The 89,002-nt window shown below is 66.9% G+C and carries 93 protein-coding genes (1 of these 93 cut by a window edge); 32 read left to right on the top strand and 61 right to left on the bottom strand.

The features are described from left to right. Positions 1-245: 245 nt before the first annotated feature. On the bottom strand, positions 246-1,907 hold the full coding sequence (locus ACO2Q5_RS10155; RefSeq protein WP_423290543.1) for an amidohydrolase: 1,662 nt from the start codon (positions 1,905-1,907) through the stop codon (positions 246-248). 238 nt (positions 1,908-2,145) lie between these two features. On the opposite strand from ACO2Q5_RS10155, the gene ACO2Q5_RS10150 reads away from it, so the two are divergent. After that, positions 2,146-2,535, top strand: a complete 390-nt coding sequence (locus tag ACO2Q5_RS10150; protein ID WP_423290541.1) for a bactofilin family protein — start codon at positions 2,146-2,148, stop codon at positions 2,533-2,535. Between the two features lie 6 nt (positions 2,536-2,541). On the opposite strand, the gene ACO2Q5_RS10145 is transcribed toward ACO2Q5_RS10150, so the two are convergent. Beyond that, positions 2,542-2,970 carry a DUF1489 family protein gene (locus tag ACO2Q5_RS10145; protein ID WP_423290561.1) on the bottom strand — a complete coding sequence of 143 codons (429 nt, stop codon included), beginning with the start codon at positions 2,968-2,970 and terminating at the stop codon, positions 2,542-2,544. A gap of 133 nt (positions 2,971-3,103) precedes the next feature. On the opposite strand from ACO2Q5_RS10145, the gene ACO2Q5_RS10140 reads away from it, so the two are divergent. The 3 genes from ACO2Q5_RS10140 to ACO2Q5_RS10130 all read left to right on the top strand — a co-directional run bounded on the left by ACO2Q5_RS10140 (position 3,104) and on the right by ACO2Q5_RS10130 (position 7,000). Continuing rightward, the gene (locus tag ACO2Q5_RS10140) at positions 3,104-5,344 is read left to right on the top strand and encodes an adenosylcobalamin-dependent ribonucleoside-diphosphate reductase (protein WP_423290539.1); all 2,241 of its coding nucleotides are present in this window, start codon (positions 3,104-3,106) and stop codon (positions 5,342-5,344) included. Between the two features lie 54 nt (positions 5,345-5,398). Next, positions 5,399-6,409 carry a hypothetical protein gene (locus tag ACO2Q5_RS10135; RefSeq protein WP_423290537.1) on the top strand — a complete coding sequence of 337 codons (1,011 nt, stop codon included), beginning with the start codon at positions 5,399-5,401 and terminating at the stop codon, positions 6,407-6,409. 93 nt (positions 6,410-6,502) lie between these two features. Further along, complete coding sequence (locus tag ACO2Q5_RS10130) at positions 6,503-7,000, top strand: hypothetical protein (protein ID WP_423290535.1); 498 nt, start codon at positions 6,503-6,505, stop codon at positions 6,998-7,000. 52 nt (positions 7,001-7,052) lie between these two features. On the opposite strand, the gene ACO2Q5_RS10125 is transcribed toward ACO2Q5_RS10130, so the two are convergent. Further along, complete coding sequence (locus ACO2Q5_RS10125; protein WP_423290533.1) at positions 7,053-7,862, bottom strand: response regulator; 810 nt, start codon at positions 7,860-7,862, stop codon at positions 7,053-7,055. Positions 7,863-7,952: 90 nt separating this feature from the next. On the opposite strand from ACO2Q5_RS10125, the gene ACO2Q5_RS10120 reads away from it, so the two are divergent. The 3 genes from ACO2Q5_RS10120 to ACO2Q5_RS10110 all read left to right on the top strand — a co-directional run bounded on the left by ACO2Q5_RS10120 (position 7,953) and on the right by ACO2Q5_RS10110 (position 10,586). Continuing rightward, positions 7,953-8,132, top strand: coding sequence for a NepR family anti-sigma factor (locus tag ACO2Q5_RS10120; RefSeq protein ID WP_423290531.1), 180 nt, complete (start codon positions 7,953-7,955; stop codon positions 8,130-8,132). Then, complete coding sequence (locus ACO2Q5_RS10115; protein ID WP_423290529.1) at positions 8,129-8,704, top strand: RNA polymerase sigma factor; 576 nt, start codon at positions 8,129-8,131, stop codon at positions 8,702-8,704. Before ACO2Q5_RS10120 ends, ACO2Q5_RS10115 begins: the two co-directional genes overlap by 4 nt. 169 nt (positions 8,705-8,873) lie before the next feature. Then, complete coding sequence (locus tag ACO2Q5_RS10110; RefSeq protein WP_423290527.1) at positions 8,874-10,586, top strand: sensor histidine kinase; 1,713 nt, start codon at positions 8,874-8,876, stop codon at positions 10,584-10,586. Positions 10,587-10,648: 62 nt separating this feature from the next. Here the strand turns inward: ACO2Q5_RS10110 and ACO2Q5_RS10105 are convergent, their stop codons facing one another. The 3 genes from ACO2Q5_RS10105 to ACO2Q5_RS10095 are packed head-to-tail and all read right to left on the bottom strand — an operon-like array spanning position 10,649 to position 12,322. Beyond that, positions 10,649-11,362: a hypothetical protein gene (locus tag ACO2Q5_RS10105; RefSeq protein WP_423290525.1), complete on the bottom strand. Its 714-nt coding sequence runs from the start codon at positions 11,360-11,362 to the stop codon at positions 10,649-10,651. After that, positions 11,352-11,798, bottom strand: coding sequence for a phage holin family protein (locus tag ACO2Q5_RS10100; protein WP_423290523.1), 447 nt, complete (start codon positions 11,796-11,798; stop codon positions 11,352-11,354). The genes ACO2Q5_RS10105 and ACO2Q5_RS10100 overlap by 11 nt, the downstream gene beginning before the upstream one ends. Then, a complete protein-coding gene (locus ACO2Q5_RS10095) occupies positions 11,795-12,322 on the bottom strand; it encodes a hypothetical protein (RefSeq protein ID WP_423290521.1) in 528 nt (175 codons plus the stop codon). Before ACO2Q5_RS10095 ends, ACO2Q5_RS10100 begins: the two co-directional genes overlap by 4 nt. Before the next feature lie 96 nt (positions 12,323-12,418). On the opposite strand from ACO2Q5_RS10095, the gene ACO2Q5_RS10090 reads away from it, so the two are divergent. Beyond that, complete coding sequence (locus ACO2Q5_RS10090) at positions 12,419-12,628, top strand: hypothetical protein (RefSeq protein ID WP_423290519.1); 210 nt, start codon at positions 12,419-12,421, stop codon at positions 12,626-12,628. Between the two features lie 18 nt (positions 12,629-12,646). Continuing rightward, positions 12,647-12,820 carry a DUF1328 domain-containing protein gene (locus tag ACO2Q5_RS10085; protein WP_423290517.1) on the top strand — a complete coding sequence of 58 codons (174 nt, stop codon included), beginning with the start codon at positions 12,647-12,649 and terminating at the stop codon, positions 12,818-12,820. A 142-nt stretch (positions 12,821-12,962) separates the two neighbouring features. Here the strand turns inward: ACO2Q5_RS10085 and ACO2Q5_RS10080 are convergent, their stop codons facing one another. Further along, entirely contained in the window at positions 12,963-14,951 is a 1,989-nt protein-coding gene (locus tag ACO2Q5_RS10080; protein WP_423290515.1) for an AI-2E family transporter, read from the bottom strand. Positions 14,952-15,128: 177 nt separating this feature from the next. Here ACO2Q5_RS10080 and ACO2Q5_RS10075 point away from each other — a divergent pair, with 177 nt between their 5' ends. Then, complete coding sequence (locus ACO2Q5_RS10075) at positions 15,129-15,923, top strand: lytic murein transglycosylase (RefSeq protein WP_423290513.1); 795 nt, start codon at positions 15,129-15,131, stop codon at positions 15,921-15,923. Between the two features lie 121 nt (positions 15,924-16,044). Here the strand turns inward: ACO2Q5_RS10075 and ACO2Q5_RS10070 are convergent, their stop codons facing one another. From ACO2Q5_RS10070 to ACO2Q5_RS10045, 6 genes are all read right to left on the bottom strand, one after another. Further along, the gene (locus ACO2Q5_RS10070) at positions 16,045-17,127 is read right to left on the bottom strand and encodes a GGDEF domain-containing protein (protein ID WP_423290511.1); all 1,083 of its coding nucleotides are present in this window, start codon (positions 17,125-17,127) and stop codon (positions 16,045-16,047) included. Next, positions 17,120-17,716, bottom strand: a complete 597-nt coding sequence (locus tag ACO2Q5_RS10065; RefSeq protein ID WP_423290509.1) for a heme NO-binding domain-containing protein — start codon at positions 17,714-17,716, stop codon at positions 17,120-17,122. Before ACO2Q5_RS10065 ends, ACO2Q5_RS10070 begins: the two co-directional genes overlap by 8 nt. Before the next feature lie 62 nt (positions 17,717-17,778). Beyond that, positions 17,779-19,521 carry a DUF4153 domain-containing protein gene (locus tag ACO2Q5_RS10060; protein ID WP_423290507.1) on the bottom strand — a complete coding sequence of 581 codons (1,743 nt, stop codon included), beginning with the start codon at positions 19,519-19,521 and terminating at the stop codon, positions 17,779-17,781. Positions 19,522-19,621: 100 nt separating this feature from the next. After that, a complete protein-coding gene (locus tag ACO2Q5_RS10055) occupies positions 19,622-21,178 on the bottom strand; it encodes a trimethylamine methyltransferase family protein (protein WP_423290505.1) in 1,557 nt (518 codons plus the stop codon). A 104-nt stretch (positions 21,179-21,282) separates the two neighbouring features. Beyond that, positions 21,283-21,975: an HAD family hydrolase gene (locus ACO2Q5_RS10050; protein ID WP_423290503.1), complete on the bottom strand. Its 693-nt coding sequence runs from the start codon at positions 21,973-21,975 to the stop codon at positions 21,283-21,285. Between the two features lie 67 nt (positions 21,976-22,042). Beyond that, complete coding sequence (locus ACO2Q5_RS10045; RefSeq protein ID WP_423290501.1) at positions 22,043-22,324, bottom strand: DUF3572 family protein; 282 nt, start codon at positions 22,322-22,324, stop codon at positions 22,043-22,045. A 150-nt stretch (positions 22,325-22,474) separates the two neighbouring features. On the opposite strand from ACO2Q5_RS10045, the gene ACO2Q5_RS10040 reads away from it, so the two are divergent. Beyond that, positions 22,475-23,866 carry a diguanylate cyclase gene (locus ACO2Q5_RS10040; protein WP_423290499.1) on the top strand — a complete coding sequence of 464 codons (1,392 nt, stop codon included), beginning with the start codon at positions 22,475-22,477 and terminating at the stop codon, positions 23,864-23,866. 129 nt (positions 23,867-23,995) lie between these two features. Here ACO2Q5_RS10040 and ACO2Q5_RS10035 read toward each other — a convergent pair whose 3' ends face one another. Genes ACO2Q5_RS10035 through ACO2Q5_RS10020 form a run of 4 tightly spaced genes read right to left on the bottom strand, consistent with a single transcriptional unit; the run spans position 23,996 to position 25,986 of the window. Then, positions 23,996-24,502, bottom strand: coding sequence for a periplasmic heavy metal sensor (locus ACO2Q5_RS10035; RefSeq protein ID WP_423290497.1), 507 nt, complete (start codon positions 24,500-24,502; stop codon positions 23,996-23,998). Positions 24,503-24,505: 3 nt separating this feature from the next. Then, positions 24,506-24,868 (bottom strand): dihydroorotate dehydrogenase, encoded by a 363-nt coding sequence (locus ACO2Q5_RS10030; RefSeq protein ID WP_423290495.1) that lies wholly within the window; start codon positions 24,866-24,868, stop codon positions 24,506-24,508. After that, entirely contained in the window at positions 24,865-25,482 is a 618-nt protein-coding gene (locus tag ACO2Q5_RS10025; RefSeq protein ID WP_423290493.1) for an RNA polymerase sigma factor, read from the bottom strand. Before ACO2Q5_RS10025 ends, ACO2Q5_RS10030 begins: the two co-directional genes overlap by 4 nt. A 39-nt stretch (positions 25,483-25,521) precedes the next feature. Next, positions 25,522-25,986 (bottom strand): EF-hand domain-containing protein, encoded by a 465-nt coding sequence (locus ACO2Q5_RS10020; protein ID WP_423290491.1) that lies wholly within the window; start codon positions 25,984-25,986, stop codon positions 25,522-25,524. 242 nt (positions 25,987-26,228) lie between these two features. Between ACO2Q5_RS10020 and ACO2Q5_RS10015 the strand changes: the two genes are divergently transcribed. Together ACO2Q5_RS10015 and ACO2Q5_RS10010 are read left to right on the top strand one after the other, a co-directional pair. Beyond that, positions 26,229-26,648, top strand: coding sequence for a DUF983 domain-containing protein (locus ACO2Q5_RS10015; protein ID WP_423290489.1), 420 nt, complete (start codon positions 26,229-26,231; stop codon positions 26,646-26,648). Next, positions 26,635-27,228: an NUDIX hydrolase gene (locus ACO2Q5_RS10010; protein ID WP_423290487.1), complete on the top strand. Its 594-nt coding sequence runs from the start codon at positions 26,635-26,637 to the stop codon at positions 27,226-27,228. The genes ACO2Q5_RS10015 and ACO2Q5_RS10010 overlap by 14 nt, the downstream gene beginning before the upstream one ends. A gap of 7 nt (positions 27,229-27,235) precedes the next feature. Here the strand turns inward: ACO2Q5_RS10010 and ACO2Q5_RS10005 are convergent, their stop codons facing one another. After that, positions 27,236-28,189, bottom strand: coding sequence for a fatty acid desaturase (locus tag ACO2Q5_RS10005; RefSeq protein WP_423290485.1), 954 nt, complete (start codon positions 28,187-28,189; stop codon positions 27,236-27,238). Positions 28,190-28,257: 68 nt separating this feature from the next. Here ACO2Q5_RS10005 and ACO2Q5_RS10000 point away from each other — a divergent pair, with 68 nt between their 5' ends. Continuing rightward, the gene (locus ACO2Q5_RS10000; RefSeq protein ID WP_423290483.1) at positions 28,258-29,109 is read left to right on the top strand and encodes a helix-turn-helix domain-containing protein; all 852 of its coding nucleotides are present in this window, start codon (positions 28,258-28,260) and stop codon (positions 29,107-29,109) included. 50 nt (positions 29,110-29,159) lie between these two features. On the opposite strand, the gene ACO2Q5_RS09995 is transcribed toward ACO2Q5_RS10000, so the two are convergent. The 3 genes from ACO2Q5_RS09995 to ACO2Q5_RS09985 all read right to left on the bottom strand — a co-directional run bounded on the left by ACO2Q5_RS09995 (position 29,160) and on the right by ACO2Q5_RS09985 (position 31,284). Next, on the bottom strand, positions 29,160-29,648 hold the full coding sequence (locus ACO2Q5_RS09995; protein WP_423290481.1) for a lipocalin: 489 nt from the start codon (positions 29,646-29,648) through the stop codon (positions 29,160-29,162). Beyond that, positions 29,636-30,172 (bottom strand): hypothetical protein, encoded by a 537-nt coding sequence (locus ACO2Q5_RS09990; RefSeq protein WP_423290479.1) that lies wholly within the window; start codon positions 30,170-30,172, stop codon positions 29,636-29,638. The genes ACO2Q5_RS09995 and ACO2Q5_RS09990 overlap by 13 nt, the downstream gene beginning before the upstream one ends. 71 nt (positions 30,173-30,243) lie before the next feature. Further along, positions 30,244-31,284: an aldo/keto reductase gene (locus ACO2Q5_RS09985; RefSeq protein ID WP_423290477.1), complete on the bottom strand. Its 1,041-nt coding sequence runs from the start codon at positions 31,282-31,284 to the stop codon at positions 30,244-30,246. 135 nt (positions 31,285-31,419) lie between these two features. On the opposite strand from ACO2Q5_RS09985, the gene ACO2Q5_RS09980 reads away from it, so the two are divergent. From ACO2Q5_RS09980 to ACO2Q5_RS09955, 6 genes are all read left to right on the top strand, one after another. Further along, positions 31,420-32,169 carry an SDR family NAD(P)-dependent oxidoreductase gene (locus ACO2Q5_RS09980; RefSeq protein ID WP_423290475.1) on the top strand — a complete coding sequence of 250 codons (750 nt, stop codon included), beginning with the start codon at positions 31,420-31,422 and terminating at the stop codon, positions 32,167-32,169. A gap of 261 nt (positions 32,170-32,430) precedes the next feature. Continuing rightward, entirely contained in the window at positions 32,431-34,143 is a 1,713-nt protein-coding gene (gene metG / locus ACO2Q5_RS09975; protein WP_423290473.1) for a methionine--tRNA ligase, read from the top strand. A gap of 215 nt (positions 34,144-34,358) precedes the next feature. After that, positions 34,359-34,781 carry a hypothetical protein gene (locus tag ACO2Q5_RS09970; RefSeq protein ID WP_423290471.1) on the top strand — a complete coding sequence of 141 codons (423 nt, stop codon included), beginning with the start codon at positions 34,359-34,361 and terminating at the stop codon, positions 34,779-34,781. 260 nt (positions 34,782-35,041) lie between these two features. Beyond that, on the top strand, positions 35,042-35,197 hold the full coding sequence (locus tag ACO2Q5_RS09965; protein WP_423290469.1) for a hypothetical protein: 156 nt from the start codon (positions 35,042-35,044) through the stop codon (positions 35,195-35,197). An 89-nt stretch (positions 35,198-35,286) separates the two neighbouring features. Beyond that, positions 35,287-36,114, top strand: a complete 828-nt coding sequence (kdsA, locus tag ACO2Q5_RS09960) for a 3-deoxy-8-phosphooctulonate synthase (RefSeq protein ID WP_423290467.1) — start codon at positions 35,287-35,289, stop codon at positions 36,112-36,114. Then, positions 36,114-36,926 (top strand): 3-deoxy-manno-octulosonate cytidylyltransferase, encoded by an 813-nt coding sequence (locus tag ACO2Q5_RS09955; protein ID WP_423290465.1) that lies wholly within the window; start codon positions 36,114-36,116, stop codon positions 36,924-36,926. The genes kdsA and ACO2Q5_RS09955 overlap by 1 nt, the downstream gene beginning before the upstream one ends. A 110-nt stretch (positions 36,927-37,036) precedes the next feature. Here ACO2Q5_RS09955 and ACO2Q5_RS09950 read toward each other — a convergent pair whose 3' ends face one another. Both ACO2Q5_RS09950 and ACO2Q5_RS09945 read right to left on the bottom strand, forming a co-directional pair. Then, positions 37,037-38,002 carry a KpsF/GutQ family sugar-phosphate isomerase gene (locus tag ACO2Q5_RS09950; RefSeq protein WP_423290463.1) on the bottom strand — a complete coding sequence of 322 codons (966 nt, stop codon included), beginning with the start codon at positions 38,000-38,002 and terminating at the stop codon, positions 37,037-37,039. 22 nt (positions 38,003-38,024) lie between these two features. After that, positions 38,025-39,191, bottom strand: a complete 1,167-nt coding sequence (locus ACO2Q5_RS09945) for a nucleotide sugar dehydrogenase (RefSeq protein WP_423290461.1) — start codon at positions 39,189-39,191, stop codon at positions 38,025-38,027. Between the two features lie 439 nt (positions 39,192-39,630). Between ACO2Q5_RS09945 and rfbC the strand changes: the two genes are divergently transcribed. After that, positions 39,631-40,209, top strand: coding sequence for a dTDP-4-dehydrorhamnose 3,5-epimerase (rfbC, locus tag ACO2Q5_RS09940; protein ID WP_423290559.1), 579 nt, complete (start codon positions 39,631-39,633; stop codon positions 40,207-40,209). After that, complete coding sequence (gene rfbB / locus ACO2Q5_RS09935; RefSeq protein ID WP_423290459.1) at positions 40,206-41,252, top strand: dTDP-glucose 4,6-dehydratase; 1,047 nt, start codon at positions 40,206-40,208, stop codon at positions 41,250-41,252. The genes rfbC and rfbB overlap by 4 nt, the downstream gene beginning before the upstream one ends. Before the next feature lie 82 nt (positions 41,253-41,334). Here the strand turns inward: rfbB and ACO2Q5_RS09930 are convergent, their stop codons facing one another. From ACO2Q5_RS09930 to ACO2Q5_RS09910, 5 genes are all read right to left on the bottom strand, one after another. After that, positions 41,335-42,336 (bottom strand): NAD-dependent epimerase/dehydratase family protein, encoded by a 1,002-nt coding sequence (locus ACO2Q5_RS09930; RefSeq protein ID WP_423290457.1) that lies wholly within the window; start codon positions 42,334-42,336, stop codon positions 41,335-41,337. Between the two features lie 141 nt (positions 42,337-42,477). Then, positions 42,478-43,494, bottom strand: a complete 1,017-nt coding sequence (locus tag ACO2Q5_RS09925) for a glycosyltransferase (protein ID WP_423290455.1) — start codon at positions 43,492-43,494, stop codon at positions 42,478-42,480. A gap of 77 nt (positions 43,495-43,571) precedes the next feature. Next, positions 43,572-46,013, bottom strand: a complete 2,442-nt coding sequence (locus ACO2Q5_RS09920; protein WP_423290453.1) for a M10 family metallopeptidase C-terminal domain-containing protein — start codon at positions 46,011-46,013, stop codon at positions 43,572-43,574. A gap of 141 nt (positions 46,014-46,154) precedes the next feature. Further along, positions 46,155-47,042, bottom strand: a complete 888-nt coding sequence (locus ACO2Q5_RS09915; RefSeq protein ID WP_423290451.1) for a DMT family transporter — start codon at positions 47,040-47,042, stop codon at positions 46,155-46,157. Positions 47,043-47,083: 41 nt separating this feature from the next. Beyond that, on the bottom strand, positions 47,084-47,686 hold the full coding sequence (locus tag ACO2Q5_RS09910) for a LysE/ArgO family amino acid transporter (RefSeq protein ID WP_423290449.1): 603 nt from the start codon (positions 47,684-47,686) through the stop codon (positions 47,084-47,086). Between the two features lie 96 nt (positions 47,687-47,782). On the opposite strand from ACO2Q5_RS09910, the gene ACO2Q5_RS09905 reads away from it, so the two are divergent. Continuing rightward, positions 47,783-48,679: a LysR family transcriptional regulator ArgP gene (locus ACO2Q5_RS09905; RefSeq protein WP_423290447.1), complete on the top strand. Its 897-nt coding sequence runs from the start codon at positions 47,783-47,785 to the stop codon at positions 48,677-48,679. A gap of 3 nt (positions 48,680-48,682) precedes the next feature. Here ACO2Q5_RS09905 and ACO2Q5_RS09900 read toward each other — a convergent pair whose 3' ends face one another. The 6 genes from ACO2Q5_RS09900 to ACO2Q5_RS09875 all read right to left on the bottom strand — a co-directional run bounded on the left by ACO2Q5_RS09900 (position 48,683) and on the right by ACO2Q5_RS09875 (position 54,601). Next, a complete protein-coding gene (locus ACO2Q5_RS09900) occupies positions 48,683-49,612 on the bottom strand; it encodes a lysophospholipid acyltransferase family protein (RefSeq protein ID WP_423290445.1) in 930 nt (309 codons plus the stop codon). Positions 49,613-49,762: 150 nt separating this feature from the next. Next, positions 49,763-50,503, bottom strand: a complete 741-nt coding sequence (locus ACO2Q5_RS09895; RefSeq protein WP_423290443.1) for a YebC/PmpR family DNA-binding transcriptional regulator — start codon at positions 50,501-50,503, stop codon at positions 49,763-49,765. 142 nt (positions 50,504-50,645) lie between these two features. Beyond that, positions 50,646-51,017, bottom strand: a complete 372-nt coding sequence (locus ACO2Q5_RS09890) for a hypothetical protein (protein ID WP_423290441.1) — start codon at positions 51,015-51,017, stop codon at positions 50,646-50,648. A gap of 11 nt (positions 51,018-51,028) precedes the next feature. Beyond that, positions 51,029-52,807: an SLC13 family permease gene (locus ACO2Q5_RS09885; protein WP_423290439.1), complete on the bottom strand. Its 1,779-nt coding sequence runs from the start codon at positions 52,805-52,807 to the stop codon at positions 51,029-51,031. Between the two features lie 78 nt (positions 52,808-52,885). Beyond that, positions 52,886-53,788: a DMT family transporter gene (locus tag ACO2Q5_RS09880; RefSeq protein WP_423290437.1), complete on the bottom strand. Its 903-nt coding sequence runs from the start codon at positions 53,786-53,788 to the stop codon at positions 52,886-52,888. After that, a complete protein-coding gene (locus tag ACO2Q5_RS09875; protein ID WP_423290435.1) occupies positions 53,789-54,601 on the bottom strand; it encodes a TIGR00282 family metallophosphoesterase in 813 nt (270 codons plus the stop codon). Between the two features lie 94 nt (positions 54,602-54,695). Between ACO2Q5_RS09875 and ACO2Q5_RS09870 the strand changes: the two genes are divergently transcribed. Together ACO2Q5_RS09870 and pdeM are read left to right on the top strand one after the other, a co-directional pair. Then, entirely contained in the window at positions 54,696-57,083 is a 2,388-nt protein-coding gene (locus tag ACO2Q5_RS09870) for a ligase-associated DNA damage response DEXH box helicase (RefSeq protein ID WP_423290433.1), read from the top strand. A gap of 99 nt (positions 57,084-57,182) precedes the next feature. Further along, positions 57,183-57,839: a ligase-associated DNA damage response endonuclease PdeM gene (pdeM, locus tag ACO2Q5_RS09865; protein ID WP_423290431.1), complete on the top strand. Its 657-nt coding sequence runs from the start codon at positions 57,183-57,185 to the stop codon at positions 57,837-57,839. A 56-nt stretch (positions 57,840-57,895) separates the two neighbouring features. Here pdeM and folD read toward each other — a convergent pair whose 3' ends face one another. The 15 genes from folD to ybgC form a co-directional block, all read right to left on the bottom strand. Continuing rightward, complete coding sequence (gene folD / locus ACO2Q5_RS09860; protein WP_423290429.1) at positions 57,896-58,786, bottom strand: bifunctional methylenetetrahydrofolate dehydrogenase/methenyltetrahydrofolate cyclohydrolase FolD; 891 nt, start codon at positions 58,784-58,786, stop codon at positions 57,896-57,898. A 4-nt stretch (positions 58,787-58,790) separates the two neighbouring features. Continuing rightward, complete coding sequence (locus ACO2Q5_RS09855) at positions 58,791-59,117, bottom strand: chorismate mutase (protein WP_423290427.1); 327 nt, start codon at positions 59,115-59,117, stop codon at positions 58,791-58,793. A 135-nt stretch (positions 59,118-59,252) separates the two neighbouring features. After that, a complete protein-coding gene (locus ACO2Q5_RS09850; protein ID WP_423290425.1) occupies positions 59,253-60,926 on the bottom strand; it encodes a formate--tetrahydrofolate ligase in 1,674 nt (557 codons plus the stop codon). Positions 60,927-61,066: 140 nt separating this feature from the next. Continuing rightward, positions 61,067-61,684, bottom strand: coding sequence for an MOSC domain-containing protein (locus tag ACO2Q5_RS09845; protein ID WP_423290423.1), 618 nt, complete (start codon positions 61,682-61,684; stop codon positions 61,067-61,069). Next, entirely contained in the window at positions 61,684-62,463 is a 780-nt protein-coding gene (locus tag ACO2Q5_RS09840) for a methyltransferase domain-containing protein (protein WP_423290421.1), read from the bottom strand. Before ACO2Q5_RS09840 ends, ACO2Q5_RS09845 begins: the two co-directional genes overlap by 1 nt. Continuing rightward, positions 62,454-63,440, bottom strand: coding sequence for a magnesium transporter CorA family protein (locus ACO2Q5_RS09835; RefSeq protein ID WP_423290419.1), 987 nt, complete (start codon positions 63,438-63,440; stop codon positions 62,454-62,456). The genes ACO2Q5_RS09840 and ACO2Q5_RS09835 overlap by 10 nt, the downstream gene beginning before the upstream one ends. Positions 63,441-63,555: 115 nt before the next feature. Further along, positions 63,556-65,472 (bottom strand): ATP-dependent zinc metalloprotease FtsH, encoded by a 1,917-nt coding sequence (gene ftsH, locus ACO2Q5_RS09830; protein ID WP_423290417.1) that lies wholly within the window; start codon positions 65,470-65,472, stop codon positions 63,556-63,558. Between the two features lie 77 nt (positions 65,473-65,549). Next, the gene (gene tilS, locus ACO2Q5_RS09825; protein ID WP_423290415.1) at positions 65,550-66,716 is read right to left on the bottom strand and encodes a tRNA lysidine(34) synthetase TilS; all 1,167 of its coding nucleotides are present in this window, start codon (positions 66,714-66,716) and stop codon (positions 65,550-65,552) included. Between the two features lie 4 nt (positions 66,717-66,720). Next, positions 66,721-67,545 carry a tol-pal system protein YbgF gene (gene ybgF / locus ACO2Q5_RS09820; protein WP_423290413.1) on the bottom strand — a complete coding sequence of 275 codons (825 nt, stop codon included), beginning with the start codon at positions 67,543-67,545 and terminating at the stop codon, positions 66,721-66,723. A 1-nt stretch (position 67,546) separates the two neighbouring features. Further along, the gene (gene pal / locus ACO2Q5_RS09815; RefSeq protein ID WP_423290411.1) at positions 67,547-68,089 is read right to left on the bottom strand and encodes a peptidoglycan-associated lipoprotein Pal; all 543 of its coding nucleotides are present in this window, start codon (positions 68,087-68,089) and stop codon (positions 67,547-67,549) included. A 90-nt stretch (positions 68,090-68,179) separates the two neighbouring features. Beyond that, positions 68,180-69,511, bottom strand: coding sequence for a Tol-Pal system beta propeller repeat protein TolB (gene tolB / locus ACO2Q5_RS09810; protein ID WP_423290409.1), 1,332 nt, complete (start codon positions 69,509-69,511; stop codon positions 68,180-68,182). A gap of 101 nt (positions 69,512-69,612) precedes the next feature. Beyond that, positions 69,613-70,866, bottom strand: coding sequence for a cell envelope biogenesis protein TolA (locus ACO2Q5_RS09805; RefSeq protein WP_423290407.1), 1,254 nt, complete (start codon positions 70,864-70,866; stop codon positions 69,613-69,615). Between the two features lie 14 nt (positions 70,867-70,880). Continuing rightward, the gene (tolR, locus tag ACO2Q5_RS09800) at positions 70,881-71,351 is read right to left on the bottom strand and encodes a protein TolR (protein WP_423290405.1); all 471 of its coding nucleotides are present in this window, start codon (positions 71,349-71,351) and stop codon (positions 70,881-70,883) included. Positions 71,352-71,354: 3 nt separating this feature from the next. Then, entirely contained in the window at positions 71,355-72,050 is a 696-nt protein-coding gene (gene tolQ, locus ACO2Q5_RS09795; protein WP_423290403.1) for a protein TolQ, read from the bottom strand. A gap of 132 nt (positions 72,051-72,182) precedes the next feature. Continuing rightward, the gene (ybgC, locus tag ACO2Q5_RS09790; RefSeq protein WP_423290401.1) at positions 72,183-72,584 is read right to left on the bottom strand and encodes a tol-pal system-associated acyl-CoA thioesterase; all 402 of its coding nucleotides are present in this window, start codon (positions 72,582-72,584) and stop codon (positions 72,183-72,185) included. Between the two features lie 116 nt (positions 72,585-72,700). Between ybgC and ACO2Q5_RS09785 the strand changes: the two genes are divergently transcribed. After that, a complete protein-coding gene (locus tag ACO2Q5_RS09785; RefSeq protein WP_423290557.1) occupies positions 72,701-73,147 on the top strand; it encodes a CreA family protein in 447 nt (148 codons plus the stop codon). On the opposite strand, the gene ACO2Q5_RS09780 is transcribed toward ACO2Q5_RS09785, so the two are convergent. Together ACO2Q5_RS09780 and ACO2Q5_RS09775 are read right to left on the bottom strand one after the other, a co-directional pair. Continuing rightward, complete coding sequence (locus tag ACO2Q5_RS09780) at positions 73,125-73,808, bottom strand: DUF2161 family putative PD-(D/E)XK-type phosphodiesterase (protein WP_423290399.1); 684 nt, start codon at positions 73,806-73,808, stop codon at positions 73,125-73,127. The genes ACO2Q5_RS09785 and ACO2Q5_RS09780 overlap by 23 nt on opposite strands. Then, positions 73,805-74,425: a hypothetical protein gene (locus ACO2Q5_RS09775; protein WP_423290397.1), complete on the bottom strand. Its 621-nt coding sequence runs from the start codon at positions 74,423-74,425 to the stop codon at positions 73,805-73,807. The genes ACO2Q5_RS09780 and ACO2Q5_RS09775 overlap by 4 nt, the downstream gene beginning before the upstream one ends. Positions 74,426-74,562: 137 nt before the next feature. Between ACO2Q5_RS09775 and ACO2Q5_RS09770 the strand changes: the two genes are divergently transcribed. After that, positions 74,563-74,769, top strand: coding sequence for a hypothetical protein (locus tag ACO2Q5_RS09770; protein WP_423290395.1), 207 nt, complete (start codon positions 74,563-74,565; stop codon positions 74,767-74,769). 184 nt (positions 74,770-74,953) lie between these two features. On the opposite strand, the gene ruvB is transcribed toward ACO2Q5_RS09770, so the two are convergent. The 4 genes from ruvB to ruvC form a co-directional block, all read right to left on the bottom strand. Beyond that, a complete protein-coding gene (gene ruvB / locus ACO2Q5_RS09765) occupies positions 74,954-75,982 on the bottom strand; it encodes a Holliday junction branch migration DNA helicase RuvB (protein WP_423290393.1) in 1,029 nt (342 codons plus the stop codon). A gap of 498 nt (positions 75,983-76,480) precedes the next feature. Next, the gene (gene htpX / locus ACO2Q5_RS09760; RefSeq protein ID WP_423290391.1) at positions 76,481-77,380 is read right to left on the bottom strand and encodes a zinc metalloprotease HtpX; all 900 of its coding nucleotides are present in this window, start codon (positions 77,378-77,380) and stop codon (positions 76,481-76,483) included. Between the two features lie 83 nt (positions 77,381-77,463). Further along, the gene (gene ruvA / locus ACO2Q5_RS09755) at positions 77,464-78,147 is read right to left on the bottom strand and encodes a Holliday junction branch migration protein RuvA (RefSeq protein ID WP_423290389.1); all 684 of its coding nucleotides are present in this window, start codon (positions 78,145-78,147) and stop codon (positions 77,464-77,466) included. Next, positions 78,144-78,653: a crossover junction endodeoxyribonuclease RuvC gene (gene ruvC / locus ACO2Q5_RS09750; RefSeq protein ID WP_423290387.1), complete on the bottom strand. Its 510-nt coding sequence runs from the start codon at positions 78,651-78,653 to the stop codon at positions 78,144-78,146. Before ruvC ends, ruvA begins: the two co-directional genes overlap by 4 nt. 320 nt (positions 78,654-78,973) lie before the next feature. On the opposite strand from ruvC, the gene ACO2Q5_RS09745 reads away from it, so the two are divergent. Further along, entirely contained in the window at positions 78,974-79,177 is a 204-nt protein-coding gene (locus ACO2Q5_RS09745; RefSeq protein ID WP_423290385.1) for a DUF1127 domain-containing protein, read from the top strand. A gap of 123 nt (positions 79,178-79,300) precedes the next feature. Here the strand turns inward: ACO2Q5_RS09745 and ACO2Q5_RS09740 are convergent, their stop codons facing one another. From ACO2Q5_RS09740 to ACO2Q5_RS09720, 5 genes are all read right to left on the bottom strand, one after another. Next, the gene (locus ACO2Q5_RS09740; RefSeq protein ID WP_423290383.1) at positions 79,301-79,654 is read right to left on the bottom strand and encodes a hypothetical protein; all 354 of its coding nucleotides are present in this window, start codon (positions 79,652-79,654) and stop codon (positions 79,301-79,303) included. A 126-nt stretch (positions 79,655-79,780) separates the two neighbouring features. Continuing rightward, positions 79,781-80,653, bottom strand: a complete 873-nt coding sequence (locus ACO2Q5_RS09735) for a 50S ribosomal protein L11 methyltransferase (RefSeq protein ID WP_423290381.1) — start codon at positions 80,651-80,653, stop codon at positions 79,781-79,783. A gap of 101 nt (positions 80,654-80,754) precedes the next feature. Next, on the bottom strand, positions 80,755-81,870 hold the full coding sequence (locus ACO2Q5_RS09730) for a geranylgeranyl reductase family protein (RefSeq protein WP_423290379.1): 1,116 nt from the start codon (positions 81,868-81,870) through the stop codon (positions 80,755-80,757). Beyond that, positions 81,867-82,502: an aminotransferase class IV family protein gene (locus ACO2Q5_RS09725; RefSeq protein WP_423290377.1), complete on the bottom strand. Its 636-nt coding sequence runs from the start codon at positions 82,500-82,502 to the stop codon at positions 81,867-81,869. Before ACO2Q5_RS09725 ends, ACO2Q5_RS09730 begins: the two co-directional genes overlap by 4 nt. Beyond that, positions 82,460-83,617: an aminodeoxychorismate synthase component I gene (locus ACO2Q5_RS09720; RefSeq protein ID WP_423290375.1), complete on the bottom strand. Its 1,158-nt coding sequence runs from the start codon at positions 83,615-83,617 to the stop codon at positions 82,460-82,462. The genes ACO2Q5_RS09725 and ACO2Q5_RS09720 overlap by 43 nt, the downstream gene beginning before the upstream one ends. A 173-nt stretch (positions 83,618-83,790) precedes the next feature. Here ACO2Q5_RS09720 and carB point away from each other — a divergent pair, with 173 nt between their 5' ends. Beyond that, complete coding sequence (carB, locus tag ACO2Q5_RS09715; RefSeq protein ID WP_423290373.1) at positions 83,791-87,135, top strand: carbamoyl-phosphate synthase large subunit; 3,345 nt, start codon at positions 83,791-83,793, stop codon at positions 87,133-87,135. A gap of 103 nt (positions 87,136-87,238) precedes the next feature. On the opposite strand, the gene ACO2Q5_RS09710 is transcribed toward carB, so the two are convergent. Then, complete coding sequence (locus ACO2Q5_RS09710; protein ID WP_423290371.1) at positions 87,239-87,625, bottom strand: MerR family transcriptional regulator; 387 nt, start codon at positions 87,623-87,625, stop codon at positions 87,239-87,241. Between the two features lie 132 nt (positions 87,626-87,757). On the opposite strand from ACO2Q5_RS09710, the gene ACO2Q5_RS09705 reads away from it, so the two are divergent. The 3 genes in view from ACO2Q5_RS09705 to ACO2Q5_RS09695 are tightly spaced (each overlapping or abutting the next) and all read left to right on the top strand, a layout consistent with a single transcriptional unit that may run on beyond the window. Beyond that, complete coding sequence (locus ACO2Q5_RS09705) at positions 87,758-88,210, top strand: PaaI family thioesterase (protein WP_423290369.1); 453 nt, start codon at positions 87,758-87,760, stop codon at positions 88,208-88,210. Further along, positions 88,207-88,647, top strand: coding sequence for a PaaI family thioesterase (locus tag ACO2Q5_RS09700; protein WP_423290367.1), 441 nt, complete (start codon positions 88,207-88,209; stop codon positions 88,645-88,647). The genes ACO2Q5_RS09705 and ACO2Q5_RS09700 overlap by 4 nt, the downstream gene beginning before the upstream one ends. Next, on the top strand, positions 88,644-89,002 hold the beginning of the coding sequence (locus tag ACO2Q5_RS09695; protein WP_423290365.1) for an MATE family efflux transporter. The gene runs 979 nt beyond the window's last position; 359 of the gene's 1,338 nt are visible here — the first part of the coding sequence; its start codon is at positions 88,644-88,646; its stop codon lies beyond the right edge, outside the window. Before ACO2Q5_RS09700 ends, ACO2Q5_RS09695 begins: the two co-directional genes overlap by 4 nt.

Genomic DNA, 89,002 nt, shown 5'->3' with positions numbered 1-89,002 from the left:
ATTCCTTCAGCACAGCGTCCCCGCCGCGCCTCCCTCAACCTTCCTGCCGTCCCCCGCTTTCGCTTCGTTCCGTCTGGTCCGTTTCGGTGAGGCGGTATTTACGGAGAGCAGCTGAAAGCCGCAAGAGGAAAAATGCGTTTCGTGACGATTTTTTGTCAGTGCCCTTATTTTCCTCGGTCTGAGGCGGGGCGGTGCTGCGGTTCGGGCAGAGTTATCCACCACCCGAACCCCGTTCTGTGGAAAACTCAGCCGAATCCCGGTGCTTGGTGGGTGATTCTGCCCCCGGAAACCGTCAGAGCGATTCCTGTCCGGCCCATCCGGCCTGCCGGAATCGCCTCGATATCGCCGTCGATCACCACCAGATCGGCCGCCAGCCCAGGAACGAGTCGTCCGGTCAGCCCCTCCCAATGGGCGGCATGGGCGCCGCCTGCCGTATAGGCGTGCAGGATATCCATCAGCGGCATCCGTTCGTCCGCTGCCCCGTCGAACGGAACCCGGGTCAGCGCCGCCTCGATCCCCCGCATCACGCTGACATCCGTCACCGGCCAGTCGCTGGCAAAGGCCAGGGGCGCGCCGTGATCGGCCAAAGTCTTCGTCAGATAGGCATCCCGCCAGCGGTCGCGGTGAAAGACATGGTCCATGGTGGACATCGGGAAATCCATCGCGCCGGGGGGATGGGGCGGCTGCACGCTGGCGGTGATGCCAAGCGCACCCAGCCGGGGCACATCGGCCCGGTCGATCAGTTCGATATGTTCGATCCGGTGGCGGCTGTCGCGCGGGCCATTGGCGCGCTGCGCCGCCTCATACCCGTCGATCGTCTGTCGCACCGCCCCGTCACCGATGGCATGTACCGCGATCTGGAGGCCACGGCGGTCGATCTCGGCACAGATCTCATCGAACCGCTCCGGTGTGAACAGCGGCTCTCCCGTCACATCGGTGCCCGGATAGGGATGCAGCATATAGGCGGTACGGCTGTCCACCACGCCGTCCATGAACATCTTCACAAAGCCCGAGAAGACCCATTCGCCCGAACAGGCCTGTTCCATCGCGGTCGCGCGGTCCAGTTCGGACAGCTCCATATGCGGCTTCATATGGAAGGGGACCTTGACCCGGGCGGTCAGCGTGCCCTCGGCCTCCATCTCCTGCAGCAGGCGCAGGGTATAAAGATTGCCGTCCATGTTCACCATCGAGGTGATGCCGTGCCGGGCACAATGGGCCAGACCATCGGCGATCTTCGCCTTGTCTTTCGCGCGCTGCCCGGCATCGGGCCATGGGTCCGGCTCCCCGCCGGTGGCGATGCCCAGCTGCAGATGCAGATCGCCCGACAGGGCAAGGATCGGGCTGAAGGCCTCGAACTCGCGCAGTTCTCCGGTGGCGGTGCCATCGGCGGCCATCACCACCTCATGCCCGTGCGGCATTGCAGCCCCGTTGAGGATGCCCGCAGCCCGCAGCGCCGCCGTATTGGCCCAGACCGTATGGTGATCGGGCGCCATCATCGCGGCGGGGCGGTCCGGGATAATCCGGTCCAGGTCCTGCCGGGTGACCGGATCGCCCAGAATCTCATAGGATGCGCCCTGCGCCATCAGCAGCGGCTTCTCCGGATTCGCCGCCGCATAATTGCGGAATGCCCGCGACAAGGCGTCAAAGCCGGACACGCTGCCCAGTTGCAGCTGCGTCAGCTCATTCCCGCCCAAGACCAGATGCAGGTGGCTTTCCACGAAGCCCGGCAGCAGCGTCCGGCCACCCGCGTCGATCACCCGCGTCGCCGGTCCGGCCAGGGCGGCCACCTCGGCCGCCGTGCCCACGGCAAGGATGCGCCCGCCCGCCACGGCCACCGCCTCGGCCCGGGGCCGGTCCGGGTCCATGGTCAGGGCCCGCGCATGGGTGATGATCATTTCCGCCTGCATCTCTTCTGTCCTTCCGCCGTCTCGAATCGCGGCCCGCGCCGCTGTGCCGGGCCCGGCCATCGCGGCGCCCTGCCCGGTCAATCCAACCATCGCCGCCCCCGCCCGTCCGGTCGCAAAGCGACATCCGCCCGCCGCCGGTGCCGGTTTTCCGCCGGTTGCCCCCCGGGGACCGGGCGCCCCCTTGACCGGCGGGCCCGGACGTCACCTTATCGGCACAGACCTGAACAGGAAGGCCAGAATGTTTTCGAAAACCGCCGACCCGACATCTTCTCCCTCCAGCCCGCCCCCCAGCCCGTCGCGCCCGGGTGGCAGCAACGCCAGCCGGTCGGTTCTGGGTCCGGACCTGAAGATCACCGGCGAAATCGCCTCTTCCGGCACGGTCGAGGTTCTGGGCGAAGTGGATGGCAACCTGTCGGCCGACACCCTGACCATCGGCAACGAGGGGCGGATTTCCGGCTCTGTCCGGGCCGGCACGGTTGAGGTGAAGGGCCGGCTGGACGGTAAGGTGGACAGCAACACCTTCACCATGCGCGCCAGCTCGCGCGTGGCGGCGGATGTCACCTATGTCTCGCTGGTCATCGAAAGCGGTGCCACGATCGAAGGCCGCTTCGCCAAGCCCAAGGGCTGATGGGCGTCAGCGCAGGCCGATTTCGGCCAGCGCCCGCGCCATGTCTTCGGGCAGCGTGTCATCGGCGGCCCGCCCTTCGGGCAGGTCGCGCGGGCTGTCCTTCGCATCCAGATAGCGCCAGCCCTGAAACGGGCGGCGCGGCGCCGCCTCGGTCCGCAGGATCTGCCGGTCGAGGATCAGCGCGCAACGGCTGATGCCGTCACCCTCCTCCACCCGTTCCAGCCCGACCAGCCGCTGACGGCACAGGACGGCGCCCTTGATCACCCAATACAGCGACCCGCCCGCCAGAAGCTCTGCCTCGCGCTTGGGCCACATCCGGGTGACATGCACCGCACAGCCCCGCGGCCAGCGCGATGCGTTCTGGGTCTGCCATTGCGCCAGATCCTCGACACTTTCGGCGCCGACGCAGAGTTTCAGAAGGTTCACGAATCCCATGGCGCGAAGATAGGCCAAACCCCGCCGCCTGCAAGACGGCTGCGGCGTTGACTCGGCAGGCGGGGGGCGTATCGTGGGGCTTCGCCGATATCCGCCCCAAGATCATGCGCCATCCGCCGCAGCAGGAGTGCCGATGACCCGGTTTGCCGCCCCGATTGCCGAACAGATCTGGGATATGAAATACCGCCTGCGCGACGCAGACGGCACCGCGCAGGATGCCACTGTCGAAGAGACATGGCGCCGCGTAGCCCGCGCGCTGGCGGCGACCGAACAGGACCCTGCCCGCTGGGAAGAAGCGTTCTATTCCGCACTTCAGGATTTCCGCTTCCTGCCCGCGGGCCGCATCCTTGCGGGCGCGGGCACCGGGCGGGCAGTCACCCTCTTCAACTGCTTTGTCATGGGCACCATCCCCGACAGCATGGAAGGAATCTTCCAGTCGCTGAAAGAGGCGGCGCTGACCCTGCAACAGGGCGGCGGCATCGGCTATGATTTCTCGACCATCCGCCCCCGCGGGGCCGAGGTGCGCGGCGTGGCCGCCGATGCCTCCGGCCCCCTGTCCTTTATGGATGTCTGGGATGCCATGTGCCGCACCATCATGTCCGCGGGCAGCCGCCGCGGCGCGATGATGGCCACCCTGCGCTGCGACCATCCCGATATTCAGGCGTTCATCGACGCCAAACGCGACCCCGCCCGGCTGCGGATGTTCAACCTCTCGGTCCTTGTCACCGATGCTTTCATGGACGCCGTCAAGGCCGATGCGCCGTGGGACCTGACCTTTGGCGGGCACACCTTCCGCACCCTGCCCGCGCGCGATCTGTGGAACCGGATCATGCGCTCCACCTATGATTATGCCGAACCCGGCGTCATCTTCATCGACCGCATCAATGCGATGAACAATCTGGCCTATGCCGAGACCATCGCGGCCACCAACCCCTGCGGCGAACAGCCCCTGCCGCCTTATGGCGCCTGCCTGCTGGGCTCCGTCAACCTTGCCCGGCTGGTGCGCGATCCCTTTGGCCCCGACGCCGGGCTGGATCTGGAGGAGCTGGACCGGCTGACCGCCCTCGCCGTGCGGATGATGGACAATGTGGTTGACGCCAGTCGCTTCCCCCTGCCCGAACAGACGGTCGAGGCGCGGGCCAAGAGGCGGATCGGCCTTGGCGTCACCGGGCTGGCCGATGCCCTGCTGATGCTGGGCCTGCGCTATGGCAGCGCCGAGGCGGCCGAGATCACCGGCCACTGGCTGCGCCGTCTGGCGCGGGCGGCCTATCTGACCTCGGCCGAGCTTGCGCGGGAAAAGGGGCCGTTCCCTTTGTTCGACCGCGACGCTTTCCTCGCCTCCGGCACCATGCGCGACATGGACGAAGACGTCCGCGCCGCGGTGGCCCAGCACGGCATCCGCAATGCGCTTCTGACCTCCATCGCGCCCACCGGGACGATTTCGCTTTTCGCGGGCAATGTCTCCTCGGGGATCGAGCCGGTCTTCGCCTGGGCCTATACCCGCAAAGTCCTGCAGAAAGACGGCTCCCGCACCGAAGAAGAGGTGGTCGATTACGCCGTGCAGCTCTGGCGTGAGCGGTTCGGCGATGCACCCCTGCCCGGCCATTTCGTCGATGCGCAGGCGCTGGACCCGCAGGACCATGTGCGGATGCAGGCCGCGGCGCAGCGCTGGATCGACAGTTCGATTTCGAAAACCATCAACTGCCCCGAGGATATCCCGTTCGAGGAATTTCGTGACGTCTACCTGTCGGCATGGGATCAGGGCTGCAAGGGCTGCACCACCTACCGGCCCAATGCTGTGACCGGATCGGTGCTGTCGGTGGCATCGCCGGCCGCCGCCCCGCCGGTGGACCTGTCCGAACCCCTGCACCGCCCCGCCGCGCTGGAGGGTCAGACCTACAAACTGAAATGGCCGGGGTCCGAACACGCGCTCTATATTACGGTGAACGATATCCTGATCGCGGGCCACCGCCGCCCGTTCGAGGTCTTCATCAACTCCAAGAATATGGAGCATTACGCCTGGACCGTGGCGCTGACGCGGATGATCTCGGCCGTGTTCCGGCGTGGCGGCGATGTGTCCTTCGTGGTCGAAGAACTGAAGGCCGTCTTCGACCCCCGCGGCGGTGCATGGATGGAGGGGCGCTATATCCCCTCGATCCTTGCGGCCATCGGCGGGGTGATCGAACGCCACCTGATCGCCATCGGCTTCATCGCGGGTGAAGGCTTGGGCCTGAAATCCGATCCCAAAGCCGAAAGCCTGCGGCCCGCCGCCGGACCGCCCGGCCCTGCCTGCCCGTCCTGCGGCAGCTATGCGCTGCGGCAGGTCGAAGGCTGCCTGACCTGCATGGACTGCGGCCACAGCCGCTGCGGCTAGTTGCCCTTGCGCCGGGGGTGGAATATGGTCTGACGTTCAGGTCAAGAGGCTATGATGGCGCCTGCCGCTTCCGCGGGAAAACCCCGTCCGTTCAATATCGTTGCGGTGGTGCAGACCGGGCGGCTGGCCTATGAGGCGCTGCTGCTGGCCGCCTCGCTGCGGCATGCAGACCCGGATTTTTCCGGCCGCCTGTTTCTGGCAGAGCCACAGCCCGGCCCCCTCTGGCCCGGCGCCGATCCGCGGTTGCCTGCCGGGCCGCTGCGGGACCGGCTGACCGAACTCGGGGCCGAATTCCTGCCGTTTCACAGCCGCGTCTTCGGCGCCGACTACCCCCACGGCAACAAGATCGAGGCGCTTGTCGCGCTACCCGACGAACCCTTCCTGTTTCTGGACACCGACACGCTGGTGATGGGGCCGCTGTCCGCCCTGCCCTTCAATTTCGCCCGCCCCTCCGCCTCGATGCGGCGGGAAGGGACCTGGCCGCAGATCGAACTCTACGGGCCGGGCTATGCCGAGACCTGGAAGGCGCTGTATGACCGTTACCGGCTGAATTTCTCTACGTCGCTCGACCTCAGCCAGCCGGACGAATACTGGAAGCGCTATCTCTATTTCAACGCGGGCTGGTTCTTCCACGAAAGCCCACAGAAATTCGGCAACCGCTTTCTGGCCTATGCGCGCGACATCCGCGACAACCGCCCCGCAGCGCTGGTCTGTCAGGAAATCTATCCATGGCTGGACCAGATCGCCCTGCCGCTGGTGATCCATTCCCTTGGCGGCGGGCGTCCGGGGCCAGAGCTGGACGGGCTGGACGGCGATGTGACCTGCCATTACCGCACGGTCCCGCTCCTTTACGCCAAGGCACCCGACCGCGCCGTCGATCTGCTGGAGACGGTGGCCGAAATCCGCGAGAACCGCCGCCTGCTGCGCGACTGGCCGCAGGTCAGGCAGATGGTTTATCAGAACGGCGGGCGGAAGGCGCGGGCGCTGTTCGACCGGGATGCCCTGCCCCACCGCGAACAGGCAATCCGCAACACCTTGCGCCGCGAAGGGCTTTGGCTGCGCTGATCCACCCCACGGAACCGTTCCGGGCAAAGGACGTTGCCTGATCGCAGGTCGCCACAGCCGGCGGCCCGGTTTATTGGTAATGGGAGATGTGTCATGAACCGCAAGATTGTTGCCCTGCTGACCGCCACCGCCCTGGCCCTGCCGCTGTCGGCGACCGCTCAGGACGCGATGGAACCGACGGTCAAGGAAATCGACGTGACCGTGGATCTGGCCGCCGTGCAGAATCCTGCCGCGGCCGCCTATTGGGGCACACTGGAAGCCGATCTGGAGGCAGCCATTCTGGCCCGCCTGACCGGACATATCTCTGATGACGGCGCCAAGATCGGCGTCGACATCAGCGAAGTGGAACTCGCCAGCGGTTTCGCCGAAGCCGCAGGTCTGGCCGATGCCATGCTGAAGGGTGTCGTGAACCAGAGCCATGACAGCAACAACGCCCGGTTCAACAGCTATGAACTGACGGTGGACTACAAGGCATCCATGCCGATCCTTGGCGAAGGCTTCGACATCACCGCGCCTGACGTGGATACCAAACGCGTCTATACCGCGATGGTGGACACCTTCGCCGACAATGTAGTGAAGAACCTGAAGTAACAGAAAAAGGGGCGGCGATCATCGCCGCCCCTTCGCATTCCACCCTGGCAGATCAGGCGTTCAGGGTTTCTGTCGAGGAGAAGAACATCGCTTGGCTGACCGCCGAACGGACCTGCTCTTCGGTATAGGGCTTGTTGATCAGGAAGGCCGGTTCGGGGCGCTCGCCCGTCAGCAGACGCTCGGGGAAGGCAGTGATGAAGATGACGGGAATATCGTCGATCGCCGCCAGAATGTCGTTCACCGCGTCGATGCCCGAAGAATTGTCGGCCAGCTGGATATCGGCCAGGATCATATCCGGCTCATCCCGCTTGGCCAGCGCCACGGCTTCGGCCCGGGTGCGCGCGATGCCCGTCACATCATGGCCCATGCCTTCGACGATGGCGGTCAGGTCCATGGCGATGATCGCCTCATCCTCGATGATCATGACGCGGCCACGGACGGTGTTCGCCATTTCGGCAATGGCGCGGTCCACCAGATGGGTGGCCTCATCCTCGTCGGTTCCCATGATCTCGGCCACCTGCGGCAGGGTGAACCCTTCCAGCGTGTGCAGCAGAAGCGCCTCGCGCGAATTGGGGGTCAGCGCGGCCAGATGCGCCTGCGCTGCGGCGCCCAGCGTGGAATCCGCCTCGGCCACGGGTGCGCCCGAACTGGACCAGACCCCGTGAAATACGGCGAACAGCCCGACCTTGGGATCGGATGCCCCGGTCACCATCGCGGAATCAGCCAGCACGGTTTCCAGTACGGCCACGGCATAGCGGTCACCCGAGGTCTGGCTTCCCGTCAGCGCGCGGGCATAGCGGCGCAGATAGGGCAGATCCCGTGCGACCGAAGATGCAAGGTCGATATTCGAGGTGGAGGCCATGAACTTTTCCGTCCCTTCGCAGAAGATTCTCTGGAACCGAACGCTACGGCCTGCGTTCGGTTCCCAAGGATATCGCAGGAATTCGAAAAGATGGCAGCCAGCAAGCAAGGCCCTGGCACCGCGCGCGGTGCGATCAGGACCCAGATCGACGAGAACCTGAAACGTGTCTATCAGGAGGTCCTGACCGAAGAGGTGCCAGACCGGTTCAAGGACCTGCTGGATCAGCTCAAAGCGCGGGAGAGCGGCGACGCCAAGGAAGGCGGCCAATGACTGCCCCCGCGCGCACCCCTGCCGATCCGCGCGACCGGCTGCCCACGCTGCTGCCATCGTTGCGCGCCTTTGCCATCGGTCTGTGCCGCAATGTGGCCCAGGCCGATGACCTCGTGCAGGAAACCATCCTGAAAGCCTGGACGAATATGGACAAGTTCGACCCGGCGACCAATCTGGAAGCCTGGCTCTTCACCATCCTGCGCAACACGTATTATTCGGCCCTGCGCAAGACCCGGCGCGAGGTGCAGGACAGTGACGGCGCCTATGCGGCAGGCATGTTCGACAAGCCCGCCCATGACGGACGGCTGGCCTATAACGACTTCCAGCGCGCCTTTGACCAGCTGACACCGGAACACCGCGAGGTGCTTTTGCTGATCGGCGCCTCGGGCTATTCCTGCGAAGAGGCGGCCGGCATGATGAACGTGGCGGTCGGCACGGTGAAAAGCCGCGCCAGCCGCGCGCGCAAGCGGCTGGCCGAGCTGATGAATCTGGCCGAGGGCGAAGATGTGCTCGGAGGCACCGACGGGGCCACCGCCGCCGTCATCAGCAGGTCGGTCGTCGCCGCAGCATGACCGGAGCAGCATGACCGGAACGTCACAAGACGCAGGCGCCGCCACAGCATCGGCGGCAGGCCCCGGGGGCGGTTCCCCCGGGGCTTCGCCTGTTCCGCCCGCACCATCGAATGCGGCCGACAACACGCCGCAGGATCCGCACCGCCGCCGGGGTCCCGGCGGGCTGGGGTTGCGACTGGCGCTGATGATGCTGCTGGCGCTGCTGCCGCTTGGCCTTCTGTCCCTCGGGCAGACCCGCGATGTGCTGGAGCAGGCCGACGAAAGCCTGATCCTTGCCGCCATGGGGGAGAGCATTCAGGCGGCAGAACCGGAAATCCTGCTGCTGCGTTCGGCCCAGATTCAGGCCGGAACCATGGCGCTGGCCCTTGGTGGCCGGGACACGGTGGACGATGCCGCCTGTATGGCGCTGGCGCAGGGCATTGCCGACACCAGCCAGAATTTTTCGCTGGTGGCCTATACGCCGCCTTCAGGCGTGATGACCTGCGCCACCCGGGGCGCGGGAACCGATCTCAGTGAAAATGCAGGCTTCCGCGACCTGATCGGACGGGACGAACCGCAGCTGCGCAACTCTCCCATGGGCAGCATCTCCAGCACGTCGGTGATCGTGGTCACCCATCCCGTGCGCAACGGCCGCGGAGAGCGGAACGGCTTCATCTCCATCTCGGTCGCGCAGGATGTGCTGACGCTGGCCCGCAGCACCGCCACCCCGGTCTCGGCGGCCACCGATGCCACGCAGGCGCTGGTGGCGCTCAGCACATTCGACAGCAACGGTGTGCTGCTGACCTCTTCGGTCGGGGTGGACGCTGCCGCTTTGGCCATGCCGCGCGAGCGCAAGGCTTCCGACCTGACCGGCGGGGGCCGTCAGGCCTTTTTCGGCACCGATGCTTCGGGGACGCGGCGGCTGTTCACCGTGGTGCCGATCACCGGCGGGCTTTACCTTCTGGGGGTCTGGCAGACCGGCACGCAGGGAATCGGCGGCGGCCTTGGCCTGCATCCTTTCGCTTTCCCGTTGCTGATGTGGATTGCCGGGCTGGCCGTGGCCATTCTGGGCGCCGAACGGCTGGTGACGCGCCATCTGCGGCGCATGTCGCGGGCCATGCGCAACTTTACCCGCGGGGACCGCAAGCTTTCGGCGCTGACGCTGGACGACCCGCCGCGCGAAATCGCCGATCTGGCCGATGAATACGAGACCCTGACCGCAACGATCCTGCGCGACGAGGCCGATCTGGAAAACCTCGTGCGCCAGAAGGCCAACCTCCTGCGCGAGGTGCACCACCGCACCGGCAACAGCCTGCAGCTCATCGCCTCGATCCTGCGGATGCAGCGGCGCGAGACCGAGGCGCCAGAGATGCTGGACCTGATCGACACGCTGCATGACCGGGTCATGAGCCTGTCGACCGTGCACCTTGGGCTTTATCGCTTTGCCGGGCGGGGCGATGTGGAAATGGATGTTCTGCTGTCCGAAGTGATCGGCAAGGTCGATGCGATCCACTGGCGCGCCGGGCGGCGCGATGCCATCGTGCCGGATCTGTCGCCGCTTGTGCTGACCTCGCAGCAGGCGGTTCCGATGGCGCTGCTGGTGGCCGAGGTTCTGTCCAGCTTCCCCGCCGCCGAAATCCAGTCCGCCCATGATCCGGTGCATATCGTTCTGCGCACGCTGGAAGGGCGGATCGCGGAACTCAGCATTTCCGGCCCCCGGTCGGCGCACAGCACCCTGCGGGGCGACGGGCGCGGTGCCCCCGACATCATCGCTGCGCGGCTGATCCGCAGTTTCGTGCAGCAACTCGACGGGGAATTCCGCGTGCAGGAGGGCGAGCGTCAGCTGACGGCCACGCTGACCTTCCCGATCCGGCGGTCGGACGGCGGCCCCGAGGGCGTGTAGGCCGACAGCAAAAGGCCCGCAGCAGGGCGGGCCTTCCGAGTTTCACATGATGCCACAGCTGATCAGCGGCGCGTGCGGTCCGACAGGCGGTCGGTCAGCGCGTCCAGCCGGTCCTGAGCCCGGTCAAGATCGCGGAGCAGCGCCTCCATCTGTGCCGCCTCCCGGCGGGACCGGCGCGGCGCGAAAAAGGCCGCAGCAGCAGCCATGGCCCCCGCGGCCAAAAGGCCACCCCATGCGGGATGCCGCGCCAGAAATCCCGCTTCCGGCACAAGGGCATAGCGCTCTGCCGCCACGCGTTCGCGCACCGCAAGCGCGGCATCGCGCTCGGCAGGGGACAGCGCCTCCAGCCCCTGCCCCAGCACGCGCACCAGATCTTTCGACAGCGCATTGCGGATGTCGTCACGCGCAAGCCGCGCCTCTTCCCCGGGCAGGGTCCCCTCACTTTCCGCGGCGTCGATCTCGTCCGTCATCGCATCGGCACGGTCGTGCAGCCGGTCAGCCTCGGCCATCCATGGCGCATCGGGCGGGGTTTCCGGCGCCTTGCGGCGGCCGCCCAGACCCAGCCACAATGCCCCCGCGCCGGTCAGGGCCGCAGCAATCGGGTTGCCCTTCGCCATACCCCGCGCAGCACCCCAGGCCCCGCGCGTCATCAGCGCCGCGCCCTGTGCCATCAACCCGCCCGGCGAGACCCGCCCGCGCAGCGCCGCAAGCGCCGCGGCCAAAGCGGCCCGGTCACGGTCCAGCTGCGCCTCGGTGCGGTGATAGTCATCGCTCATCATAATGTTCCTCCCGCTCTTGCAGCGGTCCAAGTCCCGCGCCGTCGCGCAGGGCGGCCAGATCGCGCCGCAGGCTGTCGGCCCGCCGCTGCGGCGCCATACGGGCGCGCTGCAGATGGCCCAAACCCAGAAACAGCACCAGAAGCGCCAGCAGAAGCAAAGCGCCCCCCACGGTCACCGCGGCCCAGCCGGGCGACAGGCCCCAGCTGACCACCAGCGCGACCAGAGCACCCGCCAGCAGGTTCAGCCCCACCAATGCGACAATGCCTGCCACGGCGATCAGCGCCAGCGCCCGGCCCAGATCGCCGATAGCCCGCCCGGCTTCGGCCTTGGCCAGCGCCACCTCGCCGCGAAACACGCGGAAAAGCCCCTCCACCACAAGGGTGAAGAGGCCGGTGAGGCTGTCCTCGTCTTCCGCCCGGCGACGGTCGGTCACGAACGCCAGTCCCCGTCATCCGCACGGGGCCGCAACATCTGGGCCAGAGCAAAGCCCGCCAGCGCCGCACCCGCCATAAAAAGACCCGGGTTCCGACGCGCCATACCGCGCACATCCGAGGCGAGTTCCGGCAGGCTGCGGCTGCGCACGGTGTCCACGGCGGTGCCAACAGTATCGCGCAGGCGCGTGGGGACATCGCGGATCTCGTCCCGGGCCGAATAGGCCGCGCGGCGCAGCCGTTCAGCCAGACGGTCGCCGGTTTCAGCCAGCGCATCCTGCGCTTCTTCCAGCCGTTCGCTCGCCTCTTCCAGCCGGTCAGCCGCGATGTCGCGGGCACGGCTGGCAGATTTCGTGGCCCGGCCCGCCATATCCTCAGCCGACCGCCGCAGGCGCGAGGCGCCGCGTCCGGCCCGCTCTGCCAGACCGGCGGCCGCTTCCTGCGCGGTATCGACCGCGGTTTCGGCTGCGGCTTCAACCGCAGCGGCCGCGGCACGGGTATCTTTCTTCAGTTTGCGAACCGTCATCTTGCACTCCTGAACCGGCGCGGCGGGGCCGCGCATCCCAAACCTGCACGCCGCAGCAACCAGCCACGACGATCACCCGGTCAACGCAAGCCAAGCATGGCAGGTTCCCTGAATGCAGGCGAGGATTCCGTGCGAATTTCCAAGGCAATTTCTGCGGCGATTTCTGCGGGCCATTTTCAGGGCGAACTTCGGGGCGAATTCTTTCTTGTGGTCCGGAACCCGTGTCATCCCGGCACGTTGAACCACCAGACGGCCGGTCAGGATGTCGCAGGGTGCAGCATCGAAATCACCGCCGGCCCCGTTTGATCAGTTAGGAGAAGTATCATGCTCGGATGGGCCCTCACCTTCCTCGTCATCGCCCTGATCGCCGCGGCCTTGGGCTTTGGCGGCATCGCCGGCACCTCGGCCGGGATCGCACAGATCCTGTTCTTCATCTTCATCATCCTGTTCGTGATCTCGCTGGTTGTCCGCGCGCTGCGTGGCAAACCGCCGATCTGACCGCGACGGATCCGCCTTCCCTCAGCGCCCTTGTCCCTGGCGCCCCCTGATGGCCGCAGGTTCGCCCTGCGGCCTTTTTTCATGCCATTCGGGCGGGGCATCTGACAGGGAGGATTCTGACGGTGCCGCCACAGATGCAGGATCACTCCGCGGCCGCCGGGATCCGGCGCCGCGCCGGCTTGCGCGAGGCCTTCTTTTCCGCCGTGCCCGGCAAGGGCAGGACAGGAACATCGGCAAAGACCGCATCCAGCGCCGCCTCGGGTGAGGTCACCACGAAATCCGCACCAAGCGCCCGGATCTCCTCCAGCTTCGCCGCCTCGACCCGCCGTGCGGACAAGAGCGTGCCGCCGTCACCCGCCAGCCCGTCGGCCAGCGCCTCGGGCGCCTGCCACAAGGCGACACCGATCCGCACCTCGGGCAGCGCGCGTTTCAGCCGCCGCACCTGCAGAAGCGAACCGCGCAGCGGCGCCAGATCCAGATAGCCCAGCACGATGGCCTGCCCCCCCGCCCCGGTGATCACGTCAAACCGGCTGGCGGCAAGATCTTCATGCGGCAACCACAAGGCATCGGCGCCGTCGGCCCGGGCGGCCTGCGCCATCATCCGTGCCGCCACATCATCCAGAAAACTGCGCCCGCCCACGAACAGCACCCGCCGCCCTTCACCGGGCAAGGGCTCTCCGCTTTCCGTCCGGGCCTCTTCCTGTTCTTCGGCAACGATCGGGTCCAGTTCCGCCACGAAGGCCAGGGCGGCGGCGGCGAAACGGTCCTCCTGCGCCTGCGTCAGCACCCCGCGTTCATAATCGGCCTGCGCCAGCATCAGCGCGGGCAGCGACACATCGCGGGTGTAATCGACGATCCAACCCTCTTCCAGCGCCTCTCCGGCGCGATGCGTGCTTTCGACCACATCCCCCACCAGGAGCCGCTGATAGAGCCGCGCATGCGCCGCCAGCACCGGACGGTCACCGAACAGCACGTCGAACACCTCGAACTGGGGGACATGGCGGCCCAAAACCACAAGGCAGACCGTCAGCGGCGTGGACAGGACAAGGCCAAGCGGCCCCCAGACCCAGGTCCAGAAAATAGCAGAAACGATGATCGCCAGCGCTGACACCCCGGTGCGCGATCCGTAGAACCACGGCTCGATGATGTTCGACGTGATCAGTTCCACCACCACAAACAGCGCGGCCGTCCACAGCACGGCCGACCAGTCGGGCGACACCGCAAAGGCCAGAAACAGCGGAAAGGCCGCCGCAAGGACCGAACCGATATAGGGCACAAAGCGCAGCACCAGCGTCAGAAGCCCCCAGAGCAGCGCGTTCGGCACCCCGATCAGCCACAGGCCCAGCCCGATGGGAACCGCGTAGATCAGATTCACCAGAAGCTGCATCAGCAGGTAATAGGCCACGCGACCGCCCGCCTCTTCCAGCACCTGCGTGGTCCGGTTGATGTCGTTCGACCCGACCAGCCGGATGAAACGGTCGCGCAGCTCGTCCCGCTCCAGCAGCATGAAGATCACGACCACGATCACCAGCCCTGCGGTCCCCACCGGCCCGACCAGCGGCATCACCAGATTGGTCAGCGTGCCAAGCGCGTTCGACGGCTCGATCACCTGGACCGGCATCGGGTGATCGGGCGTCGGCTGTGCGGGTGCAGCGCTCCCCTCGGCCGGAAGCGCCGCCCCGATTTCCGAATTGATCGCCGTCATCACCCCCGAAAGCCGGGCCGCGATGCCGTTTTCCGATCCGCTTTGGCGCAAGGTGTCGATCTTGGCCATGATATTGGTCTGAAACGTCGGCAGCTGCTGCGCCAACTGGCCCAGCTGGCCCACGACGATCATCACGAACAGTCCGATGGCCGCGAAGGTCACGGTCACTGCGCCCAGAACCGCCACCAGATGCGGCAGCCCGCGACGGCGCAGCAGGCTGACCACCGGCGACAGCGCAAAGGTGATCAGCATGGCCACCGCCAGCGGCAGGAATATATCCTGCCCGATGTGCAGCACCGCGGTGATGATCGTCGCCCCGATCAGCGCAGTCAGGGTGAACCGGCGGCTTTGCACGGCTTCGGGCACAGGCCCGTCCGGCCCCGCGACGCCGGCCGCCGCGACATGTCCCGCCCTATCCTTTGCCATTCCGACCCGCCCCCCTGAACCATCGTCGAAAACGCCCCGGCCCGCGCCGGGGTTCCCGGCTTTGCGTGTCGCGCCCCGCACACCGCGATCAAATCACCGCAAGGCCGTGCCGGGGGCGCTTGATTGCGGGCAGCATGCCCCTAGACTGGCGACAAATCCATCAACAGGTGAAGCCCCGTGTCCCTCAAGTCTGTTCTTTCCGCCGTTTTCATTGTCGGCGCCTCTCCTGCGCTGGCCGCCTTCTGTTCCGACACCGGCGGCCGGTATGAGGAATGGAAGCCGCAGATGGCCGAAGAAGCCCGCGCCGCGGGTGTGGGGGAACGCGGGATCGCCGCGCTGATGGCGACCTCCTACAGCAAGGCCACGATCGGCGCGGACCGCAACCAGAAAAGCTTCAAATATTCGCTGGAGAAATTCCTGCAGGTGCGGGGGGCCGATGCCATCGTGTCCCAGGGCAAGTCGCGCAAGAAGAAGAACGCGGATTTCTATGCCGCGCTTGAGGCGCAATATGGTGTCCCCGCGGGCGTTCTGATCGCCATCCACGGCATGGAAACCGGCTTCGGCAGCTTCATGGGCGACACCAATGTCGTCTCGGCCATTGCAACGCTGACCTATGACTGCCGCCGCAGCGACTTTTTCCGTCCGCATCTGATCGGGGCGCTCCTGCTGGTGGATCACGGCTCGATCTCGTCCAAGACGGTGGGCGCCAAGCATGGCGAGCTGGGCCATACCCAGTTCCTGCCCGGCAATGCGCTGAAATACGGCGTGGACGGCAATGGTGACGGCAAGATCGACTTTGCCAATATCACCGATGCGCTGGCCTCCACCGCGAATTACCTGCGCCAGAAGGGCTGGCAGCCCGGGCTCGGCTATCAGGAGGGTCAGCCGAACTTTGCCGTGATCAAGGAATGGAATGCCGCCACGGTCTATCAGCAGGCCATCGCCTTGATGGGCGCGCGGATCGACGGCTGAGCTGATCCGGCAGCGGCCGCAAGGCCCTTGCCCCGCGGGTCCGGGCGGCAGCATCACCCGCTCTGCCATTTTCTGCGGCCGCCCTGTGAAGCGTATCGGAGCCGGCCGCAGGTTTCCGGTTTCAGCGCCCCGCCTGAAGCCATTGCGCCGGGCGGGTCTGCGGCTCTCCCGCAAGGCGCACGCATTCACGGCCCGCCTCCTTCGCGGCGTAAAGTGCGGCATCGGACTGGGCCAGAACCTCGGCCGGTTCGGGGTGGCGCCCCTCCTCCACCGAAGCGATTCCGATGCTGGCCGAAACCGAACAGAGCGCGTCCTGATAGGGGATCGGCGCCGAGAGAGCGGTGATCAGCCCCTCGGCAATGGCGCGCAGCCGGCGCGGGCTGGCGGTGCCGGGCAGGACCACCACGAATTCATCGCCGCCCACCCGGGCCAGCAGGTCGCGGCTGCCGGTCCCTGCGCGCAGGCGCTGCGCGATTTCGACCAGCACCCGGTCGCCCGCGGCATGGCCAAGCGTGTCATTCACTTGTTTGAACCGGTCCAGATCGACATGCATCAGCGCGAAGGGCGCACCGTCGCGGCACAACCGGGTCAGCAGGCTGTCACAGGCACGGCGGTTGCGCAGCCCGGTCAAAGCATCTGTCTGCGCCTCCTCCTCGGCCTGCAGGCGCGCGGTTTCCAACCGGGCCGACAGCGCGCGCATCTCCGCCATGACCGCGGCATTCGCCTCAGCCAGATACAGCAGTTCCATCGTCATGTCTGTCGCGGCGAAATCGGCATCGGACAGCCGCAGGAGCCCGACCGCCGCCACGATATCCACCCCGAAGCTGAGGTTGACGAGAAAGCCCCCCTCCCCCTCCAAGGGCACGGCAAGACCCCGCATCCGCAGGCTGGGCACCTCCTGCGCGCCGCCGCGCAATGTCAGCTGCAGCTTCTGCCCGGGCCGCGCGCGCAGCCCTTCGGCATTGGTGATCCGGTTCGGCCCCCGCACCTCAAACAGGGTGAAGAGGGATCGCCCGATCAGACCGCGGGCCGAGAACAGCCGGCTGAGCGTCGGCCCCGCGGCCTGCACCCGGCCGGAGGAGGACAGGATCAGATGCATCGGCATCAGCCGCGCCAGCGCCGCCGCCCCCAACCGCGCCGCCCCGGCCGGGGGCGACCTTTTCCGGCGGGGCGGGATCAGGGCGCCGGGGTCGCCATCACGCATGGCCCGGACCCGACTGCGCCAGATCAAAGCGGTTGCCCGCGGCAAACCGCGCCTCCAGCAGGCGGATCGACAGCACCGCCTGCCCCATGCGCGCCCGTGCGCCGTCGATGATCACCAAGGCCCCGTAGTCATCCGCCATGGCCCGCAGGACACCCAGCATGACATGGGCCAGCTCCGGCGCCTCGGTCCGGCAGGTCAGCCTGAATTCGCCCGGCCCCGCTTCGGACAGCTCCAGCCGCGGAAAGTCGATGTCGGGCAGCGCCAGCCGCGCACGTTCGGGCAATTCCTCCAGCGACAGCAGGAATTCGGCAAAGGTGCTGCCGCCAAAGCGCAAAAGCCGCCGCAGCGCGGGCTGCACCGGATTGGCAACAATATGGGTTCCCATATCCTCCAGGATCATGTCCTGCGGGCGGTCCAGCACCTGCCCCGCCGCGCGGATCACATCGCGGAACAGCCCGATGCGGTAGGAGATCAGCGGTTCGAACCCTCGTCCGGCCACACCCGCCTGCGCAAGGACATCAGACCATTGGGCACCGCCGAACGTGGCGGTCACATAGCCCTGAAGCGCGCGCAGGAAAAGACCATACATAGGGTATCCGAATCCGGTTCCGGGCGACTGTAGAAGACAAAAGTTAACAGGATGCTTTGCCGTTACGGGACGAAAAACAGCCCGGACGTGCCGGTTCCGATCTGGTTCAGCAGGGCAGGCGCCACAGGTGGCGGTGCGGCCTGCCAGCGGGCGATCAGGTCGCGCATCGCCTCGTCCGACAGCATGCGGCCGTCGCCGCTCTGCATCGGACGGCGCAGGACATAGCCGCCTTCGGGATAAAGCCCCTCGACCGAGATCCAGCCGCCACGGTCCAGCGCCAGCACCGCCTCTTCGCCCGGCAGCGCGGGCAGAAGATCGGCCACCACCAGCACGCAGCCCGGCGCGCCTCCGGCATCGCGGCTTTCACAGGCGTTGCGGATCTCCTCAAGCTCCCAGCTTTGCATCAGGAACAAAAGCGCGCTGCGGGTGCCGGTGGCCGAGGCGGGCTGGACGGGCAGCATCGCCTCCACCTCGGCCCGCAGACTGTCGGTGCGCGCTTCGTTGAGCGGACTGCCCGCCCCCTCGGCAAGTGCGGCAAGAAGCGCAGCATCGCCGCGGCTCTCTGCCTCGGCGGTCAGCCGGGCCAGGGCCGCCGCGCCCGCCCGCCCCAGCCGGCCGAAATCCCCGGCATTCAGCAGATCGGGCGCCTTGCGGCCCTCCAGGAAGCGGTCGGCCTGATCCGCGGCGGACAGCCGTTCGGCATCCAGAACCGGGGTCAGCCACAGCACCGCCGCCGCCATGACCATCAGCGCCAGCAGGGGATTGGCCCGGCGGATGCGTCCGGCCCAGCCCCGGCCCCGCACGACGGCCACCGCATAGACCAGACCATAGAGCAGTGCCAGAACGACCAGAACCGCCGCGAACAGCCGGTCCGGCGTCAGCCCCTGCGCCGCGACCCGCACCCACAGCGCCCAGCCCGCCAGCACAGCCAGTGCCGGCAACAGCAGCGCCATGAGCTGCGCCGCCCGCAGAAGCAACGGGTTGCGGGTGGCCTGTGCCCCGTCCTCGTCCAGCGTTGCGGTGATCAGCGTGATACCCGCCGCCGCCATGGCCAGCAGCGTGGGCGCGGGCGAGAACAGCCGGAAATCGCGGTCGATCCCCCAGACCGCCGCAGAAATCACGAAAACCGCCGAGACGGCGGCCACCACCGGGATCAGCAGCCGCAACAGCCGCAACACCAGCCCCAGCGAAGCCTGCGGCGGCAATTGCGCCGAAAGCTCGGCCACCACGGCCACCGCCAGCCCGAAGGCGAGACCGGAGATCAGCCATGGCATCGGCGCCACATCGACCAGCCAGCCGATCAGCCGCAATCCCACCACCTGCAGCAACGCATCGCTCAGCCACAACAGAAGCCAGACCGCCAGCGTGAACAGCACGGCCGCGCCGCCCCGCAGCAGGATGGTCCAGCTGTGCCGGAACAGTCCCGGATAGTTCCGCCATGTACCTGTGGTCGCCTCGGTCAGAAGGAAGGGCAGCGGCAGCACAGCCACCGCCAGCAGGGCAAGGCTGTGACCGGCACTGTTCAGCATGCCCGAGGCATCGTCCCAGCGGAACATCAGCAGCGTGGCCAGCCCGGCCAGCAGCACCCCCAGCGGCGCAGCCCGTCCCGCCGCCCGGAGCAGCGGCAGCGCCGCCGACAGGACCAGCAGCGCCGCGAAGAACGTGGCCAGCCCCACCCCGGCAACCAGCGCCGCACGGTTTCCGATCAGTCCGCGCGCAGCCCCTTCGGTCACCAGATACAGGCTCAACCCGGCGGCCGCACCGACAGTGGCAAGAACAAGCCTTTTTCCCGCCACAGCCTGCATCCACCATCTCCCGCCCTGTTTCGCGGGCGGAGCCTACGCCGCAAAACCGCAGCGATCCAGCGGCTTCGGCGGCGATCTTCCGCCGCGATCCGCGCCGGGATCAGAAGTCGGTCGGCGCCCCGCCCTCCTGCTTGCGGCGGGCGACGAAGCGGGTCAGTTCCTCCAGCCGGTCGCCTTCGATGGGCGGCGGCTCGAATTCGGCCATGATCTGCTTGTAGATCCGGTGCGCGCGTTCGGCGGTCCAGACCGCGCCATCCTCTTTCCACGCCTCATAATTGCGCCAGTCGCTGGCGAAGGGGGCATAGAAGGCGTGCTGATAGCGGTCCTGCGTGTGCTGGCAGCCGAAATAATGGCCGTTCGGCCCCACCTCGCGGATGGCATCGAAGGCCAGATCGTCGTCGGTCGAGGCGAAGGTCGCCTCTTCAAAATAGCGCTGGATCATCTGCAGGACCTCGCAGTCCATCACGAATTTCTCGGGGGACGCGATCAGCCCGCCCTCCAGCCAGCCCGCGGCGTGGTAGACAAGGTTGGTGCCGCTCTGCACCGCCGACCACAGGCTGTTCGAGGTTTCCCACATCGACTGGCCATCGGGCACATTGGCCGCGCAGACCCCGCTCGCGCGCATCGGCACGCCGTAGAACCGCACCAGTTGCCCGGTCATCTGGGTCGCGCGCATATATTCCGGGGTGCCGAAGGCGGGCGCACCCGATTTCATATCCACGTTCGAGGTGAAGGTGCCGATGGCCACCGGGCAGCCAGGCTTGATATATTGCAACAGCGCCACCGCGGCCAAAGCCTCGGCAATCGACAAAGCGACTGCGCCCGCCATGGTCACGGGCGCCATCGCGCCCGCCAGCGTGAAGGGCGTGACCACCACCGGCTGCCCGCGCCGCGCCAGCCGCATGGCGCCGTCCAGCATCGGGTAATCGTGCTTCAGCGGGCTGACCGAGTTGATGTTGGTATACATCCGCGGCCGCGCGTCGAATTCCGCATGGCTCAGCCCCGCGGCAAGGCGGGTCATCTCCATGACATCCTCGACCCGCTCCGCGCCAAGCGAATAGGCGTGGACCACCTTGTCGGTCAGGGTCAGCTTCTCGAACAGGCAGTCCAGATGCCGGACCGAGGGGTGGATGTCGATCGGCTCCACCGGATAGCCGCCCGCGACGTGGATGCAGTTGAAGAACTGCGTCAGCTTCATGAATTCCTTGAACGTCTCGAAATCGCCCGCGCGTTTGCCACGCTCCAGATCCCAGGCGTTCGGGGGCGAGGAGACGTTGACGAAGACCATATGCTTGCCGCCCAGAACGATCTCACGCTCGGGGTTGCGGGGGGTGATGGTAAAATCCCGCGGCGCGTGGGACAGCATCTCCATCACGAAATCCTCGTCCATGCGGACGTTGGTTCCGTTCACGATGCAACCCGCTTCCTTCAGGATCTTCACCGCCTCGGGGTTCAGGAATTCGATCCCGAGGTCACGTAGAATCCGCATCGCTGTCTTGTGGACGCGCTGCACCCCTTCGGCATCCAGGGGCTCGGTCGGGCGGTCCGGGTTCACCGGAATGCGCCACGGCATCTGGTCGATGACCGAGGCGCCCGACCGCGCCTTCATCCCCGCGCGCCCGCCGGCGCGACGCTTGCGGCCCGGTTCATCGGTCATCATGATCCCCCATCTGTCTGGCGGTCAGGATGACAAGGCCGCAGAGACGATGCGCACCGCAAGGGCGACATGAAAGCGTCGTTTTCGGATGACGCTCCGGAATCTCACCCCGGAAGCGTGTCCAGCCAGGCCGGAAGCGCGCCGATGTCGGGCAGCACGGCATCGGCATGGGGGGCCAGATCGGGGGCGGTGGCGATGCCGGTCAGCACGGCAATCGTCCGCATTCCCGCCGCGCGTCCGGCATCCAGATCATGCAGGCTGTCGCCCACCATGATGACCCGCGCGGGGTCCAACCCGGTCTGCGAGGCAAAGGCCGCGCACATGCCGGGGCCGGGCTTCGCGCCATAGCCGGAATCCCAGCCCGCGATGAAATCCACCAGCTCTGTCAGCCCGTGGCGGCCCAGATGGGCGCGGGCCGGCACTTCGGAATCATTGGTGGCCACCCCCAGCCGAAGGCCGCGCGCACGCAATGCGGTGAACAGCGGCACCAGCGGAACTGCCTCGGCCATCGCCACGCTGGCGGCCGCAGTGTCGATGGCCTGCGTCAACTGTGCCACGCTGCGGCCCGGCAGATGCGGGGCCAAAGCCTCGGCAATATCGGGGGCGGTGGCGGCGATCACCGGGCTGTCGGGGCGAAAGCTGTTCTCTTCCGGCAGATAGCCGATGGCCTCGGCCAATCGGGCGAAATGCTCCGCATCACGGGCGATTCCGGTCAGAAACATGCGCGCCCAAAGCCCCCAGCTGCGCCGGAAATCAAAGAGCGTGCCATCCTTGTCGAAGACGATTCCGTCGATCATGCCCATCCTGCCCGCGATGCCCTGACCGAAGTGATGCGCGTTCCGCCGGTGAAAGGCAACTGCACCCTCAGGTCCAGTGCGGCGCATCGCCCCCCGGCAGCGCCGCCCGGGCCGACAGGATCTTCTCGGGCGCCACCCCGGCTGTTGCGGCAAAGTCCAGAACCAGCCGGTCTTCGGACAGGATGAAATCCATCACAGCGGCCAGAAGATCCGGATCACCCGCCCGCGCGGCCAGCTCATCCGGGCTCAGCCCGCCCTGCGCCAGAAAACCGCCCGCCGTTTCCGGCTCGGAAACAATGAAGGCCAGCGCCTGCAATGCCAGGGCATGGGCGGAATCTTGCCGGCTCATCCCGACGCTCCTTTTTCACATGCGTTTCCCCGCACGGGCCCACGGGAATTTGACGTTATGGTAACTGCGAGAACAAGAGTCGGAAATCAATTCTTAACCTTCTCGCGTTCTAAGTTAATCCTGACTTCTGGCGCATACGCACATAGTGGCATGAACAGACGCATCCTGATCATTGATGGAACGGCCACGAACCGGATCATCGGAAAGGTCCGGCTCAGTGATGCGTTCTACACCCCGATCCTTGCCCCGGACGGTGAAACCGGGCTGCGCATGGCGCGGGGTGAAAAGCCGGATCTCATCCTGCTGGGCCTGCCCCTGCCGGATTACAGCGTGCGGCGCCTGATGGCTGCGCTGCGGGCGGATCCGGCCACGCGGAACATGCCGGTGATCGCGCTGACCCCGGCCGATGCGCCCGAACCGCGGATTGAGGCGCTTGGCGCCGGGGTGGACGATGTCATGGCCCGTCCCGCAGACGAAGCGGTGCTGTTCGCCCGCATCCGCAGCCTTCTGCGCCTGCGGGCCGAAGCCGGGCTTGTGACCCGCGCCTGGGGGACAGAGGCCGAGTCGATGTTCGGCCTGGCCGAGGGCGGGGCGGAATTCGATGTCGCGCCCGTCATCGGCGTTGTCACCGCGCGCCCCGAAACCGGGCTGTCATGGCGGCGGCAGATCACGGGGCGGATGCGTGACCGGCTGACGCTCCTCTGCCGGGAACAGGTGCTGGGCGGGGCACTGCATGGTATCACCGGCCTTCCCGACGTTCTGGTGATCGAGGCGGATCTGGATGGTACCCACGGCGGATTGCGCCTGATGTCGCAGATGATCAGCCAAGGCGCCGGACGGATGATGGCCTTCTGCGTCGTCACGCCGCCCGGCGATGCCGCCACCGCGGCGATGGCCTTTGATCTGGGCGCCGATGAGGTGATCACCCCGCATGTTCTGGGGACCGAGCTGGACCTGCGGCTGCGCGCGCTTCTGCGGCGCAAGCGGCGGGCGGACCGGCTGCGCCAGACCATGGAAAAAGGGCTGCGGCTGGCGATGATCGACCCGCTGACCGGCAGCTACAACCGCCGCTATGCCATGCCGCGGCTGGCCGGAATCGCCGAACAGGCCGCGGCCGAAGGGTCGTCTTTTGCCGTGATGGTCGTCGATCTGGACCGTTTCAAATCGGTGAACGACCGGCACGGCCATGCCGCGGGCGATGCCGTCTTGATCGAGGTGGCCCGCCGCCTGACCGAGAATTTGCGGATCACCGATCTCCTCGCCCGCATCGGGGGAGAGGAATTTCTGGTCGTCCTGCCGCAGACCGGTCTGGCCGAGGCGCAGCAGGTGGCCGAACGGCTGCGTCAGGCCGTGGGCGAACAGCCGGTCCCGCTGCCCTCGGGCGAAGGGCTGGCGATCACCGTTTCCATCGGCGTGGCCATCGGCTCCTCTGCCCAGGGCGCTGGCGATTGCACGGCGACGGTGGAACAGGCCGACCGCGCGCTGATGAGCTCAAAGACCGCGGGCCGCAACCTGGTCACGCTCAGCCGCAGCGCTGCCTGACGGTTCCGAGGGGCCAGGCCTCGCCGGCGTCGTCGCATGGGCACCTGTCAGATTTCGACATTTCAGACGCGAAACGCCACGCGCAGCACGTTTGAACCGCTCCTTGCCCGACATCGGCCGCCCGGGCCGTCAATCGTCGTGCTTGTCCTTGTCCTTCTTGCGTCCCCGCGCCAGAACCTTTTCCAGCCGGTCCGCGATCACGGCCCGCGCCTCTGGCGTCAGACCCTTGATGTAATCGGCGATGACCTCGCGGGCGGAATTCAGCCGCGCTTCATTGCGCAGTTTCACCGTCAGAAGCGCCGCATCCACCGCCGCCGGATCGAACGGCTCCGCCCGCAACGCGGCCAGCACGGCGTCGAAATCCGCGCGCAGCACCTCGGGGCCCTTCTTCAGATCGGGGTGGCGGTCAAGGAAGGCGCCGCGCAGCGCCTTCCAGTCCTCGCGCGTCAGCGCCTCGGCCAGAGGGCCAAGGCCGATGTCCCGCTCGGCCCGCGGCGGGCCGCCGTTGCGCAGATAGCTGCCCGCAACCACGCCCCCCACAGCAAGGTTCAGCGCAAGGGACACCGCCAGCAGCGCCTTGACCCAGCCGCGGGTGCGGGCTGGCGGCGGCGAGATCGGGGCAACGGGGTCTGTCATCTCTCAACCCTCGGTCAGAAACAATGAGGCCACGGGGACCATCTCAAGATCGCTGCTGCTGCCGGACAGCAGGCTGTCGGTCAGGCCGGTCGGGTCGGCATAGCCGAAGAACAGCCCCAGCACCGCGACCGAGGCCAGACCGGCCAGCACGCCGGTGCCGCCGAATCCGGCCGACAGCACCGCCCAGAAACGGCGGCGCGGCGGACGCACCGGCACCGCCACGCCAGGCGCCAACGCCCGCGGCTGCGCCTCCAGCGCATCGGCCAACACCCGCGCCATGAAATCTTCTGACGGGGGGGGCGGGCTGGTCCGCGCCGCCGCGAACAGCCGGTCGAGGTCCTGCTCTGTCATGGTCCGGTCCGTCATGGCGCGTCCCCTTCATATCCGATGGCCCCGCGCTGCCCCTGCAAGGCCAGCGCAAGCGCCCGTTTCCCGCGGGCGGTCAGGCTTTCCACCGCCTCGACCCCCACACCCATCACCTCGGCAATCTCGGGGTTCGACAGCCCCTCCAGATGCCGCAGCACCACCGCCTCGCGCTGCCGGTCGGGCAGCTTTTGCAGCGCCAGTTCCAGCGCCGCCATCCGGTCGGCCTGCACCAGCCGTGCCACCACGCCCGGCGCGGCATCTTCCGGTTCCGGCACATCCTCCAGCGCCGGTCCCGGGCGCCGCCGCCGTCGCGCCCGCAGCCGGTCGGTCGCCAGATTGGTGACCACCCGGTAAAGCCAGGTCGTGACCTTCGCCTCGCCCTCGCGCCAGCCGGGCGCCGCCCGCCAGAGCCGCAAGAGCGCCTCCTGCGCCACATCCTCGGCCTCGGCCCGGTCGTCGCCCAGAAGGCGGCCCGCATAGGCCGCGATCCGGGGCGCCAGCCGCGCGACCAGAAGCCGCGCCGCCTGCGCATCGCCCGCACCATAGCGGGCCAGCAACGCTTCGTCGCTGTCCGCACCGGCATCGGGCTGGATCGTGTCGCGGGCCATGGTCATCCTTCGGGTCTTACCCGTCCGGCGGGGCGGCGCAAGGCGTCAGTCCTGCGGCTTGTCCTTCCGGTGCTCTGCCCGATGCGCCAGCGCGGCCTCGATCTCGGCTTTTGACAACGCGCCATCGCCATCGGTGTCAGCCCGTTTGAACATGCCATCGCCCCGGTGATCGCCGGACAGATCGGCCAGAATGACCTTGCCGTCCCCGTCCTTGTCCATATGCGAGAACGCCTTTGCCATCCGCCCGGCCCGGGCTTCGGGCCGGAGGGTGGCGAATTCCGTTGCCGTCAGGGCCCCGTCGCCATCGGCATCCGCCGCGGTCAGCCGGGCAAGCCGGTCAGCCCGCAGTTCATCCATCGTCAGCTTGCCGTCCCGGTTGGTGTCGATCGCATCGAACCGGTCCAGCAAGGCCGCGCCCGCCATACCACCGCCGCGCCCAGCCAAGGCCGGAACCGTCAGGGCGGCCATCGCCGACACGGCCGCTGCGCCCAGAAGCAAGGTCTTCTTCATCGCTCTGTCCTTTCCGGGTGCCCGCTGGTTGTCGTCCCGGCCCCGTTCTGCTGTCTCAAACGCAGCGGCCGGCGGTTTCCGTCGCGGGTTTTTGCTGATGCTTTGCCGCGTGCCTTGCAGCCCCTGCGCCTTGCGGCAATTGTGGCCCGCCGCCCCCTGCGGCAATTGTTGCCTGTGACATTCGGCGTTAAGCGCCCTACATGTTCATGCAGGGGCATGCCCCGCAGATCTCTGGAACCGCCATGACCGATTCATCCGCTTCGTCCCTTGCCCTGTCCGCCGCACCCGAGGAGGACCGCCCCCTGTGGCCCGCCATGCTGCGCGGCTGGCGGCTGCGCTGCCCTTGCTGCGGGGCAGGGCCGTTGATGAAGGGCTATCTCAAGGTGCATGACGCCTGCCCCGTCTGTGCCGAGGATCTGCACCATCAGCGCGCCGATGACGGACCGGCCTATCTGACCATCCTGATCGTCGGCCATATCATCGCCCCGGTGATGCTGTTCCTTTATGCCCATTGGGACCCGGACCCGCTGGTCACCGCCGCCGTGCTGTCGGTCAGCAGCGTGGCTTTGTGCCTGTTCCTGCTGCCCCGGCTGAAAGGCGCCTTCATCGGCCTGCAATGGGCCAAGCGCATGCATGGGTTCGGCAAAGATGAGCGCGCCTGACGCGATCCGTCCCGCCGCCACGGTCATCCTGCTGCGCCGTGACGGGGATGCCGCCCCGCGGGTGCTGATGGGTCAGCGCGGTGCGGGGGCGGTGTTCATGCCATCGAAATATGTCTTTCCAGGCGGGGCAATGGATCCGGCCGATGCGGCAGGATCCGCGCCCGGCGCGCTGTCCGACGATTGCGCCCGCCGTCTGGGGCCGGAGGCCGGGGCGCTGGCCGCTTGCGCGCTGCGCGAACTGGCCGAGGAGACCGGGCTGACCCTGCGCCCTGATGCGCCGCCGCTGCGCTTTGTCTTTCGCGCGATCACGCCGCCGGGCCGCAGCCGTCGCTTTGACGCGCGGTTCTTTCTGGCCGATGCCGCGGGGCTTGCCGTCGATCCCGATGACTTTTCCCGCGCCGAAGACGAATTGTCCCATCTGCACTGGATCGGCCTGCCCGAGGCGCGCGCGCTGGATCTGCCCTTCGTGACCGAGGTGGTGCTGGCCGAGGTCACCCATTTGGCCCGTGGCGGCACCCAGCCCGGCGTGCCGTTCTTCGACAATTCCGGCCCGGTCCCGACCTTCCGCCGCCTGACCTGATCCCCGGTCAGTCCCGCGGCGCGGACCAGACCGGATGCGGCACAGGGTCCTTTGCGCGCAGGAAATGCCGCCGGAACACGGCGCCATAGCCCGGATAGACATAGGCCTCGTTCCGGCGCAGGTAATGGTCGCGCCGCGCCCGGTACATCGCGGGCAGGCGATACCACGGCACTGCCGGGTGCATGTGATGCACCGCATGAAGGTTGTTGTTCAGGAACAGCAGCGCCAGCGGCCCCTTGTCCTCGATCACCACCGACCGGGCGCGGTGCAGCTCATGCGCGCGATGCTCCAGAAAGGTGCGGATCTTCAAGAGCGACAGGCCCAGATAGGCCGACAGTGCCCAGCCCCAAAGCGGCATCTGCGCCACGGACAGAAGCCACCACAGGACCGGCGCCAGCCCCAGAAGATGCAGCACCCAGGCCTGTTGGACCCGCCGGTCACCGCGCAACACCTTTTGCAGATCGCCCGCGTAGAAGCAGAGACCGCCGATCAAAGGCCCCAGCACCATCCGCCCCAGAAGCGTGTTGTTCGCCCGCAAGGCCAGCCGCGCCGCCCGCGGCAGCCGCGCCCAGACCGCCGGGTCCATGTAATTGGATTCGGGGTCGTCATAGGGGTCAGTCAGGACCGGGTCGTGATGATGCGCCAGATGCGTGTCGACAAAGCGCAGATAGGGATAGAACAGCCCGATCGCCGGGAAAACCAGCGCATGGTTCAGATGCGGGTTGCGGAACGGATGGCCATGCAAAGCCTCATGTTGCAGTGAGGAATGCTGCGCCACCGCCAGCGTGACCGCCAGAAGACCCAAAGGCGGCCAGATCTGCCACAGGGCCGTGGTTCCCAGCCCCCAAAGCCCGTAGGTGACGCCCAGAAGCAGCAGCGTCGGCCATTCAAGGGGCAGGCGGTCGGTATGGGGCGGGATCACTTCGGCCTCGTCATCATGCAGATGCAGCAATGTTAGCATCGCCGCATTCGTCCCGGAATTCTGCAGATTGTCCCCCAAGTGCAACGGATGTTCTGTATTATCGCTATATGGAAGAAAGAATCGACAAGCGCGACCGTGCCGGCCTGTTCCGGCTCCGACTAGCCGAGGCGATGGCCCGGTGTGGCCTGTCACAGGCGGCCCTTGCCCGGGCGACGGGGGTGGACCGCTCCACCGTTTCGGCCCTGCTGCAACCGGGCACGCGCCTGCCCAATGCCCAGCTCGCTGCCGATTGTGCGGCGGCGCTGGCCGTCTCATCCGACTGGCTTCTGGGCCTCTCCAACCGGCCGGAACCCGCAGGGGATCTGATGGCCGCGCTGACCACGCTGACCGCCGCGCCCCGTGCGCTGATCGACGATGCGCTCTTCGGTTTTCATCAGGCGGCGGCCGGGTTCAAGATTCGCCATGTCCCCGCCACCCTGCCCGATATGCTGAAGACCCGCGCGGTGGTGGAATGGGAATATGCCGGTCCACTGGGCCGCAGCCCCGATCAGGCGTTGCGCGCCTTTGAAGAGCGGCTGGCCTGGATGCGCAGCGCGGGGTCGGATTATGAAATCGCCCTGCCCCGGCACGAGGTCGCGGCCTTTGCCGCGGGCAGCGGCTATTACGACGGCCTTCCGCGCGACATCAGGGCCGAACAGATTGACCGGCTGGCCACATTGGCCGAGCAGCTCTATCCCCGGCTGCGGCTGTGCCTGTATGACGGACGCCAGATGTTTTCGGCCCCGGTCACCATCTTCGGCCCGCAGGCGGCGCTGATCTATCTGGGCCAGCATTATATGGTCTACCGCGATCCCGCCCGGGTGGAGGCGCTGACCGGCCATTTCGACACACTGGTCCGCGGCGCAGAGATCGGCGCCCGCGACATCGCCGCCCATCTGCGTGCCCTGCCACTGGACTGAACCCGCCCAGCCTCATTTTCTGTCTGAAAATATCCTGCGGGGGGCTCCGGTCAGAACGGCCGCAGCCGGGCCTTGCTGTGGCCGTTGAATTCAAAGATCTCACCGGCCGCCACCAGCCGGTCCGGGCTGATCGACCCGCGGTCAAGGACAAAGCCGAAATCCCCCCGCGGGGTGGCAATCGCCAGCGTGCGATAGCCGCTGTCCACCCAGATCACCCACCAATCGCCCATGCCGGGCACCTGAAGCCGCCCCGGCCCGCTGATATTATAGGGTCCGCTCACCGCAACCTGCCGCCCGTTCAGGCACAGGCTGCCGGAGACCGTGCCGCCCTGAAACCGCACCGCCCCCGGGGCACAGCCGGGCGTGGGCGCGGCCGACAGCGCCGCCGCCTGCCGCCACTCGCCTTCGATCCGGGCGGGCTGGAAGGCCGCCGCAGAATAAAGCGGCGCATCCGCCGGACGGAAGGCACTGACCGTGGTTTTGGGCGCGGGCGCACAGGCGGCCAGCGCCATCAGAAGAAAAAGCTTCAATCGAGGCACAGGGTCATCCTTCTGCCGCTGTCATCCAGAATGTCGTTGCAGCCCAGAAGCGGCGTGAACGGGGCACAGGTGCCGGACCGGGCCAGGCAGTCGCCGTCGCAGTCGCCGGCCGACCGGCAGGTCTTGCCGCCGTCACGGGTATAGCTGACGCAGGAATGGCTGCCATTCGCGGCTTTGGACCAGACGCCCTTGCGCTTTTCGCAGGCCAGCCGCGCCGCGGATTTCTGCTCTGCAGGCACTTCAGGCGCAGCAACCGGGGTGGAGACGGGCGCCGCTGCGGCTTCCGGCACCAGAGCGGGCGCTGTGGCCGACGGTTTTCCCTCCGGCTTGTCCGCAGGCGGTGGCGGAGCGGGGACCGGCACCGCAGGGGCCGGATCATCCAGCGGTGTGACCGTGATCTCTCCCCCGGTCACCGGGTTCGGCCCGGCAGAGGCTTTCGTGCCGCCGCCGGGAAGCGACAGCTGACATCCCGCCAGCGCAAGGACGCAGGCGATGGCCCAGATGTTCCGCAAAGCTCCTGCCATCGGCTTCCCGCCGCTTCTGCCCGTTTCGCGCAGCTTGCCCCGAAACACCCCGGCCCCGCAAGCGGGCCGCGTCAATAGGGCAGCGGATGCGCCCGGTAAACCTCGGCAATATCGGCCAGAACCTCGGGCGAGAGAGAAAGATCCGCCGCGGCGATATTGGTCTCCAGCTGGTCCAATGTGGTGGCGCCGATGATCGGAATGGTGACAAAGGGCCGCGACCGGCAGAAGGCGATCGCCATCTGGCAGGGGTCCAGCCCGTGCCGTGCCGCCACACCAAGATAGGCCGCCACCGCCGGGAACACCCGTGCGGTGATCCGCCCGCCCAGATCCGGCGTGCGTTCACGCCGGGTGCCCTCGGGCGTCACATCCCCCGCATATTTCCCCGACAAAAGACCGGTCGCCAGCGGCGAAAAGGCCAGAAGCGGCATGTCCTCGACCAGGCTCAACTCGGCCCAGTCGGTGTCAAACTGGCGGCAGAGCAGCGAATATTCGTTCTGGATCGTCGCCATCCGCGGCAGGCCCAGCATATCGGCCAGATGCAGCCAGCGCGACGCGCCCCAGACCGTTTCATTCGACAGGCCGATGGCACGGATCTTGCCCTCATCGACCAGCGCCTTTGCGGTGGTCAGGATGTCGGTCATCTGCGCCGTCTCGGCCGCGCGGTCCAGCGTGCGCGGCGCGTAATCCCAGTGCTGGCGGAAGTGATAGCTGCCCCGGTTCGGCCAGTGGATCTGGTAGAGGTCGATGTAATCGGTCCGCAACCGGCGGAGCGAACCCTCCAGCGCCGCCCGCAGGCTGCGCCCGGTCACCGGCTCTCCGGGACGGACGAACTCGCTCCTGCCGGTGACCTTGGTGGCCAGAACCAGCCGCGACCGCCCCCCGCGCGCCGCCAGCCAGTTGCCGATGATGGTCTCGGTATCGCCCACCGTCTCGGCCCGGACGGGGGCCACGGGATACATCTCGGCGGTGTCCCAGAAGGTCACCCCCCGGTCCAGCGCCAGATCGGCCTGGGCATGGCCCTCGGCCTCGGTGTTCTGGCTGCCCCAGGTCATGGTGCCAAGGCACAGCTCCGGAACGGTCAGGCCGGTGCGGCCCAGCGGAATCATCTTCATTGCAGGTTTCCTTTCGGCCCCCAGCCTATACGGCGCAGTCCCTGCCGCTCAAGCCACAGCGACTTGACCCGTGTCAAACAGCCGTTCCCGGACATGGTGTTAGACTGCCCGAAGGCAGCGAAAGGAACGATTCGGATGGACATCAGATTTGACGGCAAGGTTGCGCTGGTCACCGGTGCAGGCTCGGGCATCGGAGAAGCCATCGCGCTGGATCTCGCCGCGGCAGGCGCCACCGTGGTGGCCGCCGATCTGAAGGCAGAGGCGGCGGAAACCGTCGTCGCCCGCATCACCGCCGCGGGCGGCAAAGCAGTGCCGGCCTCGGGCGATGTGTCGGACCCGGGAACAGTGGCCAAACTGGTGGAAACCGCAATGACGCAGGGTGGCCTGCACCTTCTGGTCAACAATGCCGGGATCGGCGGCCCCTCGGCCCCGACCGGCGACTATCCGATCGACGGCTGGCATCAGGTGATCGGGGTGAACCTGAACGCGGTCTTCTTCGGGCTGCGCTTCGGCATTCCGGCCATGCTGAAATCCGGCGGCGGCGCCATCGTGAACATGGCCTCGATCCTCGGCTCCGTCGGCTTTGCGGGTGCCCCGGCCTATGTCGCGGCAAAACATGCCGTCATCGGCCTGACCAAGAACGCCGCGCAGGAATATGCGACCCAAGGCATCCGGGTGAATGCCGTGGGGCCTGCCTTCATCGACACGCCGCTCCTCTCCGGCTTTGACGAGGCGACGCGGCAATGGCTGATCGCCAAGCATCCGGCAGGCCGCCTGGGGCGGGCGGAAGAGGTCTCTGCCCTGACGCTGTTCCTCCTGTCCGATCAGGCCAGCTTCATCACCGGCAGCTACCATCTGGTGGACGGTGGCTACACGGCCCTCTGAAACAGGAAGGGGGGCGCTGCCCCCCTCGTCCGTTCCGGGCTCACCCCCCGGGATATTTGGACAAAGTGGAATGGGCCTTTCCAGTTTGCTTAAATATCCCCGCCGGAGGCTTTCCTGAGCCCAGAGCCGCGCCAGCGGCGGCGGGCGAGGCAAAAGGCTTGCGGGCGTCAGCCCGCGCAATGGGAAACCGGTATTGCAAGGCACTGGCCCTTCGTCCCATGGCGCGCTAAACCGCGCGGAACCGGGACGAAAGGCGCATCCATGGCACGGATTCTCATCACCTCCGCCATTCCCTATATCAACGGGATCAAGCATCTGGGCAACCTTGTGGGGTCCCAGCTGCCCGCCGATCTGTTCGCCCGCTACATGCGCGGGCGCGGGAATGAGGTGCTGTTCCTCTGCGCCACCGACGAGCATGGCACCCCCGCGGAACTGGCCGCAGCCAAGGCGGGCAAGCCGGTGGCCGCGTATTGCGCGGAGATGCATGCCGTCCAGGCCGGGATTGCCGAGGGGTTCCGGCTGTCCTTCGACCATTTCGGCCGCTCTTCCAGCCCGCAGAACCACCGGCTGACCCAGCATTTCGCGGGCGTGCTGGATGCACGCGGCCTGATCCGCGAGGGCGAGACGGAACAGATGTATTCCGTCACCGACGGCCGCTTTCTGCCCGACCGCTATATCGAGGGGACCTGCCCGAACTGCGGCTTCACCAGCGCGCGCGGTGACCAGTGCGACAACTGCACCAAGCAGCTGGACCCGACGGATCTGATCAACCCGCGCTCGGTCATTTCCGGCTCCACCGATCTGGAGCTGCGCAAGACCAAGCACCTGTATCTGCGCCAGTCGCTGATGCGCGATGAGCTGCGGTCTTGGATCAAATCCAAGACCGACTGGCCGGTCCTGACCACCTCCATCGCGCTGAAATGGCTGGACGATGGTGAGGGGCTGCAGGACCGCGGCATCACCCGCGATCTGGACTGGGGCATTCCGGTTCAGAAGGGCGACCAGCCCTGGCCCGGGATGGAGGGCAAGGTCTTCTACGTCTGGTTCGACGCGCCCATCGAATATATCGCCTGTTCGCAGGAATGGGTCGATGCCGGCAAGGGCACCGACTGGGAACGCTGGTGGCGCACCGACAAGGGCGCGGATGACGTGACCTATTACCAGTTCATGGGCAAGGACAACGTGCCCTTCCACACCCTGTCTTTCCCGGTCACCCTTTTGGGTTCGGGCGAACCGTGGAAGATGGTCGATTACCTCAAGTCCTTCAATTACCTGAACTATGACGGCGGCCAGTTCTCCACCTCGCGCGGGCGGGGGGTGTTCATGGATCAGGCTTTGTCGATCCTGCCCTCGGATTACTGGCGCTGGTGGCTTCTGTCCCACGCCCCTGAATCCGCCGACAGCGAATTCACCTGGGAGAATTTCCAGGTCAGCGTGAACAAGGATCTGGCCGACGTTCTGGGCAATTTCGTCAGCCGCGTCACCAAATTCGCCCGGTCGAAATTCGGCGAGACGGTGCCGGAAGGCGGAGCCTTCGGCGCGCAGGAAGAGGCGCTGATCGTCGATCTGACCGCGCGCGTGCGCGAATATGAACGGCTGATGGATGCGATCGAAGTGCGCAAGGCCGCGGCCGAACTGCGGGCGATCTGGGTCGCGGGCAACGAATATCTGCAATCCGCCGCGCCGTGGAGTGTGGTGAAGACCGACCCCGCGCAGGCCGAGGCGATCGTGCGGTTCGGACTGAACCTGATCCGGCTTTACGCGGTCCTGTCGCGCCCCTTCATCCCGGACGCGGCCGAGACGATGATGACCGCCCTGGGCAGCACGGACTGGGGCTGGCCCGAAGATGTGGGCGCCGCGTTGCGCCATCTGGCCCCGGGTCATGGCTTTGCCGTGCCGGAAAACCTGTTCCGCAAGATCACCGATGAAGAGCGGGCCGAATGGCAGGTCCGCTTTGCCGGAACCCGGGACTGATCCCGCGTTCTGCACCTGACTTCTCCCCAGGGTTGAAAAACAGGGGGAGAGGTCAGGAAATCCAGCCCGCAGGCGCATTTGGCGGCCTTTCATGACGGGCATTTTCATTTGAAGGAATCCGCACTGTATTGCACATTCATCAGGCACCCGGCGAACGGGTCGATTGAAGCCAACTGCCCCCGGTCGTGTTGACCTTGAAATTTGGGAGACTGAACATGAAACGCTTTCTGACTGCTCTTACCCTTTCTGCCGCCGTTCTGGCCGCCGCACCGGCTGTTATGGCCGAAACCGCCGCGCCGCCCTCGGGCCCCGCTCAGGCCGAGGCCAGCTCCACCCTGACCACCGCCACCGCGATGATCAACTATGGCCGCTCGAAGCAGGATGCTCTGGCGATCATCGCCGGCGTGCAGATGATGGTCTCGGTTGCCGAGGGCACCACCATCGAATCCGGCGGCCAGGCTCTGGATCTGAACGCGGTGCTGGATGAAGCCGCCACCATCGGCAAGGATGACCCGCTGGTCATGGCCAAGGTTGAAGAGCTGCGCGACGCCGCCGAAACCAAGACCCGCGGCGCCTGCTACTGGGAATACTGGTGCGACTGGTACGGCTACTGCGAATACTGGTACGTCTGCTACTGATCTCCGCAGCTTGCGGGATCAAGGGCCGGCCCGGACCTCCGGGCCGGCCTTTTCCGTTGCGGCCACAGGCTTTATAGCAGATGAACATTTTTCTGCTGCACTTGCACAATGGCCAGTTCGGGCGAATTTCCGCCAGAAATACCCTCATTCAGGGAACAATTTCCGCATTTCCCGATTGAAAAGGAAGACGCACCGGGACGACACGTGCTAGGATGCCCCATCGGCCCGATCCTCCAGAGCTGCCCTAGGGAGAGAGACAGATGACCGTATCGCTGCCCCGCCGTTCCCTTTCGGCAAAGACCGTGATTGCCGCCCTGCTGTTCGTCGCGGTCTATGCAGGTGCCATGACGCTGCTTCTTGCCCCGCGCGACCTGTTCCGTGCCGAACCTGCCGCGATGGCGCAACCCGGCAACTGACCGCGGCCAACCTCGACACAGCGCCCTTCGCATGGCATCTCAGGGCCTGACCTTCCGCATCAGGAAGGCCCGGGCCAAGGATGCAGCATATGACACCGACCATCGTCACCATCGGCGACATCGCCATCGGCGGGCAGAACCCGATTTCGCTGATCTGCGGGCCCTGCCAGCTGGAAAGTCTGGACCACGCCCGGATGATGGCGGACCGCATCGCCACGGCCTGCGCGCCCACCGGGACGAAATTCATCTTCAAGGCCAGCTACGACAAGGCCAACCGCTCCTCGATCACCACCCAGCGGGGGCTGGGCATGGAGAAGGGGCTGGAAATTCTGGGCCGCATCCGCGACGAATTCGGCGTCCCCGTCCTGACCGATGTGCATGAGCCGGGCCATTGCGCCGTGGCGGCCGAGGTTTGCGATGTGCTGCAAATCCCCGCCTTCCTGTGCCGCCAGACCGACCTTCTGCTGGCCGCGGGGGAAACCGGAAAGGCTGTGAACGTCAAAAAGGGTCAGTTCCTCGCGCCATGGGACATGAAGAACGTGGCCGAAAAGGTCGCCTCGACCGGCAACCGGCAGATCCTGCTTTGCGAGCGCGGCACCTCCTTTGGATACAACGCGCTGGTCACCGATTTCCGCGGCCTGCCCAAGATGGCCGAAACCGGCTGGCCCGTGGTGTTTGATGCCACCCATTCGGTGCAACAGCCCGGTGGGCTTGGCGGGTCCTCGGGCGGACAGCGGGAATATGTGCCGGTGCTGGCAAGGGCGGCCTGCGCGGTCGGGGTCTCTGCCCTGTTCATCGAAACCCATCAGGACCCGGACAACGCGCCTTCGGATGGGCCGAACATGGTGCCGGTGGATCAGCTGGCCGCGCTGATCGGCACCCTCAGAGCCTTCGATTCGCTGGCCAAGGGGCTGTGATGGACACGGTCATCATCATCCCCGCCCGCTATGCCTCCACCCGCTATCCGGCAAAACCGCTGGCCACGCTGCGCGGCGCTTCGGGCACCCTGCGCAGCCTGCTGGAACGGTCGGTGATCGCCGGGCGCAAGGCGGTGGAACAGGCAGGCGGCGGCATCGGCCTCTATGTCGCCACCGACGACACCCGCATCGCCGATGAGGCGCGCCGTGTGGGGGCCGAGGTCATCCTGACCGCCGACACCTGCCGCAACGGGACCGAGCGGGTGGCCGAGGCCATCGCCAATGCCGGCCTGTCGCCGCAGATCGTGGTCAACCTGCAGGGCGATGCCCCGCTGACCCCGCCGCATTTCGTGACCGCTTTGATCGCCCATATGCGCGCCAATCCGGGCGCCGGAATCGCCACGCCAATCCTGCGCTGTGACGAAGAGGCGGTGCGCAACTTCATCGCCGACCGCGCCGCGGGCCGCGTCGGCGCCACCACCGTGGTGGCGAACCGGCTGGGTCAGGCGCTCTATTTCTCCAAGGAAGTCATCCCCTTCACCAATGGCAAGGGTGTGGTGGACGGCACGGTGCCGGTCTTCCATCATGTCGGCCTCTACGCCTACCGCCCCGCCGCGCTGGCCGCCTATACCCGCTGGACGCCCGGCCCGCTGGAAACCCTCGAAGGGCTGGAGCAGCTGCGCTTTCTTGAAAACGGCCACCCGGTCGATGTCGTCGAGGTCACCGCCCCCGGCGCGAAGTTCTGGGAGCTGAACAACCCATCCGACGTGCCGCTGATTGAGGGCTATCTGGCGCAAATGGGCTGGGACTGAGGGTTGGAAACAGCAGGCCCTTCAGCCCATTTCCAGTTTGCACAAATATCCCGCGGGAGGTCTGGAGGGCGCGAAGCCCTCCAGAGGTTTCGGCAGGACGCAACGTCCGGTCAGATCAGCCCGGCGCGCAGCAGGTCTTGAAGATGCAGAATGCCGATCGGCCGACCGTCCTCCAGCACGAACAGGCTGGAGATCGCGCGATCGTTCATCAGGGCCAGCGCCTCCTGTGCCAGCTCGTCCCCGGCGATGGTCAGCGGCGACGGTGTCATCACCTCCGGCAGGCTGGCCGCGACCAGCCCCTTCGCCAGCGCACGCCGCAAATCGCCATCGGTGATCACCCCGGCCAGCCGCCCGTCCGCGCCGGTGACAGCGGTCACGCCAAATTTCTTGGCCGTGATCATCGCAATCGCCTCGGCCAGCGGCGCCGTCTGCGCCACCACGGGCAGCGCGTCCCCGCGATGCATCAGGTCTGACACTTTCTTCAGCCGCGCGCCCAGCTTGCCGCCGGGGTGGAACTGGCGGAAATCCTGCGCGGTAAAGCCCCGCAACGTCAGCAGCGCCACCGCCAGCGCATCGCCCATGGCCATCTGCATCACGGTCGATGTGGTGGGTGCGAGGCCATTCGGGCAGGCCTCCGGCATGCGGGGCAACAGCAGGATGATATCCGCCGCCTGCCCCAATGCACTGTCGGCGCGTGAGGTTACGGCAATCAGCATCACACCGAAGCGGCGGCTGTAGGCGATAAGATCGGCCAGTTCCGGCGCCTCGCCCGACCAGGACAGGGCAAGGATCACGTCATCGGCCCGGATCATCCCCAGATCGCCATGGCTCGCCTCGGCGGGGTGGACGAAATAGCTGGGCGTCCCGGTCGAGGCGAAGGTGGCGGCAATCTTGCGCGCCACATGGCCGGATTTGCCGATGCCGGTCAGGATCACCCGCCCGCCCGCAGCCTGAATGGCCTGCACCGCCTGCACCATGGCGGGGGCCAAAGGCCCCTCCACCGCCTCGCGCAGGGCAGACAGCGCGCGGGCCTCGGTCTCGAAGGTGCGCGCGGCGGATGCGATGATGTCGTCCATGGTCCCCCCGGAGGTGGCCGGGTCAGTCCGACCCGAACAGATCCCGGGTAAACAGCTTGTCCGTCACATCCGCAAGCTCTTCGGTGCGGCGGTTGGCCAGGATCAGGTCCGACCCCGACTTGAACGCCGCCAGATCCCGCACCACGCGCGAGCCGAAGAAGTCGTCTTCGGTCAGCGCGGGCTCATAGACCACGACCTCGATCCCCTTGGCCTTGATCCGTTTCATGATGCCCTGAATCGACGACTGACGGAAATTATCCGACCCCGCCTTCATCACCAGCCGGAACACGCCCACGGTTCGCGGCTTCTGCGCGACGATCTGGTCGGCGAGAAAATCCTTGCGCGTGCGGTTCGCGTCCACGATGGCCGCGATCAGGTTCTGCGGCACTTCGGAATAGTTGGCCAAGAGCTGCTTGGTGTCCTTGGGCAGGCAATAGCCGCCATAGCCGAAGGACGGGTTGTTGTAATGCCCGCCGATCCGCGGATCGAGGCAGACGCCGTCGATGATCTGTCGCGTGTCCATGCCGCGCGACAGCGCGTAGCTGTCCAGCTCGTTGAAAAAGGCCACCCGCATCGCCAGGAAGGTGTTGGCGAACAGCTTGATCGCCTCGGCCTCGGACGGGTCGGTGAACAGGATCTCCACATCCTTGGTGATCGCGCCTTCCAGCAGCAGATCGGCAAAGACGCGGGCCCGCTCGGACCTTTCGCCCACGATGATCCGGCTCGGGTGCAGGTTGTCGTAAAGCGCCCGACCCTCGCGCAGGAATTCGGGCGAGAAGATCACCTGATCGGTGTCCAGCTCTTCGCGGATGCGTTCGACAAAGCCCACCGGGATGGTGGATTTCACCACGATGGTCGCGGCGCGGTTGACCGCGGTCACCGCGCGGATCACCGCCTCGACACTGGACGTGTCGAAATAGTTCGACATCGGATCATAATTCGTGGGCGTCGCCACGATGACGAAATCCGCATCTTTCCAGGCCACCGCCCCATCGGTCGTGGCGGTCAGCTGCAGCGCGCCGCGGGCAAGATAGGCCTCCAGATCGGAATCGATGATCGGGCATTTGCCTGCATTGACCATGGCCACCCGTTCTTTCGAGATGTCCACGGCGGTAACCGGATGGTTCTGTGCCAGCAGGACCGAGTTCGACAGCCCGACATAGCCAAGACCGGCAACGGCAATTTTCATTCCAGCATTCCCTAATTCTGCGGCGGGCCGTTGCTAAACCGGATCAGCCCGCAGCCCCCCGCGCCCGGTCCGGGGCTTTATCGTTTCGGATGATCTCGCTTGCGTGCAAATCGCCGCGGGCCGGACAGGCAGAAAGGCCTGATCCTGGCAGAGGCTTGCCCCAGGTCCGCCGCACGGAAGGAGGGGACGGCTGATCATTGTCAAATCCCGAAGCTGCACTGCGGCAACCCTATGGGATCAGTCCGGTTGACACAAGTCGGCCAAACCGCACCGCCGCTCTCTGGCCCGGCCTGTTCGTCACAGCCGCCCGGAAATTCAGCCATCCCCCGGCCCTGCATCGCCGCAGACGCGGCCAAAACGCCGAATTGCAACCCCCCGCTTGCCCAGAAAGCGCCATACTGGCAAGGGAGAGATCGAGCGGGCATTTGAGTGGCAGATGATGAAGATTGAAGCAACTGACCTCGCCGAGGTAAAAATCATCACCCAGCGCCGGTTTGGCGATGATCGCGGCTGGTTTACCGAGACGTGGAACGCCGAGCGGATGGCCGGGGCAGGTGTGGTCATCGACTGGGTGCAGGACAACCATTCCTTCAGCGCCGCGAAGGGCACGTTGCGCGGACTTCATTACCAGCGCCCCCCCCATGCGCAGGACAAGCTGATCCGCTGCTCCCGCGGTGCGATCCTCGACGTGGCGGTGGATTTCCGCACTGGCTCCCCCTCTTTCGGCAAATGGGTCGCGGTAGAGCTTTCGGCCGAAAACGGTGCGCAGGTTCTGGTGCCCAAGGGCTTTCTGCACGGCTTCCTGACACTGACCGCCGACACCGAGGTGCAGTATAAATGCAGCGATTTCTATGCGCCCGACTGTGACGGCGCGGTCCGCTGGGACGATCCCGAAATCGGCGTCGACTGGGCGGGTCTGGGCGGGCTGAGCGGCGCGCCGGTCCTGTCGGACAAAGACAAGGTGGCGCCATTTTTGCGCGATGCGCCCCGGCCTTTCGTGTTTGGGGGAATGGCATGAAGCTTCTTGTGACAGGCGGGGCGGGCTTCATCGGCTCTGCCGTGGTGCGGCTTGCGGTGGCCCGGGGCCATTCCGTGGTGAATGTCGATGCGCTGACCTATGCGGCCTGCCTTGAGAATGTGGCCCCGGTGGCGGACAGTCCGCTTTATGCCTTTGAACAGGCCGATATCCGCGACCGCGCCGCGCTGGACCGGATCTTTGCCACGCATAAACCCGATGCGGTGATGCATCTGGCCGCGGAATCCCATGTCGACCGCTCGATCGACGGGCCGGCTGATTTTGTCGAGACCAATATCACCGGCACCTTCAACATGCTGGAGGCGGCCCGCGCCTACTGGACCCGCGCGGGAAAGCCCGCAGGCTTTCGCTTCCACCATATCTCGACGGATGAGGTCTTCGGCTCGCTGCCCGCGGACCCGGCGGTGAAGTTCACCGAAGACACGCCCTATGACCCGCGCAGCCCCTATTCGGCATCAAAGGCGGCCAGCGACCATCTGGTCCGCGCCTGGCATGAAACCTATGGCCTGCCGGTCGTGCTGACCAATTGCTCCAACAATTACGGGCCCTATCACTTCCCCGAAAAGCTGATCCCGGTCGTGATCCTGAACGCGCTGGCCGGAAAACCGCTGCCGATCTACGGCAATGGGCAGAACATCCGCGACTGGCTGTATGTCGAGGATCACGCCGACGCCCTGCTTCTGGTGGTGGAAAAGGGCCGGATCGGCCGCAGCTACAACATCGGCGGCGAGAACGAGCGGACCAATCTGGAACTGGTGCAGACCCTTTGCGCCATCCTTGATGAAAAGCGCCCGAAGAACGACGGCTGCTATGCCGACCAGATCACCTTTGTGACCGACCGGCCCGGCCATGATGCCCGCTATGCCATCGCCCCCGACCGCATCCGTGACGAGTTGGGCTGGCGCCCCTCGGTCACGGTCGAAGAGGGGCTGGAGCGCACGGTGCAATGGTATCTGGACAATACCGGCTGGTGGCAGCCGCTTCTGGCGCGCAAAGGCGTGGGCGAGAGATTGGGCAAGGGCTGAGGGGCCGGTCGCACCGGCCCCCGATCGCTTGCCGGGCATCTGCCACTGAGGCCAATCCTGCGCCGGGCCATCGGCCGCAGGATCATTGTCCGTAATAGTCCCGGTACCACTCCACGAAGCGGGCCACGCCGTCGGCGATGCCGGTCTCGGGCGCATAGCCGGTCAGCGCGCGCAACAGCCCCGCATCCGCCCATGTCGCGGGCACATCGCCCGGCTGCATCGGCATATAGTTGCGCTGCGCCTTGCGGCCGGTGGCCGCCTCGATGGCGTCAATGAAATCCTCCAGCCGGACCTTGGTGGAATTGCCGATGTTCACGACCCGGAATGGGGCCACCGGGCTGAGACTGTCGCCCGCAACCGCCGTCTCCGGCCCGCCGGGCACGGCGTCGATCAGCAAACGGATACCGCGCACAAGATCGGTGACATAGGTGAAGTCGCGCCACATGTCGCCGTGGTTGTAGACGTCGATAGGGCGGCCTTCCAGAATGCCCTTGGTGAACTTGAACAGGGCCATATCCGGCCGCCCCCATGGCCCGTAGACGGTGAAGAAGCGGAACATCGTCACCGGCAGGCCGTGGATATGCGCCCAGGCATGGGCCATCGCCTCATTCGCCTTCTTGGTCGCCGCATAGAAGGACATCTGCGTGTCGGCCTTATGCGTCTCCGCATAGGGCATTTCCGTATTCGCGCCATAGACCGAGGAGGTGGAGGCCATGAGGAGATGGCGCACCCCCGCCTGCCGGGCCGCCTCCATCACGTTGAACGTGCCGATGATATTCGCGTCCACATAGGCGCGCGGATTGTCGATCGAGTAGCGCACCCCGGCCTGTGCGGCGAGATGGACGATCACATCCGGGGCGCAGGCCTGCACGGCCGCCTGCAGCCGCGCGTCATCTTCCAGCAAAGCCTCGGTCGCGGCAAAGGCCGGATGCTGGCGCAGCAACGCATGGCGCCGCTCTTTCAGGGTGACATCGTAGTAATCCGACATCCCGTCATAGCCATGAACCTCATGCCCCTCCTGAAGCAGAAGCTCGGCCAGATGGAAGCCGATGAAACCGGCAGTTCCGGTGATGAAAATACGCATCAGACAGCGGCTCCGGTCAGATCGGGCAAGGGGGGCCGGTCGGGGGATACCCCCGCCCCGGACGACCCGCCCCTTATCCCCAAGCCACATCGGCCGCGCAAGGATCATCACTGGCCGCGCGGCAGGCCGGAAGGCCGACGGTCAAAGCCTGCGCAGGGCAACCGCCACCCAAAGGGCCACCGTGCTGGATTTGGTCTGGCGGTACAGCCCAAGTGCCCGCAGCCGCCGCAACCGGTTCAGCGGCCCGCTGGATTGCCGCAAGGCCACCAGTTCCCGCAGCTGTGCCCGCGATTCCTCGGTCAGCCAGGGTTTCGCCGCCTCCAGCGCGGCAAGATTGGTCTCTGTCCAGCGCGCCATCGTGCCCTGCATCAGCAGACGCAGCCGCCGCATCTTGGCCCGCAGACCGTCATTTGCCCCGATCGCATTGCGGCCGTGCTGGCGGTAAAGGACGGTCGGCTCGGTGTCGAAGATCACCTGCCCCCCCGCCCCCGTGATCACCTGATAGGCCCACCAGTCATGCGCCACGATGCCTTCGGTCCGGCGGGCTGCTGCCGCAAGGATGCGCCCGGCCGCGGCATTGCACAGCATGGTATTGCCAGCGACCACATTCTGCACCAGCGCATGGCGAAAGCCGGGCTGACGCGGACAACCGCGCGACAGCCGCCGGTCTGTCATGTCGTGGTTGGTGACCCATGTGGTGCTGCAATAGATCGCCGGGCCTGTCATCCCGGCCAGTGCATGGATGCCGCGCTCCAGCCGGTCGGGAAGCCAGATGTCATCCTGATCGGAGAATGCCAGCCAGCCCGGGTCCTGCGGCAGGCGAGCCATCATCGACAGGTAATTGCCGCTGAAGCCGCAACGCGGCCCGTCGACCAGCATCACCCGGCCTTCCGGCAGGCTTTCGGCAAAGTCACGCAGGATGCCGCGGCTGCCGTCGGACGAACCGTCATCGCTGGCCATCAGCCACCAGTTGCGGAAGGTCTGCGCCTCGAAGCTGGCCAGCTGCGCCTTCAGATGCTCGGCCCCGTTCCAGACCCCCATCAGGATGGTCACATCGGTGCGCTGTTCCGACGATAGGGGCTGCGTCCTGCCCTGACCTTCGGCCGCGGGCGGGCGGCCGGTTTCATCTGCAGTCAGCGGTTCGGACAGGACGGTCAATCGCATTTCCTTGGCAACTTTGCTGCGGATATACCGCCCGGCGGCGCGGCAAGCAACGTCAGCCCCGCCTGACCCGGCTAGGCAAACAGGAAATCGCCGAGATCGGGGCAGCGGCCCGGTTCCTGCTGCTGCGGCACAGGCAAATCATGCAGGACCAGACCCTCCGCCAGGCCAGGGCCGGCAGATCCTGCCATGTCAGGGCGGTCCTCCAGACCACCGGTGCCGGACACCGGCCAGAGGCCGTGTCCAAGCTCCGGCTCTGACTCCGGTTCTGGCGCTGCGCCCGCCATGCTCCGGGCGTGAAATACCATCGTATCGGCAGCGAACCAGTCACGGGCCCAGTCATGCGCCCAGCACCCGGATGGCTCGCCGGCCGCTTCTGCCATTTGGCGACCGGACAGCAGGTCATGCCCCTGAGGCTGCTGCCCTGCGGCATTGACACTGGCCGGATGCGGAACCTGTTGTGCCGCCGGAGTCACAGCCCCGGCAGCGCGGCGCACGTTGCCGCCATAGATCACGTCATCGCCATTGCCACCCATCAGCAGATCGCTGCCATCGCCGCCGATCAGCGTGTCATTGCCATCACCGCCCGAAAGCACATCATCGCCGCTGCCTCCGGTCAGGCTGTCGTTGCCCGCGCCCCCGTAGAGGGAATCGTTGCCGTCCGAACCGCTCAGCGTGTCGTCTCCGCCACCACCCGCCAGCCAGTCGTTCCCGGCCCCGCCGGTCAGCCGGTCTCCGAAAGCCGTGCCAATCCATCCTTCGATGCCGGTGTAGTAGTTCTCACGCACCCGGGCGGAACTGTTGGACCATGTTTCAAGGTTGATCACCACCGCGCCGGTCATGGCCTCGAAGCTGACGATGTCGAACCCCGCCCCTCCGTCCATCGTATCGACCCCGCCCGAAGCGACCAGCACGTCATCGCCGGCACCCGCCCGGTAGAATTCTGCGGCCACGGTGCCGGTCAGCCGGTCATTCCCCGCAGACCCGTTCAGCGTGAGCGTGCCCGGTGGCGGCTCCGGAATGGGGATGACGGGGGAATCCGGCGTCACGGTCAGCCGCAGCGCCTCGGTCCCGAAGCTCATGGCCTGCACCTGCGCCAGTGTCAGCGGCCGCCCGCTGGCCGTGTTGATGATCAGACGCTCGGCCCCGAAGGTCAGCATGCCGCCGGTCGCCGTCGCCGTGAACAGCAGCTGCGACGGGCCGCGGAACATCGCCCATGCGCTCAGATCCAGCCGGTCCACACCGACCTGAAAGTCGGTGATGGTATCCGCCATGCCATCGGCCGTCAGCACGAAGAGATCGGCCCCCGTGCCGCCGGTCATGGTCTGGCTGCCCGCGGCATCCATCAATATGTCATCCCCGGCGCCCCCGTTCAGCACGGTCACCCCGGCCTGAGCGCTGATCAGGTCATTCTGCGCCGACCCCTGCAGCACCGCGCCGCCGCCGGTGACCACCTGCCCAAGGCCGGACAGGTCCACCTCCAGCACGGTCAGCCCCGCCTCTGCCCCCGAAACCGCAAGAATCTGCATCCGGCTGCCGATCATCGTCGCCGAAAGGGCCGTGATGTTCGACAGCGCCATGGCCGCGGTATCGGCCAGCGTTTCCAGATGCAGAAGCCGCCCGTCCGGCAGCAAGGTGAACAGGCTCAGCCCGTCATCGGCACCCGCGGCCAGCACAAAGACGCGCCCGCCGGTCTCGACCACCTCGACGACGCGGACACCGTCGAACCGGCTGTCCAGCGTATCGACCAGATGATCCACGACCGTCAGCTGACCTGTCCAGTCCAGCCGGAATACCGTCAGGCTGGACGAGCCGGAGGCCGCCGCCAGAACAAAGGTCGTGCCGCCATAGTCGACCGCGCGCAGCGCGCTGACCTGCTGCAAGGGCACCAGCTGGCTGACACCCATATCCGCCGCCGGGGTCAGCCGTCCGGCCGCATCCATGCGAAAGACCGAAAGGCCATGATCGTCGCGCGATCCGGCCAGCACCCAGGTCACGCCTCCCACCACGGCAGAGGTCAGCGCCGAAACCCCGTCCAGATAATTGGCCGCCGTATCGGTCACCGTCTGCAGCAGCCTGGGCGCGCCGGTCGCGGGCAGCGTGTGAACCGTCAGGCCGGTGGCACCGGGCCGTCCGGACACCAGATAGGAAGCCGTGCCCACCGTGACGGCCAGCAGCTCCACCGCCAGCCCCCCCATCGGCGCGGCCCCCAGAAAGGCCGTGACCGACCGGCCGTCACCGGACCAGTCCCGGGCCATGTCCACCGCATCGGCCGCCACGGTTCCGGCTGTGCCCCCCACCGTCAGCGCCACCCGGCCGGAGGTTTGCGTCGATGTGCCGGTGACGGTGGCCACCGCTCCCGCCGTCAGCCTCAGCCCCACCGTGCTCTGCGTCGTATAGCTGACAAAGCTTGCAACCGGCGCAGCCCCGCCGGTCGCAATGTAAAGTTCGCCGTGTTCGATGGCTGTGGTGAACCCACGCCCCGTCCATACCCCGACAAGCCGCATGACCGGCATGGCAGCGCCCCCGATTTCTCTGACCCCGGACGGCAGTCTGCCGCGGCGGGACGGCGGGAATGGGGGCGCCACAACCGGAACATCATGGCGAAAGCCCGGCAAATGCCGTGGCTTTTCATCGACTGTTAGGGATTGCCCCGGTCAAAGCGGCGGCATCGCCTCCGGCGCCGCAACGGCAGCGCCGCGCCGCCGCGTCTCGGCCAGAGTGTTCACGCAAAAGGCGCCAAGGATCACCGCGCCACCCATCAGCACCCAGAGGTCAAAGCGTTCGCCGAAGGCCAGAATGCCAAGCAGCGTGGCCCAGATCAGCTGCAGGAATCCCGCGGGCTGCGTCACCGCAAGCGGGGCTGCGGCAAAGGCGCGGCTCATGGCGTAATGGCCCAGCGTGGCCAGCCCCGCCGCCAAAGCCAGCCACAGCATCTGCACCGGCGTGACCGGCTGCCAGACCGCCAAAGCCAGCGGAAACAGCACCAGCGTCATGGTAAAGGTCAGCATCGCCACCGTCACGCCCGCAGGGACCAGCTGGCTCAGCCGTTTGACGACGATATAGCTGGCCGCAAAGCAGAAGGTCGCCCCCATCTGCGCCATATGGCCCGCCGTCACCTCGCGCAGGCCGGGACGCAGGATAATCAGCGCCCCGAGGCAGGCCAGCAGTGCCAGCGCCACCCGGCGCAGCGGCAGTCCCTCGCCGATGATCAGCCCGCCGATGACCAGAACCACCACCGGATTCAGAAAGCCGATGGCGGCCATATCCGCCACCGGCACCCGCGCCATCGCATAGAACCACAGGATCACCGCCACCGCATGCATCGCCGCCCGGCCAAGGAACAGCCGCCAGACAAGGCGCGGATACTGCGCCCGCAGGATCGGCAGCACCATCGGCAGGAAGAACGGCACGCCGATGACAAAGCGCAGAAAGGCCGCCTGCGCCGCGGGAATATCCGTCCCCAGATGCTTTACGGTGCCGTTGACGCCCACCATCGCCAGCGTGCTGGCGACCATCCACATCAGCCCCTGAAAGGGCCGCATCTTTGCCTGCGGGTTCATGGGCTCAGGGCATGCCCGCCCGTTCACGAAAACGCAAGGCCAAGCGCAAGCGCCCACATCAGAAGGCCCACGCCCGCCTCCAGCCAGACCCATGCGCGGGGGCGTGCAAAGACCGGGGCCAATGCCCGCGCGCCGTAGCCAAGGGTCGAGAAGAACACGACCGAGGCCGTGGCGGCCCCCAACCCGAAGGCCGCCTGCCATGGCGCATGCCGGGAGGAGACCGAGCCAAGGAGGACCACCGTATCCAGCCAGACATGCGGATTGGCCCAGGTCAGCAGCAGGCAGGTCGCCAGCACCTTCCCCAAAGGCTCGGGCCGGTCGGCGGCGGGTTGCAGCGCCTCGCCCCCGCGCCACGCGGCCCGCAGGCGCAGCGTGCCATAGGTGGCCAGAAACGCCACCCCGGCCCACAGCAGGAGGGGCGCCAGCGCCGGGATCACCCGCGTCGCGGCATCGAAGCCGGCCACGCCAATCCCGATCAACAGCGCATCGGACAAAGCGCAGACCGCCACCACGGCCCCCACATGCGACCGCCGCAGCCCCTGTCGCAGCACAAAGGCATTCTGCGCGCCGATGGCAAGGATCAGCCCCAGCCCGGTCAGAAACCCCGTGATCATTGCCTGTGTCATGCCCTGCCCCTTTGTGCTGGCCGGCAGGAACCACGGCGGCACGGCGCAATCCAGTTCATCTTTCTTTTCCTGATGAAGTTCTGCTAATCTCAACCCATGCTGGACCCCGCCCAACTGGCCGCTTTGTCTGCCGTTCACCGCCGCGGCGCATTCGATCTGGCGGCGGCGGATCTGCACGTCACGCCCTCGGCCATCTCGCAGCGCATCCGCGCGCTGGAGGAAGCCGCGGGAACCCTGCTCATCACCCGCGGCCAGCCCTGCCGCGCCACGCCCGCCGGACTGCGGCTGATCCGCCACCATGACGAGATCGTCCTGATGGAGCGTCAGCTGGCCACCGACCTGCCGGGCCTTTTGCCGGGGCAGAGCTTTGGCCGCACGCCGCTGCGGCTGGCGGTGAATGCCGACAGTCTGGCGACATGGGTGCTGCCCGCGCTGGCGGCCGCGGGCGAGGGTCTGCTGTTCGATCTGGTGATCGACGATCAGGATGTCAGTCAGGACTGGCTGAAACGGGGGGAGGTGGTGGGCGCCATCACCTCGCATCCCGGGCCGCTGCAGGGCTGCGAGACGCTGGCCCTTGGCGCGCTGCGCTATCGCGCCACGGCCAGCCCGGCCTTTGTGGCGCGCTGGTTCGCAGGGGGCATCACCGCCGCGGCGCTGGCCGATGCGCCCGCGCTGGTCTTTTCCGACCATGACCGGCTGCAGGACCGCTGGCTTTCCCGGCAGACCGGGGCCAGCGGACGGCCCGCCTTTCCGTTCCACCGCCTCGCCTCCAGCCACGGTTTTGTCGAGGCCTGCCGTCTGGGCCTTGGCTGGGCCATGAACCCCGAGGCGATGGTGGCCGCCGATCTGGCCCGCGGCGATCTGGTGGAACTGGTGGCGGACAGCGCGCTGGACGTGCCGCTTTTCTGGCAGTTCCCCCGCGCGGTGACCACGGCGCTGGCACCGCTGACCGGGGCCTTGCGCAAGGCCGCCGCGCAGGCGCTGGTGCGTTAGCGGCTACCAGCGCAGCCGGGCAGGATAGACGAATTCCGTCTCGGGCAGCGGGCCTTGCGGACCAGCCAGCCGCAGCGTCATCCGCCGCAACAGGGTGGTGATCCCGCTCTTGTCCGCCTCGGTCACGCGCTCCGCCCGCCCCACGGCCAGCCGCACAGCCCCGCCCTGACGCCGCAGCGTTTCACGGAACAGCAGCGCCACCCGCAAGGGATAGCTGTAATGGCTGACGATCTGGAACAGGCGCGAGTTCTGGCCGTGGACATAGACCGGCACCACCTGCACGCCGGGCCGGGTGGCCAGCCGCGCTGCGAACGGGTGCCACGCCGGATCGGCCGCGCGGCGTGACAGCGGGTGCGGCGCCGTGGCAACCCCGCCTGCCGGGAAGATCACGAGGACATGGCCTGCTTCCAGCCAGTCCACCGCCGCGCGCCGCGTGGCGGCCGAGGTGCGCCGCGCCCCTGCCCCGCCGGAGAAATCCACCGGCAGCAGCGCGCCTCGCGCCTCGGCCGGCTGGCAGAGCAGGGAATGGACCATAAGCTTCACATCCGGGCGCACCCGCGCCACCAGATCGCCAAGCGCCAGCCCGTCGGCGATGCCATAGGGATGGTTCGCCACCACCAGAACCCCGCCACGCGCCGGAATGCACTCCGGCCCGCCCGCGGTGAATTCGGTGCGGATGCGCAGGATGCGCAGGGCTTCGGTAAAGATCGAGGCGCGCCGGTCGCGCGGCGCCTGCTGCCAGTCGCGGTACAGCCGCTCCATCCGCGCGCTGCCGGACAGGAGTTCCACCAGACGGATCAGGCGGCGACGAAAGGCACCCTGCCCCGCATGAGAATAGGTGAACAGCGGCCGGTCGCGCAGATCCGAAAGGTCGGGGAAATCCGGCACCACATCGCCCAGGGCAAAAGCCTCGGCCCGCACCATCTCGGTCATCCCACGTCCCCGCTCAGCCGTTTGGCCGAAGATAGCGCGCGCGCGTCACGGCCCGGTGACCCCAGTGTGACAGCGGGGAATCAACGGGGGGGACCCGCAAAGGAAAAGGCCCCGCGCGGGGGGCCTTTCCGTCCTCCTGCCGGGACAGGATCAGAGATTCGCGGCCACGTCTTCCGGCACGTCGAAATTGTGGGTGACGGTCTGCACATCGTCATCCTCTTCCAGAAGGTCGATCAGCTTGACCAGCTTCTGCGCCGTCTCAAGGTCCACCTCGGTGCGCGATTGCGGGCGCCAGACCAGTTTCGATTCGGTCGATTCGCCCAAGGCCTTTTCCAGCGCGTCCGAGACGGCCGACAGATCCTCGACCTTGCAATAGATCCAGTGGCCGTCCTCGTCGGTCTCCACATCCTCGGCGCCCGCCTCGATCGCAGCCATCATGACCGTATCGGCATCGCCCGCGGTCAGCGGATAGGAGATCTCTCCCAGCCGGTCGAAGCTGTGGCTGACCGAGCCGGTCTGCCCCATATTGCCGCCCGCCTTGGTGAAATAGCTGCGCACGTTGGACGCGGTGCGGTTCAGGTTGTCGGTCAGCGCCTCGACGATCACGGCGATGCCGCCGGCGCCATAACCTTCATAACGGATTTCGGTATAATCGTTCGCATCGCCCATCTGCGACTTCTTGATCGCGCGGTCGATCACGTCCTTGGGCATCGACTGGGCCTTGGCGGCCTTCACCGCCAGCCGCAGACGCGGGTTCTTTTCGGGATCGGGATCGCCCATCTTGGCGGCGACGGTGATTTCTTTGGACAGCTTCGAGAACATCTTCGAGCGGATTGCATCCTGCTTGCCCTTGCGGTGCTGGATGTTCGCCCATTTCGAATGGCCTGCCATGGCCTTAATTCCTTGCGATTTCGGTGGTGGGGCCTCTTACACCCTTCGCCCGCCGCAGGGCAACCCCGGCGCTTCGCCCGGGCGTCGCGGCGGGGGTTTCACACCCCCGCACCCCCGTGGGATATTTCGGCCAAGATGAAGGTTACCAGTCGAAGTCGGTCAGCGGGGCCGGAGAGGTGAAGTCGTGCACACGGCCCGCCGCATCGGTCAGGGTGATCTGCGCCATGGGCGCGAGAAGGTTGCCGGCAACAGCGCCATTGACCTCTTCCAGAACGCGGCGCAGCGGGTTCGGCTTTGCCTCGACCGCGATGGCATAACCGATGCCGCCGCCGCAGCTTTCGAAACGACCCTCGGGGCGGGCCTGCCAGTTCTTCAGCCGGCAGGTGGTGCCGTCCGAAAGCTGGATCGTCAGCGCCTCATCCGAGAGGCGCACCTCACGCGGGGCGGGGGTGGCCGCGACGGCGGCACAGGCGGCCAGCAGCAGCGGCACGGCGGACAAGGCAAGGCGGCGCATCGGAACCTCCGTCAAAGCGGCCAGATCAGCGGGATCAGTGCCGCGCAGACGAACATCACGATGACATTCAGCGGCAGCCCGATCCGCATATAGTCCGAGAAGCGGTAACCGCCCGGGCCATAGACCATCATATTCGTCTGATATCCCACCGGGGTGGCAAAAGCGAGGGTGGCCGAGAACATCACCGCCACCACGAAGGGCCGCGGATCATGGCCCATCTTCTGCGCCAGCTCGATGGCGACGGGGGTATAGATCACCGCCACCGCGTTGTTCGACAGGAACTCCGTCAGCACGAGGCCCAGGAAATAGACCGCAAGGATCAGCAGGAAGGGCGACAACCCGGCCAGATGCGGCGCCACCGCATCGACGATCATCTCCACCGCGCCGGAGCGGTCCAGCCCCTCGCCCACGGCGAGCATGGCAAAGATCATCGCCAGCAGGCGGCCGTCCACGAAGCTGAACGCCTCATCGGTATCCACACAGCGGGTGATCAGGATGACGGCCACCGCCAGAAAGGCCAGCGCCTGGATCGGGGCCAGATCAAAGGCCGAGAGAAGCACGATGAAAAGAAGCGCGCCCACGGCAATGGGCGCCTTGGCACGGCGGAAGGCCTTGATCGAGGGGCGCGCGATATCGACAAGATCCATATCCGCGGCAAGGCGCTGGATATCCTCGATACTCCCTTCCAGCAGCAGGGTGTCGCCCACCCGCACCACCAGATCGTCCAGCTGGCGGCCGATGTTCTGGTTCCGGCGGTGCGCGGCCAGCACATAGACGCCATAGCGCCTGCGCAGCCGCAGGTCGCCCAGACGCAGCCCCTCCATCCGGCAGCCGGGGCCGATCAGCACCTCCACCGTCTCGGTCTTGACGGAATAGAGCTTGTCCACCAGATGCACCTCGCTCCGGCGGTCGAATTCCATCAGATCGGTCATCTCGGCCCGCAGAACCACGCGGTCGCCCGGTTCCAGCCGGACCGGCGCCAGATCACGGCGCAGGCTGGCATCGCCGCGCAGCACATCGATCAGACGCACGCCGTTGCGGCGGAACAGATCCACCTCCAAGGGCGCCTGCCCGATCAGCGGGCTGCCTTCGGGGATCGCGACCTCGGTGAAATATTTCATCTTCTTGCGGTCGGTCAGCACCACGCCCATCGACTGCCGCACCGGCAAAAGCCGGTTGCCGAAGAGCGCAAGAAACAGCCCGCCCGCCACCGAGACCGCAATGCCAAGGGGCGCGATCTCGAACAGGCCGAAATGTGGCATCCCGGCCTTGGCGGCCACTCCATCCACCAGAAGGTTGGTCGAAGTGCCGATCAGCGTGATCATGCCGCCCAGAACCGTGATATAGCTGAGCGGGATCAGCAGCTTCGACGGGGCCGACCCCAGTTTCAGCGCCAGTTGCATGACGACGGGGATCATCACCGCCACCAGCGGCGTGTTGTTCATGAAAGCCGAGGCCACGGCAACGAAAGCAAACAGCGCAACGATGGTCAGCCGCGGTCGTCCCTCGACCGAGCTTTCGGCCATGCGGATCACCTGTTCCACCGCACCGGTGCGGACAAGCCCGCCCATCACCAGAAACATCAGCGCGATGGTCCATGGCGCGGGGTTCGACAGGACCGACTGCGCCTCTTTCAGCGGCAGCAGGCCCAGGATCATCATCAGCGCGGCCCCGCCGATCGCGGTCACCTCAACCGGCAGGCGTTCGGACAGGAACAGCGCGAACATCCCCGCCAGGATCGCCAGCGCGACATAGGCCTGGATCGACGGATCCAGATCGAACCAAAGCATAGCCACCCCTGTGCCGTTTTCGGCCTTATAAGGTGAGAGCGGGGCGGCGGGGAAGAATATTCTACAAATCTGGTCGTGTTAGCGGTTCATTTCTGCAGCGGGACGGGCGCGCACCATAAACATTCCGCAGATCATCAAGGCCGCCGCCACCCAAACGGCCGCTGCAGGCTGTTCGCCCAGCAGGATCATCGCCCAGATCACCCCGGTCAGCGTGATGATATAGCTGACCTGCCCGGCAAAGACCGCTCCGGCCCGTGCGGCCAGCCAGATATAAAGCGCATAGACCAGAGCATGGATCGCCGAAGAGGCGATCAGCGCCCATTCCGGCCGTCCCGGCGGCAGCGGCAGCGCGAAGAACTGTCCGCTCAACAGCGCCATCGGCAGGCACAGCACCAGACCGACGGCCGAAGCCCCCGCCATGGCCGGAATGGCCCCCATCCCCGCCATCCCGCCACGGGCGACATAAAGACTTTCGGCGGCGTAGAACAAAGGCCCGATCAGCGCGACCGGCAGAAAGGCCACCATGGCCGGATCGGGCAGCGCCGCGCCAAGCCCTCCGGCCGGGAAGGCGATCAGCAGCACCCCCGCCAGACCAAGGCACAGGCCCAGAAACCGCAAGCCGCTGAACCGGTCCATGCCCAGAAGCAAAGCGATCGGAAAGGTCAGCATCGGGATCGCCGCCACGATCACCGACATGATGCCCGAGGGCAGCCGCGCGATGGACAGATAGAAGGTGTAGTTGGGCACCAGCGTGCCGCACAAAGCCACCACCAGATAGAACCGCAGCGCCCGGCCGTCGCGGCGCGGCCATTCCCCGCGCATCGCGCAAAGGCCACCCAGCACCAGCGTGCAGATCAGCAACTGCCAGAAGATCAGCCCGAACGGCTGATGCCCGGTCGAGGCGGCGATCTTTCCCAAGGGCTGCGTCAGCCCCCAGGCCAGCCCCATCAGCAGAAGAAGGAGCGGGTAAAGTCCGCGCAATCACGGCCCCGATGGCTGCAGCCGCCCGCCCTGCCGCACCATGGCGACGCGGGTGGCAAGACCGGTGCGGTCATCCGTCTCGACATAGACACCCGAGAGCGTGGCCTCGCCCATGGCAGGCTCGAACCGGGCCTTCGACATGCCGGTGACGAAACGGCGCATCGGCTCCAGCTTTTCCATGCCGATGACACTGTCGTAATCACCGCACATGCCAGCATCGGTCAGATAGGCGGTGCCGCCCTTCAGGATCTGGGCATCCCCCGTGGGCACATGGGTATGGGTGCCCACCACAAGGCTGGCCTGCCCGTCGCACCAATGGCCCATGCCCATCTTCTCGGAGGTGGCCTCGGCATGAACGTCGATCACCGCGGCATGGACGGACCGGCCGAGGGCATGCGCCTTCAGCACCGGGTCGATGGCGCTGAACGGGTCGTCGAAGGGCTGCTTCATGAACACCCGGCCCAGCACCTGCGCGACCAGAACCTTGCGCCCGCCCGGCGCGTCATAGATCCGCCAGCCCTTGCCCGGCGCCAGTTTGGAGTAGTTGACCGGCCGCAGGACCCGCGGCTCCTGCTCCAGAAACTGGGCCATATCCTTCTGGTCGAAGGCATGATCGCCCAGCGTCACCACATCGGCGCCCGCCGCCAGAAGGCCGCGCGCATGATCGGCCGAAAGCCCCATCCCGCCGGTCGCATTCTCGCCGTTCACTACGACGAAATCCAGACCCCAGTCCCGCCGCAGGGCGGGCAGCCGTTCGGCCACCGCGGTCCGCCCGCTGCGCCCCATCACATCGCCAAGGAACATCAGTTTCATGGGCACTGGATTACGCCCCCGTCCCCGCCGCGGCAAGAGGCGCCGCGCGGCACTGCCGGTTGACTTGCCGGGCTTTGATCCTACGTTCCGGGCCATGGTCCCGCTTCCCCCCGCCCTTTCCGACTGGTTCGCCGCCCGGGGCTGGGCGCTGCATCCGCATCAGGTGCAGATGCTGGCGCTGGCCGATGCGCCCTCGACCCTGCTGATCGCACCCACCGGGGGCGGCAAGACGCTGGCGGGCTTCCTGCCCTCACTGGCCGAGATTGCCGCCGCGCCGGGCCGGGGGCTGCACACGCTCTACCTCTCGCCCCTGAAGGCACTGACCGCGGACATCCGCCGCAACCTGCGCGCGCCGATCGAAGGGGCGGGCCTGCCGATCCGGGTGGAGGACCGGACCGGCGACACCTCCTACACCGCGCGCCGCCGCCAACGGGCCGATCCGCCTGATATCCTGCTGACCACGCCGGAATCGCTGGCGCTGCTGCTGTCCTATCCCGACGCGCCGAAGATCTTTGCCGGGCTGCAAAGGGTGATCGTCGATGAAATCCACGCTTTGGCGGAATCGAAGCGCGGCGATCAGCTCTCGCTGCTGGTCGCCCGCCTGCAGCGGCTGGCGCCGGGGCTGCGGCGGACGGGGCTGTCGGCCACGGTCGAAGACCCGCCCGCTTTGGCGCGGTTTCTCGGGCCGGAAACCACGATCCTGACCGCCGATCCCGGGCCGGAGCCCGATATCTCCATGCTGGAAACCGCGGCAGCCCCGCCCTGGGCCGGGGGCGGCGCGCGCCATGCCATCCCCGAGATCCTGGAACAGGTGCGCGCGCACCGCACGACGCTGATCTTCCACAACACCCGCGCGCAGGCGGAAATCTTCTTCCATCACCTCTGGCTGGCCAATGACGACGGCCTACCCATCGCCATTCACCACGGCTCTCTCTCCCGCGAAGTACGCGAGCGGGTGGAGACCGCGATGACCGCAGGTGCCCTGCGCGCCGTGGTCTGCACCGGCAGTCTGGACCTTGGTATCGACTGGGGCGATGTGGACCTTGTGGTGCAGGTCGGCGCGCCGAAGAACGTCAAGCGGCTGGTCCAGCGGATCGGCCGGGCGAACCACCGCTACAACGCGCCGTCCAAGGCGCTGCTGGTGCCGGCCAACCGCTTTGAGGTGGTCGAATGCCTTGCCGCGCTGGAGGCGGTGCGGGACCATGCGCTGGACGGCGAACCCCGCGGCCCCGGCCCGCGCGATGTGCTGTGCCAGCATATCCTTCTGGCTGCCTGCGCCGCCCCCTTCCGGGCCGAGGACCTCTATGCCGAGATCACCGCGGCCCCGCCCTACAGCGGCGTGACGCCCGCCGAATTCGCCGATGCGCTGAACTTTGTCGCCACCGGCGGCTATGCCCTGCGCGCCTATGACCGCTGGCAGCGGCTGAAACAGACGGGCGATCTGTGGCACCTGCGCGACTCGCGCAGCGCCGCGGTGATCCGGCAGAACCTTGGCACCATCGTCGAGACGCCCCTGCTGAAAGTCCGCCTGCGCGGCCGCGGCGCCCCTTTGGGCGAGGTGGAAGAGGCCTTCGCGGCCGGGCTTTCGCCGGGCGACACCTTTCTGATCGGCGGCCAGATCGTCCGGTATGAGGGGCTGGACGAGATGACGGTGGAAGTCTCGCGCAGCACCGGGCGCGAGCCGAAGGTCGCCGTCTTCTCCGGCACCAAATTCGCCAACACCACCCAACTGTCCGACCGCATCCTTGCGCTGCTGAACCGGCCCGACTGGCCCGGCCTGCCCGCCCATACCGCGCGCTGGCTGGCCCTGCAGCGCGAGGTGTCCGAGATGCCCGCGCGCGACCGGCTGCTGCTGGAAAGCTTCCCGCATGAGGGGCGCGAATACCTTTGCGCCTATGGCTTCGCGGGTCGCAACGCCATGCAGACCCTTGGCCTTCTGCTGACGAAACGGATGGAGGACCGCGGCCTTGCGCCCCTTGGCTTTGTCGCCACCGATTACGCCACCCTGATCTGGGGGCTGGAGCCGGTGACCGACCCTACCCCCCTGTTCGACCCCGCGGGGCTGCGGCAGGGGCTGGAGGATTGGCTGGACGGCAACGCCCTGATGAAGCGCACCTTCCGCAATGTGGCCGTGATTGCCGGGCTGATCGAACGCCAGCATCAGGGCCGCCGCAAGACCGGGCGGCAGGCGACGTTTTCCTCGGACATCCTTTATGACACGCTGCGCCGCTATGACCCCGATCACCTGCTGTTGCGGATCACCCGGGACGAGGCGATGCGCGGCCTGATCGACTTTTCCCGCATCGAAGAGATGCTGGCGCGCACCGGCGGGCGGCTGCACCTGCGGCGGCTGGACCGGATCACGCCCTTGGCCGCGCCTCTGCTGCTGGAGGTGGGCAAGGTCCCCATCGCCGGACAGGGCCGCGAACGTCTGGCCGAGGCCGAGGCCGCCGCGCTGATGGCAGCGGCCGGGCTGGAGTGAAGTCGGTTGTCCGCAGGGCGGCCGCCCCCCCTTCGCAACCCGCGGGGACCCTTGCGCCGGGGCTTGCGCAGCGCGCCATGGCACGGCACATCCTGCCCCATGCATGCACCCCTGACCCTTGCGGATGAAATCCTGCACGCCCTGCCCTCAGGCGCGCTGCACTGGCCCGCGCAGAACCTCCTCTGCGTCAGCGATCTGCATTTCGGCAAATCGCGGCGGCTCGCGCGGCGGGGCGGCACGCTTTTGCCGCCCTATGAAACCCGCGCCACCCTGACCCGGCTGGACGCCGATCTGGAGACGACGGACGCGAAAAGGGTGATCTGTCTGGGCGACAGTTTCGATGACATCGCCGCGGCCGAGGAGATGGACGAGACCGAACACCTCTGGCTGTCGCGGCTGATGGCGGGGCGGGACTGGATCTGGGTCGAGGGCAACCACGACCCCGGCCCGATCTCTCTGGGCGGCACCCACCGGGCCAGTGTCCGGATCGGCGCGCTGACCTTCCGCCACATCGCAGAGCCGGGGGAAGGTCCTGAAATCTCAGGCCATTACCACCCCAAGGCGCGGCTGTCCGGGCAGGCGCGGCCCTGCTTTCTGGCCGATTCCGCGCGGATCATCCTGCCCGCCTATGGCGCCTATACCGGCGGCCTGTGGAGCCACGACGCGGCGCTGACCGCTCTCATGGCGCCGGAAGCGCGGGCCGTCCTGACCGGCACCCGCGCCCTGATGATCCCGATGCCGCGCCAGACACCTTGAAGCTGGCTCCCGCACGCCGTCCGCGACGAAAAAGCGCCGCGGCCTGAGGCGCCCGTTCAGGCCGTCAGCCCCTCCGGCTCGGCCAGACCATGGGCACGACAGCAGGCCGTCAGCGTATTGGCCAGAAGGCAGGCAATCGTCATCGGCCCCACCCCGCCCGGCACCGGGGTGATTGCCCCGGCCACAGCGGCAGCCCCGGCATAATCCACATCGCCGACCAGCCGGGTCTTGCCGTCGCGTTCCACCCGGTTGATGCCCACGTCGATGACCGTGGCGCCGGGCTTCACCCAGTCGCCGCGGATCATCTCGGGGCGGCCCACGGCGGCGACCAGAATGTCGGCCCCGCGGCAAACCTCAGCCAGATCCTTGGTCCGCGAATGCGCCACCGTTACGGTACAGCTGTCGGCCAGCAGCAGCTGCGCCATCGGCTTGCCCACGATATTGGACCGGCCCACCACCACCGCGTTCAGCCCTGCCAGCGACCCGTGATGGTCGCGCAGCATCATCAGACAGCCCAGAGGCGTGCAGGGCACCATGGCCTTCTGTCCGGTCCCCAGAAGCCCGACGTTGAGGATATGGAACCCGTCCACATCCTTGGCCGGGCTGATCGCGTTGATCACCTTTTCGGCGTTCATGTGGCCGGGCAGCGGCAGCTGCACCAGAATGCCATGCACCGCCGGATCGGCGTTCAGCCGGTCGATCAGCGTCAGAAGTTCGGCCTCGGGCGTTTCAGCGGGCAGCTTGTGCTCAAAGCTGGCCATCCCGGCTTCCTTGGTCTGGATGCCCTTGTTGCGCACATAGACCTGAGACGCGGGGTCTTCGCCCACCAGCACCACGGCCAGACCCGGCACGATGCTGCGTTCTTCGGCCAGCCGCGCCACATGGGCGGCCACCTGCGCCCTGACCCCGGCCGCAAAGGCCTTGCCGTCGATCACCCGTGCCGTCATCGCCCTATCCCTTTCGCAGGCTGTCCGGCCGCAGACTGTCCGGCCCGAGATGGCTTTCCTCGCGCGCGATCGACCAGTCGATCAGCCGCCGCCACAGTTTCTCGACAAGCTCGGGCGGCAACCCGTGGGCGGCGGCATGGCGGCGCACATTTGCGACCACCTCCTCTACCCGCGACGTGATCCGGGCCGGAAGATCGACGCCCGCCTTGATCTGCGCGGCGCGGTCGATATAGCCCGCGCGTTCGGCAAACAGCCGGACAAGATCCTCGTCCAGCCGGTCGATCTCGGCCCTGAGTTCGGCCATGGTCGTGCATTCGGCAGCTGTCCGCATCGCATCCCCCGTCAACATGGCCTTTCCATAAGCCGATGCCGCGGGCGCGAAAAGCCCCTGCTCTTCATCTTGCCCGAAATACCCCCCGGGGGGGTGCGGGGGCCGCCCCCCCCCCCCGCATTCTGACGGCAGGGTTCAGAACAGTCCTTCGATCTGGCCCTGATCGTTCAGCCGGATCACCTCGGCACTGGGGACGCGCGGCAGGCCGGGCATGGTCATGATCTCACCACAGATCGCCACGACGAAACCTGCCCCGGCGGAAAGCCGCACCTCGCGCACCGGAATCTTGTGCCCCTCTGGCGCGCCGCGGACCGAAGGATCGGTGGTGAAGGAATATTGCGTCTTGGCCATGCAGACCGGCAGGTCGCCATATCCCGCCGCCTCCCAGGCGCGCAGCTGGTCCAGCACCGCTTTGTCGGCCACCACCTCGGCCGCGCGATAGATCCGCTTCGCCACCGTCTCGATCTTCTCGAACAGGCCCATCTTGTCAGGATAGAGCGGGGCGAAGGACGACGGCCCCTCGGCCAGCCGCACCACATGGCCGGCCAGATCCTCGATCCCGGCGCCGCCTTGGGCCCAGTGGCGGCACAGGATCGCCTGCGCGCCCAGCCCGGCGACATAATCCTGCACGGCGCGGATCTCCGCCTCGGTGTCGGAATGGAAATGGTTGATCGCCACCACCACCGGCACGCCGAAGCCCTGCACATTCTCGATATGGCGGCCAAGGTTGGGGCAGCCGCGGCGGACCGCCTCGACATTCTCGGCGCCCAGATCGGCCTTGGCCACGCCGCCGTTCATCTTCATCGCCCGGACCGTGGCCACGATCACCGCGGCGGACGGGGTCAGCCCGGCCTTGCGGCACTTGATGTCAAAGAACTTTTCTGCCCCCAGATCGGCACCGAACCCGGCCTCGGTCACGACATAATCTGCCAATTTCAGGGCGGTCTTCGTGGCGATCACCGAATTGCAGCCATGGGCGATGTTCGCAAACGGTCCGCCATGCACGAAGGCCGGGTTGTTCTCCAGCGTCTGCACCAGATTGGGCTGCATCGCGTCTTTCAGCAGCACGGTCATCGCCCCGTCCGCCTTCAGGTCACGGCACAGGACCGGTGCCTTCCCGCGGGTGTAGCCCACGACGATACGTCCCAGCCGGTCCTGCAGATCGGCCAGATCGCGCGACAGGCAGAGGATCGCCATCACCTCGCTGGCGACGGTGATGTCAAACCCGGTCTGCCGCGGAAAGCCGTTGGCCACGCCCCCCAGCGAGACCACGATATCGCGCAGGGCACGGTCGTTCATGTCCATGACCCGGCGCCAGGTGATGCGCCGTTCGTCGATGTCCAGTTCGTTGCCCCAGTAGATGTGGTTGTCGATCATTGCCGACAGCAGGTTATGCGCGGCGGTGATGGCGTGGAAATCGCCGGTGAAATGCAGGTTCATCTCTTCCATCGGCACGATCTGCGACAGGCCGCCGCCCGCGGCCCCGCCCTTCATGCCGAAGTTGGGGCCAAGGCTGGCCTCACGGATGCAGATCACCGCCTTTTTGCCGATGCGGTTCAGCCCGTCGCCCAGACCCACGGTCGTAGTCGTCTTGCCCTCGCCCGCGGGGGTGGGGTTGATCGCGGTGACAAGGATCAGCTTGCCATCCGGCCGGCCGTCCAGACTGCGGATGAAGTCCTGCCCGACCTTGGCCTTGTCATGGCCGTAGGGCAGCAGATCGTCAGAGGGGATGCCCAGCTTCGCGCCGATTTCCTGAATCGGGCGTTTCTTCGCGGCACGGGCAATCTCGATATCGGAGGTGAAAGCCATTCTTGTTGTTCTCCCTTGCGGGCGCGCTGCGGCACCCTTCTCCCTGTCCGTTCTGGATAGCCTTGCAAAGCGACATCCCATCGCCCGGTTGCGACGCGATGCAGACCGATTGCGCCTGCAAATCGGGCAATCGGAGATAACTATCCCGCCGCGCGCCTGCTTCGGGCGGCCTCCAGCCCGGCCCAGACCGGCTGATCCGGGATATGCAGGCGCAGCCGGTCCCCCGGGCGCAGGGTGCCTTCACGCTCCACCCAGGCGGTGACGCCACGCTTGCCCTCGGCCGCGCGTTTGAAGGCCTTGCCCCGCCCGTCGGTCGCCCGGGCGATGGTGACGGCGGGTTCCTGACAGGGGCGGTTTTCCATATCCACCACCAAAGTCACCCCGTCCGGCCCCTGCAGCCGGCTGGAGGGCGGCAGATGGCTGAAATCCGGGATGCCCGAGATCACCACCGAGGCGCCGACCCAGGCATGATCCCAATCGGCCAGCCCCAGTTCGGCCGCGACTTCGGCCATATCTTCCTGTGACACGAGGCACAGCTGCCGGGCATTGCAGATTTCCGTCCCGCGCGGATGCTGCGCCAGCACGCGCGAGCAGGAGGGCCGGGTCAGACCGGCATGCACCTCGGGCGCATAGCCCGCGAAGGTCAGCGGCATTTCCGCGACAGGTTCGGCGGTGATCAGCAGCTTTTCCACCGGCACAAGCTGAACGCCCAGCCATGTGACGGTGCCGTAATGGTCGGTCGGGATCAGCGCGGGCATCAGAACCTCTGGCAGATGAAGAACAGACGGCGGAACGGGAACAGCGCGCCGCCCTCGGGCAGAAGCGGATAGGCCGCGGCCAGCGCGGCATCATAGGCGGCGGTCAGCACCGCCCCTTCGTCCCGGGTCAGGCGATCCAGAAACGGAAGCATGGCCGTGCTTTCGGTGAAAGCCCGCACCGGATGGCCCGCTGCGGCGGGCGCCAGTTCCTGCAGATATTCGGTTTCCCACAGCGTCACCCGGCCAAGAGGTGCCAGAAGCCCGCGGTAGAAGGCCGGGTCCTGCACCGGCGGCACATAGCCCGCCGTGCTGAAAAGGTCGGGAAACAGCCGCGCCGCCGTGTCGCGCAGCAGCGCATGCGAGGGCGCCAGATGGTTGCGCGGCATCTGCACCGCCAGCACACCGTCCGGGGGCAGCAGCCCCGCCAAACGCGGCATCAGCGCCGCATGATCCGGCAGCCATTGCAGCACCGCGTTGGAGAAAATCAACGCGGGCGGGCTGTCAGCCTGCCATCCGGCAATGTCGGCCTGCACTTTTGCATCATAGCCCGCGGCCCGGGCCAGCATTTCGGCGCTGCCGTCCAGCCCCAGAAGCCGCCGGTCGGGAAAGCGCAGCCTGAGCGAGCCCGCCGCCGCGCCATCGCCGCAGCCAAGGTCCACCACATCGCCCCCCGGCAGATCCGGCACCTGCGCCAGAAGGTCCAGCGCGGGGCGCAGCCGCAAGCCCCGGAAGGCCGCGTAACGGGAAGGATCCCACCCCTGCTGCAAGGTCACAGCCATTTTTTCCACCGGAAGATCATCCAAGGCACCACCGCCGAAATCAGCATCATGAACAAAGCTAGCGGATAGCCCCAAGGCCATTTCAGTTCCGGCATATATTCGAAATTCATTCCGTAGATGCTGGCGATCAGCGTGGGCGGCAGGAAGACGAAGGCCACGACAGAGAAGACCTTGATGATGTCGGATTGCCGGATGTTGATCACGCCCAAGGTCGCGTCCAGCTGAAAACGGATCTTCTCGGCCTGCACCTGTGCCACCTCGCGCAGGGACCGCACGTCATGAACCAGCGACTTCAGCTGGTCCCGCTCCATCTTCTTCAGGGCCTCCTTGGCGCCCTGCACCGCGGGGGTAGACAGGAATCCCAGCAGCCGCTGGATCGTGGCCAGACTTTCACCGACCTTGCCGTTCTGGTCTTCGGCCTTGCCGATGCGCTGGAGCACCACGGTCAGCGTCTCAGCCTTGCCATCAGGGCGGTGCGCCTCGAAGATCGTTTTCGACAGGTAATCCAGCCGCCGCGCCTCGCCTTCCAGAATATCGGCCAGCCGGTCCACCACCGATTCCATCAGCCCAAGGAAGGTGCCTGCCCCGGTCTCACAGCCGGTATCGTGCCGCGCGGCCCAGTCGGCAAAGAAGCCGAAGCTGCCGGGATGATGGTAATGCACCGTCACCAGCCGGTCGCGCTGCAGCATGAAGGTGACGGGGGCGATGTCCAGTTCGCGCGGATCATTCGCCACCCGCGAGGCAAGGATCTGCGCCGTCAGATACAGGACGCCGTTCTCGAAATAGATCCGCGACGAGGGCTCGATCTCGGCCATATCCTCGCGCGTGGGAATTTCGATGCCAAGCGCGGCCTCCACCGCATCTTCATCGGCAACAGTCGGTGCCTCAAGGTCGATCCAGGCCATGGCGCGCAGCGGCACCTCGTTCAGATCGGCCGCCACCAGCCGGTTTCCCTGTGCAACATAGCCGCGGATCATCAGCCTCTCCCGTCAGGTTGCGGGCAGGGTAACCGGCTTTGGCAACAGGCAAAACCCCGGCAAATGCAAAAGGCCGGCCCCTGGGGGACCGGCCTTCTGGCATGCTGTGCGGCGCTCAAAGCGGCGAGGGTTCGGCCTCTCCGCCGGTTGCGCGCGGCTTCTTGGTCTTGGGGATTGCCAGAACCGAGGGCGCATTGCCGCCCTGATCGGTCGAGGACGGCGAGTCGTCATTGCCATCGCCCAGCTTTTCGCCCGCCATCACCTTACGGATCTGGTCGCCGGTCAGGGTTTCATACTCCAGCAGGCCCTGCGCCAGACGCTCGAACTCGTCCTCGTATTCGTTCAGGATCTGCATCGCGCGGGCATAGCCTTCATCGACGATGGCCTTCACCTCGGATTCGATCACCTTCTTGGTTTCCGCCGAAACCGAGAAGCCCGGGGTGTTGCCGTCATAGCCGGAATGGGCCTCGGCATAGTCGATATTGCCGATCTTGTCCGACATGCCCCAGCGCATCACCATGGCGCGCGCCACGGCCGAGACATTCTGGATATCGCCCGAGGCGCCGGAGGACACGCGGTCCTCACCCCACTTCTTGATTTCGGCCGCCTTGCCCGCCATGCCCATGGCGATGCGGTCCTTCATCTGGTCCTTGTGCCAGCTGTGACGGTCCATTTCCGGCAGGCTCATCACCATGCCAAGGGCACCGCCGCGCGGCATGATGGTGGCTTTATAGACCGGATCGCATTTCGGCAGCTTGATGCCGACGATGGCGTGACCGGCCTCATGATAAGCGGTCATTTCCTTGTCTTCGGGCGACATGACCATGGACCGCCGCTCGGCCCCCATCATCACCTTGTCCTTGGCGCTTTCGAAATCATCCATGGTGACGAAACGGCGGCCGATACGGGCAGCCATCAATGCAGCCTCGTTCACAAGGTTCGCGAGGTCAGCACCAGAGAAGCCGGGCGAGCCGCGCGCGATGGTGCGCAGGTCGACATCGGGACCCAGCGGGATCTTGCGGGCATGGACGCCAAGGATCTTTTCGCGGCCCTTGATGTCGGGGTTGCCGACGGTGATCTGACGGTCGAACCGGCCCGGACGCAGCAGCGCGGGGTCCAGCACATCCTTGCGGTTGGTGGCCGCGACGATGATGACGCCTTCATTGGCCTCAAACCCGTCCATTTCCACCAGCAGCTGGTTCAGAGTCTGCTCACGCTCGTCATTGCCGCCGCCCATGCCGACACCACGGGCACGGCCCACCGCGTCGATTTCGTCGATGAACACGATGCAGGGCGCGTTCTTCTTGGCCTGCTCGAACATATCGCGCACACGGGATGCGCCGACGCCCACGAACATTTCTACGAAGTCGGAACCCGAGATGGTGAAGAAAGGCACGCCCGCCTCTCCCGCGATGGCGCGGGCCAGCAGGGTTTTCCCGGTGCCGGGCGGGCCGACGAGCAGCGCACCTTTGGGAATCTTGCCGCCAAGACGGCTGAACTTCTGCGGATTGCGCAGGAATTCGACAATCTCTTCCAGCTCTTCCTTGGCCTCGTCAATGCCGGCCACATCGTCAAAGGTCACGCGGCCCTGCTTTTCGGTCAGCAGCTTGGCGCGCGATTTACCAAAACCCATGGCGCCGCCGCGGCCACCGCCCTGCATCCGGTTCATGAAGTAGATCCAGACGCCGATCAGCAGGACGAAGGGCAGGAAGGTCATCAGGATCGACATGAAGCCCGATTGCTGCTGCGGCTTTGCCTCGACCGCCACGCCCTTGGCGATCAGCTTGTCGGTGATCGCCTCATCCTCGGGTTTGATGGTGGTGTAAGTGGTTCCATCGCGGGTCTGGATGCGGATCTGTTCGCCATTCAGCTCTACCGAGGCGACACGGCCGGCATCAACCTGCGCCATGAATTCGGAATAGCTGACCTGCCGCGACGACAGCGTGGGCGATCCGCCGGAAAACAGATTGAAAAGCGCCACGATCAGCAGAAGCAGGACGACCCAGAAGGCAATATTGCGCGCGTTGTTCACCAAAAGCTCCCGTAAACCCCGCGGCCCCGGAAAGGGCGCGGTCCTTGCTCCCTAAGATAGACACATTGCCGCCCGGTTCAATGCGATAACAGGAAAGCACCGAATGCGGGCGTGCATGTCGCATCGGTGCGCAGGCCGAAAGCCGCCGAAGGGGCTGCGATCAGCGTCCCGCCCTGCCAGAGCGCGGGCGTCACCTCCAGCACATGGCGCGGCAGGCCCGTCGCCCGCCAGTCCGGGCAGGCGCGCAGGCCTTCTGCCCCAAGGGCACGGCGCTCCAGCCCCGGGGGCACAGCCATCTGCCAGCGCGGGTCCGGCCAACCTGGCTGCCGGGCCAGCCAGCCCCGTTTCAGCCGGCACCCCGCCAGCGTGGCATCACGGCCCTGCACCACCGCCTGCGCCAGCCGCGCCAAGGCCGCCGCGCGGGGCGCATGATCCGCCCCGGTCAGCCACAGGATCGCCGTGCGCAACAGGCGGCGGGCGATCTCCCCCGGCAGGGCGGCAAAGCCCACCGCGTCGATGCGCAGCGCGCCGGCCTCTTCATGGCAGACCCGGGCGGCGGCTTCGGCCACAGCGGCATCCAGCGCGGCGCGGGCCTGCGCCAGATGGGCAGCGCTGGCCGCCAGCCGGTCCGGTGTCAGGCCGAGCGGGGAAAGCGTGGCCAGCGCCTTGCGGACACGTGCGCGCAGATAGCGGTCATTGCCGTTCGAAGGGTCCTCAATCCACCCGATTCCCTGCCCGGCCAGCCACAGCCGCAGGTCGCTGCGGGTGATCCCCAGCATCGGGCGCAGCCAGCGCACCCCCCCTGTGGTCCAGTCCGGCCGCATTCCGCACAACCCGTCGATCCCTGCGGCCCGCGAAAGGCCGATCAGCAGCGCCTCGGCCTGATCATCGGCGGTATGGCCAAGGGCCACGGCCACCAGCCCCCGCTCTGCCGCCCAGTCCGACAAAAGCGCGCGGCGCGCCAGACGGGCCGCCTCCATCAGATTGCCGGGAACGGTGGCCCCGTGGTTCCAGGGCAGCACCCGATGCGGAATGCCAATCCGGGCACAATCAGCCGCCACCGCCGCGGCCTCATCCGCGCTTTCAGGACGCAATCCATGGTCCACCGTGGCGGCTTCCACCCTGTGACCGGCCGCCCGCAGCAAATGCAGAAGGGCGACGGAATCCCCGCCGCCCGAAAGCGCCACGCCGATGGGCCCGGACAGCCCCGGCGGCAGATGCAGCGCCGCAGGTCCTAGCGCCATCGGGTTAAGGGCAACCCAGCCCCTGCATCGCAATGGGCGCCTGTGTGGCGGCCATGGTGCCCGGATATTGCGTGCCCACTTCGGCCAGAGTGATGCAGGCCTCGGGCCTTTGGCCCAGCTGGCCAAGCGCCTGCCCGAGCTTCAGCAGGGAATCGGCGGCAAAGGGGCTTTGCGGATCGCTGGAATAGCTGTCCAGATAGGCCCGCGCCGATTCTGCCGTGCTGCCCAGACTGGCCAGCGCCTCGCCCCGCAGATAATGCGCCTCGGGGATCAGCGGCCCGCCAGGATAGGATTGGGCATAGGTCGCAAAGAGCTCCGCAGCCCGGCGAAAGTCACCCTGACCGAGCACCTCCTTGGCCCGGTCGAAATCTGCCTTCTCGGCAACGGCCAGTTCCGGCCCGGTGGAGGTGGAACCCGCCGCAGGCGCGGCAGGAGGAGCAGCCGGGGCCGCAGCGGCCGAGCCACCGCCCAGAACCGAGGTCTGGCCCAACGACAGGGGATCGCAGCCCGGCGTCTGTTCGCACAGCCGGAATTCGATATCGCCGATGCGGTTGGTGCCATCCGACACCACACGGTTCAGCCGCAGCTCGATTTCCTCGGCGCGTGCGGTCAGCCGCGACAGTTCGGCCTCGATCGTGTCCATGCGCGCCAGCGCATCAGAACCGCCCATCCGGACCGAGGCACCGGTGGTCGTCATCTCGGCCTTGAGGGAATTGAACTCGGCCGCAAGCTGGCCCAGTTCAACCCGGATGTCCGCCAGCGTCTCGGCCCCGGCCGGAAGGCCGAACCCCAACGCCAGAAACGGAAGGAGGAACCGGGCCCGGGTCACCTCAGACCCCCGCGCCCACCGACAGCACCGTCACGGCGCGGCGGTTCTTGGCATAGCACGCCTCAGCCGAGCAGACCTCGATCGGGCGCTCCTTGCCGTAAGAGATGGTCTTCATCCGCGTGCCCGACACGCCCTGAGCGATCAGGAACTGCTGCACCGCTGCCGCCCGGCGCGCGCCGAGGGCAAGGTTGTATTCGCGGGTGCCCTGTTCGTCGGCATGGCCTTCGATGATGATGGCATAGCCCGGGTTCTGGTTCAGCCAGCTGGCCTGCGCGGTCAGGATCGTGCGCGCCTCGGGCGACAGGGTGGACTGGTCGACAAGGAACAGCACCCGGTCACCGACCGTCTGGTTGAAATAGGCGATGGAGCGCGGATCGCTGGGATCGCCCAGCCCCGTCGTGTCGATATAGCCCGAGCCGCCTGCACCGCCGGCGCCTCCGGCACCACCCGCCCCGCCGCCGCCCGCGCCATAGCGGTCAGGGTTCTGGCAGGCGGCCAGCGTCAGCGCGGCCACGATCATCAGGGCCTTGTGGGTCAGGGTCATCGGAACCGTCCTCTTCATTTCGCAACGCGGCGTTCTGTTGCGCCGCAGGTTAACAGGTTCGCGCCCCCGAGGGAATCGGGGTGCGCAGAATTACGGCAGCAGCGGCGACCAGGCCGGGTCCGAGGACGGACCTTCGGTCGGGATCTGCTTCAGATTGCGGCCGGTGATGTCCACCGACCACAGCGATGCCTGCCCGCCCCCGCCCGAGGTTTCGCGCGTGAACATGATGACCCGGCCATTCGGGGCCCAGGTCGGGCCTTCGTCAAGGAACGAGGACGTGAGCAGACGCTCTTCCGAACCATCCGTGCGCATCACGCCGATGTGGAAGCGGCCCGCATTCTGCTTGGTGAAGGCAATCAGGTCGCCGCGCGGCGACCAGACCGGGGTGCCGTAGCGGCCTTCACCGCCGGAAATCCGCCGCCCCTCGCCACCGCCTGCGCCCATGACATAGATTTGCGGCGCGCCGGTGCGGTCGCTTTCAAACACGATCTGGCTGCCGTCCGGGCTGAACGAGGGCGCGGTTTCGATGGAGGGCGCATTGGTCAGCTGGGTTGTTCCGCCCGACCGCAGGTTCATCAGGTAGATGTCGGTATTGCCGCCGCGTTCCAGCGAGAAGACGACCGACCCGCCATCGGGCGAAAAGCGCGGCGCAAAGGTCATGGTGCCGGGCTGTTCGCCCAGGGTCTGGCGCTTCAGGCTGCCCACATCCATCAGGGTGATGCGGGGGAAACCCGTCTCATAGCTGGTGTAGAGGATGCGGTCGCCCGTGGGCGAGAAGCGCGGCGCCAGAACGATGGAATTGGAATCGGTCAGATACTGGACGTTGGCCCCGTCATAATCCATCACGGCCAGCCGCTTCAGCCGGGCGTTCTTGGGGCCGCTTTCGCTGACAAAGACCACGCGGCTGTCGAAGTAGCCGCCTTCGCCCGTCACCTTGGAATAGACCACATCGGCCACCTTATGGGCCATCCGGCGCCATCCGGCCTTGGTGCCTGCGAATTGCAGCGCGGCACCGTCGATGGGGCGGCCGTTGAACACGTCATAGGCCCGGAATTTCACCGTCACCCGGTCCCCCGCGGCGGTGACGGCCCCGGTGATCAGCACCTGCGCGTTGATGGCCTTCCAGTCCTCGAACGAGATGCCCGCGTCAAAGCTGGTGACCCGGCCGATATGCGCCTCGGCGGGAATGTCGCGAAACAGGCCGGTGCCGGACAGGTCCGCCGCAACCACCCGCGCGATGTCAGAGGCAAGGCGTCCTGCGCCGCCTTCGTCCACGAACAGCGGCACGGCAATCGGCATCGGCTCGATCACGCCCGAGTCGATGACGATGCGCGGCGGGCTGCCGTCCTGTGCGCGGGCCGCGGCGGCCAGCGAAACGCCTGCGGCCATCCCGGCCATGAAGGTTCTGCGAGCGAGTTTCATCTGCCTCTTGCTCCGATCTTTCTGTCCCTATGCCCGGATCGGGCGGCGGCCCGACAGGGGAAAATACACCAACGCACGTCCGCCAAGCGGCGGTTCCCTTCTCATCGCATCCTCATGCCATTGGCATCGAAGACGAATTCCAGCACCTTCCAGGTCTCGTATTTGTCGGCGGGCAACGGAATGCCGCCTTCGACATAGGCACGCTGGATCGCGCGACGGGCGGCGGCAAAGGCCACGTCGGTGGCCTGCTGGCTAGGCCCGTCGCTTTGAACCAGAGAGATATTGCCCGGCTTGCCGTCCGGCGTGAACTCCACCCGCACGATCACCGTGGTGCGCATCACCTCGGACGAAGCGCTGCCAAGGTTCCACTTGTTGCCAATGGCAGATTTGATGTCGCCGATCTCGCCCGCGTTCAGGGGCGGGCCGCTGGAATTGCCGCTGCCGCCCTGCCCGGCACTGCTGCTGGCGGCGGGCGCAGGCTCGGCCGCGGATTCCGCGGCGGCGGCGGCCACCGCGGCGGCAATGGCATCGGCGTCGCTGTCACTGTTGTCCGAAGCGGAAGCCGAGGACGAGGCTGCCGGCGCCGCGGGCGTTTCCGCAGGGGCAGCAGGACGGGCGGGCCGCGACGGACGCGCCTTCGGCCGGACCGAGGCGGTCATGCCCAGCGCCTCGTCCTGCTCTTCGGTCGCCTCGGTGCGCAGCACGTCGCCGGTCTCCTCCGCCACGGTTTCCTCGCGCGCCTCCTGCGGGGGCTGCGGGGTTTCTGCGGGGGCTTCGGTCACGGCCTGTTCCGGCGTTTCGGCGGTCACCGCCTCTTCAGGCACCGACACGGGCGCGGGCGCCACGCGATCCGCGGGCTTCGGCTTCGGGCGGAGCGAGCTGGACATGGACGGGATCGGCTGCTCTTCGGGCAGCACCACCACATCTTCCGGCACCGGCTCCGGCTGGGGCACGGGGTCGGGTTCCGGCTCGGGCAAAGGGGCAGGTTCCGGCGGTGTGGCCACGGGCTCCGGCGCCGGTTCGGGCGCTGGTTCCGGCTGCGGCTCCGGTTCCGGCTGCGGTGCGGCCTCGGGGCGGGCGGGCGGCGCAGGGCTTTCCTCCATCGCCGGGGCCTCGGGCTGGGCCGGCTCTTCCGCCGGGGCCGCGGCAGGTTGTTCGGCAGGCGTGTCGCTGGCCTTCGGCGCCGAAGACTGCATCGCATCGAACTCGGCCGCCGAAATCGTCGAAACCGACATCGACGGCAGCTGGATCGGCGCATCGGGCGCGTAAAGCCAGTCCCCCAGGAGCACCCAGAAGACGGCCCCGGCATGCAGGATGCCGGACCAGATCGTGCCCGTCTGGAGCCGCGTTTCCATGCCCCGGCCCCGCCCTAGTTCCCCGCGCCGAAATCCGGCCCCTGGGATTCGGTCACCAGTCCGATTTCATTGAACCCGGCGGCATTCAGCGCGCCCATGATCTGCGCCACCCGTTCATAGGGCAGCCCGCCATCGGCCCGCAGATAGATCTTCTTGCTGGTCCGCTCGGCCGAGACGGCGCGCAGCTTCGGGATCAGCTCACCCTCCGCCACTTCGCTGTTCATCACCGCGATCAGGCCGTCGGCGGTCAGCGTGATGGTCAGCGGCTCTTCCTGCTCGGTCGGCAGCGCGGTGGCCGCCGTCTTCGGCATGTTGACCGGAACGCCCACCGTCATCATCGGCGCGGCCACCATGAAGATGATCAGCAGCACCAGCATCACGTCCACGAAGGGCGTGACGTTGATCTCGCTCATCGCGGCGGACGAGCCGCGGCGGCGGCCGCGCCGTCCGCCCCCGCCCGATTTCTTCATCACCCCGGCGCCCATGGATCAGGAATCCAGCTGGCGCGACAGGATGGTCGCGAATTCGTCGGCAAAGCTTTCCCAGTTGCCCTGGATGCGTTCGCTGTCCGCGTTCAGCTTGTTGTAGGCCACAACCGCCGGAATGGCCGCGATCAGGCCGATGCCGGTGGCCAGAAGCGCCTCGGCAATGCCCGGCGCCACAACGGCCAGAGAGGTATTCTGGCTGATGGCGATCTGCTCGAACGAATATTTGATGCCCCAGATCGTGCCGAAAAGGCCGATGAAGGGCGCGGTCGAGCCGGTGGTGGCAAGGAAGGACAGGCCATGGTTCAGCCGTTCGCTCTCACGGGCAATCGCCACATCCATGGCGCGGTCGATCCGGGCCTGTGCGCCTGCGATCAGCGCGCCGTCCTGCCGGTGGCTGCGGCGCCATTCCAGCATGCCGGCGGCAAAGACCTGTTCGCTGGCCCCCTGCGGTTCGGGTCCGATGCGGTCGAACAGCTCATCCAGCGGCTCACCCGACCAGAAGGCGCGGTCGAAGACCGCCGCCTCGGCACGCGCCTTGCGGAACAGGATGTGCTTCTGGATGATGATCGCCCAGGACCAGAAGGACATGGCCATGAGAAGGATCATGACCAGCTTCACCACCAGCGTGGCACGGGCAAAGAGGGCTAGCAGCGAGAAGTCAATCTCCTGCGCCATCGCGAGGGCTTCGGTTTCCATTACGCCTGCTCTGTTCGTTGGTCGGCCGTTTCCCGGTCCGTTACCGCTGATTCTATCAACCTTACAGGGGGAATGCCAACACAGTTTGGCGAGCGGCGGGCCTTCGCGCAGTGCAAGAGGCCATTTCGGCGCCTAAGGCGCAGGCTTTTGCAGGGCGGCACGCACCTCTGGCGGGATGCGGACGGCCTGCCCCGCCCCCGTCAGGCAGACCAGCGTGACCATGGCGCGGAACAGCACGTCCTCGCCGCGCAGCACCTGCTGCGCCACAACGATGCGGGCGCCACCCAGATCCTGCAAGGCGGTGGTCACGGTCAGATCCTCGCCAAAGCGGGCGGGACGCAGATAATCCGCCTCGACCCGGCGGACGGCAAAGACCACGTCCAGCCGATCGCGCAGCGCCATCTGGTCGATCCCTGCCGCACGCACCCATTCGCTGCGCCCGCGTTCGATGAATTTCAGATAGTTGGCATAATAGACGATCCCGGCCAGATCGGTGTCCTCATAATAGACGCGGACGGGCAGGCTGTGGGTCATCTGGGCATTCCTTTGCGGCGGGCCATGGTGGCGCCCCCGGGGCCAAAGGTCCAGCCGGGGCTTGCGCAGGATACCGCCCGCACCGACATTTGCCGCAAAGGAGACCTGCCATGCCGCTGCGCCCGACCCTGCTTGCCCTCTCGCTGCTTGCCACCCCCGCCCTGGCCGAAGAGGTGGGTCGTGTCGGCGTGGACTGGGTGGGAAACGATATCGTGATCGACGCCTTCGCCGATCCCGAAATTCCCGGTGTGACCTGCCACGTCGCCTATTTCGACCGCTCGGTCTATGACCGGCTGACCGAGGGCAACTGGTTCGAAGACCCGTCCTATTCTGCGGTGGATTGCAGCCAGACCGGCCCGATCACCCTGCCCGAGGGGCTGTCGGACGATCCCGAGGGCGAGAAAGTGTTCTCTGAACGGCAGTCGCTGATCCTGAAGCGGCTGATCGTCACCCGGATCTGGGACAAGGCGAACAATGCGCTGATCTATCTGGCCCATGCCAGCGAGGTGACCCAAGGCTCGGGCAAGATGTCCGTTTCGGTCATTCCGCTTTCGGCGCCTTGAGCCGGGCCAGTTCTTCCGCATGCTCGGCCAGTGCGGAAATTCCACGGGGCGACAGGGCATAGAGGCCGCGGCCGGGGTGATCGAACCAGCCATAATGGTCGGCACGCATCAGGGCGGTGGCCCGTGCCACCCCGGCGTCCCGCGCCACATCTGCAGCGCGCCGCGGTCCTGCGGCCAGCGCATCCAGACAGCGCAAAGCATCCTGCCGGTAGGCCGTCATGCGCTTGACCCCGGTGGTGCCGCCGGTGTTCGGATCGCCCACCCGCCGCTGGAATTCCCGCAGCAGCCGACCGGCCCGCACCGCGTTCCTTCGCGGCTCATAGGGGCCAGGGTCCAGATGCGCCTCGACCGTGCCGTCGGGGCGCACCGCCAGCAGGCCCAGGCCCAGACGGCGGCACAGCGCCGTCACTTCGCGGTAGCGCGGGCCCCAGCCTTTGGGTCCCAGTCCGGCGGCCAGATAGACCGTGTCGAACAGAGCCAGCCGCGCCACGCCCTGCAGCACCAGCGTCAACGAAAAACCGGTCTTCATCTCCACAACCAACGGCGGGTCGCCGTCGCGGCAGGCCATCAGGTCGCAGGCACCGATCTCGGCCTTGACCTCATAGCCCTGCGCCTCAAGAAAGGCCTTCACCGGGCCGTAAAGATCGGCCTCACGCCTCATGCCGCGGACAGCCGCGCCGCCAGCCGGTAGGCATGGGCCGGGTCCCGCGCCACGGCAGGCAGCGCCGGATCATAGGCCGCACGGATCAGCCCCGAGATGGCGGGCCGCAGGATCACCGTCTGACCGGCCCGCGCCAAAGGGGCAGCGGCGGCAAAGGCGCCCTCCCCCCAGGACAGCATCGCCTCGGCGGCCTGCGCCAGCGCCAGATCGGCCGCGGGCATGGCCGACAAATGGGCATCCATCCGCAGGAAGACAAAGACCGCCCGGATCGCCCCTTCGGCATCGAAGCGGAAGGCGCGATACTGATTGGCGCCCGCCGCCTCCAGCCGCGCGCAGAGCGGACCCAGATCGGGGATCAGCCGGTCAAGGTTCGGCAGCTGCGGCAGCTCATCCCAGTCGCGGAAGAAGAAGATCATCAGATTGGCGCCCAACTCCGGGTCCGTCTCGGCCATCCGGTGCCCGGCCAGCGTCACCACCGCCTCGATGCCACCCTTGACCGTGGCAAGGGTGGCATCATCCACCCCGAAGACCACCGGCACAACGGGCCGTCCCCAGCGGGCGCAAAGGAAGCTGCCGTCCCGGCGGGTGAAAAACGTCTGGATCTCATCCGGCGTCATGGCATTCCCTGTATTGGTGCCCCCAGATACCCGCGCCGCGCCCACCGCTCAAGCCGCCCCGGCGATTGCCGCGCCGGATGGCGGACGGAACCCGCGGCGGGTTCTGCCGTTTTCTTCCTGCAACGAAGGAGGACGCAATGACCCGACCCGATTTCGACAAGACGGCCGAGAACACCAAGTTCAATGTCGCCGCCGAGGCGCAGAAGCGCAAGCTGGACGCGGTGGCCGAAAAACATGCGAATACGATCCGCGGTGATACCGAGCCGAATGCCGGCGGCCAGAACCGCGAGGCGGGCGACCGCAAGGCGCGCCAGAATGACAGGGCGACCAACGGCGGCGAATGAGCCCGGCCCGCCGGTTGCGAAGCGGAGCCTCCGCGCCACGGCGCGGAGGCATTCTAATATGTCGGCTCTGGCCTTCGGCCAACCGCCTCCGTCGTGCCTCCGGCGGGGATATTTGGGCAAACTGGAATAGGCTTTCCACTTTGTTCAAATATCCCGGGGGGCCGAAGGCGGGGGCAGAGCCCCCTCAGCCGTCGAACAATTCGCCCTGACCGGGCGGCCTTGGCGCCTCCAGCCCCAGATGGCGCCAGGCCTTCTGGCCCAGCATCCGGCCCCGCGGGGTGCGCTGGATCAGGCCCTGCTGCAGGAGGTAGGGTTCGATCACTTCCTCGATGGCATCGCGGGGTTCCGAGAGGGCAGCAGCAATGGTTTCCACCCCCACCGGACCACCGCCGTAATTTTCGGCAACCAGCGTCAGATAGCGCCGGTCCGCGCCGTCCAGCCCCAGATTGTCCACCCCGAGCCGGGTCAGCGCCCTGTCGGCCAAAGTGCGGGATATGACGCCGCCCGCCTCGACCATGGCGAAATCCACCACGCGGCGCAGCAGGCGCCCGGCGATCCGCGGCGTGCCGCGGGCACGGCGGGCAATCTCGCGGCAGCCCGGCTCATCCGCCTCGATCCCCATCAGCCGGGCGCCGCGGCTGACGATCAGGAAAAGCTCATCCTCGGTATAGAATTGCAGCCGCGTGGGGATGCCGAAGCGGTCACGCAGGGGCGTGGTCAGAAGGCCCAGCCGTGTGGTGGCGCCGACCAGCGTGAAGGGCTGAAGGTCGATCCGCACCGTGCGCGCCGCGGGCCCTTCGCCGATCACCAGATCCAGCGCAAAATCCTCCATCGCGGGATAAAGGACCTCTTCCACCACCGGCGAGAGGCGGTGGATCTCGTCGATGAACAGGACATCGCGCGGTTCCAGATTGGTCAGGATCGCCGCCAGATCGCCCGGCCGCGCCAGCACCGGGCCGGAAGTCATGCGGAACCCCACCCCCAGCTCGCGCGCCATGATCTGGGCGAGCGTGGTTTTCCCCAGCCCCGGCGGGCCGTGGAACAGGGTGTGATCCATCGCCTCGCCCCGCATCCGCGCGGCCTCGATGAACACACGCAGATTGGCCCGCGCCTCGGCCTGACCGACAAATTCCTCCAGCGCCTGCGGCCGCAGGGCGCGGTCGGCATCTTCGGGCAAACGGTCGGGACGAAGCTGGGGGTCGGGCTGGATCATGGCGGAACAATCCCCGAACGCAGGCCATTTGGCAAGGCATCAGCCATCGGTCCATTGGCGCACCACAGGATTTCGTCACGCCAGAAGGACATGCCCCGCGCTGCAAGAAAAGCTCACGGGAAACAGCGATTTGTGACATCTTATTCTTTATATGAATAAGACAATTTCCGAGAGCCGGAAGATCAGCGCTCCTGTTGTGCAGAGTCTAAAAGATACTCAACCTCGGAGGATGGTAAGAATGATTGAGATCCTCGTCTCGACCGGCAGGGACCGATGGTTGCATATCGAAATTCGCAGGGGAGAGATTCGGTGCCGGGTCAGATATGGCGGACCGGTCCGATTTCAGGTTCGGCGCTATGTGCGGACGCGCCACCGCCGATCTTAGAGATTTCGCGGCAGGGGCCACCTGCCGCTTTCGGGTCGCCTGTACATCCGGGCGCGGGTCGAAACTTTATCTGAATGATGATCGCCTCAGCGCAGGCGCGCCCGCGCGCCGCCTCAGGCCCAGGGGCCGCGGTGGCGGGTAACGCGAGGGATACCGGTGCGGGCCGCCGCCGGGGCCGCGGGCTGCATCCGCATCAGGGCGGCCACCCGGTTGGCGGTGGAAGGGTGGGTGGAGAACAGGTTGTCCGCCCCGCGCCCGTTCAGCGGGTTGATGATGAACATATGCGCCACCGCCGGGTTGCGTTCGGCGGCGGGGTTGATCCGCTGCCGGGCCAGCGCCTCGATCTTCTGGAGGGCGGAGGCTAGCGCGCCGGGATTGCCGCTGATCTCGGCGCCCAGCCGGTCGGCCTCATATTCGCGGGAGCGCGAGATCGCCATCTGCACCATGCCCGCCGCCAACGGGGCAAGGATCATCAGCGCCAGCGTGCCGATCAGCCCGCCCGGACGGTCACGGTCGGAGCCACCGAAGAACATGCCGAAATTCGCCAGCATCGAAATGGCACCCGCCATGGTGGCGGTGATCGTCATGGTCAGCGTGTCGCGGTGGCGGATATGGGCCAGCTCATGCGCCATTACGCCCGCGATTTCTTCGCGCGACAGGCTGCGCAGCAGGCCGGTCGTCGCGGCCACCGCGGCGTTTTCGGGGTTGCGGCCGGTGGCAAAGGCATTGGGCTGATCGGTCTCGATGATAAAGACTTTGGGCCGCGGCATCTGCGCGCGGTCGGCCAGATCATGGACCATGGCCACAAGATCGGGCGCGGTGCGGGCATCCACCTCACGCGCGCCGGTCATCGACAGCACCGCCTTGTCCGAGTTCCAGAAGGCGAAGAGGTTCATCGCACCCGCCACGGCCAGCGCGATCACTGCGCCGGTAGTGCCGCCGATCAGCGCGCCCACGCCCATGAACAGGGCCGTCATCGCGGCCATCAGGATGAATGTGCGGAGATTGCCCATGCCTTGCCCTTTCCTTCGGGAAAGATATGGAAATTCCCTGCGGCAGCGGCAAGACCCGCGGTGTGGTTTGGGGTTGTGTGCCCCTACCGCGGCGCCAGCCGCTTCAGCGCCAGCCGGATCAGGGCGGAGGTCTCGGCCTCGGGGTTCTCGCCGCAGACCACGGCCACCGCCTCGGCCGCGTCCCCTTGCCCGTAGCCAAGGTTCATCAGCGCCGAGAGCGCATCGGCCGTGCTGGCCGCGCGGGCCTGCGCCGGGCTGGGCACCGCCGCGGTCTTGGCCTTGCGCGCCGGTGCCGCGGGGACGGGTTCGGCCTCGATCACCTCAACCGTGGCGGCCTGCGCCAGCCCCGCGCCCATGGCCATGACCGAGGGCGCCTTGGCCTTCAGTTCAAGGATTACCCGTTGCGCCAGCTTCGGCCCCACGCCGGGCGCCGCCTGAACCGCACGCGCATCGCCCAGAGTGATCGCCCGCGCGACCCCCTCGGCCCCCAAGGCGCCCAGAATGGCCATCGAGGCCTTGGCCCCCACGCCCTGCACCGTCATCAGCAGCTTGTGCCATTCCTTGTCCAGCATGGTGGGAAAGCCGAACAGCTGCAGCAGATCCTCGCGCACCAGAAGATCGGTATACAGCGCCACCGCCTCGCCCACCGGGGGCAGGCCCGCCATGGTCCGGTCGTTCACATGGACGATATAGCCCACGCCGCGGCAGTCGATCAGCACCTGATCATGGCCCTTCCAGTCCAGCCGCCCCGCAATCCGCCCGATCATCCTGCCGCCCTTCTGACCGCGGCCTCCAGCCGGCCCGCGCTTTGCGCATGATGCGCGTGGCAGATCGCCACCGCCAGCGCATCCGCGGCATCGGGGCCAGCCACCTTCACCCCGGGCAGATGCAGCCGCACCATATGGTCGATCTGCACCTTGGCCGCATGGCCCACGCCGACCACCGTCTTTTTCACCGCATTCGGGGCATATTCCCCCACGACCAGCCCGAACTGCGCCGGGACCAGAAGGGCGATCCCCCGCGCCTGCCCCAGTTTCAGTGTGGCCACCGCATCCTTGTTGACGAAGGTATGTTCCACCGCTGCCGTCTCGGGCAGCCACGCACGGAACACCTCGGTCAGTTGCAGGTGCAGGCTGGCCAGCCTTTGCGCCAGATCCACGCTGCCGTCGGAATGGCAGATGCCGTTCGCAACATGGCTGAGTCGCGCGCCGGAGACGTCGATCACCCCCCAGCCGAGGTTCCGAAGCCCCGGATCAATGCCGATCACCCGCATGCCTGCCCCTTTTCTTTTGAAAAGGACTAGCACGAACCGGGAACATCCGCCAATGGCGAAGTTTCACCCCTGCCGCCCGATTGCGACAGGACAGGCTGAAAGCGACCTGAAAGCGACCGGGCATCTGCCGGAACCGACCATTTTTGACCATCCGGTCAGATGCCCGGGAAAATCATGTCAGGACGATGTCTTCTGCTATGCAGCAATTGCAACGCGGCCTTGCTCGCGGCCCGCTTGCCGCAATTATTCGGCTGAATTATCTGACGGCGTGAGGAGCAAAACGCTCACTCCATAAGCAGTTTGTGAAAAGGAACACCATCATGGCCGCCATCGAAACGAGCCGCCCGGCACCGTTCGGCGCCATCACGACGTACCGCGCAATCAACGGTCTTTCGGGGGTTTTCGCCTCGCTGAAAGGCTGGAATGACGCGCGCCTCACCCGCAAGGCCCTGTCGAAGCTCACCGATCGTGAGCTGGACGATATCGGCCTCTGCCGTGGTGACATCGAGATGCTGGGGCGTTGAGTCGAACGCTCCGACCGTCAGGTCGCCGGACTTGAAAGGACCGCCGCGCGGATAGGCCGCCGGCGGTCTTCTTCATTTCGGCCATATGTTCTCTGCGATGCGCTCAAGCCAGCGCGGGGCGGCTCAGGGCCGTGCGGGAAAGACCTCACCCAGGAACGCCGCGATCAGCCGGGTCACCGGATCAGCCGACATGAGACGGGCCGCCAGGGTGTCGAACCCTTCGCCCCCGGTCAGTGCGGCAACACGGGTGTCATAGACCTCTTCGCCCACCTGAAACAGGATCAGCCCCTTCAGTGCAAGGCCAAGCACCAGCACCAGAGCCGCCACCCGCAGCAGGCGGACGGGCGAGGTGCGGCGGCGGACAGAGGATGAGCGGCCCAGAGTGCCGGGCGCTTCAAAGCCATAGCCCTTGCGGTGCGTCTTCTCGATCCGCGTCACGCGGCCCTGAAAGTCCCTGAGATTCGGATCTGCCCACATGTCGCCACCAGATAAGCCGCAGGCCCCCGCCTTGGCGGTATTCCTGCGTCCGGAATATGGCCGAAATGGGGCAAATATGCCGACCATCATCCGAGAATTTACAAATTCTTAATTCATAACGGGCATTTAGCCGCGTTCCAGCACCAATGCCGACCACTCACCCAGATCGTTTCTGTCCTGAAGACGGAAGCCCTGCGCCTGATAGGCCGCGATCACCGTCTCGGCCTGCACGACCAGTAGGCCGGACAGAATCACCCGCCCGCCCGGCGCGCAATAGCGGCCCATATCGGGCGCCAGTTCGACCAGCGGCCCCTTCAGGATATTGGCGAAGATCAGATCATAGGGCGCACCCGCGGTCAGGCGGCGATGGTCAAAGCCTGCGGCCTCGACACAGTCGATCCGGCCCTCCAGCCCGTTGATGGCGACATTGGCCTTGGCCACATCCACGGCGACGGGGTCGATGTCGCTGGCAATGATCTGCGCCTCGGGCAGCATCTTGGCCGCGGCCATGGCCAGAACCGCGGTGCCCGCGCCGATATCGGCCACGTTGGCGGGGCGGACCCCGGCTTCATACAGCGCATCGAAGGCCAGCAGGCAGCCCAGAGTGGTGCCATGGTGGCCAGTGCCGAAGGCCATCGTCGCCTCGATCTGCAGGGCCACGCGGCCCTCGGGCACCTTGTCGGCATCATGGCTGCCAAAGACGAAGAACCGCCCGGCATCCACCGGATGCAATTCGCGCTGGACCTTGGCGACCCAGTCCACATCGGGCAGTTCGCTGACAAGGAAACTTTTGGCACCAAAGGCGGTGGCAAGGATTTCCAGCACGATCTCATCGGGGGCTTCGGTGAAATAGCCGCCCACTTCCCAGATGCCCGATCCGTCCTCGACCTCGAACACGCCCACGCCATAGGGCTCGGGGTCCATGTCCTCCATCGCCTCGCCCAAAGCGCGCGCGGCCTCTTCGCCGGTCAGGGTCGTCAGGGCGGTAAAGGTGGGCATCGTCGTCTCCGTTGCGGTCCATGAGGCGGTGTGAGGCGGCGCCTTCGGGCCGCATAGACCCGCGGCCTGAACGGGTCAAGCGTGAGGGTATAGTGGGATGCCTAGCACCGCAGCCCGGTCATGCGCGCCGCCATCCGTAGAAGGCTGGTGTCCTTGTAGTCGATCTCTCCGGCCAGAAGCGCCATGAACCGGCGCTGAAGGTTCGGATTGCGGGCCAGCGCAGCATGGAACCGCCCCCGCAGCCAGGGATGCTGCACCAGCCGCACGATGCGACGCGCCCGGGCGATCTCATCCTGCACGGCCCGGATCTGCGGCAGATACTGCGCGGCAGCCGTCTCCGGCCGGCCCAATGCCAAAGCGGCCGCGGCTGCCTGCGCGGCAAGCGCGCCGCTGTGGATGGCCCAGGCGATGCCCTCTCCGGTCAGCGGATCGACCAGCCCTGCCGCATCCCCTGCCAGAAGCACGGCGCCGCGGCCCGGAGCCGGGCGGCGTTCGCCCCCGGGCAGGTGGTGGCCCTTCACCTTCAGCCCGGCCCCGCCCCGCGGCAGCAGCCAACGGTCGAAATCCTGCCGCATGGCCGGATTCGCCCGCTCCACCCCGCCGATGCCAAGCGTCAGGCTGTCCAGCTTGGGAAAAGACCAGCCATAGCCGCCCAACGGGCCAGAAAGGTCGATCTCGGCCACCGCATCCGGTGGCGGCGGGCCGGGCAACTCGACCTCCAGCGCCAGACCGATATGGGCAGGATCGAAGGCGCGGCCATGGAGCGCGCGGCCCACGACAGAACTGACGCCATCCGCCCCGATCAGCACACGCCCGCTGATCCGCCCGCCGGCCAGGATCAGGCTGGTGCCGTCCAGCGTGGCGCGTCCGGTAAAGGGCACCGCCCCGCGCGCAAGCGCAAGGTCGCGCAGCCCCGCATCAAAGCTGCGGCGCATGACCATGCGGATGGCGGGGAGCCCGTCCATCCGCCCCAGCTCGCGCAGACCTGCCATGAAACGCACGCCATGGCAGTCCAGATAGGGCACCTCGGGGAAGGTGCCGAACACCCGGCCGATCACCTTCTGCGCGCGGCCCGTCACCCCGCCGCCACACAGCTTGTCCCGGGGAAAGGCGGCCCGGTCCACCAGCGCGACCGACAGACCCTGCGCCCGCGCCTCGGCCGCGGCGGCCGCGCCTGCGGGACCCGCGCCCAGCACAATCACATCGAAGTCTGTCATTCCTGCCCGCTCTCCAGCCGCGCGGCGATCAGTCCGCGCAACGCATTTCCCATCCAGAGGCGCACATGGGGCAGGTCGCGGGCAAGCAGAACCTCCTCCGGACAGGCAAGTTCGGCGCGCAAGACGCCCGGCAGCACCCCACAGGTCAGGGGCGGCGTCCTCAGGCCCTGCCCACGGTCGAAGAACAGCGTGCTGATCGTTCCCTCGCAGACCTCATCCCGTTCGTTCAGGAAGATGATTTCGTCGATCCCGCCCGGCAAGTCGGCGCGGGTGGTGTCATAAAGACCGCGGCGGGTGGATTTGACACGCAGCCATGGATCGGTCGAAGACAGACGGGTCTGTGATACCGCCAGCCGCCATTCAGGCCTGGCCAGCGGCAAGGCGCCAACCTGCCATTCGGCCTGCCCCTGCGCATCGATCGTCAGCCTGACCCGTGCCGGATGCGCGGGCAGCGGCACGTCGCACTTCCAATAGAAACCGACGCCCGGCTGCACCCAGCCCAAAAGCGCCCGCGACCGGTTCAGCCGGTCCAGATGCAGCTGGATGCGCGGGATCTTGCCCCCATCCCACAGCATCGTCTCGATCAACTTCAGCCCCGGCTCTCGGCCGCCTTCACGAAGCGCGCTTTCCACAGCGCCTCCTCCCATTCGCCCTGCGCGGTGGAATCATGCACCACCCCGCCGCCCACATTCATGACGATGCGGTCGCCCGTCACCGAAAGCGTGCGGATTGCCACGCTGAAATCCGCCGCACCATCCGGCCCCATCCAGCCGATGGCGCCGCAATAGGCCCCGCGGGCAAAGGGTTCCACCTCGCGGATGATCTCCATCGCGCGGATTTTCGGCGCGCCGGTGACGCTGCCGCAGGGGAACAGCGCCTGCACCAGCCCCGGCAGAGAGGGCGGCGCGGCCAACTGCCCGGTGACGGTGGAGGTCATCTGATGGACCGTGGCGTAATGTTCCACCGCATAAAGCGCGGGAACCTTCACGCTGCCCACCTGCGAGATCCGGCTGATGTCGTTGCGCAGAAGGTCAACGATCATCAGGTTCTCGGCCCGGTCCTTCGGATTGGTGGCCAGTTCCACGGCAATCGCGGCATCCCGGGCAGGGTCCGGGTCGCGCGGGCGGGTGCCTTTCATCGGCCGCGCCTCGATCCGTCCGGCGGCATCCATGCGGAAGAACAGCTCGGGGCTGCGGGACACCACCACCGGCCCCTGTCCAAGATCGACAAAGGCGCCGTGCCCCACCGGCCCGGTCCGTCGCAGCGCGCCGTAAAGCCCGAAGGCATCGCCCGACAGCAGGCGCGACCGCATCGGGAAAGTCAGGTTGACCTGATAGCAGTCACCGGCAGCGATATAGTCCAGCACCCGCGCGATGGCCCGGCCATAGGCGGCGCGGCTGATGGCGGGCACCGGCGGCGCCATGCTTGTGCCCTGCCCCGCGACGGCCATCGCCTCCAAGACCGGCGCGGCCTCGTGCGGCCCATCAAAGACCCCCAGCAGAAGAAGCGGCGCCCGGCGGCCACGGGGCATCCGCGCGGCCAGCTTCGGCTCCAGCGCATAGCCCGCCTCATAGGAGAGATAGCCCGCGACCCAGCCCCCCGCCTGACGCGCCGCCTCTGCCCGGGCCAGCGCGCGGGGAACATCACCGGCGCGGCGCGCCACGATCACCGCGCGCGGCGCGGCAAAGACCGCGGGCTTGCCCCCCGGCCCGTGTTCGACAAGGATCAGTCCGCGCGCATCGGTCATATCTGCGGGATAGGGCCAGCCGGGCCGCTGCGCCAGCCCCGAACGGCCGCTTCCGGGGCGGATTGCGACCTGTCGTCCCCCGGCCATTGCCGAAGGGGCGGTTTGCCCTTGCGCCGCGGCCCGCCCTGACTATAACCCCCGCCAATTTGCCGACAGCCAGGGGAAAGCGTGCCATGCCGAAGCGGACAGACATCCACTCGATCATGATCATCGGCGCGGGCCCCATCGTCATCGGGCAGGCCTGCGAGTTCGACTATTCCGGTGCACAGGCCTGCAAGGCGCTGCGGGAGGAAGGCTACCGCGTCATCCTCGTGAACTCCAACCCCGCCACGATCATGACCGATCCGGGGCTGGCCGATGCCACCTATATCGAACCGATCACCCCCGAAGTGGTGGCCAAGATCATCGAAAAGGAACGCCCCGACGCGATCCTGCCGACGATGGGCGGACAGACCGGCCTGAACACCGCTTTGGCGCTGGCCGACATGGGCGTGTTGGATAAGTTCAACGTTGAACTGATCGGCGCCAAGCGTGAAGCCATCGAAATGGCAGAAGACCGCAAGTTGTTCCGCGAGGCGATGGACCGGATCGGGTTGGAAAATCCCAAGGCGGTGATCGTCGCCGCCCCGAAACTGGCCAGCGGCAAATATGACATCACCGCCGGTATCGCGCAGGCGATGGCCGATCTTGAATATGTGGGCCTGCCCGCGATCATCCGCCCCGCCTTTACCCTCGGCGGCACCGGCGGCGGCGTGGCCTACAACCGCGACGATTACGAGGCCATCGTGAAATCGGGGCTGGAGGCCAGCCCGGTGGCGCAGGTTCTGGTCGATGAATCGCTCCTCGGCTGGAAGGAATATGAGATGGAGGTGGTCCGCGACCGCGCGGACAATGCCATCATCGTCTGCTCCATCGAAAACGTGGACCCGATGGGTGTGCATACCGGCGATTCGATCACCGTCGCCCCGGCCCTGACGCTGACCGACAAGGAATATCAGATCATGCGCAACGGCAGCATTGCCGTCCTGCGCGAAATCGGGGTGGAAACCGGCGGCTCCAACGTCCAATGGGCGATCAACCCCAAGGACGGCCGCATGGTCGTGATCGAAATGAACCCGCGGGTGTCGCGCTCCTCGGCCCTTGCGTCCAAGGCGACCGGCTTCCCGATCGCCAAGATCGCGGCCAAGCTGGCCGTGGGCTACACCCTGGATGAGTTGGACAACGATATCACAAAAGTGACACCGGCCAGCTTTGAACCCACCATAGATTATGTGGTCACGAAGATCCCGCGGTTCGCTTTTGAAAAGTTCCCGGGCAGCGAACCCTATCTGACCACCGCGATGAAATCGGTGGGCGAGGCCATGGCCATCGGCCGCACCATCCATGAATCGCTGCAGAAGGCCCTCGCCTCGCTGGAAACCGGGCTGACCGGCTTTGACGAAATCGCCATTCCCGGCGTGTCCGTCAGCGGTACCCCCGACAAGGCCGCGATCCTGAAGGCGCTGTCCGTCGCCACGCCGGACAGGCTGCGCACCATCGCGCAGGCGATGCGGCATGGGCTGTCGAATGACGAAATCCAGGCGGTCACTGCCTTCGACCCGTGGTTCCTGTCGCGCATCCGCGAGATCATCGACGCGGAAGCGCAAATCCGCAAATCCGGCCTGCCCGTCACCGCCGAGGGGCTGCGCAAGCTGAAGATGATGGGCTTTACCGATGCCCGTCTGGCCAAGCTGACCGGGAGGGACGAGGCGCAGATCCGCCGCGCCCGCAAGAACCTTGGCGTGAATGCGGTGTTCAAGCGGATCGACACCTGCGCGGCCGAGTTCGAAGCCCAGACCCCCTATATGTATTCCACCTATGAGATGCCCGCGATGGGCGACGTGGAATGCGAATCCCGCCCGACGGCGAAGAAGAAGGTCGTTATCCTTGGCGGCGGTCCCAACCGGATCGGTCAGGGGATCGAGTTCGATTATTGCTGCTGCCATGCCTGTTTCGCCCTGACCGAGGCCGGGTATGAGACGATTATGGTCAACTGCAATCCCGAGACCGTCTCGACCGACTATGACACTTCGGACCGTCTCTACTTCGAGCCGCTGACGCTGGAGCATGTGCTGGAAATCCTGCGGGTCGAGCAGGAGAACGGCACGCTGCACGGTGTGATCGTGCAATTCGGCGGCCAGACACCGCTGAAGCTGGCCAATGCGCTGGAGGCTGAGGGCATCCCGATTCTGGGCACCACGCCCGACGCCATCGACCTGGCCGAGGACCGTGAGCGGTTCCAGGCCCTGCTGAACGACCTTGGCTTGAAGCAGCCGGTCAACGGCATCGCCCATTCCCGCGAAGAGGCGTTCCAGATCGCCGCCCGTGTCGGCTATCCGCTGGTGATCCGCCCCTCCTACGTGCTGGGCGGGCGCGCCATGGAAATCGTGCGCGACGATGCGCAGCTGGACCGCTACATCGCGACCGCGGTGCAGGTCTCGGGCACCTCGCCCGTGCTGTTGGACAGCTATCTGTCCGGCGCGGTCGAGGTCGACGTGGACGCGCTGTCGGACGGCACGACCGTGCATGTGGCCGGGATCATGGAACATATCGAAGAGGCGGGCGTCCATTCGGGCGACAGCGCCTGCTGCCTGCCGCCGCACCAGCTTTCGCCGGAGACGGTGGAAGAGCTGAAACAGCAGACCGTGCAGATGGCGCTGGCGTTGAAGGTCGTGGGCCTGATGAACGTGCAGTTCGCGATCAAGGACGGCGTGATCTACGTCCTTGAGGTGAACCCGCGCGCCAGCCGCACCGTGCCCTTCGTGGCCAAGGCGACGGACAGCGCCATCGCCTCCATCGCCGCGCGGCTGATGGCGGGAGAGCCGATGTCGGCCTTCCCGGCCCGCGCGCCCTACCCCGCCGGTGTGGGACCGGACAGCCCGCTGCCCTTGGCCGATGCCAATACGCTGGCCGATCCGATCACTCCGTGGTTCAGCGTGAAAGAGGCCGTGCTGCCCTTCGCCCGCTTCCCCGGCGTGGACCCGCTTCTGGGGCCGGAAATGCGGTCGACGGGTGAGGTGATGGGCTGGGACCGCACCTTCCCGCTGGCCTTCCTCAAGGCGCAGATGGGCGCGGGCATGACGCTGCCCGACAGTGGCCGCGTCTTCCTGTCGGTCAAGGATGCTGACAAGTCCGAAGCTTTGGCCGATGCGGCCCGCGATCTGGTCTCCATGGGGTTCGAGATCGTGGCAACCCGCGGCACTGCGGGCTGGCTGGCCGAAAAGGGCGTGAAGTCCGAGCTGGTGGCCAAGGTCTATGAAGGCCGGCCGAACATCGTGGACCGGCTGAAGAACAACGAAATCACGCTGGTCATGAACACGACCGAGGGCGCCCAGTCGATCAGCGACAGCCGCGACATCCGCCGCGTCGCGCTGATGGACAAGATCCCCTATTTCACCACCGCCGCCGCCAGCGTGGCCGCAGTCGCCGCGATGAAGGCCCGGGGCGAAGGCTACGGCGTGCGCACCCTGCAGGGGTAAGGCACCGGCAGACGGAAATACGGCGCGGCGCTTGGGCGGCCGCGCCGTTTCTTTTGCGCAACCTTGCCGGTAGCGCCCCCAGGGGGCCGCCCCGCCAGAGCCGTCAGCCCTCGGGCAGTTTGTCGCGTTCGGCGGCGGCGGTCTCGCGCAGCGTGCGCAGATCGGTGATGGTCACCTCCAGCTCGGCCCGCTGACGTTCCAGCTCCAGAAGCTGCCGGTCCGCCATGCCCAGCCAGGCCTCAAGCTGATCGCGCTCGCCCTTCTTGCCATAGATCAGCAGCCATTGCCGAATCTCCTCCAGCGAGAATCCGAAACGGCGGCCGCGCAGGATCAGCTTCATCCGCGCCACCTCGCGCGGGCCATAGAATCGGGACCGGCCTTCCTTCTCGGGGGCCAGAAGCTCGATATATTCATAGTAACGCAGCGTCCGCGGCGTCACCTCGAACTTCGCGCACATTTCCTTGAATGTCAGTCGGATCGTCTCGGACATCGGGGCCTCCGCCCGGGATCGTAGGGCGAAGGCGGGGCCGATGGCAAGCGCCGCTCGCCTTATGCGGGTCCTGCCCGGTGTCACCTGCCGCCGCCCCTTGCGCTTGTCCCGGGGGGCGGGTTTGATGCCGCCATGTCAGACACGCAGCATATTGCCCAGCAGTTCATCACCGCCCTGCCGCAGGCCCGCGCCCTTGGCCTGCAACTGGTGGAAATCGGCCCCGGCGTGGCGATCATCGAGATGCCCTATGACCCGCGGCTGATCGGCGATCCGGCGACCGGAGTGATCCATGGCGGCGCGGTCTCCACCCTGATGGATACCACTTCGGGCGCCAGCGTGATGTGCCATCCGTCGGGCCCGGCCACCACGGCGACCATCGACCTCAGGATCGACTACATGCGCCCCGCAACGCCGGGTCAGACGATCCGCGCGCGGGCCGAATGCCACCATGTCACCCGCAGCGTGGCCTTCGTCCGCGTCGTCGCCACCGATGAGGATGAAACGCGCCCGGTGGCCATCGGCAACGGCGCCTTCACCATCGAAAGCCGCGGCAGCGTGCCCGCAGGCCGGGATTTCCGCGCATGACCGATCCGCGCACCGCCACGCTTCGGGCGCTGGAAGAGGGCATCCCCTACCTGCGCTTTCTGGGCATCCGGTTTGAGACCGCGGGGGATGAACTGACCGGCATCCTGCCCTTCAAGCCCGATCTGATCGGCAATCCGCTGCTGCCTGCCCTGCATGGCGGCGTGACCGCGGCCTTTCTGGAGGTGACGGCCATCGTCGGACTGGTCTGGTCCGGCCTTGCGGACGGGGCGGCGCCCGGCCCGCTGCCCAAGACCATCGACCTGACGGTGGATTACCTGCGCCCCGGGGCACCGCGCGATTCCTTTGCCCGCGCCCGGATCAATAGGCAGGGGCGGCGCTATGCCAGCGTGCAGGTGGAATGCTGGCAGGACAATCCCGGGCGCCTGTTCGCGCAGGCAAACGGGCATTTCCTGATGCCCGAACTGCCGCGTTCATGACCACCGCCGATCCGCCGCCACTGGGTCATCGCCGGATCTGGAGTATTGCCGGGCCGATTGTCCTGTCGAACGCCACCGTGCCGCTGATCGGCGCCGTGGATACCGGCGTGGTGGGACAGATGGGTGCCGCCGCCCCCATCGGCGCGGTCGGCATCGGAGCGGTGGTCCTTGCCACCGTCTACTGGATCTTCGGCTTCCTGCGCATGGGCACCTCTGGCCTTGCCGCGCAGGCCCATGGTGCCGGAGACGAGGCGGAGCGCGCGGCGATTCTTTTGCGCGCGCTGATCGTGGCGGGGGCGGCGGGGCTTTTGCTGATCGCCGCACAGCAGGCGCTGATCGCCGGAGCCTTTGCCCT

This window comes from Neotabrizicola sp. VNH66 (genome assembly GCF_049445895.1).
Classification (GTDB): Bacteria; Pseudomonadota; Alphaproteobacteria; order Rhodobacterales; family Rhodobacteraceae; genus Pseudogemmobacter.
Note: the sequence above shows the minus strand (reverse complement) of the source record. Positions and strands in the feature narration are given on the sequence as shown.

What these genes read in the sequence shown, in the direction of transcription:
- ACO2Q5_RS10155 (WP_423290543.1), bottom strand. Translation starts at nt 1,907, where the DNA reads ATGCAGGCGGAAATGATCATCACCCATGCGCGGGCCCTGACCATGGAC.
- ACO2Q5_RS10150 (WP_423290541.1), top strand. Translation starts at nt 2,146, where the DNA reads ATGTTTTCGAAAACCGCCGACCCGACATCTTCTCCCTCCAGCCCGCCC.
- ACO2Q5_RS10145 (WP_423290561.1), bottom strand. Translation starts at nt 2,970, where the DNA reads ATGGGATTCGTGAACCTTCTGAAACTCTGCGTCGGCGCCGAAAGTGTC.
- ACO2Q5_RS10140 (WP_423290539.1), top strand. Translation starts at nt 3,104, where the DNA reads ATGACCCGGTTTGCCGCCCCGATTGCCGAACAGATCTGGGATATGAAA.
- ACO2Q5_RS10135 (WP_423290537.1), top strand. Translation starts at nt 5,399, where the DNA reads ATGGCGCCTGCCGCTTCCGCGGGAAAACCCCGTCCGTTCAATATCGTT.
- ACO2Q5_RS10130 (WP_423290535.1), top strand. Translation starts at nt 6,503, where the DNA reads ATGAACCGCAAGATTGTTGCCCTGCTGACCGCCACCGCCCTGGCCCTG.
- ACO2Q5_RS10125 (WP_423290533.1), bottom strand. Translation starts at nt 7,862, where the DNA reads ATGGCCTCCACCTCGAATATCGACCTTGCATCTTCGGTCGCACGGGAT.
- ACO2Q5_RS10120 (WP_423290531.1), top strand. Translation starts at nt 7,953, where the DNA reads ATGGCAGCCAGCAAGCAAGGCCCTGGCACCGCGCGCGGTGCGATCAGG.
- ACO2Q5_RS10115 (WP_423290529.1), top strand. Translation starts at nt 8,129, where the DNA reads ATGACTGCCCCCGCGCGCACCCCTGCCGATCCGCGCGACCGGCTGCCC.
- ACO2Q5_RS10105 (WP_423290525.1), bottom strand. Translation starts at nt 11,362, where the DNA reads ATGAGCGATGACTATCACCGCACCGAGGCGCAGCTGGACCGTGACCGG.
- ACO2Q5_RS10095 (WP_423290521.1), bottom strand. Translation starts at nt 12,322, where the DNA reads ATGACGGTTCGCAAACTGAAGAAAGATACCCGTGCCGCGGCCGCTGCG.
- ACO2Q5_RS10090 (WP_423290519.1), top strand. Translation starts at nt 12,419, where the DNA reads ATGGCAGGTTCCCTGAATGCAGGCGAGGATTCCGTGCGAATTTCCAAG.
- ACO2Q5_RS10085 (WP_423290517.1), top strand. Translation starts at nt 12,647, where the DNA reads ATGCTCGGATGGGCCCTCACCTTCCTCGTCATCGCCCTGATCGCCGCG.
- ACO2Q5_RS10080 (WP_423290515.1), bottom strand. Translation starts at nt 14,951, where the DNA reads ATGGCAAAGGATAGGGCGGGACATGTCGCGGCGGCCGGCGTCGCGGGG.
- ACO2Q5_RS10070 (WP_423290511.1), bottom strand. Translation starts at nt 17,127, where the DNA reads ATGCGTGATGGCGACCCCGGCGCCCTGATCCCGCCCCGCCGGAAAAGG.
- ACO2Q5_RS10065 (WP_423290509.1), bottom strand. Translation starts at nt 17,716, where the DNA reads ATGTATGGTCTTTTCCTGCGCGCGCTTCAGGGCTATGTGACCGCCACG.
- ACO2Q5_RS10060 (WP_423290507.1), bottom strand. Translation starts at nt 19,521, where the DNA reads ATGCAGGCTGTGGCGGGAAAAAGGCTTGTTCTTGCCACTGTCGGTGCG.
- ACO2Q5_RS10055 (WP_423290505.1), bottom strand. Translation starts at nt 21,178, where the DNA reads ATGACCGATGAACCGGGCCGCAAGCGTCGCGCCGGCGGGCGCGCGGGG.
- ACO2Q5_RS10050 (WP_423290503.1), bottom strand. Translation starts at nt 21,975, where the DNA reads ATGATCGACGGAATCGTCTTCGACAAGGATGGCACGCTCTTTGATTTC.
- ACO2Q5_RS10045 (WP_423290501.1), bottom strand. Translation starts at nt 22,324, where the DNA reads ATGAGCCGGCAAGATTCCGCCCATGCCCTGGCATTGCAGGCGCTGGCC.
- ACO2Q5_RS10040 (WP_423290499.1), top strand. Translation starts at nt 22,475, where the DNA reads ATGAACAGACGCATCCTGATCATTGATGGAACGGCCACGAACCGGATC.
- ACO2Q5_RS10035 (WP_423290497.1), bottom strand. Translation starts at nt 24,502, where the DNA reads ATGACAGACCCCGTTGCCCCGATCTCGCCGCCGCCAGCCCGCACCCGC.
- ACO2Q5_RS10030 (WP_423290495.1), bottom strand. Translation starts at nt 24,868, where the DNA reads ATGACGGACCGGACCATGACAGAGCAGGACCTCGACCGGCTGTTCGCG.
- ACO2Q5_RS10025 (WP_423290493.1), bottom strand. Translation starts at nt 25,482, where the DNA reads ATGACCATGGCCCGCGACACGATCCAGCCCGATGCCGGTGCGGACAGC.
- ACO2Q5_RS10020 (WP_423290491.1), bottom strand. Translation starts at nt 25,986, where the DNA reads ATGAAGAAGACCTTGCTTCTGGGCGCAGCGGCCGTGTCGGCGATGGCC.
- ACO2Q5_RS10015 (WP_423290489.1), top strand. Translation starts at nt 26,229, where the DNA reads ATGACCGATTCATCCGCTTCGTCCCTTGCCCTGTCCGCCGCACCCGAG.
- ACO2Q5_RS10010 (WP_423290487.1), top strand. Translation starts at nt 26,635, where the DNA reads ATGAGCGCGCCTGACGCGATCCGTCCCGCCGCCACGGTCATCCTGCTG.
- ACO2Q5_RS10005 (WP_423290485.1), bottom strand. Translation starts at nt 28,189, where the DNA reads ATGCTAACATTGCTGCATCTGCATGATGACGAGGCCGAAGTGATCCCG.
- ACO2Q5_RS10000 (WP_423290483.1), top strand. Translation starts at nt 28,258, where the DNA reads ATGGAAGAAAGAATCGACAAGCGCGACCGTGCCGGCCTGTTCCGGCTC.
- ACO2Q5_RS09990 (WP_423290479.1), bottom strand. Translation starts at nt 30,172, where the DNA reads ATGGCAGGAGCTTTGCGGAACATCTGGGCCATCGCCTGCGTCCTTGCG.
- ACO2Q5_RS09985 (WP_423290477.1), bottom strand. Translation starts at nt 31,284, where the DNA reads ATGAAGATGATTCCGCTGGGCCGCACCGGCCTGACCGTTCCGGAGCTG.
- ACO2Q5_RS09980 (WP_423290475.1), top strand. Translation starts at nt 31,420, where the DNA reads ATGGACATCAGATTTGACGGCAAGGTTGCGCTGGTCACCGGTGCAGGC.
- metG (WP_423290473.1), top strand. Translation starts at nt 32,431, where the DNA reads ATGGCACGGATTCTCATCACCTCCGCCATTCCCTATATCAACGGGATC.
- ACO2Q5_RS09970 (WP_423290471.1), top strand. Translation starts at nt 34,359, where the DNA reads ATGAAACGCTTTCTGACTGCTCTTACCCTTTCTGCCGCCGTTCTGGCC.
- ACO2Q5_RS09965 (WP_423290469.1), top strand. Translation starts at nt 35,042, where the DNA reads ATGACCGTATCGCTGCCCCGCCGTTCCCTTTCGGCAAAGACCGTGATT.
- kdsA (WP_423290467.1), top strand. Translation starts at nt 35,287, where the DNA reads ATGACACCGACCATCGTCACCATCGGCGACATCGCCATCGGCGGGCAG.
- ACO2Q5_RS09955 (WP_423290465.1), top strand. Translation starts at nt 36,114, where the DNA reads ATGGACACGGTCATCATCATCCCCGCCCGCTATGCCTCCACCCGCTAT.
- ACO2Q5_RS09950 (WP_423290463.1), bottom strand. Translation starts at nt 38,002, where the DNA reads ATGGACGACATCATCGCATCCGCCGCGCGCACCTTCGAGACCGAGGCC.
- ACO2Q5_RS09945 (WP_423290461.1), bottom strand. Translation starts at nt 39,191, where the DNA reads ATGAAAATTGCCGTTGCCGGTCTTGGCTATGTCGGGCTGTCGAACTCG.
- rfbC (WP_423290559.1), top strand. Translation starts at nt 39,631, where the DNA reads ATGAAGATTGAAGCAACTGACCTCGCCGAGGTAAAAATCATCACCCAG.
- rfbB (WP_423290459.1), top strand. Translation starts at nt 40,206, where the DNA reads ATGAAGCTTCTTGTGACAGGCGGGGCGGGCTTCATCGGCTCTGCCGTG.
- ACO2Q5_RS09930 (WP_423290457.1), bottom strand. Translation starts at nt 42,336, where the DNA reads ATGCGTATTTTCATCACCGGAACTGCCGGTTTCATCGGCTTCCATCTG.
- ACO2Q5_RS09920 (WP_423290453.1), bottom strand. Translation starts at nt 46,013, where the DNA reads ATGCCGGTCATGCGGCTTGTCGGGGTATGGACGGGGCGTGGGTTCACC.
- ACO2Q5_RS09915 (WP_423290451.1), bottom strand. Translation starts at nt 47,042, where the DNA reads ATGCGGCCCTTTCAGGGGCTGATGTGGATGGTCGCCAGCACGCTGGCG.
- ACO2Q5_RS09910 (WP_423290449.1), bottom strand. Translation starts at nt 47,686, where the DNA reads ATGACACAGGCAATGATCACGGGGTTTCTGACCGGGCTGGGGCTGATC.
- ACO2Q5_RS09905 (WP_423290447.1), top strand. Translation starts at nt 47,783, where the DNA reads ATGCTGGACCCCGCCCAACTGGCCGCTTTGTCTGCCGTTCACCGCCGC.
- ACO2Q5_RS09900 (WP_423290445.1), bottom strand. Translation starts at nt 49,612, where the DNA reads ATGACCGAGATGGTGCGGGCCGAGGCTTTTGCCCTGGGCGATGTGGTG.
- ACO2Q5_RS09895 (WP_423290443.1), bottom strand. Translation starts at nt 50,503, where the DNA reads ATGGCAGGCCATTCGAAATGGGCGAACATCCAGCACCGCAAGGGCAAG.
- ACO2Q5_RS09890 (WP_423290441.1), bottom strand. Translation starts at nt 51,017, where the DNA reads ATGCGCCGCCTTGCCTTGTCCGCCGTGCCGCTGCTGCTGGCCGCCTGT.
- ACO2Q5_RS09885 (WP_423290439.1), bottom strand. Translation starts at nt 52,807, where the DNA reads ATGCTTTGGTTCGATCTGGATCCGTCGATCCAGGCCTATGTCGCGCTG.
- ACO2Q5_RS09875 (WP_423290435.1), bottom strand. Translation starts at nt 54,601, where the DNA reads ATGAAACTGATGTTCCTTGGCGATGTGATGGGGCGCAGCGGGCGGACC.
- ACO2Q5_RS09870 (WP_423290433.1), top strand. Translation starts at nt 54,696, where the DNA reads ATGGTCCCGCTTCCCCCCGCCCTTTCCGACTGGTTCGCCGCCCGGGGC.
- pdeM (WP_423290431.1), top strand. Translation starts at nt 57,183, where the DNA reads ATGCATGCACCCCTGACCCTTGCGGATGAAATCCTGCACGCCCTGCCC.
- folD (WP_423290429.1), bottom strand. Translation starts at nt 58,786, where the DNA reads ATGACGGCACGGGTGATCGACGGCAAGGCCTTTGCGGCCGGGGTCAGG.
- ACO2Q5_RS09855 (WP_423290427.1), bottom strand. Translation starts at nt 59,117, where the DNA reads ATGCGGACAGCTGCCGAATGCACGACCATGGCCGAACTCAGGGCCGAG.
- ACO2Q5_RS09850 (WP_423290425.1), bottom strand. Translation starts at nt 60,926, where the DNA reads ATGGCTTTCACCTCCGATATCGAGATTGCCCGTGCCGCGAAGAAACGC.
- ACO2Q5_RS09845 (WP_423290423.1), bottom strand. Translation starts at nt 61,684, where the DNA reads ATGCCCGCGCTGATCCCGACCGACCATTACGGCACCGTCACATGGCTG.
- ACO2Q5_RS09840 (WP_423290421.1), bottom strand. Translation starts at nt 62,463, where the DNA reads ATGGCTGTGACCTTGCAGCAGGGGTGGGATCCTTCCCGTTACGCGGCC.
- ACO2Q5_RS09835 (WP_423290419.1), bottom strand. Translation starts at nt 63,440, where the DNA reads ATGATCCGCGGCTATGTTGCACAGGGAAACCGGCTGGTGGCGGCCGAT.
- tilS (WP_423290415.1), bottom strand. Translation starts at nt 66,716, where the DNA reads ATGGCGCTAGGACCTGCGGCGCTGCATCTGCCGCCGGGGCTGTCCGGG.
- pal (WP_423290411.1), bottom strand. Translation starts at nt 68,089, where the DNA reads ATGACCCTGACCCACAAGGCCCTGATGATCGTGGCCGCGCTGACGCTG.
- tolB (WP_423290409.1), bottom strand. Translation starts at nt 69,511, where the DNA reads ATGAAACTCGCTCGCAGAACCTTCATGGCCGGGATGGCCGCAGGCGTT.
- ACO2Q5_RS09805 (WP_423290407.1), bottom strand. Translation starts at nt 70,866, where the DNA reads ATGGAAACGCGGCTCCAGACGGGCACGATCTGGTCCGGCATCCTGCAT.
- tolR (WP_423290405.1), bottom strand. Translation starts at nt 71,351, where the DNA reads ATGGGCGCCGGGGTGATGAAGAAATCGGGCGGGGGCGGACGGCGCGGC.
- tolQ (WP_423290403.1), bottom strand. Translation starts at nt 72,050, where the DNA reads ATGGAAACCGAAGCCCTCGCGATGGCGCAGGAGATTGACTTCTCGCTG.
- ybgC (WP_423290401.1), bottom strand. Translation starts at nt 72,584, where the DNA reads ATGACCCACAGCCTGCCCGTCCGCGTCTATTATGAGGACACCGATCTG.
- ACO2Q5_RS09780 (WP_423290399.1), bottom strand. Translation starts at nt 73,808, where the DNA reads ATGAGGCGTGAGGCCGATCTTTACGGCCCGGTGAAGGCCTTTCTTGAG.
- ACO2Q5_RS09775 (WP_423290397.1), bottom strand. Translation starts at nt 74,425, where the DNA reads ATGACGCCGGATGAGATCCAGACGTTTTTCACCCGCCGGGACGGCAGC.
- ACO2Q5_RS09770 (WP_423290395.1), top strand. Translation starts at nt 74,563, where the DNA reads ATGACCCGACCCGATTTCGACAAGACGGCCGAGAACACCAAGTTCAAT.
- ruvB (WP_423290393.1), bottom strand. Translation starts at nt 75,982, where the DNA reads ATGATCCAGCCCGACCCCCAGCTTCGTCCCGACCGTTTGCCCGAAGAT.
- htpX (WP_423290391.1), bottom strand. Translation starts at nt 77,380, where the DNA reads ATGGGCAATCTCCGCACATTCATCCTGATGGCCGCGATGACGGCCCTG.
- ruvA (WP_423290389.1), bottom strand. Translation starts at nt 78,147, where the DNA reads ATGATCGGGCGGATTGCGGGGCGGCTGGACTGGAAGGGCCATGATCAG.
- ruvC (WP_423290387.1), bottom strand. Translation starts at nt 78,653, where the DNA reads ATGCGGGTGATCGGCATTGATCCGGGGCTTCGGAACCTCGGCTGGGGG.
- ACO2Q5_RS09745 (WP_423290385.1), top strand. Translation starts at nt 78,974, where the DNA reads ATGGCCGCCATCGAAACGAGCCGCCCGGCACCGTTCGGCGCCATCACG.
- ACO2Q5_RS09740 (WP_423290383.1), bottom strand. Translation starts at nt 79,654, where the DNA reads ATGTGGGCAGATCCGAATCTCAGGGACTTTCAGGGCCGCGTGACGCGG.
- ACO2Q5_RS09735 (WP_423290381.1), bottom strand. Translation starts at nt 80,653, where the DNA reads ATGCCCACCTTTACCGCCCTGACGACCCTGACCGGCGAAGAGGCCGCG.
- ACO2Q5_RS09730 (WP_423290379.1), bottom strand. Translation starts at nt 81,870, where the DNA reads ATGACAGACTTCGATGTGATTGTGCTGGGCGCGGGTCCCGCAGGCGCG.
- ACO2Q5_RS09720 (WP_423290375.1), bottom strand. Translation starts at nt 83,617, where the DNA reads ATGACCGATGCGCGCGGACTGATCCTTGTCGAACACGGGCCGGGGGGC.
- carB (WP_423290373.1), top strand. Translation starts at nt 83,791, where the DNA reads ATGCCGAAGCGGACAGACATCCACTCGATCATGATCATCGGCGCGGGC.
- ACO2Q5_RS09710 (WP_423290371.1), bottom strand. Translation starts at nt 87,625, where the DNA reads ATGTCCGAGACGATCCGACTGACATTCAAGGAAATGTGCGCGAAGTTC.
- ACO2Q5_RS09705 (WP_423290369.1), top strand. Translation starts at nt 87,758, where the DNA reads ATGTCAGACACGCAGCATATTGCCCAGCAGTTCATCACCGCCCTGCCG.
- ACO2Q5_RS09700 (WP_423290367.1), top strand. Translation starts at nt 88,207, where the DNA reads ATGACCGATCCGCGCACCGCCACGCTTCGGGCGCTGGAAGAGGGCATC.